This is a genomic window from Nonomuraea helvata, assembly GCF_039535785.1.
Lineage (GTDB): Bacteria > Actinomycetota > Actinomycetes > Streptosporangiales > Streptosporangiaceae > Nonomuraea > Nonomuraea helvata.
This window is the reverse complement of sequence record NZ_BAAAXV010000009.1, coordinates 2,982,819-3,093,305: the sequence shown is the minus strand read 5'-3', so window position 1 is coordinate 3,093,305 and position 110,487 is coordinate 2,982,819. Positions and strand designations below refer to the sequence as shown.

At 70.2% G+C, this 110,487-nt stretch carries 111 protein-coding genes, 2 tRNA genes and 1 pseudogene (2 of these 114 running past the window's edge); 45 read left to right on the top strand and 69 right to left on the bottom strand.

What is annotated here, in order from left to right; translation table 11 throughout:
* Positions 1-521, top strand: the 3' end of a protein-coding gene (locus ABD830_RS47910) for an outer membrane protein assembly factor BamB family protein (protein ID WP_344992904.1). 838 nt of this gene lie to the left of the window's left edge; 521 of the gene's 1,359 nt are visible here — the last part of the coding sequence; its start codon lies beyond the left edge, outside the window; it ends in the stop codon at positions 519-521.
* A gap of 44 nt (positions 522-565) precedes the next feature.
* Positions 566-1,783, top strand: a complete 1,218-nt coding sequence (locus ABD830_RS47905) for an acetyl-CoA C-acetyltransferase (protein WP_344992907.1) — start codon at positions 566-568, stop codon at positions 1,781-1,783.
* Between the two features lie 45 nt (positions 1,784-1,828).
* On the opposite strand, the gene ABD830_RS47900 is transcribed toward ABD830_RS47905, so the two are convergent.
* The 19 genes from ABD830_RS47900 to ABD830_RS47810 all read right to left on the bottom strand — a co-directional run bounded on the left by ABD830_RS47900 (position 1,829) and on the right by ABD830_RS47810 (position 19,146).
* Positions 1,829-2,236, bottom strand: a complete 408-nt coding sequence (locus tag ABD830_RS47900; RefSeq protein ID WP_344992910.1) for a PPOX class F420-dependent oxidoreductase — start codon at positions 2,234-2,236, stop codon at positions 1,829-1,831.
* Positions 2,237-2,289: 53 nt separating this feature from the next.
* Complete coding sequence (locus ABD830_RS47895) at positions 2,290-2,523, bottom strand: DUF4287 domain-containing protein (protein WP_185068609.1); 234 nt, start codon at positions 2,521-2,523, stop codon at positions 2,290-2,292.
* A 170-nt stretch (positions 2,524-2,693) separates the two neighbouring features.
* On the bottom strand, positions 2,694-3,485 hold the full coding sequence (locus ABD830_RS47890; protein WP_345002186.1) for a Bax inhibitor-1/YccA family protein: 792 nt from the start codon (positions 3,483-3,485) through the stop codon (positions 2,694-2,696).
* Positions 3,486-4,005: 520 nt separating this feature from the next.
* A tRNA-Leu gene (locus ABD830_RS47885) sits at positions 4,006-4,078 on the bottom strand.
* A 49-nt stretch (positions 4,079-4,127) separates the two neighbouring features.
* Positions 4,128-4,655, bottom strand: a complete 528-nt coding sequence (locus tag ABD830_RS47880) for a peptide deformylase (protein WP_345002268.1) — start codon at positions 4,653-4,655, stop codon at positions 4,128-4,130.
* Between the two features lie 94 nt (positions 4,656-4,749).
* Positions 4,750-5,262 (bottom strand): glycine cleavage system transcriptional repressor, encoded by a 513-nt coding sequence (locus ABD830_RS47875; protein WP_345002185.1) that lies wholly within the window; start codon positions 5,260-5,262, stop codon positions 4,750-4,752.
* Between the two features lie 79 nt (positions 5,263-5,341).
* Positions 5,342-6,658: an NAD(P)/FAD-dependent oxidoreductase gene (locus ABD830_RS47870; protein ID WP_345002184.1), complete on the bottom strand. Its 1,317-nt coding sequence runs from the start codon at positions 6,656-6,658 to the stop codon at positions 5,342-5,344.
* A 95-nt stretch (positions 6,659-6,753) separates the two neighbouring features.
* On the bottom strand, positions 6,754-7,548 hold the full coding sequence (locus tag ABD830_RS47865; protein ID WP_345002183.1) for a uracil-DNA glycosylase: 795 nt from the start codon (positions 7,546-7,548) through the stop codon (positions 6,754-6,756).
* Positions 7,549-7,566: 18 nt separating this feature from the next.
* Positions 7,567-8,451, bottom strand: coding sequence for a hypothetical protein (locus tag ABD830_RS47860; RefSeq protein ID WP_345002182.1), 885 nt, complete (start codon positions 8,449-8,451; stop codon positions 7,567-7,569).
* On the bottom strand, positions 8,448-8,774 hold the full coding sequence (locus ABD830_RS47855) for a PadR family transcriptional regulator (protein ID WP_345002181.1): 327 nt from the start codon (positions 8,772-8,774) through the stop codon (positions 8,448-8,450). The genes ABD830_RS47860 and ABD830_RS47855 overlap by 4 nt, the downstream gene beginning before the upstream one ends.
* A gap of 97 nt (positions 8,775-8,871) precedes the next feature.
* Complete coding sequence (locus ABD830_RS47850) at positions 8,872-9,981, bottom strand: hypothetical protein (RefSeq protein WP_345002180.1); 1,110 nt, start codon at positions 9,979-9,981, stop codon at positions 8,872-8,874.
* A 172-nt stretch (positions 9,982-10,153) separates the two neighbouring features.
* Positions 10,154-11,101, bottom strand: coding sequence for a Ppx/GppA phosphatase family protein (locus ABD830_RS47845; RefSeq protein ID WP_345002179.1), 948 nt, complete (start codon positions 11,099-11,101; stop codon positions 10,154-10,156).
* Positions 11,092-11,523, bottom strand: coding sequence for a DUF501 domain-containing protein (locus tag ABD830_RS47840; protein WP_345002267.1), 432 nt, complete (start codon positions 11,521-11,523; stop codon positions 11,092-11,094). The genes ABD830_RS47845 and ABD830_RS47840 overlap by 10 nt, the downstream gene beginning before the upstream one ends.
* Positions 11,524-11,644: 121 nt before the next feature.
* The gene (locus ABD830_RS47835; RefSeq protein WP_345002178.1) at positions 11,645-12,058 is read right to left on the bottom strand and encodes an FtsB family cell division protein; all 414 of its coding nucleotides are present in this window, start codon (positions 12,056-12,058) and stop codon (positions 11,645-11,647) included.
* 63 nt (positions 12,059-12,121) lie between these two features.
* Positions 12,122-13,399, bottom strand: coding sequence for a phosphopyruvate hydratase (gene eno, locus ABD830_RS47830; RefSeq protein ID WP_345002177.1), 1,278 nt, complete (start codon positions 13,397-13,399; stop codon positions 12,122-12,124).
* Between the two features lie 234 nt (positions 13,400-13,633).
* A complete protein-coding gene (locus ABD830_RS47825) occupies positions 13,634-14,572 on the bottom strand; it encodes a nucleoside triphosphate pyrophosphohydrolase (RefSeq protein ID WP_345002176.1) in 939 nt (312 codons plus the stop codon).
* Between the two features lie 3 nt (positions 14,573-14,575).
* Positions 14,576-15,172, bottom strand: a complete 597-nt coding sequence (locus ABD830_RS47820) for a SurA N-terminal domain-containing protein (RefSeq protein WP_345002175.1) — start codon at positions 15,170-15,172, stop codon at positions 14,576-14,578.
* 29 nt (positions 15,173-15,201) lie between these two features.
* Positions 15,202-18,690 (bottom strand): transcription-repair coupling factor, encoded by a 3,489-nt coding sequence (mfd, locus tag ABD830_RS47815; RefSeq protein ID WP_345002174.1) that lies wholly within the window; start codon positions 18,688-18,690, stop codon positions 15,202-15,204.
* A gap of 93 nt (positions 18,691-18,783) precedes the next feature.
* Positions 18,784-19,146 (bottom strand): signal peptidase I, encoded by a 363-nt coding sequence (locus tag ABD830_RS47810; RefSeq protein ID WP_345002173.1) that lies wholly within the window; start codon positions 19,144-19,146, stop codon positions 18,784-18,786.
* Positions 19,147-19,208: 62 nt separating this feature from the next.
* Here ABD830_RS47810 and ABD830_RS47805 point away from each other — a divergent pair, with 62 nt between their 5' ends.
* From ABD830_RS47805 to ABD830_RS47795, 3 genes are all read left to right on the top strand, one after another.
* Entirely contained in the window at positions 19,209-19,928 is a 720-nt protein-coding gene (locus ABD830_RS47805) for a class I SAM-dependent methyltransferase (protein ID WP_345002172.1), read from the top strand.
* A 92-nt stretch (positions 19,929-20,020) separates the two neighbouring features.
* Complete coding sequence (gene cysC, locus ABD830_RS47800; protein ID WP_345002171.1) at positions 20,021-21,235, top strand: adenylyl-sulfate kinase; 1,215 nt, start codon at positions 20,021-20,023, stop codon at positions 21,233-21,235.
* A complete protein-coding gene (locus ABD830_RS47795; RefSeq protein WP_345002170.1) occupies positions 21,223-22,113 on the top strand; it encodes a sulfite exporter TauE/SafE family protein in 891 nt (296 codons plus the stop codon). The genes cysC and ABD830_RS47795 overlap by 13 nt, the downstream gene beginning before the upstream one ends.
* Here ABD830_RS47795 and ABD830_RS47790 read toward each other — a convergent pair.
* Positions 22,058-23,119 (bottom strand): glycoside hydrolase family 26 protein, encoded by a 1,062-nt coding sequence (locus tag ABD830_RS47790; RefSeq protein ID WP_345002169.1) that lies wholly within the window; start codon positions 23,117-23,119, stop codon positions 22,058-22,060. The two genes, ABD830_RS47795 and ABD830_RS47790, sit on opposite strands and share 56 nt — an antisense overlap.
* A 271-nt stretch (positions 23,120-23,390) precedes the next feature.
* On the opposite strand from ABD830_RS47790, the gene ABD830_RS47785 reads away from it, so the two are divergent.
* Genes ABD830_RS47785 through ABD830_RS47760 form a run of 6 tightly spaced genes read left to right on the top strand, consistent with a single transcriptional unit; the run spans position 23,391 to position 29,823 of the window.
* Positions 23,391-24,671 carry a Wzz/FepE/Etk N-terminal domain-containing protein gene (locus ABD830_RS47785; protein WP_345002168.1) on the top strand — a complete coding sequence of 427 codons (1,281 nt, stop codon included), beginning with the start codon at positions 23,391-23,393 and terminating at the stop codon, positions 24,669-24,671.
* Positions 24,668-25,948: an O-antigen ligase family protein gene (locus ABD830_RS47780; RefSeq protein WP_345002167.1), complete on the top strand. Its 1,281-nt coding sequence runs from the start codon at positions 24,668-24,670 to the stop codon at positions 25,946-25,948. Before ABD830_RS47785 ends, ABD830_RS47780 begins: the two co-directional genes overlap by 4 nt.
* Positions 25,945-26,841, top strand: a complete 897-nt coding sequence (locus ABD830_RS47775) for a hypothetical protein (RefSeq protein WP_345002166.1) — start codon at positions 25,945-25,947, stop codon at positions 26,839-26,841. The genes ABD830_RS47780 and ABD830_RS47775 overlap by 4 nt, the downstream gene beginning before the upstream one ends.
* Positions 26,838-27,692 (top strand): sulfotransferase family protein, encoded by an 855-nt coding sequence (locus ABD830_RS47770; protein WP_345002165.1) that lies wholly within the window; start codon positions 26,838-26,840, stop codon positions 27,690-27,692. Before ABD830_RS47775 ends, ABD830_RS47770 begins: the two co-directional genes overlap by 4 nt.
* Positions 27,689-28,933, top strand: a complete 1,245-nt coding sequence (locus tag ABD830_RS47765; RefSeq protein WP_345002266.1) for a lipopolysaccharide biosynthesis protein — start codon at positions 27,689-27,691, stop codon at positions 28,931-28,933. The genes ABD830_RS47770 and ABD830_RS47765 overlap by 4 nt, the downstream gene beginning before the upstream one ends.
* A complete protein-coding gene (locus ABD830_RS47760) occupies positions 28,930-29,823 on the top strand; it encodes a sulfotransferase (protein WP_345002164.1) in 894 nt (297 codons plus the stop codon). Before ABD830_RS47765 ends, ABD830_RS47760 begins: the two co-directional genes overlap by 4 nt.
* Here ABD830_RS47760 and ABD830_RS47755 read toward each other — a convergent pair.
* The 12 genes from ABD830_RS47755 to ABD830_RS47700 all read right to left on the bottom strand — a co-directional run bounded on the left by ABD830_RS47755 (position 29,813) and on the right by ABD830_RS47700 (position 41,630).
* On the bottom strand, positions 29,813-30,589 hold the full coding sequence (locus ABD830_RS47755; protein WP_345002163.1) for a WecB/TagA/CpsF family glycosyltransferase: 777 nt from the start codon (positions 30,587-30,589) through the stop codon (positions 29,813-29,815). The two genes, ABD830_RS47760 and ABD830_RS47755, sit on opposite strands and share 11 nt — an antisense overlap.
* A gap of 512 nt (positions 30,590-31,101) precedes the next feature.
* The gene (locus ABD830_RS47750) at positions 31,102-32,007 is read right to left on the bottom strand and encodes a glycosyltransferase family 2 protein (protein ID WP_345002162.1); all 906 of its coding nucleotides are present in this window, start codon (positions 32,005-32,007) and stop codon (positions 31,102-31,104) included.
* Positions 32,004-32,900 carry a sulfotransferase gene (locus ABD830_RS47745; RefSeq protein WP_345002161.1) on the bottom strand — a complete coding sequence of 299 codons (897 nt, stop codon included), beginning with the start codon at positions 32,898-32,900 and terminating at the stop codon, positions 32,004-32,006. The genes ABD830_RS47750 and ABD830_RS47745 overlap by 4 nt, the downstream gene beginning before the upstream one ends.
* Positions 32,901-32,984: 84 nt before the next feature.
* Complete coding sequence (gene cysN / locus ABD830_RS47740) at positions 32,985-34,250, bottom strand: sulfate adenylyltransferase subunit CysN (RefSeq protein ID WP_345002160.1); 1,266 nt, start codon at positions 34,248-34,250, stop codon at positions 32,985-32,987.
* Positions 34,250-35,164, bottom strand: coding sequence for a sulfate adenylyltransferase subunit CysD (gene cysD, locus ABD830_RS47735; RefSeq protein ID WP_345002159.1), 915 nt, complete (start codon positions 35,162-35,164; stop codon positions 34,250-34,252). The genes cysN and cysD overlap by 1 nt, the downstream gene beginning before the upstream one ends.
* A gap of 19 nt (positions 35,165-35,183) precedes the next feature.
* A complete protein-coding gene (locus ABD830_RS47730; RefSeq protein WP_345002158.1) occupies positions 35,184-35,948 on the bottom strand; it encodes a 3'(2'),5'-bisphosphate nucleotidase CysQ in 765 nt (254 codons plus the stop codon).
* Positions 35,948-37,387, bottom strand: coding sequence for a sugar transferase (locus ABD830_RS47725; protein WP_345002157.1), 1,440 nt, complete (start codon positions 37,385-37,387; stop codon positions 35,948-35,950). Before ABD830_RS47725 ends, ABD830_RS47730 begins: the two co-directional genes overlap by 1 nt.
* A 108-nt stretch (positions 37,388-37,495) precedes the next feature.
* Positions 37,496-38,080, bottom strand: coding sequence for an aminoacyl-tRNA hydrolase (pth, locus tag ABD830_RS47720; protein WP_345002156.1), 585 nt, complete (start codon positions 38,078-38,080; stop codon positions 37,496-37,498).
* Between the two features lie 64 nt (positions 38,081-38,144).
* Positions 38,145-38,774 carry a 50S ribosomal protein L25/general stress protein Ctc gene (locus ABD830_RS47715; protein ID WP_345002155.1) on the bottom strand — a complete coding sequence of 210 codons (630 nt, stop codon included), beginning with the start codon at positions 38,772-38,774 and terminating at the stop codon, positions 38,145-38,147.
* Positions 38,775-38,939: 165 nt separating this feature from the next.
* The gene (locus ABD830_RS47710; protein ID WP_345002154.1) at positions 38,940-39,917 is read right to left on the bottom strand and encodes a ribose-phosphate diphosphokinase; all 978 of its coding nucleotides are present in this window, start codon (positions 39,915-39,917) and stop codon (positions 38,940-38,942) included.
* 64 nt (positions 39,918-39,981) lie between these two features.
* Positions 39,982-41,433 carry a bifunctional UDP-N-acetylglucosamine diphosphorylase/glucosamine-1-phosphate N-acetyltransferase GlmU gene (gene glmU / locus ABD830_RS47705; protein ID WP_345002153.1) on the bottom strand — a complete coding sequence of 484 codons (1,452 nt, stop codon included), beginning with the start codon at positions 41,431-41,433 and terminating at the stop codon, positions 39,982-39,984.
* 125 nt (positions 41,434-41,558) lie between these two features.
* Positions 41,559-41,630: transfer RNA gene (locus ABD830_RS47700), tRNA-Gln, on the bottom strand.
* Positions 41,631-41,929: 299 nt separating this feature from the next.
* On the opposite strand from ABD830_RS47700, the gene ABD830_RS47695 reads away from it, so the two are divergent.
* The 4 genes from ABD830_RS47695 (at position 41,930) to ABD830_RS47680 (ending at position 46,855) form a co-directional block, all read left to right on the top strand.
* The gene (locus ABD830_RS47695; protein ID WP_345002152.1) at positions 41,930-42,868 is read left to right on the top strand and encodes an acyl-CoA desaturase; all 939 of its coding nucleotides are present in this window, start codon (positions 41,930-41,932) and stop codon (positions 42,866-42,868) included.
* Positions 42,869-42,911: 43 nt separating this feature from the next.
* On the top strand, positions 42,912-43,820 hold the full coding sequence (locus ABD830_RS47690; protein ID WP_378520718.1) for a TetR/AcrR family transcriptional regulator: 909 nt from the start codon (positions 42,912-42,914) through the stop codon (positions 43,818-43,820).
* Between the two features lie 136 nt (positions 43,821-43,956).
* Entirely contained in the window at positions 43,957-46,017 is a 2,061-nt protein-coding gene (locus ABD830_RS47685; protein WP_345002150.1) for an RNA degradosome polyphosphate kinase, read from the top strand.
* Positions 46,010-46,855, top strand: a complete 846-nt coding sequence (locus ABD830_RS47680) for an NUDIX hydrolase (protein ID WP_345002149.1) — start codon at positions 46,010-46,012, stop codon at positions 46,853-46,855. The genes ABD830_RS47685 and ABD830_RS47680 overlap by 8 nt, the downstream gene beginning before the upstream one ends.
* Positions 46,856-46,859: 4 nt before the next feature.
* On the opposite strand, the gene ABD830_RS47675 is transcribed toward ABD830_RS47680, so the two are convergent.
* From ABD830_RS47675 to ABD830_RS47660, 4 genes are read right to left on the bottom strand one after another with little or no spacing between them, the layout of a single operon-like run.
* Positions 46,860-48,035, bottom strand: coding sequence for a cytochrome P450 (locus ABD830_RS47675; protein ID WP_345002148.1), 1,176 nt, complete (start codon positions 48,033-48,035; stop codon positions 46,860-46,862).
* A complete protein-coding gene (locus ABD830_RS47670) occupies positions 48,032-49,510 on the bottom strand; it encodes a CYTH and CHAD domain-containing protein (protein WP_345002147.1) in 1,479 nt (492 codons plus the stop codon). The genes ABD830_RS47675 and ABD830_RS47670 overlap by 4 nt, the downstream gene beginning before the upstream one ends.
* A gap of 52 nt (positions 49,511-49,562) precedes the next feature.
* A complete protein-coding gene (locus ABD830_RS47665; protein WP_345002146.1) occupies positions 49,563-49,901 on the bottom strand; it encodes a VOC family protein in 339 nt (112 codons plus the stop codon).
* Positions 49,898-50,668 (bottom strand): trans-aconitate 2-methyltransferase, encoded by a 771-nt coding sequence (locus ABD830_RS47660; RefSeq protein ID WP_345002145.1) that lies wholly within the window; start codon positions 50,666-50,668, stop codon positions 49,898-49,900. Before ABD830_RS47660 ends, ABD830_RS47665 begins: the two co-directional genes overlap by 4 nt.
* 57 nt (positions 50,669-50,725) lie before the next feature.
* Between ABD830_RS47660 and ABD830_RS47655 the strand changes: the two genes are divergently transcribed.
* Positions 50,726-51,229: a MarR family winged helix-turn-helix transcriptional regulator gene (locus ABD830_RS47655; protein ID WP_345002144.1), complete on the top strand. Its 504-nt coding sequence runs from the start codon at positions 50,726-50,728 to the stop codon at positions 51,227-51,229.
* Positions 51,230-51,384: 155 nt separating this feature from the next.
* On the opposite strand, the gene ABD830_RS47650 is transcribed toward ABD830_RS47655, so the two are convergent.
* Positions 51,385-53,232, bottom strand: coding sequence for an ABC-F family ATP-binding cassette domain-containing protein (locus ABD830_RS47650; protein ID WP_345002143.1), 1,848 nt, complete (start codon positions 53,230-53,232; stop codon positions 51,385-51,387).
* Between the two features lie 360 nt (positions 53,233-53,592).
* Complete coding sequence (locus tag ABD830_RS47645; RefSeq protein WP_345002142.1) at positions 53,593-54,495, bottom strand: 4-(cytidine 5'-diphospho)-2-C-methyl-D-erythritol kinase; 903 nt, start codon at positions 54,493-54,495, stop codon at positions 53,593-53,595.
* Positions 54,496-54,825: 330 nt separating this feature from the next.
* Here ABD830_RS47645 and ABD830_RS47640 point away from each other — a divergent pair, with 330 nt between their 5' ends.
* Positions 54,826-55,608, top strand: coding sequence for an arginase family protein (locus tag ABD830_RS47640; RefSeq protein WP_345002265.1), 783 nt, complete (start codon positions 54,826-54,828; stop codon positions 55,606-55,608).
* 5 nt (positions 55,609-55,613) lie between these two features.
* Here the strand turns inward: ABD830_RS47640 and ABD830_RS47635 are convergent, their stop codons facing one another.
* Positions 55,614-55,979 carry an NlpC/P60 family protein gene (locus ABD830_RS47635; RefSeq protein WP_345002141.1) on the bottom strand — a complete coding sequence of 122 codons (366 nt, stop codon included), beginning with the start codon at positions 55,977-55,979 and terminating at the stop codon, positions 55,614-55,616.
* 474 nt (positions 55,980-56,453) lie between these two features.
* The gene (gene rsmA / locus ABD830_RS47630) at positions 56,454-57,293 is read right to left on the bottom strand and encodes a 16S rRNA (adenine(1518)-N(6)/adenine(1519)-N(6))-dimethyltransferase RsmA (protein ID WP_345002264.1); all 840 of its coding nucleotides are present in this window, start codon (positions 57,291-57,293) and stop codon (positions 56,454-56,456) included.
* A gap of 67 nt (positions 57,294-57,360) precedes the next feature.
* On the opposite strand from rsmA, the gene ABD830_RS47625 reads away from it, so the two are divergent.
* Entirely contained in the window at positions 57,361-59,580 is a 2,220-nt protein-coding gene (locus ABD830_RS47625; protein ID WP_378520707.1) for a protein kinase domain-containing protein, read from the top strand.
* Positions 59,580-60,773: a hypothetical protein gene (locus tag ABD830_RS47620; RefSeq protein WP_345002140.1), complete on the top strand. Its 1,194-nt coding sequence runs from the start codon at positions 59,580-59,582 to the stop codon at positions 60,771-60,773. Before ABD830_RS47625 ends, ABD830_RS47620 begins: the two co-directional genes overlap by 1 nt.
* Before the next feature lie 108 nt (positions 60,774-60,881).
* Here the strand turns inward: ABD830_RS47620 and ABD830_RS47615 are convergent, their stop codons facing one another.
* The 4 genes and pseudogenes from ABD830_RS47615 to ABD830_RS47600 all read right to left on the bottom strand — a co-directional run bounded on the left by ABD830_RS47615 (position 60,882) and on the right by ABD830_RS47600 (position 65,889).
* A complete protein-coding gene (locus ABD830_RS47615; protein WP_345002139.1) occupies positions 60,882-61,727 on the bottom strand; it encodes a ubiquitin-like domain-containing protein in 846 nt (281 codons plus the stop codon).
* Positions 61,728-61,871: 144 nt separating this feature from the next.
* Complete coding sequence (locus ABD830_RS47610) at positions 61,872-62,726, bottom strand: TatD family hydrolase (RefSeq protein WP_345002138.1); 855 nt, start codon at positions 62,724-62,726, stop codon at positions 61,872-61,874.
* Between the two features lie 22 nt (positions 62,727-62,748).
* A pseudogene (gene metG, locus ABD830_RS47605) lies at positions 62,749-64,531 on the bottom strand (methionine--tRNA ligase).
* 137 nt (positions 64,532-64,668) lie between these two features.
* Positions 64,669-65,889 (bottom strand): glycosyltransferase family 2 protein, encoded by a 1,221-nt coding sequence (locus tag ABD830_RS47600; RefSeq protein WP_345002137.1) that lies wholly within the window; start codon positions 65,887-65,889, stop codon positions 64,669-64,671.
* Between the two features lie 99 nt (positions 65,890-65,988).
* Between ABD830_RS47600 and ABD830_RS47595 the strand changes: the two genes are divergently transcribed.
* Positions 65,989-67,536: a hypothetical protein gene (locus ABD830_RS47595; RefSeq protein ID WP_345002136.1), complete on the top strand. Its 1,548-nt coding sequence runs from the start codon at positions 65,989-65,991 to the stop codon at positions 67,534-67,536.
* Here ABD830_RS47595 and ABD830_RS47590 read toward each other — a convergent pair.
* Both ABD830_RS47590 and rsmI read right to left on the bottom strand, forming a co-directional pair.
* Positions 67,472-69,049: a dolichyl-phosphate-mannose--protein mannosyltransferase gene (locus ABD830_RS47590; protein WP_345002135.1), complete on the bottom strand. Its 1,578-nt coding sequence runs from the start codon at positions 69,047-69,049 to the stop codon at positions 67,472-67,474. The genes ABD830_RS47595 and ABD830_RS47590 overlap by 65 nt on opposite strands.
* Positions 69,050-69,056: 7 nt before the next feature.
* The gene (rsmI, locus tag ABD830_RS47585; RefSeq protein ID WP_378520709.1) at positions 69,057-69,926 is read right to left on the bottom strand and encodes a 16S rRNA (cytidine(1402)-2'-O)-methyltransferase; all 870 of its coding nucleotides are present in this window, start codon (positions 69,924-69,926) and stop codon (positions 69,057-69,059) included.
* Between the two features lie 56 nt (positions 69,927-69,982).
* Between rsmI and ABD830_RS47580 the strand changes: the two genes are divergently transcribed.
* The gene (locus ABD830_RS47580; RefSeq protein ID WP_345002133.1) at positions 69,983-71,614 is read left to right on the top strand and encodes a dolichyl-phosphate-mannose--protein mannosyltransferase; all 1,632 of its coding nucleotides are present in this window, start codon (positions 69,983-69,985) and stop codon (positions 71,612-71,614) included.
* Positions 71,615-71,727: 113 nt separating this feature from the next.
* A complete protein-coding gene (locus ABD830_RS47575; RefSeq protein ID WP_345002132.1) occupies positions 71,728-72,912 on the top strand; it encodes a hypothetical protein in 1,185 nt (394 codons plus the stop codon).
* Here ABD830_RS47575 and ABD830_RS47570 read toward each other — a convergent pair.
* Complete coding sequence (locus tag ABD830_RS47570; protein ID WP_345002131.1) at positions 72,904-73,299, bottom strand: MerR family transcriptional regulator; 396 nt, start codon at positions 73,297-73,299, stop codon at positions 72,904-72,906. The genes ABD830_RS47575 and ABD830_RS47570 overlap by 9 nt on opposite strands.
* Positions 73,300-73,347: 48 nt before the next feature.
* On the opposite strand from ABD830_RS47570, the gene ABD830_RS47565 reads away from it, so the two are divergent.
* Positions 73,348-74,139: an MBL fold metallo-hydrolase gene (locus tag ABD830_RS47565; protein ID WP_345002130.1), complete on the top strand. Its 792-nt coding sequence runs from the start codon at positions 73,348-73,350 to the stop codon at positions 74,137-74,139.
* 14 nt (positions 74,140-74,153) lie between these two features.
* A complete protein-coding gene (locus tag ABD830_RS47560; RefSeq protein WP_345002129.1) occupies positions 74,154-75,086 on the top strand; it encodes a DUF5996 family protein in 933 nt (310 codons plus the stop codon).
* Positions 75,087-75,286: 200 nt separating this feature from the next.
* On the opposite strand, the gene ABD830_RS47555 is transcribed toward ABD830_RS47560, so the two are convergent.
* Entirely contained in the window at positions 75,287-75,646 is a 360-nt protein-coding gene (locus ABD830_RS47555; RefSeq protein WP_345002128.1) for a hypothetical protein, read from the bottom strand.
* The gene (locus ABD830_RS47550; protein ID WP_345002127.1) at positions 75,643-76,308 is read right to left on the bottom strand and encodes a TetR/AcrR family transcriptional regulator; all 666 of its coding nucleotides are present in this window, start codon (positions 76,306-76,308) and stop codon (positions 75,643-75,645) included. The genes ABD830_RS47555 and ABD830_RS47550 overlap by 4 nt, the downstream gene beginning before the upstream one ends.
* A 67-nt stretch (positions 76,309-76,375) precedes the next feature.
* On the opposite strand from ABD830_RS47550, the gene ABD830_RS47545 reads away from it, so the two are divergent.
* Positions 76,376-77,140 carry a PIG-L deacetylase family protein gene (locus ABD830_RS47545; RefSeq protein ID WP_345002126.1) on the top strand — a complete coding sequence of 255 codons (765 nt, stop codon included), beginning with the start codon at positions 76,376-76,378 and terminating at the stop codon, positions 77,138-77,140.
* Here ABD830_RS47545 and ABD830_RS47540 read toward each other — a convergent pair.
* Positions 77,130-78,368: an RNA polymerase sigma factor gene (locus ABD830_RS47540; RefSeq protein WP_345002125.1), complete on the bottom strand. Its 1,239-nt coding sequence runs from the start codon at positions 78,366-78,368 to the stop codon at positions 77,130-77,132. The genes ABD830_RS47545 and ABD830_RS47540 overlap by 11 nt on opposite strands.
* Positions 78,369-78,382: 14 nt before the next feature.
* A complete protein-coding gene (locus ABD830_RS47535; protein ID WP_345002124.1) occupies positions 78,383-78,799 on the bottom strand; it encodes a YciI family protein in 417 nt (138 codons plus the stop codon).
* An 82-nt stretch (positions 78,800-78,881) separates the two neighbouring features.
* Between ABD830_RS47535 and ABD830_RS47530 the strand changes: the two genes are divergently transcribed.
* Positions 78,882-79,661 carry an alpha/beta fold hydrolase gene (locus tag ABD830_RS47530; protein ID WP_345002123.1) on the top strand — a complete coding sequence of 260 codons (780 nt, stop codon included), beginning with the start codon at positions 78,882-78,884 and terminating at the stop codon, positions 79,659-79,661.
* On the opposite strand, the gene ABD830_RS47525 is transcribed toward ABD830_RS47530, so the two are convergent.
* A complete protein-coding gene (locus ABD830_RS47525; RefSeq protein ID WP_345002122.1) occupies positions 79,612-80,580 on the bottom strand; it encodes a helix-turn-helix transcriptional regulator in 969 nt (322 codons plus the stop codon). The two genes, ABD830_RS47530 and ABD830_RS47525, sit on opposite strands and share 50 nt — an antisense overlap.
* Positions 80,581-80,643: 63 nt before the next feature.
* Here ABD830_RS47525 and ABD830_RS47520 point away from each other — a divergent pair, with 63 nt between their 5' ends.
* The gene (locus ABD830_RS47520) at positions 80,644-81,117 is read left to right on the top strand and encodes a VOC family protein (protein WP_345002121.1); all 474 of its coding nucleotides are present in this window, start codon (positions 80,644-80,646) and stop codon (positions 81,115-81,117) included.
* On the opposite strand, the gene ABD830_RS47515 is transcribed toward ABD830_RS47520, so the two are convergent.
* The gene (locus ABD830_RS47515) at positions 81,065-81,463 is read right to left on the bottom strand and encodes a DUF5360 family protein (RefSeq protein WP_345002120.1); all 399 of its coding nucleotides are present in this window, start codon (positions 81,461-81,463) and stop codon (positions 81,065-81,067) included. The two genes, ABD830_RS47520 and ABD830_RS47515, sit on opposite strands and share 53 nt — an antisense overlap.
* A complete protein-coding gene (locus ABD830_RS47510; protein WP_345002119.1) occupies positions 81,456-82,004 on the bottom strand; it encodes a TetR/AcrR family transcriptional regulator in 549 nt (182 codons plus the stop codon). Before ABD830_RS47510 ends, ABD830_RS47515 begins: the two co-directional genes overlap by 8 nt.
* A 277-nt stretch (positions 82,005-82,281) precedes the next feature.
* Between ABD830_RS47510 and ABD830_RS47505 the strand changes: the two genes are divergently transcribed.
* From ABD830_RS47505 to ABD830_RS47495, 3 genes are all read left to right on the top strand, one after another.
* Complete coding sequence (locus ABD830_RS47505) at positions 82,282-83,472, top strand: Cmx/CmrA family chloramphenicol efflux MFS transporter (RefSeq protein WP_345002118.1); 1,191 nt, start codon at positions 82,282-82,284, stop codon at positions 83,470-83,472.
* Positions 83,473-83,477: 5 nt separating this feature from the next.
* Positions 83,478-84,278, top strand: coding sequence for a maleylpyruvate isomerase family mycothiol-dependent enzyme (locus tag ABD830_RS47500; RefSeq protein ID WP_345002117.1), 801 nt, complete (start codon positions 83,478-83,480; stop codon positions 84,276-84,278).
* Between the two features lie 65 nt (positions 84,279-84,343).
* Complete coding sequence (locus ABD830_RS47495) at positions 84,344-84,955, top strand: LysE family transporter (protein WP_345002116.1); 612 nt, start codon at positions 84,344-84,346, stop codon at positions 84,953-84,955.
* On the opposite strand, the gene ABD830_RS47490 is transcribed toward ABD830_RS47495, so the two are convergent.
* The 3 genes from ABD830_RS47490 to ABD830_RS47480 all read right to left on the bottom strand — a co-directional run bounded on the left by ABD830_RS47490 (position 84,950) and on the right by ABD830_RS47480 (position 88,154).
* On the bottom strand, positions 84,950-86,053 hold the full coding sequence (locus ABD830_RS47490) for an FAD-dependent monooxygenase (protein ID WP_345002115.1): 1,104 nt from the start codon (positions 86,051-86,053) through the stop codon (positions 84,950-84,952). The two genes, ABD830_RS47495 and ABD830_RS47490, sit on opposite strands and share 6 nt — an antisense overlap.
* A 316-nt stretch (positions 86,054-86,369) precedes the next feature.
* Positions 86,370-87,329, bottom strand: a complete 960-nt coding sequence (gene pip, locus ABD830_RS47485; RefSeq protein WP_345002114.1) for a prolyl aminopeptidase — start codon at positions 87,327-87,329, stop codon at positions 86,370-86,372.
* Positions 87,330-87,386: 57 nt separating this feature from the next.
* A complete protein-coding gene (locus ABD830_RS47480; protein WP_345002113.1) occupies positions 87,387-88,154 on the bottom strand; it encodes a neutral zinc metallopeptidase in 768 nt (255 codons plus the stop codon).
* Positions 88,155-88,291: 137 nt separating this feature from the next.
* Here ABD830_RS47480 and ABD830_RS47475 point away from each other — a divergent pair, with 137 nt between their 5' ends.
* Positions 88,292-88,762, top strand: a complete 471-nt coding sequence (locus ABD830_RS47475) for a hypothetical protein (RefSeq protein ID WP_345002112.1) — start codon at positions 88,292-88,294, stop codon at positions 88,760-88,762.
* Here the strand turns inward: ABD830_RS47475 and ABD830_RS47470 are convergent.
* Together ABD830_RS47470 and ABD830_RS47465 are read right to left on the bottom strand one after the other, a co-directional pair.
* Positions 88,731-89,738: a nucleotidyltransferase domain-containing protein gene (locus tag ABD830_RS47470; protein ID WP_345002111.1), complete on the bottom strand. Its 1,008-nt coding sequence runs from the start codon at positions 89,736-89,738 to the stop codon at positions 88,731-88,733. The two genes, ABD830_RS47475 and ABD830_RS47470, sit on opposite strands and share 32 nt — an antisense overlap.
* Before the next feature lie 192 nt (positions 89,739-89,930).
* Positions 89,931-90,770, bottom strand: coding sequence for an NAD(P)H-binding protein (locus tag ABD830_RS47465; RefSeq protein ID WP_345002110.1), 840 nt, complete (start codon positions 90,768-90,770; stop codon positions 89,931-89,933).
* Positions 90,771-90,998: 228 nt separating this feature from the next.
* On the opposite strand from ABD830_RS47465, the gene ABD830_RS47460 reads away from it, so the two are divergent.
* A complete protein-coding gene (locus tag ABD830_RS47460) occupies positions 90,999-92,573 on the top strand; it encodes a carbohydrate-binding protein (RefSeq protein ID WP_345002262.1) in 1,575 nt (524 codons plus the stop codon).
* A gap of 28 nt (positions 92,574-92,601) precedes the next feature.
* On the opposite strand, the gene ABD830_RS47455 is transcribed toward ABD830_RS47460, so the two are convergent.
* Together ABD830_RS47455 and ABD830_RS47450 are read right to left on the bottom strand one after the other, a co-directional pair.
* Complete coding sequence (locus ABD830_RS47455) at positions 92,602-93,777, bottom strand: MFS transporter (RefSeq protein ID WP_345002109.1); 1,176 nt, start codon at positions 93,775-93,777, stop codon at positions 92,602-92,604.
* Between the two features lie 86 nt (positions 93,778-93,863).
* Positions 93,864-94,022 (bottom strand): hypothetical protein, encoded by a 159-nt coding sequence (locus ABD830_RS47450; RefSeq protein ID WP_345002108.1) that lies wholly within the window; start codon positions 94,020-94,022, stop codon positions 93,864-93,866.
* 15 nt (positions 94,023-94,037) lie between these two features.
* Between ABD830_RS47450 and ABD830_RS47445 the strand changes: the two genes are divergently transcribed.
* On the top strand, positions 94,038-94,631 hold the full coding sequence (locus ABD830_RS47445) for an RNA polymerase sigma factor (RefSeq protein ID WP_345002107.1): 594 nt from the start codon (positions 94,038-94,040) through the stop codon (positions 94,629-94,631).
* Entirely contained in the window at positions 94,628-95,542 is a 915-nt protein-coding gene (locus tag ABD830_RS47440; RefSeq protein ID WP_345002106.1) for a CU044_5270 family protein, read from the top strand. The genes ABD830_RS47445 and ABD830_RS47440 overlap by 4 nt, the downstream gene beginning before the upstream one ends.
* Positions 95,543-95,552: 10 nt before the next feature.
* Here the strand turns inward: ABD830_RS47440 and ABD830_RS47435 are convergent, their stop codons facing one another.
* The 3 genes from ABD830_RS47435 to ABD830_RS47425 form a co-directional block, all read right to left on the bottom strand.
* Positions 95,553-96,770 carry a S8 family serine peptidase gene (locus tag ABD830_RS47435; protein WP_345002104.1) on the bottom strand — a complete coding sequence of 406 codons (1,218 nt, stop codon included), beginning with the start codon at positions 96,768-96,770 and terminating at the stop codon, positions 95,553-95,555.
* Complete coding sequence (locus ABD830_RS47430) at positions 96,767-97,672, bottom strand: hypothetical protein (protein WP_345002102.1); 906 nt, start codon at positions 97,670-97,672, stop codon at positions 96,767-96,769. The genes ABD830_RS47435 and ABD830_RS47430 overlap by 4 nt, the downstream gene beginning before the upstream one ends.
* A 157-nt stretch (positions 97,673-97,829) precedes the next feature.
* A complete protein-coding gene (locus ABD830_RS47425) occupies positions 97,830-98,156 on the bottom strand; it encodes an SDR family oxidoreductase (protein WP_345002261.1) in 327 nt (108 codons plus the stop codon).
* A 45-nt stretch (positions 98,157-98,201) separates the two neighbouring features.
* Between ABD830_RS47425 and ABD830_RS47420 the strand changes: the two genes are divergently transcribed.
* From ABD830_RS47420 to ABD830_RS47405, 4 genes are all read left to right on the top strand, one after another.
* Entirely contained in the window at positions 98,202-98,738 is a 537-nt protein-coding gene (locus ABD830_RS47420; RefSeq protein ID WP_345002100.1) for a tetratricopeptide repeat protein, read from the top strand.
* A gap of 66 nt (positions 98,739-98,804) precedes the next feature.
* On the top strand, positions 98,805-99,941 hold the full coding sequence (locus tag ABD830_RS47415) for a sensor histidine kinase (protein WP_345002099.1): 1,137 nt from the start codon (positions 98,805-98,807) through the stop codon (positions 99,939-99,941).
* On the top strand, positions 99,938-100,633 hold the full coding sequence (locus ABD830_RS47410) for a response regulator (RefSeq protein ID WP_345002097.1): 696 nt from the start codon (positions 99,938-99,940) through the stop codon (positions 100,631-100,633). Before ABD830_RS47415 ends, ABD830_RS47410 begins: the two co-directional genes overlap by 4 nt.
* A gap of 42 nt (positions 100,634-100,675) precedes the next feature.
* Entirely contained in the window at positions 100,676-101,380 is a 705-nt protein-coding gene (locus ABD830_RS47405; protein WP_345002095.1) for an FkbM family methyltransferase, read from the top strand.
* 33 nt (positions 101,381-101,413) lie between these two features.
* Here the strand turns inward: ABD830_RS47405 and ABD830_RS47400 are convergent, their stop codons facing one another.
* Positions 101,414-102,157 carry an SDR family NAD(P)-dependent oxidoreductase gene (locus ABD830_RS47400; protein WP_345002093.1) on the bottom strand — a complete coding sequence of 248 codons (744 nt, stop codon included), beginning with the start codon at positions 102,155-102,157 and terminating at the stop codon, positions 101,414-101,416.
* A gap of 151 nt (positions 102,158-102,308) precedes the next feature.
* On the opposite strand from ABD830_RS47400, the gene ABD830_RS47395 reads away from it, so the two are divergent.
* Positions 102,309-103,247: an NAD-dependent epimerase/dehydratase family protein gene (locus tag ABD830_RS47395; RefSeq protein WP_345002091.1), complete on the top strand. Its 939-nt coding sequence runs from the start codon at positions 102,309-102,311 to the stop codon at positions 103,245-103,247.
* On the top strand, positions 103,244-104,167 hold the full coding sequence (locus ABD830_RS47390) for an RNA polymerase sigma-70 factor (RefSeq protein WP_345002089.1): 924 nt from the start codon (positions 103,244-103,246) through the stop codon (positions 104,165-104,167). Before ABD830_RS47395 ends, ABD830_RS47390 begins: the two co-directional genes overlap by 4 nt.
* 48 nt (positions 104,168-104,215) lie before the next feature.
* Here ABD830_RS47390 and ABD830_RS47385 read toward each other — a convergent pair whose 3' ends face one another.
* Both ABD830_RS47385 and ABD830_RS47380 read right to left on the bottom strand, forming a co-directional pair.
* Positions 104,216-104,836: a LysE family translocator gene (locus ABD830_RS47385; RefSeq protein ID WP_345002087.1), complete on the bottom strand. Its 621-nt coding sequence runs from the start codon at positions 104,834-104,836 to the stop codon at positions 104,216-104,218.
* Positions 104,833-105,582: a phosphodiesterase gene (locus ABD830_RS47380; protein WP_345002085.1), complete on the bottom strand. Its 750-nt coding sequence runs from the start codon at positions 105,580-105,582 to the stop codon at positions 104,833-104,835. The genes ABD830_RS47385 and ABD830_RS47380 overlap by 4 nt, the downstream gene beginning before the upstream one ends.
* An 81-nt stretch (positions 105,583-105,663) precedes the next feature.
* Between ABD830_RS47380 and ABD830_RS47375 the strand changes: the two genes are divergently transcribed.
* The 3 genes from ABD830_RS47375 to ABD830_RS47365 all read left to right on the top strand — a co-directional run bounded on the left by ABD830_RS47375 (position 105,664) and on the right by ABD830_RS47365 (position 107,968).
* Positions 105,664-106,266: a CGNR zinc finger domain-containing protein gene (locus tag ABD830_RS47375; RefSeq protein ID WP_345002083.1), complete on the top strand. Its 603-nt coding sequence runs from the start codon at positions 105,664-105,666 to the stop codon at positions 106,264-106,266.
* A gap of 31 nt (positions 106,267-106,297) precedes the next feature.
* Positions 106,298-106,945: an RraA family protein gene (locus ABD830_RS47370; RefSeq protein WP_345002081.1), complete on the top strand. Its 648-nt coding sequence runs from the start codon at positions 106,298-106,300 to the stop codon at positions 106,943-106,945.
* A 147-nt stretch (positions 106,946-107,092) separates the two neighbouring features.
* Positions 107,093-107,968 carry a CE1 family esterase gene (locus tag ABD830_RS47365; protein ID WP_345002079.1) on the top strand — a complete coding sequence of 292 codons (876 nt, stop codon included), beginning with the start codon at positions 107,093-107,095 and terminating at the stop codon, positions 107,966-107,968.
* Positions 107,969-107,999: 31 nt separating this feature from the next.
* Here the strand turns inward: ABD830_RS47365 and ABD830_RS47360 are convergent, their stop codons facing one another.
* Complete coding sequence (locus ABD830_RS47360; protein WP_345002077.1) at positions 108,000-108,863, bottom strand: NAD(P)H-binding protein; 864 nt, start codon at positions 108,861-108,863, stop codon at positions 108,000-108,002.
* A 119-nt stretch (positions 108,864-108,982) separates the two neighbouring features.
* Between ABD830_RS47360 and ABD830_RS47355 the strand changes: the two genes are divergently transcribed.
* Complete coding sequence (locus ABD830_RS47355; RefSeq protein ID WP_345002075.1) at positions 108,983-109,438, top strand: MarR family winged helix-turn-helix transcriptional regulator; 456 nt, start codon at positions 108,983-108,985, stop codon at positions 109,436-109,438.
* Positions 109,439-109,519: 81 nt separating this feature from the next.
* Positions 109,520-110,176, top strand: coding sequence for a hypothetical protein (locus tag ABD830_RS47350; protein ID WP_345002073.1), 657 nt, complete (start codon positions 109,520-109,522; stop codon positions 110,174-110,176).
* Positions 110,177-110,246: 70 nt separating this feature from the next.
* Here ABD830_RS47350 and ABD830_RS47345 read toward each other — a convergent pair whose 3' ends face one another.
* Positions 110,247-110,487, bottom strand: partial view of a hypothetical protein gene (locus ABD830_RS47345; protein WP_345002071.1) — the 3' portion only. 152 nt of this gene lie beyond the right edge of the window; only the last 241 of its 393 coding nucleotides appear in the window; the start codon falls outside the window, past its right edge; it ends in the stop codon at positions 110,247-110,249.

The following is a 110,487-nucleotide window of genomic DNA, read 5'->3' as shown; positions in this document are numbered from 1 at the left end:
TGCGTCCCTCGGTCGTACGGGTCTATCCCAGCGGCAACCCCGGCTACGCGCCCGTCGTGCGCCCCGTCGACCGCCAGGGGGCCTACGGCGGGTTCGCCCGGCTGGAGTCGGAGAGCGGCCGGGTGCTCGGGCAGATCACCGCGACCGACGTGCCCGGCTCCGGCTGGTGGCTGGCCTTCCCCGACCGGATGGACAAGCTGGGCTTCCTCAAGCACAACGCCAAGGGCTCGGCGTTCGACCTCGCCTCCGGCAAGCCCGTACCGGTCGAGGAGCAGCGCGGCTGGTCCTTCTGCGTCACCGACCCCAAGCCGCTGCCGCTGCGGGGGCAGGCGCCGGGGTTCTACTCGACGGCCGCCGTCTGCGAGTACGACCTCGCCACCGGCAAGCGGGTCCAGGGCGATGTCGTGCCGCCCCCCTGGTTCACGGGCAGCCAGGACGGGTGGCGGCTGTGGCGCGACGAGAAGGGGGCCGTCCACGCCGTCAACGACCAAACCGCAGCCGCTCCGGGTATGTACGGATAGAACCCGAATATAGTTCTATCTGTAGCACCGACAAAGGAGGGGCCATGCCCGAGGCAGTCATCGTCGCTACCGCGCGTTCCCCGATCGGACGGGCCTTCAAGGGCTCGCTCAAGGAGATCCGCCCCGACGACCTGACCGTGCAGATGATCCAGGCGGCGCTGGCCAAGGTGCCCCAGCTCGATCCCTCGTCCATCGACGACATCATGCTGGGATGCGGGCTGCCTGGGGGCGAGCAGGGGTTCAACATGGCCCGGGTGGTGTCGGTGATGCTCGGGCTCGACAACGTGCCCGGCACGACCGTGACGCGTTACTGCTCCTCGTCGCTGCAGACGACGCGGATGGCGTTCCACGCGATCAAGGCGGGCGAGGGGGACGTGTTCGTGTCGGCCGGGGTGGAGACGGTGTCCCGGTTCGTCAAGGGCAACTCCGACTCGCTGCCCGACACCCAGAACCCGGTCTTCACGGACGCCGTGGCGCGTACCAAGGCGTTCGGCGAGGGCGGGAAGGTCTGGCACGACCCGCGCGAGGACGGCGACATCCCCGACATCTACATCGCGATGGGGCAGACCGCCGAGAACCTCGCCCAGCTCAAAGGGGTCACGCGGCGGGACCAGGACGAGTTCGGGGTGCGCTCCCAGAACCTGGCGGAGAAGGCGCTGGCCGACGGGTTCTGGGCGAAGGACATCACGCCGGTGACGCTGCCCGACGGGACCGTGGTGGAGAAGGACGACGGGCCGCGGGCGGGGACGACGTACGAGAAGGTCGCCACCCTCCAGCCCGTCTTCCGGCCCGACGGCACGGTGACCGCCGGCAACTGCTGCCCGCTGAACGACGGGGCGGCGGCCGTCGTCGTGATGAGCGACGTCAAGGCCGCCGAGCTGGGGATCACGCCGCTGGCCCGGATCGTCTCGACCGGCGTCACGGGGCTGTCCCCGGAGATCATGGGCCTGGGGCCGGTGGAGGCCTCGAAGCAGGCGCTCTCGCGGGCGGGGATGGCGATCGAGGACATCGACCTCGTGGAGATCAACGAGGCCTTCGCGGCCCAGGTCATCCCGTCCTATCGGGACCTGGGGATCCCGCTGGACCGGCTCAACGTGAACGGCGGGGCCATCGCGGTGGGGCACCCGTTCGGGATGACGGGGGCGCGCATCACGTCCACGCTGATCAACAGCCTCCAGCACCACGACAAGTCCATCGGCCTCGAGACGATGTGCGTCGGGGGCGGCCAGGGCATGGCGATGATCCTTGAGCGTTTGAGCTGAGTCTCACCTGGCGGCGCCCGGCCCCCGGGCGCCGCGCGGATGGAGTCAGCCGCGGAAGTCCGGGCCGGCGTGGGTCGGGGTGATGCGGAGGAGGAGGCGGCGGTCGCGGATCATGGCGGCGCGGTAGTCGTCCCAGTCCGGGTGCTCGCCTGAGATGTCCCGATAGTACGAGATCAGCCCTTCCATGGCCTCCGGGAGCGACAGGAGATCGGCCGTGCCGTCCACCTGGATCCAGTCGCCGTAGAAGCCGTCCGTGAAGACGCAGAGCGAGACGTTCGGGTCGCGGCGGGCGTTACGGACCTTCACCGCTGTTTCCCGGGTGCTGATGATGATCTGGTCACCCGCCACCCCCGCGGTCACCGGCGACATCTGCGGGCGCCCATCGCGATGCCTGGTGAGGAGGACGGCGTGGTGGTTGGTGCGGAGGAAGGCGAGTGCCTTGTCGAGATCCATCCAGCCATGATGACGCGCCCGCGCTTGGAGCACGGGCGCGAGGATGGATGGGCTTAGATGAAGCCCATGCGGTTACGGCGGTGCCGCTCGTGCTCGTGCACGATCGCGGCGGCGTAGCCGTGGGATAGCCCGTGCTCGTCCGCGAGCCAGTTGGCCCGTTCGTCGCACCTCAGAAAAGCCGGGCCGTTGTCGATGGCTTGAAACCACTCTGGGAGTTCGCGTCCCGTGATGGATGGGACCCTTGCGATGAGCTTTGTCTGCGTCTCCGGTGAGTGGTTCAAGGACATGGGCACCTCCGCGGATAACGGTCCTTGGTCTCGACCCTGCAACACCTACGCCCGAATGGCAACCCCCCAGCCAGGCATCATTTTGTGACGGCACGTAGATTTTCGGTCGCGTACGGCAAAGGGCCCCGCCGGAACGGCGAGGCCCTCGGGGGTTACGCGGAGGTTGACGATCAGTCGCTGCTGGTGAAATAGCTGACGAAGCGGAGCACCTCGAGGTAGATCCAGACCAGGCTCAGCGTCAGGCCGAACGCGCACTGCCAGGCGAACTTCTCCGGCGCGCCCTGACGGACGCCCTGCTCGATCGAGTCGAAGTCGAGCAGCAGGAAGAAGCAGCCGATCAGGATCATGACGATGCTGAACGCCCAGCCGATCGGGCTGTCGGTGCGCAGGCCGAGACCGCCGTCGGCGAACAGGCCGACGAGCATGTTGACCAGCAGCAGCCCGAGCGCCGCGATGCCCGCGGCGAGGCCGAACTTCACCAGCTTGGGCGTGACGCGGATGACCCGCAACGAGTAGACCGTCAGCACCGCGCCGAACGCGAACGCCGTGCCGAGCACGGCCTGCAGCACGATGCCGCTGATGGCTCCCTCGAAGACGGCGCTGATCTTGCCGAGGAACACGCCCTCGAAGGCGGCGTACGCCAGGATGAGCGCCGGGTTGGTGCTCTGCGTGAACGAGGCGATCAGCCCCAGGATCAGGGCGACGATGGCGGCGCCGACGGCGACCATGGGCGGGACGTTGAGGATCCACGCCGCGGCCGCGGCCACGACGAGCACCCCGAGGGTGAGGAACCCGCGCACGACGACGTCGTCAAGTGTCATGGTGCGGTACGCGGGCCGGGTGGGGGTCGCGTACGACGGGGCGTCGTACATGTTCTGCAACTGGCCGGGTGACGGTGTGGGCCCGGCCCAGCCTGCGGACTGCTGCCGCGACCTGCTGAAAACGGGGTTCTTGCTCTCCATCGCTGCCTCCTGTGACGCCGAGCCTACGGGGCGCAGCGGCACCTTGGTCAACTGGCGTTCAGATCGATGTTCTTTTGGGACTTCGGCAGCGAGGTCAACGAACGGGCCCACCGCCGAGTTCCCAAGGTCATCGGGCCAGTTCCAAGATCATCGAGGCTCCGTGGCGGGCCGGGCGGCTCCGAGCGCCTTTTACTGTCCGTCCGCGCGAAAAGACCGGCAGTAATGCTGTAGTCAAGCATTCACAGAAAGAAACATCCCGGAGAAGCCGGAAGATGCAGAAAAACCGCGCCCTGTCAATATGGTCAGAGGTGAAAAGCAAACGACGCCCACATGAGCTTACTCGCCCGCTCCGTGACCGGCTCGACCGGCTCGGCGCCGACGGCGGCAACCCCTGCAACCAGGGGCGTTGCGGCCCTCGAGTGGCCGATTCCATAACGACTCGATATCGGCCACCGGGAGGCCGTCCGACGATCGCGGTAAACCTCCAGGTCAGGAACCCAAAGGCGATGAAGACGGCAAGTGCCCCCGGCGGGATTCGAACCCGCACGTCAACCCTTTTAAGGGGTTTGCCTCTGCCATTGGGCTACGGGGGCGCCGCAATCATACGAAACAGACCATGCTTACGAGTAGCACAACTTCGCATCAAGAGTCACAACTGTGAAGTCTGCGGTGAAGTGATAGAGCTCCAGGCACTCTGTCCAAGATGAGTAGGCCGTCCAGATGGTCCAGTTGGTGCTGAATGCAGCGGGCTTCGAGGGCATCCGCTTCGATGGTGACGGGCTCGCCCGTACCTGGCAAATGCGCATGTACGGTGATGCGGCTCGCGCGGAGAACGTCTGCCGTGAGCCCTGGGATGGACGCGCACCCCTCCCGCCCGGGGTCCCAGTGGGAGGCGCTGGCGAGCCGTGGATTGGCCAGGACGAGCTCTCCGGCCCACGAACGGCTTCTGGGGTGCAGCCGGGTGTCAAAGGCGATCAGGCGCCAGCTCAGGCCGATCTGAGGGGCGGCCAGGCCGGGCGTGGAGGTCTCCCGGCGCAGAGTCGCGAGAAGGTCGGCGGCGGCGGCCACGACCTCGGGGGCGGTCGGATCGACCGGCTCGGTCGTCGCGGACAGGAGAGGGTGGGGGGCGCCGAGTATCTCGCGCGGGGTCCCCTTGCGGCCGCCGACCACCGCCCGGAGCGGTCCGCCCCTCCCGCTCACCGGCCCTCCTTCGTCGGTCCTGTGAGCAAACTGCTGCGTCTAATGGTTCGCTCGCTCCGCTCGCTCACAGCAAGTCCGGTTCGACGGGGCGGAAGGTTATCTCCGAGTCCAGGCAGGCGCCGACGGCCGCCAGCCTGCGCATGAGCGCCGCCACGTCCACCTCCTTCGGCAGCTCGACGTCGGCGATCAGCACGTACAGGCGGCCGGTGAGCCTGGTGCTCATCCCGGTGATGTTGCCGCCGTCCTCGGCCAGCACGGCGCTGATGGCCGAGATGATCCCCGGCCGGTCGGGCCCGTGCACGGTCAGCACGTAGCCGAGACCGCCTCCCTCCTCGCAGAAGTGACGCTGGGCCTCGATGGCGGACGCGGTCACCACGAGGTCGGGCGCGCACAGACGTTTCAGGAGTTCGGCGGAGTCGAGATCGCCCGACACCAGCAGCATCATCGCCACGTGGCCACCGAGCAACGTCATCGTCGAGTCCTGGATGTTCGCTCCGCAGTCGGCGAGCGAACCGGTGACTGCGGCGATCACGCCGGGCCGGTCGACGCCGAGCACGGTCACCGCTGAGAGCCCCACGCGTGGTACCCCTTCCGCTTGCGACCAGGGGTGCCGAAAACGCCCCGGCGAGGCTCACCGGGGCGCTGCCTTGCGTGGGCTAGCGGCGGGTCGTGGCGACCGCGGCCCTGAAGTCCTCACGCGGGTGCTCCATCTCACCCAGCGAGATCGTCTCCCGCTTGAAGAACAGGGCCAAAGTCCAATCGACGACGACACGTACCTTGCGGTTCAGCGTCGGCACCCGCGACAGATGGTAGGTGCGGTGCATGAACCACGCAGGGAATCCGCGAAGCTTGACTCCATAGACATTGGCGACGCCTTGGTGAAGGCCCAGACCGGCCACCGATCCGACATACTTGTGGCGGTATTCGACCAGTTGCTGTCCGCGCAGGTGACGGACGATGTTGTCGGCCAGCACCTTGGCCTGCCGGACGGCGTGCTGGGCGTTCGGGGCGCAGAACTGGCCGGGGTTCGTCACGTCGGGCACCCCGGCGGCGTCACCGGCCGCGAAGGCGTCCGAGACGCCGGCGACCGTGAGCATGGCGGTGGCCTTGATCCGGCCGCGCTCGTCGAGCGGCAGGTCGCTGTCGTTCACGACGGGGCTGGGCTTGACGCCGGCGGTCCACACGAGGGTCTCCGCGTCGAACTCCGAGCCGTCCGAGAGGATCACGTGGCCGCCGACGCAGGACTCCAGCCGGGTCTCGAGCTTGACCTCGATGCCGCGCTCGCGCAGCTGCTCCAGCGTCCACTTGCCCATCTCGGGGCCGACCTCGGGCAGCACCCGCTTGGTGGCCTCCACGAGCACCCAGCGGACGTCCGACGGCCTGATGTTGCGGTAGTAGCGCGTCGAGTCCTTGGCCATGTCCTCGAGTTCGGCGAGCGCCTCGACGCCCGCGAAGCCCGCCCCGACCACGACGAACGTGAGCGCCCTGCGCCGCACCTCCGGGTCGTCGGTCGACTCGGCCAGGTCGAGCAGGTGCAGCACGCGGTTGCGGAGCGCGATGGCCTCTCCCACGCTCTTGAAGCCGATGCCGATGTCGGTGAGGCCGGGGATGGGCAGCGTACGCGAGATCGATCCGGCGGCCATCACGATCACGTCGTAGGTCACCTGGCGCGGCTCGCCCTCGGCCGGCCGGAACGTGACCGTGCGGTCAGAGTGGTTGATCTCGGTGACCGTGCCGTTGAGGATCTGCACGTCGGGCAGGATCCGCCGCAGCGGCGCCACCACGTGCCTGGGTGAGAGGTTACCCGCAGCCGCCTCAGGCAAGAAGGGCTGGTAGGTCATGTAGGACTGGGGGTCGATGATCGTGATGCGTGCCTCGCCGCCGCGCAGCTCCCGATGGAGTTTGCGCTGCAGCCGGAGCGCTGTGTACAGGCCGACGTATCCACCGCCGACGATCAAGATGTGCTTGTTCATCCTGAGGCCCCATCCCTCGTGGAGTGCTTGTGAAAGCATTCACAAGCTTACGTCAAGCGCGCTTGATGAATCCAATCCGGGGGTGGTGCAACGCGTCACACAGCCAGTGACCTGGCCCTGGTGAAGACGTCGTCCAGCATCTGGGCGGTGACGCGGCCGGTGAACGTGTTCTGCTGGCTGGGGTGGTAGCAGCCCACCAGCGTGACCGGGGCCCCGGTGTACCGGATCCCGACCTCGGCGCCGTGCCCGAACGGCGGCCTGCTGCGCGGCAGCTCGTAACCCGCGTCCTTGAGCGCGGGCCACACGGCCTGCCAGGCGTACCCGCCGAGCGCCACCACCACCCGCACGTACGGCGCGACGAGCCGCACCTCGCGCGCCATCCACGGGAAGCACGCGGCCTTCTCCGAGGGCGTCGGCTTGTTCGCGGGCGGCGCGCAGCGCACCGACGCCAGCACCCGCGCCCCGATGAGCTCCTGCCCGTCCCCCGCGTGCGTGCTGGTCTCCTGCACGGCCAGCCCGGTGCGGTGCAGCGAGGCGAACAGCCAGTCGCCACTGCGGTCGCCGGTGAAGATGCGCCCGGTCCTGTTGCCCCCGTGCGCGGCAGGGGCCAGCCCGACGATCAGGATCCGCGGCTGCTCGTCACCCCAGCCGGGGACCGGACGGCCCCAGTACGTCTGGTCCGCGAACGCGCGCCGCTTCACGTCGGCGACCTGTTCACGCCATTCCACCAGGCGGGGGCAGGCACGGCAGACGGACTGGCCGGCCGTGAGCTCCGCGAGGGTGCCGCTGGTGGCGGCGAGGCGGCGCACGTCCGCGGGGTCGAGCGCGACCGGGGTGTCAGCGGTCGCCGGATCCTCGGGCCAGCCGGTGCCAGGAGGTACGAAGCTCATGACACCGATGGTGCCCGATCACCCGCCCTGCTTCTGACTGGGCGTCGGGCTGGGCGTGGGAGTCGGGCAGGCGGTCTTCTGCGGGGTGGCGCCCTGCTCGACCACCTCGTCCTGCTTGATCAGCGGCAGCGGGTAGCGGTTGAGAATGGGCTCCCCGCACGACCGGTCGACCGTGTAGCCGTAGTCCTCGGGGCTGGTGGTCAGCGGCTTGCCGTCCTGGTCGTAGAGGTAGACGTCGCTCAGCGGGGTGCCGTCCTTGGCGTACGGCTTGATGTTGTAGACCTCCCCGCTGGACGACGCCGGGTCCACCCACACCGGCTGCGGTGGCGGCGCCATGGCGACGGACGCCTGGCCATCGTCGTACGAGGCGGCGGAGGCCATCCCGGCCAACAACGTCAGCGCCGCCACCAGGTTGAGCGCCGCCATGAGACCCGTGCCCAGCCGTCCCCGGTGCCGCCTGCCGAGCCAGACCGAGACCCACACGCCCGCCGCGGCCAGGGCCCACCCGGCGATGTTCGGCGGGACGAGCCCGCCGTCGCCGGTCGCCGCCAGCAGCAGCATGGCCAGCAGGTAGCCGCGCAGCACCCACCAACCGGGACGCAGCTCCGGGAGGAAGCCCACGAAGCTCCGGTACGACCCCTGGCCCATCAGCCTGGTGTGCGCGCCCAGCACCCACGCCCGAGGGTCTGGACGGCGCTTACGGCGGCTCTGAGGCCGGTCTCCGTACGCGGCCGCCAGCTCCTCCGCGTAGACCTCCGGCGACCCGAGCCGGTGCTCCAGCGGCAGATCCGACTCCGCCGCGATCTCGGCCAGGTGGTCGTCGAGGTCCTCGAGCAGCTCCTCCCGATCGGGATGGTCGGCGAGGGCATCCCGTACGGCCTGCGCGTACTGGTCGGGGGTCATGCGTGTCCCTCCTTGAGCAGGGATGCCATGGTGGCCGAGAAAGAGGCCCAGGTCTTGGCGGACTCGGCGTACGTGGCCCTGCCCACCTCGTTGAGCCCGTAGTACTTGCGGTGCGGCCCCTCATCGGAGGCCACCACGTACGACGTCAGCGCCCCGGCCTTGAACAGGCGCCGCAGCGTGCCGTAGACCGAGGCGTCGCCCACCTCTTCCAGGCCCGCCTCTCTGAGCCGGCGCACCACGTCGTATCCGTAGCCGTCGCGCTCGTTGAGCACGGCGAGCACGGCGAGGTCGAGCACGCCCTTGAGAAGCTGGCTGTGATCCACGGTTAGAACACTACTGTGCAAAGCGAAGTAGTGGCAACAAGAAACCGGGCGGCGCCCGAAGGTGCCGCCCGGTTCTCAGTCAGTCATGCGACCTCGGTCACGCCGGGGTGGAGCTGGAGGAAGGCGTGGGGGTCGGGGTCGGGGTCGGCGTCGAGCACGGCGCGTAGGACTTGGTGATCGTCGCGCTGTTGTCCGGACCCGTGATCGACAGCGTCACGGTGCCGCCCTTGGCGTCGTCGCCACTCAGTGTCTTGGAGAACGAGTCGACGCTCTTCGTGCCACCGTCCCAGCCGAAGTACTCGGTGCCGCTGGAGACCGCCTTGCCGTTCAGCGACCAGGTCCAGGAGACGCGGGCGCGGCCGGTCGAGGTGATGGTGCCCAGAGCGTTGAGCGTGCAGGCCGAGGTGGTCGACACCGAGGCGGAGGCCGAGACCCTGGCGTCCGGAGCCTCGTCCTGGCACCAGACCCGGTAGTAGGCCCGGTTGGAGGACGTGCCCTCGGGGCTCAGAACCTCCAGCTGCGCCCAGCCGCGCTGGCTGTGACGCGGGGAGATGCCGAGGTAGACCCTGCGCGAGTCGTAGACCCGGACCTTGCCGTAGTCGACCACGTCACCGTTGAGGATCCAGCGGTAACGGACCCACGCCGGGGAGTCGGAGTGGATCAGACCGACGAAGCCGATCTTGTCGCCGTAGGTGCAGGGGCCGGTGTACGAGTCAGGGCTGGCCCACGCGCGCGCCGACACCTTCGGGTCGAGGTGCGAGCGCACTTCCTTCGGCTCCTGGCAGGAGACGGAGAAGTAGCCCTTGCCGGAGGTGACCTTGCGCGGACCGAGGACCTGGACGGCCTCCCAGCCCTGGACGTCCTCGTCGAAGGTGACGGACTGCCTGACCGTCACCGACTTGGTGCCCTTGCCCTTGAGCGTGATCGACTTGATCTTGCCCTTGGACCCGTCACCGTGGAGCCAGCGGTAGGCCACCTTGGTCTTACCCTTGACCGTGACCTTGATCCTGGCCGCGAAGTTGACCGTGACCGGGCAGGATCCTTCGTAGTTCCGGTCCGACGCATAAGGCGTCGCCACCGAGACCTTGGGCTTGGCCTTGGTCGCCGCCTGGGCGGGGCTGGCGACCAGACCCGCGGCCATGGCGGCCAGCACTGCGGCGGACGCGCCCAGCGCCGCCACCCTACGTGCTAACCCAACAGACTTCATGTGAGAGTGCTCCATTCCGTGAGGGAAGGTACGCGCTCGGGAACGGTCGCCACGCTGTCACCTTTCGTGCACAGCTATATGGCAAAGCCCCCGTAATGCCTCTTTACCTAATCACAATACTGATTGCACACTCAACTCATGACATGTACCGGAAATGTCCGGATTTCTTCAGCTATCGGGCGATTGTCCAGGCAATGCCGTCGAGGATGTCGTGTTCGCTAACCACGACCTGGGAAAACGCGAAACGTCGTACGATCCGGTCAAGTATTAGCGCCCCCGCGCCAATCACATCGACTCTCCCCGGATGCATGACCGCTACCTCGGCACGCTCACCATGGGTCATCGCGAGAAGTCGCCGCGTCACCTCGTGAACCTCTTCGGCGGAAATCCGGGAGTGGTGAATCCGCTCCGAATCGTAGGCGGGCAGACCGAGCGCCATGCCCGCGACCGTCGTCACCGATCCCGCCAGGCCCACCAGCGTATGGGCCTGATGGACGGGCACCTCCGCCTCGACCCGGTCGAGCGCCGCCTCGATGTCGGCCACCACGGCCTCCAGGGCCGGCGCGGAAGGCGGGTCCCCGGCGTCCTTGAGGTGCCGCTCGGTCAGGCGCACGCAGCCGATGTCCACCGACAGCGCCGCCTCGGCATGCTCGGAGCCGACCACGAACTCGGTGGACCCGCCCCCGATGTCCACCACCAGGTAAGGGGGCATCGGCCCCTGCGGCAGCTCGGTCTCCGGCGACAGCCGGATCAGGCCCTTGGTCGCGCCGGCGAACGAGAGCTCGGCCTCCTCGGCCCCCGACACCACCTCCGGCTCCACCCCGAAGATCTCGCGGACCCCGTCCACGAACTCCTGCCGGTTGGCCGCGTCCCTGGTCGCGCTCGTGGCCACCACGCGGGTCCTGGTGGCGCCGTGCCGGTCGATCAGCTCGCGGTAGACGCGCATGGCCTTGAACGTGCGGTCCAGGGCGTCGGGGGCCAGCCTGCCGGTCCTGTCGACGCCCTGGCCGAGGCGGACGATCTCCATGCGCCGCTCGATGTCGTCGATGAGGTCGTCGCCCACGTCGGCGACGAGCAGGCGTACGGAGTTGGTGCCGCAGTCGACGGCGGCTACACGCATGGTCCGTCACTCCACCAATCGGGAAGCGCCTCGAGCGCCTCCCTGCCGAAGGGGTTCGCGCCGGGCACCGCCAGCTCGTGCGCGACGAGCGCGTGCAGGCACTTGACCCGCAGCGGCATGCCGCCGGTGCTCTGCATGTCGCGCGGCAGCGGCTCGAGCCCCTGCTCCTGCGCGGCCTCATCGCGCCTGGCGACGTAATCGTCGTGCGCCGCCCGGTAGTCGGCGGCCAGCTCGGGATCGGTGGCCAGCCTGGCCTGCATCTCCCGCATCAGCCCCGAGCCTTCGAGCGTGCCGATGGCCGAGGCCGCCTTGGGACAGGTCAGGTAGTAGAGGGTCGGGAACGGCGAGCCGTCGGGCAGCCGTGGCGCGGTCTCCACCACGTCGGGGTTGCCGCACGGGCAGCGGTGCGCCACCGCGCGCAACCCTCTGGGCGGCCGCCCGAGCTGCCGTCGTACTGCCTCGACGTCGCGCTCATGGTCGCGCCCACTTCGGCCCTCGTTGGCTCGTCCCTCGCTCTCCCGGGCCGAGCTCCTGCGCTCAGGACTATCCAACGCTTTCCTTCCCTGTCACGGCCCGCCGCCCCGTGCCCTGGTCGGCGGCCTCCACCGACTCCCAGAGCGTCTGGTACCACGGCGGCGCGGCCGGTTGCTGCTGCACGGCCGTCTGCTGCTTGGGCTGCTGGCGCTCCATCACCACGAAGCACTTCTCCCCGGCCCCGCAGTAGAACAGCCGTTCCTTGGCCGTCTTCTTGATCCAGTTGGGGTCGTTGGTCTGCCGGTCGCGCTCCAGCAGCGCCTGCTTCTCCGCCTCGACCCTGGCCTTCTCCGCCCGGAGCTCGGCGATGCTGCGGCGCAGGCTGATGTACTCGCGGACGGGGTAGGCCAGGCTCATCGCGATCGCGCACACCACGATGGCCAGGATGGCGGCCCGCCCGGTCAACTGCGGTCTCTTCGCCAAGTGCTCTGCACCCCCTCAAGTACGGGGCTCGCGGCGGAACAGCGCCGCGAGCCGTACTCGAAACTAGCGCCGGAAACGCGGGAACGCGGCGCGACCCGCGTAGCGGGCGGCGTCGTCCAGGAGCTCCTCGATGCGCAGCAGCTGGTTGTACTTCGCCACGCGGTCGGAGCGGGCCGGGGCCCCGGTCTTGATCTGGCCGCAGTTGACCGCCACCGCCAGGTCGGCGATCGTCGTGTCCTCGGTCTCGCCGGAACGGTGGCTCATCATGCAGCGGTAGCCGCTGCGGTGGGCCAGGTCCACGGCGTCGAGCGTCTCCGACAGCGTGCCGATCTGGTTGACCTTGACCAGCAGGGCGTTGGCGGTGCCCTCGTTGATGCCGCGCTCGAGCCGCTCCGGGTTGGTGACGAACAGGTCGTCGCCGACGAGCTGCACCTTGTCGCCGAGCGCCTCGGTGATGGCCTTCCAGCCCGCCCAGTCCTCCTCGTCGAGCGGGTCCTCGATGGAGACCAGCGGGTAGTTGGCGACCAGGTCCTCGTAGAAGGCGATCAGCTCCTGCGCCGACAGGCCCTTGCCGTCGATCGTGTAGACGCCGTCCTTGTGGAACTCGGAGGCGGCCACGTCGAGGGCCAGCGCGACGTCGTCGCCGGGCACGTAGCCGGCCCGCTCGATGGCGACCAGGATGAGGTCGAGCGCGTCGCGGTTGGACGGCAGGTTGGGCGCGAACCCGCCCTCGTCGCCCAGGCCCGTGGCGTAGCCCTTCTCCTTGAGCACGCTCTTGAGCGCGTGGTAGACCTCGGTGCCCATGCGCACGGCCTCGCGGAACGACTCCGCCCCGATCGGCGCGATCATGAATTCCTGGATGTCGACGTTGGTGTCGGCGTGGGCGCCGCCGTTGAGGATGTTCATCATCGGCACGGGCAGCACGTGGGCGTTGGGCCCGCCGACGTAGCGGAAGAGCGGCAGGTCGGCGCTGTCGGCGGCGGCCTTCGCGACGGCCAGCGACACGCCGAGGATGGCGTTGGCGCCGAGCTTGGCCTTGTTGGGCGTGCGGTCCAGATCGATCATGATCTGGTCAATGATGCGCTGGTCCTCGGCCTCGACCCCGTTGATCTCCTCGAAGATCTCGTCGGTCACGGCGAGGACGGCCTTCTCCACGCCCTTGCCGCCGTAGCGCTTGCCGCCGTCACGCAGCTCGACCGCCTCGAACTGGCCGGTGGACGCCCCGCTCGGCACGGCCGCGCGGCCGGTGCTGCCGTCGTCGAGCACGACCTCGACCTCGACCGTGGGGTTGCCTCGGGAGTCGAGGATCTCGCGGGCGTATACGACCTCGATGGTAGCCACGGGATGCGCTCCTAAATCGGAAAGGCAATATGCCATCAGAGCCTATCGGTACGTCCGTACGCCGCACCGCACGGTCACGCCCGTGCCCCGGTGGACCTTCCGCCCGCCCGAGCTGCGCCTGGCACTACCCGCCCGCCTGCGGCGATGCGGCCTTCTCGGGCCGACGGCGGCATCGACCAGCGGGCGGCGCCACCGCGCGACCGGACGAGGCGCGACGAGGGGCCCCGGCGTGGGTCAGGCGGATTCCCAGGAGTGGACGCGGTCGCGGTACGCGCGGGCCGCCGCCCGGAGCTCGGCCTCGGCGTCCAGGCCTGCGTCCGCGGCCCGGCGGACCAGGTCGAAGAGCTCGCGCGCCACACCCTGCCCCACAGCGGCCGACAGCGCGTCGGGCGCGCCGGCGCGGGAGGCGCGGCGCAGGAGCTGGGCGGCCAGCGACAGCGCGGGCTGGCCCATGGGCACGCCGTCGAGCACGGACTCGCGCCCCTTGGCCGCCCGCTCGGCCGCCTTGATCGCCTCCCAGTTGTCGTTGACCTCGTCGGCGCTCTCCGCCCGCACGGAGCCGAAGACGTGGGGGTGGCGGCGTACGAGCTTCTCCACGATCCCGGCCGCCACGTCGTCCATGTCGAAACCGTCGGCCACCCGCGCGTGGAAGACCACCTGCAGCAGCAGATCGCCCAGTTCCTCGCGGAGGGCCGCATAGTCGCCCTGCTCGATGGTCTCCAGCACCTCGTAGGCCTCTTCGAGCAGGTACGGCACCAGCGACTCGTGCGTCTGCTTACGGTCCCACGGGCACTCGGTGCGCAGCCGGTCCATCACCGCCACCAGGTCGAGCACCCGCGCCCCCGGCAGGTCGTACGAGCCCGGCACGACCTCGACCAGCGGCGGCTCCTCGAGCGCGATCGCGGCGTGCCCCACCGCGCGCATGAAGTCCTCGGAGTCCTTCTCGGACATCGACGCCAGCCACACGACGGTCTCGCCGACCGCCCGCACCGCCAGCCCACGCGGGTCGGGCTCCACGACCTCGACCGCGACCCCCGCCTCCTCCAGGTACGGGAGCTGCGGATGCGCGGCAGAACCGGTCAGCACCGGCCCGGAGCGCAGCGCCTGCCAGGCCTGGTGGCTCAGCAGGCCCGGCGCGACCCTGGGCGAGGTGGTGACGACGATCAGTGGCACGACTCAGCCCTGCTGCTGCGGCGCCTGCTGGGAAGCGGCCTTGCCGAACCGGCCCGCGTCGATGAACAGCGCGGGGTTCTCCTGCGACGGCGCCGCGTTGACCACACCGAAGCGGGGGCTGAACGTCGTCTTGATCGTGGAGAACTCCTTGCGCAGCTGGTCCGTGCCGCCCTGGCCGGCCGCCTGCTGCAGCTTGGTCATGCCGACGGCCGTGCGCGCGTACTCGCGGGCGTAGGTCGGCGCGACACCCAGGGCCAGCAGGTTGATCTCGGGGTTCTGGTACTGGCCCGGGTCCTGGAGCTTGGCGTCGATCTCCTTGTCCGTCACCTGCACGTTGCGGCGGGCCATGAACTGCCTGGCCGCGCTGATGTCGGCCAGCCGCTGCAGCACGTACTGGGTGACCGGCACGCCGAGCGCCGTCTCGTCCAGGTTGTTCCTCTTCAACGCGGCCTTGTACGCCTCCGCGTCCGTGTTGAGCTGGCTCGTCGAGATGCGCTCGCTCCCCACCACGGCCGCGGCCCCGGCCTGCATGGGAGAGGAGCAGGCGGTCAGGGCGATGCCCACCGCCGCGGCGGCCACAGCCACTCGTATCGACTTCACGTGCGTCCCTTTCCGACCGAAAACCGCCGCTAGCTTACCCGCGCTGGCTCGAGGAACATTGCCTCGACCAGGTCACCGCACCATTTGAGCAGGTCAAGATCGCGTAGTGGCTGCCCCCCGAGCGGCTTGGTCTTGGGGACGGGCACCAGCAGCGTCTCGGCCGCCTGCTTGTATATCGCCTTCTTGTAGAGCCGGTCGAGCCGGACCTGCTGCGACTCCCTCAGCCGGGCGGGACCGAACTTGATGTTCTGTCCCTGCAGCGTGACGTCCGTGAGCCCGGCCTGACGCGCCCTGATCCGGAACCTGGCCACCTCCAGGAGGTTCTCCACCTCCACGGGCGGCTTGCCGTAGCGGTCGGTCAGCTCGTCGCGCACCTCGTCGATGTCGGCGGGGGTGGCGATGGCCGCCATCCGCTTGTACGCCTCCAGCCGCAGCCGCTCGGAGGTCACGTAGTCGTGCGGGATGTGGGCGTTGATCGGCAGCTCGACCTTGACGTCGGGCTGCTCCTCGCGCGCCTCGCCGCCGTCGAGCTTGGCCTTCTGCTCCTGCACCGCCTCGGCCATCAGCCGCACGTACAGGTCGAAGCCGACGCCCGCGATGAACCCGGACTGCTCGGCGCCCAGCACGTTGCCGGCGCCGCGGATCTCCAGGTCCTTCATCGCGACGTACATGCCCGCGCCCATCTCGGTGTGCTGCGAGATCGTGGCCAGCCGCTCGTGCGCGGTCTCGGTCAGCGGCTTCTCCGGCGGGTAGAGGAAGTACGCGTACCCGCGCTCCCTGCCCCGCCCGACGCGCCCGCGGAGCTGGTGGAGCTGCGACAGGCCGTAGTTGTCGGCCCGGTCCACGATCAGCGTGTTGGCGTTGGGCACGTCGAGCCCGGACTCGACGATCGTGGTGGAGACCAGCAGGTCGTACTCCCGCTCCCAGAAGCCCACCATGATCTTCTCGAGCTGGTGCTCGTTCATCTGCCCGTGCGCCACCGCGATGCGCGCCTCGGGCACCAGCTCGCGCAGCCGCGCGGCCACGCGGTTGATCGAGGCCACCCGGTTGTGCACGAAGAAGATCTGCCCGTCGCGCATCAGCTCGCGCCTGATCGCGGCGCCGATCTGCTTCTCCTCGTACGGCCCCACGAACGTGAGGATCGGATGCCGCTCCTCGGGCGGCGTGAGGATGGTGGACATCTCGCGGATGCCGGTCAGGCCCATCTCCAGCGTGCGCGGGATCGGCGTGGCCGACATGGCCAGCACGTCGACCTGCGTACGCAGGTGCTTCATCGCCTCTTTGTGCTCGACGCCGAAGCGCTGCTCCTCGTCGATGATGATCAGCCCGAGGTCCTTGAACCTGACCTCGGGGCTGAGCAGCCGGTGCGTGCCGATCACCACGTCGACCGCGCCCGACCTGAGCCCTTCGAGCGTGCCCTTGACCTCGCCGTCGGTCTGGAAGCGGGAGACCGGCTTGAGCGTGACAGGGAAGCTGGAGAAGCGCTCGGTGAACGTCGACATGTGCTGCTGCACCAGCAGCGTCGTCGGCACCAGCACGGCCACCTGCTTGCCGTCCTGCACCGCCTTGAACGCCGCCCGCACCGCGATCTCGGTCTTGCCGTAGCCGACGTCGCCGCAGATCAGCCGGTCCATCGGGACGCCGCGCTCCATGTCGCGCTTGACCTCGTCGATGGCCTCGAGCTGGTCGCCGGTCTCGGCGTACGGGAAGGCGTCCTCCATCTCGCGCTGCCACGGCGTGTCCGAACCGAAGGCGTGGCCCGGCGAGGCCATGCGGGCGGAGTAGAGCCTGATCAGCTCCCCCGCGATCTCCTTGACCGCCTTCTTCGCCCTGGACTTGGCCTTGGCCCAGTCGGCGCCGCCCATGCGGTTGAGCGTGGGCGCCTCGCCGCCGACGTAGCGGGTGACCTCGTCGAGCTGGTCGGTCGGCACGTAGAGCCGGTCGCCCTTGGCGTACTCGATGACCAGGTATTCGCGGGTGGCGCCCTGGACCGTGCGCTGCACCATCTCGACGTAGCGGCCCACCCCGTGCTGCTCGTGCACCACGTGGTCGCCGACCTTGAGCTGGAGCGGGTCGACCATGTTGCGGCGGCGCGAGGGCAGGCGCCGCATGTCCTTGGTGGACGCCTTCTGCCCGACCAGGTCGAGATGGGTGAGCACGGCCAGGCTGGGGGTGATGAAGCCGTGCTCGATGAGCCCCGTCGAGACGTGGACGACCTTGGGCTCGGGCGCCTCGTCCAGGTACTGCTGGAGCCTGGCGGGCACGTCGACGCCCTTGAGCAGCTCCACCATGCGCTCGGCGGGCCCATGGCCCTCGCTGAGCAGCACGACGGCCTTCTCCTCGGCCAGCCAGCCCTTGATGTCGGCCAGCGCCTTGGCGGTGTCGCCCCGGTAGGCCTCGGAGTCCTGGGCGTCGAGCTCGACCCCGCCGCCGAACGGCGCCATGGTCCACCACGGCTGGCCCAGCACGTCGGCGTGGTCGCGGACCTCCTCCAGGGTGCGGAACGCCGCCGCGCCCAGGTCGATGGGCGCCTCACCGCCGGCCGCCGCGTTGATCCAGGAGGCCTCCAGGAACTCCTGCGAGGTGCGTACGAGCTCCTCCGCCCGTCCCCTGATCCGCTCGGGGTCGCACACGAACACCGCGGACCGCACCGGCAGGTGGTCGAGCAGCAGGTCCATCTCCCCTGCCAGCACGGGCGCGAACGCCTCCATGCCCTCGACCGGCGTGCCCTCGGCGAGCTGGTCGAGCACCTCGGCCAGCGGCGGGTACTGCTCGGCCAGCTCCCGCGCCCGGGCCCTGACCTCGTCGGTCAGCAGCAGCTCGCGGCACGGCGGCGCGAACAGCCCGCCTTCGGCCGCCTCGAGCGAGCGCTGGTCGGCCACCTTGAACCAGCGGATCTCCTCGACCGTGTCGCCCCAGAACTCCAGCCGCAGCGGGTGCTCCTCGGTCGGCGGGAACACGTCGAGCAGCCCGCCGCGCACGGCGACCTCGCCGCGCTTCTCCACCATGTCGACCCGGTGGTAACCGTTGCTCACCAGGCGGTCGACCACGTCCTCGAGGTCCGCGTCGTCGCCCGCCCGCAGCCGGATCGGCTCGAGATCGCCGAGCCCCTTCACGATCGGCTGCAGCAACGCCCTGACCGGCGCCACGATCACGCTGAGCGGCCCGGCCGCGGTGTCGCCCTTGATCGGGTGCGCCAGCCGCCTCAGGACCGCCAGCCGCTGCCCCACGGTGTCGCTGCGCGGCGAGAGCCGCTCGTGCGGCAAGGTCTCCCACGCCGGGAACACCGCCACCGAGTTGGGCTCGATGAGGCTGGTCAGCGCCGCGGCGAGGTCTTCCGCCTCACGCCCCGTGGCGGTGACCGCGAGCACGGTCCGCTGGTCGTGCGTGGCCAGCGCGGCCACGCCGAACGGCCGCAGCGCGGACGGCGCGACCAGCGCGACGTCGCCGCCCTCTTCGAGAGCGGCGGTCAGCTTCGGGTCGGCGCGAACAAGGTCAAGTAGCCCGGAAAGACTCATCAGATACGCCCACAGCCCCACGACGGCAACACGACTACCCCCGGCCGAGTCAGGTCGCGGGGGTCCTCTCCCAGGGTACTCGCCGACGCCCCCTCAGCCGATCCGATAACCGGGCACGGAGGGCCAGCGCACGGTGAGCACGGTCGAGGCCTCCTCCGCGTACCACGAATGGTCGACGCCCTTCCCCCAGACCACGTAGTCGCCGGGCTCGGACAGCAGCACGCCACGGCCCGGCAGTTCCACCCGGAACCGGCCGCTGATCAGCACCAGCAGGGCGGTGCGCTCCTCACCCTTGACCCACTCACCCCGCTCGTCGCCCGGCGGGTGGACGCCCCACTTGATCTCGACGTCGTCGCTGTGCCTTGGATCGCCGAGGGGTTTGAAATGACCCAGCAACCAGCCCCGGTCCGCGGCCGCGTCGACGCCGGCGTTCCCCACATAGACCGCATCGCTCACGGGCCAGGACGCTAGCAGGGAAATGCCTTACTGATTCGGATCGATTGATTACTGTAGGTGACATGTCTGAGGTGCGATCGGTCGCCCCGAGAGGCGACCTTTTCGGTCAGCGGGTCCGCGAGCAGTGGGCCGGCCTGCTCGGCAGGCGGCTCGACGTGCTCGTCGCCGGGTGCGCGCACGACGAGCCGCTCGTCCTGGAACGGATAGAGACGAGGGCCACCGGGGTCGACGAGGACCATCCCGCGATCAGAGCCGTGCTGGGCGAGCGCGCCGACCTGGTGTCGTGGTCGCTGGGCGACCTGCGCTGCGTTCCTCTGCCGCCCAGGTCGTACGACGTGATCCAGGTGTCCTTCCTGCTCGAGCGGGTCAGGCACGCGGAGCTCGTGCTCGACCGGCTGCTGCAGTCGCTGCGCCCGGGGGGCCTGGTGCTGCTGCGTATGCGCGACCGCAGGTCCGCCTACGGCCTGCTCGACCGGATCGCGCCGTCGTGGCTGCGCCGCCTGCTGTGGCGCCTGGTCGTCGCCCCGGGCACGCCGGGCCCCTTCCCCGCCGTGTACGAGCCGCTGGCCTCGAGCGACGGCATGCACGCGTTCTGCCTCAGCCGGGGGCTCATGATCACCGATGACACGCGGAACACCAGCGGCCCGGCGCGCAATCGCGGGCTCGCCGCTGTCGCGCTCGCCGCGGTCGCCAGGCTGACCAACGGCCGCTACCCGGCCGGCCACGACGAGATCACCATGGTGATCAGGAAGCCCCAGCACCACTTCGCCCGGCTTCTCTAGCTCGTCCCGCGCCAGATGGGACTAGCGACACACTGGTATGGATCGGTAGACTTCCCTACCAATTCAATCGGAATAGTTGGGATGTTGGAGACGTGGAGTGGACCCCCGACCCGCGCGAGCTGGCCGACCTCGAACTGCTGCTGTCCGGCGCGTTCGAGCCGCTGACCGGGTTCCTCGGCCACGATGACCTCCACGCGGTGCACGAACGCGGCACGCTCGCCGACGGCGCCGCGTGGCCCGCGCCCGTCACGCTCCACCTGCCCGCCGACGTCTCGCCCGGCGACGAGGTCACGCTGCTCGACCCGGAGGGCCTGCCGCTGGCCACGCTCACGGTGAGCGCCCACGAGCCCGACGGGCTGACCTCTGGACCCGTCAAGGGCCTCGGCGCCCCCGAGCACGGCCCGTTCGCGCGCCTGCGGCGCACCCCGGCCGAGGTCCGGGCCGAGCTCGGCGACCGTCCGGCGCTCGCCGTCACCATGCGCGGCCCCCTCGACGACCTCTCCGAGGTCGTCGCCACCGCGAAGGAGCTCGACGCGGTGATCATGCTCCTCCCCCTCTCGTACGGCGAGCCGGGCCCCGCGGTCGTACGCGCCGCGCTCCGCGCCAAGGAGAAGCTGCCCGAGGACACGATCGTCGTCTCGGTGCCCCTGGCGCCGCGCGAGGAGCCCGAGATCGACCTGGAGCTGCGCGAGCACGTCGCCACCGCCTACGGCGCCACCGAGCACCTGGCGGGCCCGGACCCGGTCCGCATCCCCGGGCCTCCGCACCGCAGGGGTCTCGTGGTCTTCTTCACCGGCCTGTCGGGCTCCGGCAAGTCCACGATCGCCCGCGGCCTGCGCGACGCGCTGCTGGAGCTCGGCACCCGCACGGTGACCTACCTCGACGGCGATGTCGTGCGCCAGCTGCTGTCCAAGGGCCTGACGTTCTCCAAGTCCGACCGCGACCTGAACATCCGCCGCATCGGCTTCGTCGCCGCCGAGACCGCCCGCCACGGCGGCCTGGCCATCTGCGCGCCCATCGCCCCCTACGCGGCCACCCGCGAGGAGGTGCGCGAGATGGTCGAGTCCGTCGGGGCTGACTTCCTGCTCGTGCACGTCGCGACGCCGCTGGAGGAGTGCGAGCGGCGCGACCGCAAGGGCCTGTACGCCAAGGCGCGCGCCGGGCTCATCCCCGAGTTCACCGGCGTCTCGGACCCCTACGAGGAGCCGGACGACGCCGACCTGGTGATCGACACCACGCACATCTCCATCGACACGGCCGTCTCCCAGGTCCTGGGAGCCTTGAAGTCCGGAGGATGGGTACGTTGATCGACTTCCCCCTGATTGTCGGGTCCTTCTTCGTCGCGATCGTGGTCGGGCTGACCGGGATGGGCGGCGGGGCCCTCATGACGCCGATGATGATGCTGTTCTTCAACGTCCCGCCGCTGGCCGCGGTCTCCAGCGACCTGGTCGCCTCGGCCGTGATGAAGCCGGTCGGCAGCTTCGTGCACCTGCGCCGGGGCACGGTCAACCTGCGGCTGGTCGGCTGGCTCTGCGCGGGCTCGGTGCCGGCCGCCTTCTGCGGCGTGTTCCTGGCCCGCGCGTTCGCGGTCACCGACGCGGTGAAGTACGCGCTCGGCGTGGCCCTCCTGCTGGCCGTGGCGGGCATGGCGGTCAAGAGCTGGCTCGGCGCGCGGGGCGGCACGTCGAGCGCCCACGAGATCGTCGTGCGCCCAATTCCGACCCTACTGGTCGGTACGGTGGGCGGACTGGTCGTCGGCGTCTCGTCCGTAGGATCCGGATCGCTGATCATCGTGGCCCTGCTCGCCCTCTATCCGGCGCTCAAGGCCAACCAGCTCGTCGGCACCGACCTCGTCCAGGCCGTGCCGCTGGTCGCCTCCGCCGCGCTCGGGCACCTGCTGTTCGGCGACTTCCAGCTGGACCTCACGCTGTCGCTGCTCATCGGCTCGATCCCGGGCGTCTACCTGGGCGCCAGGATCTCCTCACGCGCCCCCGGCGGCCTGATCAGGGCGCTGCTGGCGATCGTCCTGCTGGCCTCCGCCTGCAAGCTGCTCGACGTGAGCAACACGCTCACCGTCTGCGCTCTCGTCGGGGCCGCGGCTGTCACTGTCATCGGGTGGCGGGTGCGGGTCAGGGCCGCGGGACGGGCGTCGAGCGGAAATAAGGATCTCGAGCCAGTTCGCTGAACGCCCGGCCGGCGCCTGTGCCGGCGTCGAAGCTGGTGTCGCCGCGCGGCGCCTTCGGCGAGTCGAAGTACAGCAGCGCCTTGATCTGCGGATACCGCTTGATCTGCCGCCGCACCGACTCGAAGAACGCCCGCTTGTCCCCCTGCTGGAACACCCCCCACTCGGCCACCATGACCGGCTTGCCGGGGAAGCGCGCCTGCATCCACCGGTAGAAGCCCGGCCAGTCCGGATATTCCTTGCGGGTCTTGTTCACCAGGCCCTCGAAGTCGTCCACCCGGCTGTCGGCGTAGGGGTCCATGGCCACCCAGTCGACCACGTCGTCACCCGGATAGAGGTCCTCGAACCAGGGCTGGGCCGCCCAGTTGGGCGCCCCCATGTACGTCATGACCATGACCGCGTTCTTCACGCCGTCGGCCCGCAGCCTGAGCACGACGTGCCGGTACATGGCCGCGTAGTCGGTGGCCTGCATGCCCGAGCCCGACGAGGCGTCCACGTCGTTCTCCGGCTCGTGGTGGAGGGTGAGGAAGAACCGCTCGGGAAAGGTGCGCCGGAGGTAGCCGGCCAGCCGGTCGATCCTGGCGTCGAGCGCGCCGTCGGCGATCTCGGCCCAGGTGCGGTCGAGCGACGGCTTCCAGTTGATCATGAGCAGCCGCGGCCTGGCCGGGTCGCGGGCCATCCTGATCTCGGCGTCGGTGGGGAACAGCTCGCTGCCCCGGTGGTAGACGTGCACCACGTCGGCGGCGGCCCCCATGCGCGCCTCCGCGCCGTGCAGGGCGTGCTCCAGCGGGGCGCCGGTGAAGACCTCGGGCGCGACGCCCCACCAGGCGCCGCAGGAGGGGATGAGCCTGGAGGTCGCCGTACAGGACGGCGAGCTCGAGGGGTCCTTGACCGCTACGGGCGCCCGCGCGTTGGAGCCCTCGGCCGTGGAGCAGCCGGCCAGCACCGCGATGACGGCCAGAATGACCGCGGTGTTCGTGGCGGTTTGAGAAATTCCCCGTAGCTGCAAAGCCTTTCAACCCCCTCGTCGAATGACCCCCGCCTATCAAACCTGAACCTTGCCATGTCATTCCTGGAACTTCAGCCAGTGTGCAGAGTCTCTCCAGGTCTCTCCAGCTCACAGCGAACAGAGCCGCCCCAGAATTTCCGGACATTTCAATTCATAGGTGGCTTTACCTTGTGCCCGTACTGGAGAAAATCTTGGGTAATCGGCTTGGCTGATAATCGTCCGCCCTATAGTGGGCGCACATCTCGACGCATTTCCAGGAGACCCTTCCCCCATGAGCTCCGGCACGGACCTGGACGAGCACCTTTCGCTGCTGCGCAGGCGATGGCTGCTCCTGGTGGGCTGCGTCGTGTTCGGCGGCACGGCCGGACTCGCGCTCATGCGGCTCACGCCGCCCTCCTACACCGCCACCACGCAGGTGCTGGTCATGCCGGTCGGCTCGCAGGAGCCGGCCAACCCGGTGACCAGCCGCCAGCGCGAGCCGCTCAACCTCGACACCGAGGCCCAGGTCGCGCAGTCCGCCGTGGTCGCCACGCGGGCGGCCAGGGCGCTGGGGGTCGGCAGCCCCGAGCCCGTCGAGGTCTCGGTGCCGCCCAACTCGGCGGTGCTGTGGATCTCGGTCACCGCCTCCGACGCCACGGTCGCGGCCGCCCAGTCCCGCGCGTACGCCCAGGCCTATCTCACCAACCGCCGCGAGAGCGCGCTGGCCGCCCTGACCGACCAGCAGCGGGCCGTGCTGGCCAAGCTCAAGCAGGTCAACACCGCGATCGACACGGTGATCAAGCAGCTCGGCGGGCTGCCCAAGGGCGGTCCCGAGCACGCGATCGCGCTCCAGCGGCAGAGCGTGCTCAACCGGCAGGCCGCCGGGCTCGCCCTGAAGTACGACGCGCTCAGGACGGTCGCGGTGACCCCCGGCATGGTCATCAGCCAGGCCGCCCCGCCGTCCGCGCCCGTCGCCCCCAGCCTGCCGCTCTACCTCGGCACGGGGCTCATGGCCGGGCTGCTGGCCGGCTCGGCCGCCGCCTACGCCCGTGACCGGCTCGACCGGCGGCTGCGCACGGCCGCCGACGTCGAGCGGCTGACCGGCCTGCCCGTGCTGGGCGACCTGTCGAGCCCGCGCGAGCCCGGCGTGGCCCACGAGCTGGCCTGCGCCGTGGTCGCCACGTGCCCGGGCAAGCGGCTGCTGGTCAAGGCGCTGCCCGCGGACCTGCACGACTCGACGCAGGCCGACCCGGTGGCCGTCAATCTGCCGCTGACGGTGCTCGACGGCTCCGACGTACGCGATCTGTCCAGGGCGGACGCGGCCCTGCTGCTGATCGGTCTCGGCCGGGTCACCTCCGACCGGGTCATGGCCGCCGTGCGCCGGCTGGACCGGCACGACGTGCCGATCATCGGCGTGGTGACGGCGACCGACGCGCTGCCCTCGTTCGTGCCCCTGCTCGAGCCGCGTACGCACACCCCGCTCGGCAAGCTCGTCGCGACCGGCGAGCTGGAGGTGGCCGAGACCACGCCCATGCACGCGATGCACCCCCGGCGTCCCGGCCAGCCGACGTGAGGGGGCCCGCGTGGCCGATCACCGTGCTGCTCGTCGGCTATCCGGTGTGGTGGGCGCTGGGGTTCGGCGGGCTGTCGGTGATCCTGCTGGCGGCGCCGATGGCGATGGTGCTGTGGCGGCGCCGGCCGATCAGGGTGCCGCGCGGGTTCGGGCTCTGGCTGCTGCTGATCGCCGGCTACCTGGTCAGCGGCCTGATGCTGGCCGAGATGCCGCCGGACACGTACGGCGACTTCGGGCCGGGGCGGTTGATCGGCTACCTCATGCGGCTGGCGCTCTACGTGGCCATCCTGATCATGGTGCTCTACCTCGGCAACCTGACCGAGTCCGAGCTGCCGCAGCTGCGCCTGGTTCGGCTGCTCGGCGTGCTGTTCGTCACGACGGTCGCGGGCGGGCTGCTCGGCGTGTTCTTCCCCTCGTTCGCGTTCACCTCGCCGGTGGAGCTGCTGCTGCCCGACTGGGCGGCCGGCAACTCGTTCGTCCAGAACCTCATCCACCCCACCTCCGCCCAGACGCAGAAGGTGCTGGGCTTCTCCTTGCCGCGGCCGGAGGCCCCGTTCGAGTGGGCCAACGCGTGGGGCAGCAACGTATCGGTGCTGCTGGTGTGGTTCGTGATCGGCTGGTGGGTGCACGGCACGCCGCGGCAGAAGGCTCTCGTGGCGGCCACGCTCGCCCTGGCCGCCATCCCCATTGTCTACTCGCTCAACCGGGGCCTCTGGATCGGTCTGGGCCTGGCCCTCGTCTACCTGGTCGTCCGGCTCGGGGGTCGCACCAGGGTGGCGCTCTGCGGAGCGGCTGCCGTGGCGGCGCTGGTGTTCGCGCTGAGCCCGCTCGCGTCGCTGTTCGCGCAGCGGCTGGACAAACCACACTCGAACGACATCAGGGCCTTCACCGTGTCGGCCACCGTCGCGGCCGCCGCGCACTCGCCGATCATCGGCTACGGCAACACGCGCAACGCCATGGGCAACCACCGCACGATCACCACGGGCAGGACCCAGTGGTGCGAGGGCTGCGGCCACCCACCGCTGGGCAGCGACGGTCAGCTCTGGCTGCTGATCATCACGCAGGGGTTCACCGGGGCGGCGCTCTACGTGGCGTTCTTCGTGGGCGCGATCCGGCGCCACTGGGGTGACCGCAGCCCCATCGGACTGGCCGGAGTGCTGGTGATGGGGCTGGTGCTGCTCTACATGTTCGTCTACGACGGGCTGGTCACGCCGCTCAGCCTGTATCTCATCTCGTTCGCCCTGCTGTGGCGCAACCATCTGGGGGACGTCTCGTGAACGACGCCGCGATCCGGCTCGGCTATCTCGCGGAGACCGTGCGGCTGCTGTATCCGGGGCCGGGGGCGCCCCGGGCGTACACCGTGCTGCCGCATGCCGCCGTGCCCCGGCGGCTGGTGCCGCGCCGCTGGTGGCATCCGTGGTCCTCGGTCATGGTGCCGGGCGAGGGGTCGATCGCCGCGTACCTGAGCGAGGTCTTCGGACGGCCCGTCGAGACCGTCCTGCACGTGCGTCCGGCGCTCCGGGCCAACCGGAAGCCCATTCTGGAGGCGCGCTCGGACGGGCGGCGACTGGCGTTCGTGAAGGTCGGCGACAGCGAGCGGGCCCGCTCGCTGATCACCACGGAGGCGGCGGCGCTGCGCCGGCTGGCCGGGCTCCCGCTGGCCACGGTCAGCGTGCCTGCTGTGCTCCACCACGGCGTCTGGCGCGACCTGGCGGTGCTGGCGCTGTCGCCGCTGCCGGTGCGGCGCGGCCGGGCGCCCCGGCCGCTGCTGATCGAGGCGGTCAAGGAGATCGCCGGCACCGGAGGGCCGTGCGCGGCCTGGCACGGGGACCTCGCGCCCTGGAACATGTGCCCGTCCCCCGACGGTCGGCTCCTGGTGTGGGACTGGGAGCGGTACGAGGTCGGCGTCCCCTACGGCTTCGACCTCGTGCACCACTTCTTCCAGCGGGCGCTGCGCTCGATGGCCCCGCCGGCCGCGGCCCGGGCCTGCGTGGCGCGGGCCGTACGCGAGCTCGCCCCCCTCGGACTGTCCACGGCGGTGGCCAGGCAGACCGCCATCCGTTACCTCATCGCGCTGGCCGACAGGCACGCCGCCGACGGCCACACGCCGCTCGGGCCGCCGGAGACCTGGCTCAACCCGGCCGTCGACCATGAGGAGCTGCTCGCATGAGGGCCATGAAGGCGTCGGTGCTGTCGCTGTCGCGCGCCACGGGGCGGCTCACGTCGGGGGCGCGGGTGCTGCCGTCGTTCATCGTCGCGGGGGCGCAGCGCTGCGGCACCACCTCGCTGTACCGCGCGCTGGCGCAGCATCCGCTGCTGCTCAAGCCGGTGCTGCACAAGGGCGTGCACTATTTCGACGTCGGCTACTGGCGGGGGCTGTCCTGGTACCAGGCCCACTTCCCGCTGCGGATGAGCGCGGGGCTGGTCGAGCACCGGTACGGCTCGCGGGCGCTGGCGTTCGAGTCGTCCCCCTATTACCTGTTCCATCCGCTGGCCGGGGAGCGGATCGCAGCTGATCTGCCCGGCGTGCGGCTGATCGTCCTGGTGCGCGATCCGGTGGAGCGGGCGTACTCCGCCCACGCGCACGAGCTGGCCAGGGGGTTCGAGACCGAGTCGCACTTCGAGTCCGCGCTGGAGCTCGAGCCCGAGCGGCTGGCCGGGGCCGAGGAGCTGCTGTGCGGATCGCCCTTCTCCCTGCACCACTCCCATCAGCATCACGCGTACCTGGCCCGGGGCCGCTACGCCGACCAGCTCGACCGGCTGGAGGCGCTGTTCGGGCGCGAGCGGATCCTGGTGCTCGACAGCCACCGCTTCTTCGCCGAGCCCGAGACCGTGTACGACCGGGTGCTGGAGTTCCTGGGCGTGCCGCATCTCGGATATCCGGTGTTCGAGCGGCACAACGGGCGTCCCTCGCCGCAGCCGGTGCCGCGCGAGCTCGCGCGGACGCTACGCGAACAGTTCGAGCCGTACGACGCACGGCTGGTGCGGTGGCTGGGCGGTGAGCCTTCGTGGCGGCGATGACCGCGGGCCTGCGGCGGCGCGGGATCGCGGGGATCACGGGGGCGGTCTTCGGGGCTTTCGCGCAGTTCGTCCTTGCCATGGTCGTGACCAGGACGTTCGCTCCCGCTGACGCCGGCGCGTTCTTCGCGGCGACCGCGCTGGCGCTCATGGCGGCGGGGATCGCCAAACTGGATGCGGGGAACGGGCTCGTGTACTTCATCGCGCGGGCGAAGACCTACGACTACCTCGGCATTTCCGGATATATCCGGGCAGCTCTCGTGCCCTGCGTGGCGGTCTCCTGCCTGGCGGGAGCGGTGCTGTACCCGCGGCTGGGCCCGGTGGCCGCGCTCGTGCCGGTCATGGCGGTGGGTGACGTGCTGCTGGCCGCCACCCGTGGATTCGGGGCCATGCGGCCCACAGTGCTCGTGGACGGGGTGCTGGTGCCCTTCGCCCAGCTCGTGCTGGTGGCCGTGGTCTGCGCGACGGACGCGGCCTCGTGGCTGCCGGTGGCCTGGGGGGCACCCTACGTGCCGGCCCTCGTCCTGGCCTGGGCCGGGCTGCGGAGACGGGTGCCGCGGACACCGTACCTGCCCGGCACCGGGCGCGACCTGTGGCGGTACACGGCTCCCCGGTCCGCGGCGGGGGCCATCCAGGCGGTGTTCCAGCGACTGGACATCGTGATCGTCGCGCTGCTCGGCGGGCCGGCGCAGGCCGCCGTCTACACGGCCGCCACCCGTTTCAAGGTGGTCGGGCAGCTCGCCAACCAGGGGCTGGCGCAGGCCGTACAGGCTCGGCTGGTCACAGCGCTCGCCAACGGGGAGCGGGCGCGGGCCGGAGAGCTGTACCAGACCGCCACGCTCTGGCTGGTGCTGCTGACGTGGCCGGTGTGGCTGGCGTACGCGGCGCTGGCGCCGTGGCTGCTGCGGCTGTTCGGGCCCTCGTACGGGGCCGCGGCGCCGGTGGCGCTGGTGCTGGCGGGCACGATGATGGTGGCCACGGCCTGCGGGATGGTGGACGTGGTGCTGACGGCCGCCGGACACACGGGCACGAGCCTGGTCAACCTGGTCGCGGCGATCACGTGCACGGTCGTGCTCGACGTGGCCCTGATCCCCGTCCACGGGGCGTTCGGGGCGGTGCTCGGCTGGTCCGGCGGGGTGCTGGTCAAGAACCTGCTCCCGCTCTGGCAGCTCCACCGCCGCCACGGCCTCCACCCCTTCGGCCGCCACACCCTGACGGCTCTGCGCATTCGGGTCACTGCGTGAAACGTGCTCCGGTGCTGGTGACGGGGCTGCCGAGGAGTGGCACGAGCTGGACGGGCAAGATGCTCGCCGCCGGAGGCGACCTGGTCTACGTCAACGAGCCACTCAACCCGCAGCACCCGCCGGGCCGCTGCCCCGGCGTGCTCAGGGCCTCGGTGACCCACAGGTTCCAGTACATCTGCGACGACAACGCCGCCGACTGGCTGCCCGCCTTCCGCGACACCGTGGCGCTGCGCTACCGCTGGCTCTCCGAGCTGCGTGCGAACCGCTCCCCGTACGATCTGGCCAGGCTGCTTCGCTACGGCACCGCCTTCTCCTTCGGCCGCCTGACAGGCCGCCGGGCGCTGCTGGACGACCCGTTCGCGGTGCTGAGCGCCGGCTGGTTCGCCTCTTCCCTGGGGTGCCGGGTGATCGCGCTCGTGCGGGACCCGGTCTCGTTCGTGGCGAGCTGGCAGCGGCTGGGGTGGACGGTCTACTTCCACGAACTGCTCGAACAGCCGCTGCTCGTCCGCGACCACCCCGAGCTGCTCGAGCTGCGCGCCCTCGTCGGCTCCCAGGACCGCGTCATGAAGGCGGCGCTGCTGTGGCGGGCGACCCGCACGATCCTGACCCGTACTCCCGGCATCCTCATCGTCTCGTACGAGTCGCTGGCCGCCGACCCGCTGACCGGCTTCCGGCGCCTGTACGACCACGCGGGCCTGGCCTGGACGCCTGCCGCGGAGCGCCGCATCGCGCGGGCCTGCACGGGGCCGTCCAGAGGCGGTACGGGGTTCGCCTGGTCGGGTCTGTCACGCACGGCCTTCCGGCCGATGGACTCCCGCCAGGCGCTGGACGCCGCGGGCCAGGGCCTCAGCTCCGAGGACGTGGCCCGCGTACGCGCTCTCACCGTCTGACGCGGCCTGCCAGGCAGGTGGCCAGCAGCCGCACCGCGAACGGCAGGTCGTCCACCAGGTAGCGGCGCGCCAGCCGCCCCGGCTCGCAGACCAGCCGGAACGCCCATTCCAGCCCTGTCCGGCGCATCCATCCAGGCGCCCTGGACACCGTGCCGGCGGCGAACGCGATCGCCGCCCCGCACCCCACGAACCACGCCTCCGGCAGCTCCTCCCGCAGGTCGGCGATGAGCCTGTCCTGCCGGGGGAAGCCCAGCCCGACGAACACCAGCCGCGGCCGCGCGGCCACCACCTTCCGCCGGACCCGCGCGCTGCCCTCGGGGGTGGCGTCGAAGTCGTAGGGCGGGGCTTGCACCCCACACACCTTGAGCCGGGGGTGGCAGCTCGTGAGCTCGTCCGCCGCCTTCCGCCCAACGCCCGGGGGGCCGCCGAGCAGGTAGACGGGCCAGCCGCGCCGGGCGGCGAGCTTGCTGAGCGACCAGATGAGGTCCGCGCCCGTCACGCGCTCGGGCACCGGGGTGCCGAGCAGCCTGGCCGCCCACACCAGAGGCATGCCGTCGGTCACCACCAGCTCGGCGGTGCACACCAGCTCTCTGAGGGCTGGGTCCTTGGCGGCTGCCCGGCAGATGTCGATGTTCGGGGTGATGATCCGCCCACCCCTGCCGGCCTCCAGCTCGGCCTCCACCCGCCGGACCACCTCGTCCTCGGTGAGCGCGTCCACGCCGACCAAACCCACCTGCACCCGCCGCCCCGCCGCCGGCACAGGCACTTGGGCGGGGTCGTGCACCCGGCCCACACCGTGCGCCTGTTCGGTGACGTGTGCTGGGTCGGCGGCATGCGCCTGGTGACTCGGGCGGGCGTCGGTGTGCGGGGTCCGAGCGCCGGAACCGCGTCGATGACCGGCGGCAGCGGGCGTGGGCGGCGCATACGGCGAACGCCTCTCACCACGCCGCGCGGCGGAGGAAGCCGCTTCCTCGTCGTGACGCGGCTCACCGAAACCGGCCGGGCGCGCTGCGGTGGACACCTGGGCGCGCGCGTCACGTGCCGAGCCCTGGCGCATGGCAGGTGCCGGTCCCTGGCGCGTGCCGGATGCCGAGCCCTGGCGCGCGTCGTCCGAAGGCGGTGCGTCCGTGAGTGGGGCCGGGGGCGATACGTCCCCATGCGGCTCATCAAGCGGCGCCTCCCCTGGCGGCGTATCCCCAGGCCTTATGGGCGGGAGCGGGAGTGTGTCCTCAGGGAGGCGTTGGGACGGGACGGGTGGGCTGGTGGTCTTGGGCGGAGTCAAATGCCGTGCCCCCTACGGTGAAGGGCGGAAAGGATCGTTGGCGCGGAGACGAGGCCGGCCGCCACCGCCAGGGCGATCGGGGCGCGTGGCTCCCCCAGGCGGGTCATCAGGGCACGGACTGCCCAGCGGGTGGCCTCGCGGCGGTGGCCGAGCGCCGCGTGGGCGAAGGCCAGCTGGCCGCAGACCCGCGCCGCGCCGCGCGGATCCACGGCCAGTTCGGGGTGCCGGGCGAGCATCCAGTCGAGCCCGGCAATGCGGTCCGCCCAGCGGGCGACGTAGTGGGACGCGCCCCAGCGCACCCGGACGAGCGGGCGGTCCACGTACGTGATCGGTCGCCGCTTGGCGGCGCGCAGGGCGAGATCCCAGTCCTCGTTCTGGCCGTTGGGCGCGGTCTCGTCGGCCCACAGGGCGCCGCGCTCGAACAGGAACGTCGACGAGTGCACCATCACCATGCGCGAGCGGGTCAGGTCGTCCGCGGTCACCGTGTCGCGTCCGGCCAGGCGAGGCACTCGGGCCGGTTCGCCGGGCCCGCGCTCCTCCCGTACGTACTCCACCTCGATGCCGCAGCTCGCGAACGCGCCGCCACGGTCGCGCAGCGCCCGCACCTGGGCGGCGAGCTTGCCGGGCAGCCACAGGTCGTCGTCGTCGCAGAAGGCGACGAGATCGGTGCCGCAGGCCGCGATGCCGGTGTTCCTGGCGCCGGGGAGGCCGGGAGTGCGGGTGTTCGGCAGGACCCGTACGGAGGCCGGCACGTCGACGTCGGCCGGGGCGACGCCGTCGGCGACCACCACCACGGACAGGCGACCCGGGTGCTCCTGGCACAGCGCCGACTCCACCGCCTCACGCAGTTGCGCCGGCCGGTCGCCTCTGGTCGGGATCACGACGCCCACCGAAGGGGTCATGGCGCCTCCCGGTAGCCGTACCGGGCCCGAAGGGGCCACGTCAGCGCGTTGACCACCCGGCGGTCGCCGTCACGCATCCCCGTCATCCAGGAGTCGTCCCTGCGCAGCTCGACCCGCCCCACGAGGAAACGCATCGGGTTGCCGGAGGCGGTGTGGGAGGGGCCGAGCCAGACCGTGCGGTCGTCGAGGAACGGCAGGTCCGGCTCCGCGAGGCCGAGTCCGAGCGCCAGTGAGCCGAGCGTGGGGCCGGGGGCGGCGAGCAGGTCCTCGTAGCGGACCCTGACGACGCGGGCCCCGCGCCCCGGCAGGAGCTCGAGTGCGGTGTTCTGGGCGGTCCAGTGGACCGCGGTGCGGGCCGGCCCCCACTGCGTCATGGGCCGCCCGTCCTCAGGGCGTTGCACGGTCCTGGCCCACGAGTGAGCGACGGCGCGAGGGTCCCTGACCACGTGGACGATCCGTACGTCCACCCCGCCGGCGACCAGGCAGCAGGCCAGGGACGCGTGCTTGCTGGAGTCGATCACGACCGGGGCGCCGACGGCCTCGTAGAGGAGCCGGTACGCCTGCACGTACTCGGCCAGGTCCGGGTGCTCGATGCGCGGGATTCTGCGGGTGCGGTCGACCCGCCGTCGCAGCGTCAGGATCCGTCCCACCAGAGCCGGGGTCCATCCGCCGAACGCGCGCTCCCCCACCTGCCGCCAGAAGGGACAGACCGGGAACGGCGCCCCGCACCCGCAGAGCTCCTCCGCGAGCACCCCCCTCTCCCACAGGTGCACTACCTCCCCAAGCGCGACCACGCCGGGCAGCTCGCCCAGGAGCCTCTCGAGCAGTGTTGTGCCACTGCGTCCGAGGCCTCCGAGATAGATGACCCGGGTGGTGGTCGCACGGTCGGTCACGGAGGAGGGCCTTCGCGTCGTGAACACGTAACGCGATGACTCTAGCGCGGAGAGTAATCAGCGGGTCGGGGAACCCGAAAAGATCTACCTAGGTGCGTCGACGATCATGCCGGCGCCGACGGTGCCGTTGGTGGCCTCGTCCACGAGGATGAAGCCTCCGGTGAGCCTGTTACGCCCGTAGTCGTCCACGAACAGCGGCTGCGTGACCCGCAGCGACACCCGCCCGATCTCGTTGAGGCCGAGCGCCGTCGCCGTCTCGTCCCTGTGCAGGGTGTTGACGTCGAGCCGGTAGTGCAGATCGCGGACGAGGGCACGGGCCGTACGGGTGGTGTGCTTGATCGTCAGCTTGGAGCGCGGCGTCAGCTTGAGCCCGTCGGCCATCCAGCAGACCATCGCCTCCAGCTCCTGCGCCACCCGCGGCTGGTTGTTCGGCCGGGCGATCATGTCGCCGCGCGAGATGTCGAGGTCGTCCTCGAAGCGCAGCGTGACCGACATGGGCGGGAACGCCTCCTCGACCGGCCCGTCGAAGGTGTCGATCGAGGCGATGCGCGTCGTGAGCCCGGACGGCAGGTGCACCACCTCGTCACCGGGCTTCAGCACGCCGCCCGCCACCTGGCCCGCGTAGCCGCGGTAGTCGTGGAAGGCGTGCTCAGTGGCCCGCTGCGGGCGGATCACGTACTGGACGGGGAAGCGCACGTCGACCAGGTTGCGGTCGGAGGCGATGTGGACGTTCTCCAGGTGGTGCAGGAGTGACGTGCCGAGGTACCAGGGCATGTTCTCCGAGCGCGAGACCACGTTGTCGCCGTTGAGCGCGGAGATCGGGATGAACGTGAGGTCGGCGACGTTCAGCTTGGACGCGAACGCCGTGAACTCCTCCCTGATCTCCTCGAACCGCTCCTGCGAGTAGCCCACCAGGTCCATCTTGTTGACGGCCAGCACCAAGTGCGGCACCCGCAGCAGCGTGGTCAGGAACGCGTGCCGCCGCGACTGCTCCAGCACGCCCTTGCGGGCGTCGATGAGAATGATCGCCAGGTCGGCCGTGGAGGCCCCGGTGACCATGTTCCTGGTGTACTGGATGTGGCCGGGCGTGTCGGCGATGATGAACTTCCGCTTCGGCGTGGCGAAATAGCGGTACGCCACGTCGATCGTGATGCCCTGCTCCCGCTCGGCCCGCAGGCCGTCGGTGAGCAGCGACAGGTCGGTGTATTCGGTGCCGCGGTCGCGCGAGGTGCGCTCGACCGCCTCGAGCTGGTCCTCGAAGATCGCCTTGGAGTCGAAGAGCAACCGGCCGATGAGGGTGGACTTGCCGTCATCGACGCTTCCCGCGGTGGCAAAGCGAAGAATGTCCATTAGAAGTAGCCTTCCCTCTTGCGATCCTCCATGGCGGCCTCGGACGAGCGGTCGTCGGCCCTGGTGGCCCCGCGCTCAGTGATCCGGGTGGCCGCGATCTCCTCGATGATCTCCTCGACCGTGGCGGCCGTGGACTGCACGGCGCCCGTGCAGGTCATGTCGCCCACCGTGCGGTAGCGCACCACGGCCTCGAACAGCGGCTCGTCGTCGCCGCGCTTGACCACGTCGGCGTCGGGCAGCAGCATGCCGTCGCGCTCGAACACCTTGCGGGTGTGGGCGAAGTAGATGGAGGGGATCTCGATGCCCTCGCGCCTGATGTAGTCCCAGACGTCGAGCTCGGTCCAGTTGGACAGCGGGAAGACGCGGATGTGCTCGCCCTTGCGGATACGCGAGTTGTAGAGGTTCCACAGCTCGGGGCGCTGGTTCTTCGGGTCCCACTGGCCGAAGTCGTCGCGGAAGGAGAAGACCCGCTCCTTGGCGCGGGCCTTCTCCTCGTCGCGGCGTGCGCCGCCGAACACGGCGTCGAACTCGTGGTCCTCGATCGCATCCAGCAGCGTGGTGGTCTGCAGGCGGTTGCGCGACGCGCGCCGCCCGGTCTCCTCGACCACGCGCCCGGCGTCGATGGAGTCCTGCACGCTGGCCACGATCAGCCGCGCGCCCAGCTCGGCGGAGCGGCGGTCGCGGAACTCGATGACCTCGTCGAAGTTGTGGCCGGTGTCGACGTGCATGAGCGGGAAGGGGATCGGCGCCGGCCAGAACGCCTTCTCCGCGATGCGGAGCATGACGATCGAGTCCTTGCCCCCGGAGAAGAGCAGACAGGGATGCTCGAACTCGGCCGCGACCTCGCGCATGATGTGGATGGCCTCGGCCTCGAGCACGTCGAGCTGCGACGTCGTGTAGTCGCGCTGGAGCATGGGAGCTTCCTCCGGCGGTTTAGCGGTGCAGGTCCCGAATCCCGGCGAGCAATGATGTCGCCAGCTCAGGTAGGGAAACCAGGATATCCGGTAGTGAGGGGTCGGCTTGGTTGTAGGTCAGCTCGGAGCCGTCGATCCGGCTCGCGTGAGCCCCGGCGGCCTGGGCGACGGCGACGGGCGCGGCCGAATCCCACTCGTACTGACCCCCGGCGTGTACGTACGCCTCGACCTCGCCGGTGAGCACCGCCGAGATCTTCGCCCCGGCGGACCCGATGGGCACCAGATCGGCCCCGGCGAGGTAGGCCAGCCTCTGGACGAACTCGGGCGGCCGCGTGCGGCTCACCGCGATGCGGAAGCGGCCCCCGTCATAGGAGGGCGGCTTGGGCGGCTCGGCCGTGCTCAACGTACGGCCCTGCGCGGGCAGCGCCACGGCGCCCGCGGTCAGCCTGCCGGCCTCCCACAGCGCCACGTGGACGGCCCAGTCGGACCGGCCCTCCTCGGAGAACTCCCGGGTGCCGTCGAGGGGATCGACGATCCACACCCGTGAGGCGCTGAGCCTGCGCGGGTCGAGCCGCTCCTCGCGCGTGGCCTCCTCCGACAGCACGCTGTCGCTCGGCCGGAGCCTGGCCAGCGACTCCATGAGGAAGATGTGGGAGGAGCGGTCGCCCTCCGCCCGTAGCGCGGACGGGTCGGCGAAACCCGTGCGCTCGCGAACCCGCAGCAGCCGCTCGCCCGCCTCTGCTGCCAGATCAGCGGCGAGTGCGTGGTCGTCGCGAATCGTCATCAATAAGCTCCTTGCCCGCGGGCGACGGCCGACCAGGTTTTCCACAGGATCTGGAGGTCGAGCGTGAGGGACCAGTTTTCAACGTAACGCAGGTCGAGACGTACGGATTCCTCCCAAGATAGGTCAGATCTACCACTGACCTGCCACAGCCCGGTCAGGCCGGGCCGTACGAGGAGGCGTCTGCGCACGTCGTCGCCGTAACGCACCACCTCGTCGGGCAGCGGAGGGCGGGGGCCGACGAGCGACATGTGACCGAGCACGACGTTGATGAGCTGCGGCAGCTCGTCAAGGGAGTGGCGGCGCATGCGCGCGCCCAGCGGCGTGACCCGCGGATCGTTCCTGATCTTGAACAGCACACCCTCGCGGTCGCTGACCAGGGTGATCTTCTGCTGCTCCGAGCCACGCCGCATGGTGCGAAATTTCAGGATCGTGAACAGCCGGCCGTCCCTGCCCACCCTGGTCTGCCTGAACAGCGCGGGCCCCGGGCTCGTCGCGCGTACGGCCACCGCCAGCCCCGCCAGCAGGGGCGTGAGCAGCACCAGGAGCGCGGCCGCGACCATCCGGTCGAAGACGTTCTTGACCAGCTGCCGCGCCCCGGCCAGCTCGGGATGCTCCACGTGGAGCAGCGGGAGCCCGGCGACCGGTCTGATCGTGGTGCGCGGCCCGGCCACGTCCATCAAGGCAGGCGCCACCACCAGCTCGGTGTGCGTGCGCTCCAGCCGCCAGGCCAGCCGCCGCAGCGCCTGGCCGTCCATCTCGGGGCAGGCCAGCACGGCCACGGTGTCTGCGGCGAGCTGCTCGACCACGATCGGCACGTCGCTGAGGTCGCCCGCGACGGGCACCTCTCCCACGCGGTCGCCCGGCGTGCCGCCCGGCAGGCAGGCGGCCACGACGTCCATGCCGTGGTGACGCTCCCGCTTGAAGAGCCGCACCAGCTCCTCGACCGAGGCCGCATGACCGACCGCGACGACCTTGCGCATGCACTCTCCCGCCGCCCTGCGACGGTGCAGGGCGCGGCGCAGCGCGTACCTGAGAATCAGCGTGAGCAGCGTGACCAGCGGTAGCGCGAGCACGACGTAGCCGCGGGCGACGTCGGTCTTGGTCAGGTAGGAGCCGATGGCGGTGCCCGCGGTCAGCGCCACGCCCGCCTGCATGACCCTGCGGAACTCCTCGGAGCCGACGCCGAGCATGCGCGGCTCGTAGGCCCGGTTGAGCGCCACCGCGCACGCCCACGCCACCGGGAGGGCCAGGCTCACCAGCAGGTACGGCAGCACGTACGGCGTGAGCCCGCCGAAGCGCCCGTAGAAGGCGATCCCGGCCCCGGCCGCCGCCCCGCAGAGGTCGGCCAGCACGGCACGCAACCGGTAGGAGCGGACCCAGGTGGGCGTGCGCGGGCCGACCCGCCAGGAGGCCGCGTGGCCAGGTCTGACGACGGTCATGAGTCCCTCATCACGCACACGTGCCTCCAGGTGACCATTCTGGAACAGACAGTCACTGATCGTAGCCGTACTGGAGGCCGGGAACCGGTGAACGGACCTATGCGGCGATCAGCGTGGAGGGCCCGAAATGTGGAGATCAGACCGGTGGAAGTCGTTCTGGGTGACCTCCAGGCCGCGGGTCATCAGCGACTCCACGACGTCGGCCGCCCGGTCCACGAGGAAGGGCAGGTCCTTGCGCTCCATGGTGGCGAAGTCCTTGAGCACGAAGGAGGCGGGGTCCATGCGGCCGGGCGGGCGCCCGATGCCGAAGCGGACGCGCAGGTAGTCGCGGGTGCCGAGGACCTTGGTGATCGACTTGAGGCCGTTGTGGCCGTTGTCGCCGCCGCCGAGCTTGGCCCGGAGGGCGCCGTACGGGACGTCGAGCTCGTCGTGGACGACGATCAGCCGGTCAGGGCCGATCTTGTAGAAGTCGGAGAGCGCCTTGACGGGCCCGCCGGAGAGGTTCATGTAGGTGAGGGGCTTGGCCAGGATGGCGGTGCTGGTCTCGCAGACCTCGGCCCTGCTCTTGTGCGCTTTGAACCGCCCGCCTGCCCTGGCCGCGAGCTCGTCGAGCACCATGAAGCCCGCGTTGTGCCTGTTGCCCGCGTACTCGGGCCCGGGATTGCCCAGTCCGGCGATCAGCCAGCGATCCATTTGCACCCCTCACAGCGGAACGGGGCGGCTCGAGTCCGGCCACCCCGTTCACGAATCGGACCCGTTACTCGGCGGCGGGGGCCTCGGCGGTCTCGCCCTCGGCGGCGGCCTCGGCGACCTCGCCCTCGGCGGCCTCCTCGCCCTCCTCCGGCGCCTCGACCGGCTTGGCGATGACCTGGAGGATGACCGTGTCCAGGTCGGCGACCAGCGTGGCGCCCTGCGGGAGCTGGAGGTCACCGGCGGTGATGACGGTGCCGATCTCCCGGCCCTCGACGTCGACCTCGACGCCGGTCGGGATGTGGGTGGCCTCGGCCTCGATCGCGACCGAGACGAGCTGCTGGTCGAGCAGGCCGTCGGTGTGGACGTCGCCGACCGTGGTGACCGGGATCTCGACGGTGACCTTCTCGCCGCGCTTGACCAGGAGCAGGTCGACGTGCTCGACGAAGCCCTTGATCGGGTCGCGCTGCACGCCCTTGGGCAGGGCCAGCTCGTCGACGCCCTCACCCTTGAGGTGGATCAGCACGTTGGGCGTGCGGAGCGCGAGCAGCACCTCGTGGCCGGGCAGGGTCAGGTGCTTGGGGTCGATGCCGTGGCCGTAGAGAACGGCGGGCACCTTGTCGGCGCGGCGGATCTTGCGAGCGGCGCCCTTGCCGAACGTGGTGCGCGGCTCGGCGGCGATACGTACTTCAGACACGACATCTCCTAGGGATGCATGGGGATCGGTGTGTCGGCGCTCTCCCTCACCCGCCCTAGCGGAAGGCGTTACGAGCGCAACCGTGCCAGTCTACAGCGCTGTCCGCCGAGCTCCGCTCGGAAGGCCGTGATGGGTGTCCTCGCTTCGCTGCGGATCCATCACGGCTTAAGACTCCCCCTCGAACAGGCTGGTGACCGAACCGTCCTGGAAGATCTCGGTGATCGCGCGGGCGATGAGCGGCGCGATCGACAGGATCGTCAGCTTGTCGAACCTGCTGGTCTCCGGCAGCGGCAGCGTGTTGGTCACGATGACCTCGGAGATCCGGGAGTTCTTCAGCCGGTCCACGGCAGGGTCGGAGAAGACCGCGTGGGTGGCGGCGGTGATCACGTTGGTGGCGCCCTGCTCGTAGAGGGCGTCGGCGGCCTTGCAGATGGTGCCCGCGGTGTCGATCATGTCGTCGATCAGCACGCAGGTGCGGCCGCGTACCTTTCCGACGACCTCGCTGACCTTCACCTGGTTGGCCACGTCGAGGTCGCGGCGCTTGTGGATGAACGCCAGCGGCGTGCCGAGCGTGTCGGCCCAGCGCTCCGACAGGCGCACGCGCCCGGTGTCGGGCGAGACGATGGTCGTGTTCTCCAGGTCGAGCTTGTTCTTGAGGTAGCTCTCCAACACCGGCATGGCGAACAGGTGGTCCACCGGGCCGTCGAAGAAGCCCTGGATCTGCGAGGTGTGCAGGTCGATCGACATGAGCCGGTCGGCGCCCGCGGTCTTGAACAGGTCGGCCATCAGCCTGGCCGTGATCGGCTCGCGGCCGCGCCCCTTCTTGTCCTGACGGGCGTAGCCGAAGAACGGCATCACCACGGTGATGCGCTTGGCGGAGGCCCGCTTCAGCGCGTCGACCATGATGAGCTGTTCCATGATCCACTGGTTGATGGGGGCGGTGTGGCTCTGGATGACGAAGGCGTCGCAGCCTCGTACGGACTCCAGATAGCGGGCGTAGATCTCGCCGTTGGCGAAGTCGATCAGCTTGGTGGGGGTCAGGGAGACGCCGACGTGCTGGGCGACCTCCTCGGCCAGCTCAGGATAGGCCCGGCCGGAGAAGAGCATGAGGTTCTTCTCGCCCGGTTGTTTGATGCTGGTCATGAGCCCTCCCTCGTCGGTCTCATGACCGGGCTGCTGTGCTTATTGATGACCTCGACAAGCTCGGTCATGTCCCACTCTCCTGCTGCTCTTGCTCGGCCAGCGCCCGCTCGGCGGCCGCGGCCGACTTCGTGCCCGCGCGCCTGCGCAAGACCCACTTCTCGATGTTGCGCTGCCTCGCTCGGGCGACGCCGATGGCGCCAGGGGGCACGTCGCTGTCGATGACGGAGCCGGCGGCCGTGTAGGCGCCGTCCCCGACGGTCACGGGAGCGACGAGCATCGAGTCGCAGCCCACGAACGCGCCGTCGCGCACGGTGGAGCGATGCTTGTTGACCCCGTCGTAGTTGACGAAGACCACGGCGGCGCCGATGTTGACGTCGTCACCGATCGTGGCGTCTCCCGCGTAGGACAGGTGCGGCACCTTGGAGCGCTCGCCGACCTGGGTGTTCTTCATCTCGACGAACGTGCCGGCCTTGGACCTGCGGCCGAGCACCGTGCCGGGGCGCAGGTACGCGTAGGGGCCGACGTTGGCCTCCGGGCCGATCTCGGCGCTGTCGCAGACGGCGTTGCGGACCGTCGCCCCCTCGCCGACGCGGGTGTCGGTCAGCGTGGTGGCGGGGCCGACCTCGGCACCGGTCTCGATGACGGTGTCGCCGTGGAGCTGGGTGCCGGGGTGGATGACCGTGTCGGGCGCGATGCGCACGCCGACATCGATCCAGGTGCTACCGGGGTCGACGATCGTCACCCCGGCGCGCATGTGGTCTTCGAGCAGGCGCTCGTTGAGCACCTTACGGGCGGCGGCGAGCTGCACCCGGTCGTTGACGCCCTCGACCTCGACGCGGTCGCCCGCCACGCAGGCGCCGACCCGGTGGCCGTCGCCGCGCAGGATGGCCAGGACATCGGTGAGGTACTCCTCGCCCTGGGCGTTGTCGGTGGACACGCGCTTGACGGCGTCGGCGAGGAGGGCGCCGTCGAAGGCGTAGATGCCGGAGTTCATCTCCTTGATGGCGCGCTGCTCCGGAGTGGCGTCCTTCTCCTCGACGATCTCCAGCACGGCGCCGCTCTCGTCGCGGATGATCCGCCCGTAGCCGGTCGGATCGGGCACATGGGCGGTCAGCACGGTGACCGCGTTGCCCTCGGTCGCGTGCCGTTCGAGCAGCTCGGCGAGGGTCTGGGTGCGAAGAAGCGGCACGTCCCCGTACGTGACCAGCACCGTGCCGGAGATCTCGCCGACCTCCTCGATCACGGTGCGCACCGCGTGGCCGGTGCCGCGCTGCTCACGCTGGACGACGGCACGGGCGTCGGGGCTGGTGGCGGCCAGGTGGCCGCCGACCCGCTCCAGCGCGTGGCCGATGACGACGATCAGCTGCTCGGGACCGAGGTCGCGGGCGGCTGCGAGCATGTGGTCCACCAATGCACGGCCACATAGCTCGTGCAGGACCTTCGGGGTCTGGCTCTTCATCCGGGTGCCCTCGCCGGCGGCGAGGACGATGACGGCTGCCGGGCGCGGCACACTCACGGACTGAGGCTCCCTGTGACTGGACGGATCAGGGCATTCGGTACGTCTACCGCACCGCTACCCTCCCGACACCGTGAGGATACCTGGCCGCGCCCCGAACCTTCGCGCCGGGGAGCAGGTCACAGCTCCCGGAAGAGGACTCGAACCCCTACAAAGTGGACCAAAACCACTTGTCCTGCCGATTAGACGATCCGGGATAGATCGGACGCCTGGCGTCCGACACTCCCCTACGATACCGAGCCCGCACCCCGGCGCGCGCCCGTAATTAGCTCCCGTACCGGAGCGAGGCGGAACTCTCCTGGTAGTGACGGCGCTCGGCGCGTCATCTGCATAACAGACCGCCCTAAAGGGCACAAGACACGAACCCCACCCACCTTGCCGCGCACAGAGTCAGCTTCCCCACATTCACGGCTTAGGGCTTCCTTACTTACGCTGGCGTAGGTTACGGTTGCGTAGCCAGGACATTCATCCTCATACATGCCGTTGGAGGTCGTCCATGACCGTTCTCGCCGAGCGCCCAGCGCCAGCCCCGAAGCCCGACTTCGAACCCGAGCCGAAATCCAAGGCAGAGCTGTTCACCTTCGGGCTGGTCGTCGGACTGCCGCTGATCGCGGTCGCGGTCGCGGTGCCGTTCGCCTGGGGATGGGGCCTGGGCTGGACGGACATCGCCATCTCCTTCGTCTTCTACGTGGTCTCCGGGCTCGGCGTGACCGTCGGGCTGCACCGCTACTTCACCCACGGCTCGTTCAAGGCCAAGCGCCCGCTGAAGATCGCGATGGGCATCGCGGGCAGCCTGTCGCTGGAGATGTCCGTGCTCGACTGGGTGGCCACGCACCGCAAGCACCACAAGTTCTCCGACAAGGAGGGCGACCCGCACTCGCCGTGGCGTTTCGGGCCCGGCTTCAAGTCCATGTCCAAGGGCCTGCTCTACGCCCACATGGGCTGGCTGTTCGAGAGCGAGCGGACCAACAGGGAGAAGTACGCCCCGGACCTGTGCAAGGACCAGGACGTGCTCAAGCTGCACAAGTGGTTCGGCGCGCTCGCCATCTCCTCGATCGTGCTCCCCGGCGTGATCGGCGGGCTCGTCACCTGGTCCTGGCAGGGCGCGGTGACCGCGCTGTTCTGGGGCTCGATCGTACGCATCGGGCTGCTGCACCACGTGACCTGGTCGATCAACTCGATCTGCCACGTCTTCGGCGAGGAGGACTTCCAAGTGCGCGACAAGTCGCGCAACGTCTGGTGGCTGGCCATCCCGTCCTTCGGCGAGTCGTGGCACAACCTGCACCACTCCGACCCGACCTGCGCCCGCCACGGCGTGCTCAAGGGGCAGATCGACCTGAGCGCCGGCCTCATCCGGATCTTCGAGCGGCTCGGCTGGGTGTACGACGTCCGCTGGCCGACGCCTGAGCGTCTGGCGGCGAAGCGCATTGCCTGACGCCGATCAGCCGACGAACGGTCACGTATCGGTGGCCGTCATTATGGAGACCGTGACCGAACCCCGATCTCGCAGGCGTATGTCCGGTAGCGAGCGCAGAGAGCAGCTGATCCAGATCAGCCGCACCCTCTTCGCGGAGAAGGGGTTCGACGGGACCTCTATCGAGGAAATCGCAGCTACCGCACAGGTGTCGAAACCCGTGGTATATGAGCATTTCGGCGGCAAGGAAGGCGTCTACGCGGTCGTGGTGGATCGCGAGATGCAGAAGTTGCTCGGCATGATCACCGAGGGTCTGGCCGCAGCCCATTCACTGGTCAAGCTGGAGCGGGCCGCGCTGGCGCTGCTCCAGTACATCGAGGAGAGCAGCGAGGGCTTCCGCATCCTCGTACGCGACTCCCACGCCGCCTCCGGCACCGGCACGTTCGCGAGCCTGATCAACGAGATCGCCAGCCAGGTCGAGGACGTTCTGGCCGACGAGTTCGCGGCGCGCGGCTACGACCCCAAGCTCGCGCCGATGTACGCCCAGATGCTGGTCGGCATGGTGGCGCTGACCGGGCAGTGGTGGCTCGACGTACGCAAGCCGGGGCGCGAGGAGGTCGCCGCCCACCTGGTCAACCTGGCCTGGAACGGCCTGACCGGGCTCAACCCCAGCCCCTCGATCACCGCCATGACCCGCGGGCAGTCCGCCGCCCCGGTCAGGCCGCGCACCACCAGCGAGAAGGAGCTGCGCGAGCTGGAGAAGGCGCGCGAGAAGGAGCTCAAGGAGGCCGAGAAGGCACGGCAGAAGGAGCTCAAGGAGGCGGAGAAGGCACGGGTGCGCGAGCTCAAGGAGCGGGAGCGGCTGCTGAAGGAGGCGGAGAAGGCGCGCGAGCGCGAGGAGAAGATCCGCCAGCGCGAGGCCCGCCTGGCCGAACGCGCCGCCCGCCTCGAACAGGCGGACCATCCGGAGTGATTGCGGGGCCGGGCCGTGGGCTTGAACAGCGGGGATGGCCTGGGTGACGATTGAGTAGAGCGTGGCTGACCAGCCGGGACGAGCCGTTGCGGTTGCGTTAACGTTCTGTTCAATCAATCGGGGCAATATAGGTCATATGTCCGCGGAACCGTTCCAAGCCCCCAACGACCTGCCCCTGCCTCAGGAGCGGTTTCTCAATCGCGAGGAGAGCTGGCTCCAGTTCAACGAGCGCGTCCTCGAGCTCGCCGAGGATCCGACGGTCCCGCTTCTGGAGCGGGTGCGCTTTCTGGCGATCTTCGCGAGCAATCTCGACGAGTTCTTCCGCGTACGGGTCGCGGGGCTGAAACGGCGCATGGCCACCGGCCTGCTGCTGCGCACCAAGAGCGGGTTGAAGCCGCGCGAGGAGCTGGCCAGGATCGGCACGATCGCCGACGAGCTGGCCAAGCGGCACGCGGCGGTCTTCCACCAGCAGATCTGCCCGCAACTGGCGTCCGAGGGCATCGAGATCGTCAGGTGGGACGACCTGGGCCGCGAGGAGCGTACGGAGCTGCGCAAGCTGTTCAGGGAGCGGATCAGGCCGGTGCTGACGCCGCTGGCCGTGGACCCCGCGCACCCTTTTCCCTATATTTCGGGGCTCAGCCTGAATCTAGCGGTTCTGGTGCGTAATCCGGCCACCGATCATACGGTTTTCGCGCGGGTCAAGGTTCCGTCGCAGTTGCCCCGGTTCGTACCTGCCTCGAAAGACAGATTCGTCCCGCTCGAAGACGTCATCGCTGCGCATCTGGGACAGCTCTTCAAGGGCATGGAGATCCTCCAGCACCACGTTTTCCGCGTCACCAGGAACGAGGATCTCGACGTGGACGAGGACGTCACCGAGAACCTCATGCAGGCCCTGGAGAAGGAGCTGCTCAAGCGGCGTTTCGGCCCGCCCGTGCGGCTGGAGGTCGAGAACACGATCACGCCGGAGGTGCTGGCGCCGCTGGTGGAGGAGCTGGAGCTGGCGCCGCACGAGATCTACCGCGTGCAGGGCCCGCTCGACCTGTCGGGGCTGCACGCCATCGCCGATCTGGAGCGGGGCGAGCTGAGCTACCGGCCGTTCGTGCCCGCCGAGGTGATCACCGCCGAGGACGACATCTTCTCGATCCTGCGCGAGCGCGACGTGCTGCTGCACCACCCGTACGACTCGTTCGCCACCAGCGTGCAGCGCTTCATCGAGGTGGCCGCGGCCGACCCCAGGGTGCTGGCGATCAAGCAGACCCTCTACCGCACCAGCGGCGAGTCCCCCATCGTGGACGCGCTGATCGACGCGGCCGAGGCGGGCAAGCAGGTCGTGGTGGTCGTGGAGATCAAGGCCCGTTTCGACGAGCACGCGAACATCTCCTGGGCCCGCAAGCTGGAAAGGGCCGGCTGCCACGTCGTCTACGGCGTGGTCGGGCTGAAGACCCACTGCAAGCTCGCGCTCGTGGTCCGCCAGGAGCCGTCGGGCGAGCTGCGCCGCTACTGCCACATCGGCACCGGCAACTACAACCCCAAGACCGCCAGGCAGTACGAGGACTTCGGCCTGCTCACGGCGGACCCGCTGGTCGGGGAGGATGTGACGGACCTGTTCATCCACCTGACCGGCTACTCCCACCATTCGGCCTACCGCCGCCTGCTGGTCGCGCCCCACTCCATGCGCAGCGGGCTGCTGGCCAGGATCGAGCGGGAGATCGCCCACGCGCAGGCGGGGCGGCCCGCGAGGATCAGGATCAAGACGAACTCCCTGGTGGACGAGCCGATCATCGACGCGCTCTACCGGGCGTCCAGGGCCGGCGTGCCGGTGGACGTGTGGGTGCGGGGCATCTGCAGCCTCCGCCCAGGGATCCCCGATCTGTCCGAAAATATCCGCGTAAGGTCGGTCCTGGGACGCTTCCTTGAGCACTCCCGGGTGTACGAGTTCGGCCTGGGCCGCCGGCCCGAGGTCTGGATCGGCAGCGCCGACCTCATGCGCAGGAACCTCGATCGCCGCGTCGAAGCCCTGGTCAAGGTGACCTCGCCGCAGCACAAGGCCTACCTCATCGAGCTGATGGACCTGGCCATGGCCGACACCACGAACGCGTGGTGGCTCAACTCCGATGGCACGTGGGCCCGCCATCCGGGAGAGGACCCCCAGAGCCATCTCATCGGCACGCGCCGCTGGAGGACCGTTGATGACTGACCTGCTCCGCGCCGCCGGAGCCGTGGTCTGGAGGGGCGAGGAGAGCCGCCCCGAGGTTGCCGTCATCCACCGACCGACCTACGACGACTGGACCTTCCCCAAGGGCAAGCTGAAGTCTGGAGAGCACGAGATCGCCGCCGCCCTGCGCGAGGTGAACGAGGAGACGGGCCTGACCGTGCTGCTCGGCCGCGCGCTGCCGCCCGTCCACTACCTCAGCGCCGGCCGGCTCAAGCGGGTGGACTACTGGGTGGCGCGGGTGGCCGGCGACGACGGGTTCTCCCCCGGCGACGATGAGGTGGACGAGCTGCGCTGGCTGCCGGTTGAGGAGGCCAGGCGGCTGCTGACGTACGAATGGGACGTGGGGCTGCTGCGCGCGCTGCGGGCCGCCCCGCTCGAGACGGTGCCCCTCGTGCTCGTACGGCACGGCTCGGCCGGCTCCAGGAACGAGTGGCAGGACGACGACGCGCTGCGCCCGCTCGACGCCGACGGCCGGTCCCAGGCGGCGAACCTGGTCACCGCGCTGCCCGCCTACCGGCCCGAGCTGCTGATCAGCTCACCCACCGCCCGGTGCGTCCAGACCCTGGAGCCGTACGCGGCCGGAGTCGGGGCGGAGATCAAGCCCGAGCCGCTGCTCGGCGAGGAGAGCTACGACCCGGACACGACGACCGACCTGGTCAGCCGGATCGCGGTGCCCGCGGCCGTGTGCAGCCACCGCAAGGTGCTGCCCGAGCTGGTCAGGACGTTGAGCGGCCAGGGCGTGCATCTGCGCAAGGGCGCGTTCGCCGTGCTGCACAGGGCGGGCGAGCGCGTCGTCAGCGTCGAGCGCTACACGACCTGATCACTCACCAGGTGACCGGAAGCCGGTCGAAGCCGTCCGCGATCCTCCCCTCGTTGCGGGGCAGCTCCTCCATGGGCACGGCCAGCCGCAGGGTGGGGAGGCGCTGGAACAGCCTGGCGAACACGGCCTCGAGCTCGACCCTGGCCAGGCTCGCGCCGATGCAGAAGCGCGGGCCGTACCCGAAGCTCAGGTGCGGTTCGGGCTGCGGACGGCGGATGTCGAACACATCCGGATCCGGATAGATCCGCTCGTCCCGGTTGGCCACCCCCGTGAGGATCACGACGGCCTCGCCCTTGCGGATCGTACGGCCGCCGAACTCGATGTCCTCGTGGGCGTACCTGGGCAGGCCGTGCAGGCTCGTCACCACCATGCGCAGGATCTCCTCGACCGCGGCGGGGGCGAGGCCCGGGTCGGCCATGAGCAGGTCGCGCTGGTCGGGGTGGGCCAGGAGGAGCAGCACGCCGTAGTCGATGCGGTTGACCGTGGTCTCGTGCCCGGCGAACAGCAGCCCGCCGGCCAGCTCGGCGATCCGCCCGTCGTCGTCGAGCTCTTTCGCCAGGTCCGACAGCACGTCCTCGGCCGGCTCGCGCCGCTTGCGCTCGATCAGCCCGGCCATGTACGCGCCGAGCTCCGCGCGAGCCGCCTCGCTCCGCCCCATGTCCAGCATGTCCCCCATGCGGGACGACACTTCGCCGAAGTACTCCCTGTCCTCGTACGGCACGCCGAGCAACTGGCAGATGACCAGCACGGGCAGCGGGAACGAGAGCTCGGCGTGCAGGTCCACGGGCGGCGTCAGCTTGGCCAGGTGGTCGAGCCGCTCATCGACGAGGGAGCCGACGTGGTCCCGGAGCGCCTTCATCCTGCGCGCCGAGAAGGACGGCATGAACAGCCTGCGCATGCGGGTGTGGTCGGCCTTCTCGGTGGCCACGTCGCCCTGCGGGCCGCCGAGCAGCGCCGAGCCCGACAGCCGCGCGGCCTTGTCCGGCTCCGGATGGGAGCGGCCGAGCCTCGGGTCGTTGAACAGGCTGCGGGCGTCCTCGTAGCCGGTGACCAGCCAGACCTCGTCGCCCATCCGGGTACGTACCTTCGCGATGCCCTCTTCGGCGCGCAGGTCCCGGTACTCGTCGGGGACGTCGAGCAGGCTGTGCCGCTCGAAGGGGATGGTGGGAAGGTTCCTCATAGAACCTTCTTAACCGCCTTGAGGGTCTCTGCCCAGACTCTGGGGAAATCGGCGTGGGCCTGCTCGGCGGTGTTCCGTTCGATCCCGATGAGCAGTCCGTAGGTGAACGTGTCCTCGCCTGCCTGGCGTGCGCTCTCGGCCTCCTTGGCCAGCGTCTCCTGAGCGACGACGCCGTCCTGGTGCGCGCCCAGGATCTCCTGGATGTCCTCGGCCAGCTTGGCCAGCTTGGCCATGCTCCCGCCAAGGGTGGGTTGGAGCGCTTCGGCGGTGTAACGAGCGCGTTTGGCGGCCTTCCGCACATCGTGCATGGCTGTTTCACGACGTTCGGGGTCTTCGATGGCCTGCGCGGTGTCGTACGCCTTCGTCACTCTGGCCCAGTTCGCCGCGGCGACGGCGGAGAGCTTGTCCTGGGCCGGTTTGGCCGCCGCCCTGCCCAGGCTCGGGGCGGACACGAGCTGGTCGAGCGCGTTGAGCAGGGCGTAGTAGCGGTCGCTGTTGAGCATGTCGTCGATGCGGGCGTACGCCTCTTGCTCGCGTTTGTGCAGATCCTCGCCGAGCCGGGTCTGGATGGGGCCGGTGACCAGCTCCGGCTGGAGGCCGGCCAGCTCCCTGGCGAACCTGGCCCTGATCACCTCCAGGTCCCGGGCCTCCCCGAGCACCGCGCCGAGCCGGCGCAGCTCGTCCTGGATCTGCCCGGTGTCGGTCACGATGCTCTTGAACGCCTTGAGCGCGCTGCGCAGCCTGCGGGCGGCCACGCGCATCTGGTGGACGGCGTCCTCCTCGGCCCTGCGTACCCGCGGATCCTGCGCGAGCAGGGCGGCCACCTGGCCGGCCAGGTAGGCGACGACGGTCTCGCCCGCCGTACCGGGTTCGGTGGGGGCCTTGGGGAGCGGGGCGGGTTCGAGCAGTTTGGCGAGCTTGCTGCCGGCCGCCGAGGGCGTCGCACCCGCCTTCCTGAGGCGCTTGCCGACCTTGGCGAGGAAGGCCCGGCGGTCCTCGGCGAGCAGCTCCGCCTCGACCTCGCGCCACCGTACGATCTTGGGCTCGTCCTGGAACACCGTGCCCTTGACGTGGTCGTCGGCGATCTCGACCAGCTTGGTGTCGCCGTCGAGCAGGACGGTGACGCTCCTGCGGGTGTCCAGCTCGGCGACCGGCTGCAGCTCGGCGCCGCGGGTGTAGGCGCGGACGAGCTCGGCCAGCTCAGGGGGCACGATCTTCGTGCTCCGGGTGAGCGGATGGGTGATCTCCTGGCGCGCCCCCTTGGCCTTGGGCAGCTTCAGGTGCCAGCCGGGATCGGAGCCGCCTCGTCGCCTCCTGAGCGTGATGCCCCGAGTGGCCAGTCGAAGGTCGGGGGTGTCGTAGTAGAGGGCCACGAGCTGGTAGCTCTTGGGGCCCACGACGTCGGCCAGACCGCTCAGGTCCGGGATCGCGTAGTCGGGAGGAACGTCGAACTTGTCCTCGATCTCGATGCCCACTACACCTCACAAGGGTCCGATTTCGGAACATCATGCCATTCTGAGGTGAACATCACACGGCTTGCAGCAGCTCGATTCTGTTGCCCACGGGGTCCGAGAGATAGATCCGCCGATAGCCGGGGAACAGGTCGTCGATCTCCGCGTCAGTGGCATAGGCGTCGAGGTCGTCCACCAGGAACGCGGGGTGAGCCTTGCGCGCGGGCCTGAAGTCGTCCTCGATGCCGAGGTGGACCTCTACCCCCTCGCTCCTGAACCACACGCCCCCGCGCTTGGCCAGCTCCGGCGGCTTGGGCACCTCCCGGAGCCCCAGCACGCCCTCGTAGAAGCGCCTCAGCTCGGGCTCGCTGCCCCTGGGCGCGGCGAGCTGCACATGATGAATCTGCTTGATCACTTCTGCACCACGACGAAGATCCGCCGGAACGGGAAGGGAGTGCCGTAGCTCCTGGCCGGATACACCTCGGCCAGCACCTTGGCCAGGTCGTTCTTGAACCGGGCCTGCTCGTCCGGGTCCAGCCGGTCGAGCACGGGGCGCAGCGCGGTGCCGGAGACCCAGTCGAGCACCGGGTTCTCACCCTGCAGGACGTGCATGTAGGTCGTCTCCCACGCGTCCACCTGGGTGCCGCCGTGGTTGAGCAGGTCCAGGTAATCGAGGGGGTCGTCGACCGGCTGCGCCCTCACGACGTCACTGAGCCTGTCGGACCAGGCGCGGGAGGCGCAGAGCTCGCGGATGGCGACGTGGCTGGGCGCCTCGAAGTTGCCGGGCACCTGGAACGCCAGCCACCCTCCCGAGGCCAGCGCCTCGATCCAGTGCTCCAGCACGTCGCGGTGCTCCGGCACCCACTGCAGGACGGCGTTCGACACGATCACGTCCACCGGACGGTCGGGGCGCCAGGTGGCCACGTCCGCCACCGCGAACCTGACGTTCGACTCCAGCCGGCGAGCCTTGGTGATCATCGCGGGCGAGGAGTCGAAGCCTTCGACGGTCGCGCGTGGCCAGCGTCTGGCCAGCTCAACGGTGAGTTCGCCACTGCCGCAGCCGGCGTCCACGACATAATCGGGATCGACCGCGCCGACCCTGGAGACCAGCTCGACGAACGGCCGCGACCGCTCGTCCGCGTAGACGGAGTAGGTTACCGGGTCCCAGATATCTCTCGACATGAAGATAATTGATATCGAGAGAGATATCTCGATGTCAAGACAGTACACTCTTGTGTCATGACGGAGGATGCTAGGGACGAGGTGGACCGTCTCGTCGCGGCTTGGCGCGCGGAGCGTCCCGACCTCGACGTCGAGCCGCTCCAGGTGCTCTCCAGGGTGTCACGACTGGCCAGGCATCTCGACCGGGCCAGGCGGGCGGCGTTCGCCGAGCACGATCTGGAGCCGTGGGAGTTCGACGTGCTGACGGCCCTGCGGCGGGCCGGCAAGCCGTACGAGCTCAGCCCCGGGGCGCTGTTGCGGGCCACGCTCGTCACGTCCGGGACCATGACCAACCGCATCGACCGGCTCGCGCAGGCGGGGCTGGTGCGCCGCCGCCCGGATCCGGAGGACCGGCGCGGCGTGCTGGTGTCCCTGACGGACACCGGTCTGGCACGGGTCGACGCCGCCTTCGCGGACCTGCTGCGGCGCGAGCACGACCTGTTGTCCGGTCTGGGGGACGGCGATCAGCGTCTGCTTGCGTCCCTGCTCCGGACGCTCCTCGCCCCCTTCGACGCCTCCTGAGACTGCCCGCGCCCTTCGACGCCCCCTGGAACTGGCCGCCCCCGCCCGCCTCGCGCACCCCGACATTCGACCCGTGCGGGGCAGGCATTCGATCCGCCTGGCCGACGACCATGGCCCCGCACGATTCGTGCGGAGCATGGTCGCGGATCAGGATGTCAGTCGCCCAGGCGGTCGGCGAGCTCGAGCCACTCGGCTTCGATCGTGTCCTTCTGGGCGTTGATCTCGCGTAGCTGGGCGTCGAGTGAGCCGAGCCGGGCGTAGTCGCTGGCCGCTTCCGCCATGGCCGCGTGGAGGCGGGACTCCTGGTCGCTCAGCTTGTCGAGCTGGCGTTCCAGGCGGTTGAGCTCCTTGCGCAGCTCGCGTTCCTCCTTGGCCGACAGCCCGGCACCCGGCTGGCCCGGCGCGGACGTGGCTCCGGATTGCTCCGCACCACCGGAGACCGCGCTGACGGTATCCGGTACGGGAGCCGCCCCGGCGGAGGTTCCCAGGCGGGCGGTCACGGCGGTGCCGGCGGCGCGGCGTTCGAGGTATTCGTCCACCCCGCCCGGCAGCAGTGAGAGCTTGCCGTCACCCAGCAGCGCCACGCACCTGTCGGTCACCCGCTCCAGGAAGTAGCGGTCGTGGCTCACCAGGACGAGCGTGCCGGGCCAGCCGTCCAGCAGGTCCTCGAGCTCGTTGAGCGTCTCGATGTCGAGGTCGTTGGTGGGCTCGTCGAGCAGCAGGACGTTCGGGTCGTCCATGAGCAGCCTGAGCAGCTGCAGCCGCCGCCTCTCGCCGCCGGACAGGTCGCCGACGACCTTCCACTGCGCCTCACCCTTGAACCCGAGGCGTTCGAGCAGCTGGGAGGCCGTCCACTCCCTCTTGCCGAGCTGGAGGTACTTGCGTACTTCCTCGACCGACTCCAGCACCCGCCGCGTCGGGTCGACCTCGGCGAGCTCCTGGGACAGGTGGGCGAGGCGTACCGTCTTGCCCCTGATCACACGCCCTGAATCGGGGGATACTGTGCCGGCGAGCAGGCGCAGCACGGACGACTTGCCGGAGCCGTTCACCCCGATCAGCCCGATCCGGTCCCCCGGGCCGAACTGCCAGGTGAGATCCCCGAGCACCAGCGGCCCGTTGCCCGGACCGCCCGCGTGCAGGGTGACGTCCTCGAGGTCGTAAACGGTCTTGCCGAGGCGTGCCGCGGCGAACCGCATCAGCTCGACGGTCTCACGCGCCGGGGGCTCGTTCGCGATCAGGGCCTGGGCGGCCTCGATGCGGAATTTCGGCTTGGACGTACGGGCGGGCGGGCCGCGCCGCAGCCAGGCGATCTCCTTGCGCATGAGGTTCTGGCGGCGTTCTTCGGCGGCCTGCGCGATCCGCGCCCGCTCGGCCTTCGCGAGCACGTAAGCGGCATATCCGCCTTCGTACCGCTCGACCCGCCCGTCCACGACCTCCCACGTACGGGTGGACACGGCGTCGAGGAACCACCGGTCGTGCGTCACGACCACCAGCGCGCTCTTCGCGCCCGCCAGGTGGCCGGCGAGCCAGGCGATGGCCTCGATGTCGAGGTGGTTCGTGGGCTCGTCCAGCATGATCAGGTCATGGTCGTCGATGAGCAGCCGTGCCAGCGCCGTACGCCTGCGCTCCCCACCGGACAGGTCGCCGGCCTTGGCGTCGAGGTCGAGGTCGCCGACCAGGTTGGCGAGGATCTCGCGTACCCGCTGGTCCCCCGCCCACTCGTGCTCGGCCAGGCTGCCGAGGACGATCTCCCGTACGGTGGCGCTCGGGTCCAGCGCGTCGTGCTGCGACAGGAAGCCGACCCGCAGACCCCGGTTGTGCGTGACCCGTCCCTTGTCCGGACGCACCGCTCCGGCGATCACGGACAGCAGGGTCGTCTTTCCGCCTCCGTTACGCCCGACGACGCCGATGCGCTCGCCCGCCTCGACGCCGAGGGATACGTCGGTGAGGAGTGGCTTGGGCCCATAGGCATGGGAAACCGACTCAAGATTGACCAGATTCATGGCCTTCCCAGAGTATCGGCTCTCCGTCCGTCCCCCGCCCGCCCTGACACCCCCTGTGGACGGCGGCCCTGAGGACGGCGGCCCTGTGCATGGGGCCCTGTGCACGGGGCCCGGTGCACAGGGCGCTGAGGACGGGGCGCTGAGGACGGCGGCGCTCCGGACGTGGATGCCGCGGGGACGGCGGCACAGCGGGGACGGCGGCACCGGGCCCGAGATGACAGGCCCGATGATGCCGGAGTCGGATTGCGCCAAATGCGGAGGAACCGGAGCGCGCTGCACCGGAGCGCGGGTGCCTGGCCGCGTGGCGCGGTCGGGTGGCGCGGTCAGGCCAAAGTGCCGTGGTCCGCCAGGGTGGCGCGGTCAGGCCAGGGTGGCGCCCTGGACCGGGCCGTGGGCGGCGACGGCGGTGTGGGCGGCTCCTGTGCTGGTCAGGCTGTGGGCCAGGTCGCGGGCGTGCAGTGCGTCGATGGCCAGGAAGGCGCACGTCGGGCCTGACCCCGAGACGATCGCGCCCAGGGCCCCGTGCTGGCGTCCCGCCTCCAAGGTGGGCCCGAGCTCTGGCCTCAGGCTGAGCGCGGCCGGCTGGAGGTCGTTGCTCAGGTGGGCGCCAAGTGAGTACGCGTCACCCGTGCCCAGCGCCTCCATCAGGGAGTCGTCCAGCTGGGGCCAGGGGACCTCGGCGCCCGAGGCCGCTCTGAGGCGGTCGCACTCGGCGTACACGCTGGCCGTGGAGAGACCGCCGTCCGCCAGCGCGAACACCCAGTGGAACGTGCCCCCGGTGGGCAGCTCGCTCAGCTGCTCGCCTCGGCCGGTGCCGACCGCCGTGCCGCCGAGCAGGGAGAACGGCACGTCGCTGCCGAGATCGCCCGCGATCTCCATGAGGTCCTCGAACGGCAGCCCCAGCCCCCACAGCTCGTTGCAGGCCACCAGCGCCCCGGCGGCGTCCGCACTGCCGCCTGCCATGCCGCCCGCCACGGGAATGTCCTTCTGAATGATCAGGTCGGCCCCGTAGGTGCGGCCCGCGTGCTTGGCGAGCGCCCGGGCGGCCCGGATCGCCAGGTTGCTGTCATCGGTCGGCACCTGGTCGGACCACTTGCCGTTCACCACCACGGTGATCGACTCGGACTCCTTCGCCACCACCTCGTCGAAGATCGATACCGCGTGGAAGACGTTCACCAGGTCGTGGTAGCCATCTTCCCTGAGCGGGCCGACAGAAAGCTGTACGTTGACCTTCGCAGGCACACGTACGGTCACCGAACTCATCGATCTGCTGCCACTCTCATCACTTGCCGGGGCCAAGGACACTCGATGTTATCGACACACGCGGCCCTGACATGCGGTTCTCACAATATGGCCTCCGAAAGGCCGGGTCAGCAGCACGCAGAGTCAAGTTAACGCGCCTTTGCCCACGAACGTCATGGCTAACGCAGAGTGATACGGCTCATTGAGAAATGTCCGCTCGCTCCCCCCATGGCCGGGTGCGCCCACTCGCCAGGCGGACGCATGGCGAGCGTGGTTGGACGGTGTGGCCGTGGGCTCGCCATCCTGGAGTGGTAGCTCGCGTTGAGGGTTGAGGAGGGCGCGTTGTCCGAGGTGACGGTTGTCGAGGTGCCACAGTGGCGAGGGTCGGGGGCGCGTACGGCGGAGCGGTTGCGCGAAGGGGCGCGGTTGCTGGCCGACATGGTGAACGCCGACCGCCGCGTGCGGGTGGAGGTCGATGACGATCTGGTCCTCACCGCCTCCAGGGTGCGTGAGGCCGTCGCACAGGCCGCCGATGGGCTCATGGTGACGGCCGGCGGGGATTGCGGGGTCGAGCTGGAGCCGGTGGCGGCGGCCAGGAAAAGGTACGGGGATCGGCTGGTTGTCGTGTGGTTCGACGCGCATGGGGACCTGAACACGCCGGACTCCTCACCTTCTGGGGCCTTTCATGGGATGGTGCTGCGGGCGCTCACCGGGGACGGGCCCGCGGGGCTGGCGCCGGGCGACCGGCTGGATCCGGGCCAGATCGTGCTGGCGGGGGTGCGCGATCTTGATCCTGCCGAGCTGGCGTTCGTCGAGGACCGTGGGATCCGCCGGCTGACCGTGGCGGATTCCGGTGCGGCCCTTGCCGAGGCGATCGCGGAGATCCATGGCGAGGCCGCCGTCTACGTGCACATCGACTTCGATGTGCTCGATCCGGAGATCTTCGCGAGTGTGGGGAGCCCCGCACCTGGCGGACTGCGTCCCGAGGGGCTGCTCTCCCTGGTCTCCGCCGTGGCTGAACGGTTCGAGGTCGTGGGACTCGGGCTCATGGAGTACGAGCCCTCCAGGGAGGAGGACCAGGCGACGCTTTCCGGGCTGGTCGAGGGGCTGGTGGAGGTCTGCGCGCGGCGCTGAACGGCTCAGCCGGGACGGGTCATGCCGCGGAAGACGGCTCGGTAATAAGGGGAGCCGAGGAAGTCCGTCGTCTTCACCACGTCGCCTGTCTTGGGCGCGTGGATCATCAACCCGCCTCCTAGATAGAGGGCCACGTGGGTCGGGTCGCCCGTGCCGCCGCCGAAGAAGAGCAGGTCGCCCGTGCGGCGCGCCCTGAGCGGAACGCGGCGGCCCTGGCGGAACTGCGTGCCCGTGTAATGGCCGAGGGCCACGCCCGCCCGAGCCCAGGCGTAGAGGGTCAGGCCGCTGCAGTCGAAGCCTCGCGTTCCGGCTCCCCTGCCTATGCCGATGGTGGGACCGCTCGCCGAACCTCCGCCCCACGAGAAGGGCACGCCCCGCTGGGCGAGAGCCGCGGCGGCGGCGATCTCACCGCGGGTGCGTCTGCCTACTGCTGGGCGCGGGTGGGGGCGCCGATCGCAGCAGCGCCCCGCCTGCTTCGGGGACGCCGACGGCCTCCAGGGTTGTCGGGTGCAGAGGTCCGCTCGGCCGCAGGGACGGCAGACGTCCGCTCGGCCGCAGGGACGGCAGACGTCCGCTCGGCCGCAGGGACGCGGAGTGAGGGAGGCTGCTCGAGCCGGGTCGGGGGAGATGGCGAGGGCTGCGAAGAGCGCGCCGGCGATGGCCGGCCGTAGCTTGATCATGTTGGCCTCCTGTTGGGGGGACGGGAGGCCAGGATCACGCGGCGGGGTGTGGCGGCTTGAGGCCGAACGCGGTTCTGTGGATGGCGGGAGGGAGGGCGCGACAGGTTGTGGAAATCCTCTGGGCCCAGGCCGGGATCGCCGAGCCGGTGCCCTCCGCCCTGGCGGTTACAGTCGGGATTCGGCGATGCGGGCGAAGGCGTGGACGTCCAGTTGCTCGCCCCGGGCGGACGGGTCCACGCCGGCCGCGCGGAGCGCCTCCTCTGCCTGGGCCGCGCTGCCCGCCCACGAGGAAAGGGCCGCTCGCAGGGTCTTCCTGCGTTGCGCGAAGGCGGCGTCCACCACCGCGAACACCTCCTCGCGCGACGCCTTCGTGGCCGGCGGCTCTCGCCGTACCAATGAGACGAGGCCGGAATCGACGTTGGGGACGGGCCAGAAGACGGTACGGCCAACCGGACCCGCGCGGCGGACGTCTGCATACCAGGCGGCCTTGACCGACGGCACCCCGTACACCTTGGAACCGGGGCCGGCGGCGAGGCGGTCGGCCACCTCCGACTGGACCATGACCAGACCCTTGCGCAGGGACGGCAGGGTCTGCAGGAGGTGGAGCACCACCGGGACGGCCACGTTGTAGGGGAGGTTGGCGACCAGGGCCGTGGGGGTGCAGCCGGACAGGTCGTCGGGGGTGATCCTCATGGCGTCCGCGTTCACGACCGTGAGCTTTTCGGACCCCCCGCGCTCGGCGACGGTGATGGGGAGCTGGCGGGCGAGCACCGGGTCGATCTCGACGGCCACCACGTGCGCGGCCGACGGCAGGAGCGCGAGCGTGAGCGAGCCGAGCCCCGGCCCGACCTCGATGACCACGTCGTTCTCCGACAGATCGGCGACGCGGACGATGCGCCGGACGGTCCCTGCGTCGATCACGAAGTTCTGGCCAAGCTTTTTTGTCGGACGAAGATCTAGCTTGTCCGCCAAAATACGTATTTCCGCTGGGCCCAACAGCCTCATCATCCAATCAGTCTCTCGCATCGAAGAACCAGCAATGGCGCTTGGGGAGACCAAAGGAGAGGATGGCGTGGAACAGGAAGGGACGTCCCTCATGGAGCCAACGGGCGCCGCGCCGCTCCGCCCGACGGACTTGCGGGAAATCGGGCCGTACCGGCTGCTGGGCCGGCTCGGCGAGGGCGGCATGGGGACCGTGTTCCTCGCACGGGCGCCGACGGGGCGATTTGTCGCGCTCAAGGTCGTCAAGGCGGAGTTCGCCAACCAGGAGGGGTTCGCGGCCAGGTTCCATGCCGAGGTCGAGAACGCTCGCCGGGTGGCGTCGTTCTGCACGGCTCAGGTGCTGGACAACGGCAACACCGGGGACGGCCGTCCGTACATGGTGACCGAGTACATCGCGGGCACCCCGCTCTCCGACCAGATCACGACATACGGGGCTCTGGAGCCGGGGCCGCTGCACGGCGTCGCGCTGGGGGTGGCCGCGGCGCTGGCGGCGATCCACGTGGCAGGGCTGGTGCACAGGGACCTGAAACCGGCGAACGTGATCCTCTCGCTGTCGGGGCCCAGGGTGATCGACTTCGGCATCGCGAGGGCTCTCGACCGGGAGACCGGATTCACGCTCTCCGGTGAATTATTAGGCAGCCCTGGATGGTGGGCCCCGGAGCAGGTACGCGGCGAGCTCGTCACCCCGGCGGCCGACATCTTCGCCTGGGGCTGCCTGGTCGCGTACGCGGGCAACGGGCGGCACCCCTTCGGCCGTGGCGACGCCATCACGCTGGCCACGCGCGTACTGAACAACCCGCCCGAGCTGGGCGCGCTGCCCGCGCCGCTCAACGAGCTGGTACGGCGGGCCACCTCGATGGACCCCACCGTGCGGCCGACGGCGCAGGATCTGCTGATCGCCCTGGTGGGAGGGAGCACGCCGGCGCGGGCCGCCGATCCGCCCACCCTGGTCGCGACCGAGATGCTCAGCGACTGGCAGCCGCCGCAGAACGTCGTGGACGAGCCGGACATCACGGCCACGTTCACGACACCCCCTCCGAGCGACGCCACGGGCCGCCGGGCTTCCGTCGTCCCGGGCACTCCCAGCACTCCAGGAGCTGCGGGCGTTCCAGGGGCTCCAGGAGCTGTCGGAGCTGCGGGCCTTCCAGGCGTTCCGGGTCCCAGCGTTCCGGGTCCCAGCGTTCCGGGTTCCAGCGTTCCAGGTGCTCCCGGCGTGTCCGGTCCGCCGGGCGCGTTCGGCGGACAAGCCGGTACGGCCGGCACGCCGCCTCCTCAGCAGAGCCAGGCCTCGATCGAGGAGCTGGCCCGGAGGGAGGAGGAGGCGGCCAAGGAGGAGTTCGCGCGCTGGGAGGCTCAGGCTCGGCAGAAGGAGCAGGCCCAGGCCGAGGCGCTGGCGAGGAAGAAGGAGCAGGCACGGTCGCGCGACCAGGAGGCGCAGCTGCGGCAGGGCGGGCTCCCCGGCACCGAGGCCCAGCCCGGCGAGCGCCGTACGGAGGCCTTACCGGGCCAGGGCCGTACGGCGGCCCTACCAGGCCAAGCCGGTACCTTACCGAGCCAAGGTGGTGCCCTGCCGGTCCGGGGCGGTACCTTGCCGGGCCAAGGCGGTACAGCGGCTGGGCTGGGCGATGGCCCCACGGCAGCCCTGCCGCCGGGCCAGGGCCGTACGGCAGAGGGCAACACGGCGGCGCTGCCGGGTCAGGGACGTACAGCAGAGGACCCCACGGCGGTGCCGCTGGGCGACGAGCCTGACACCCTTGGCGGTTCAAGGACGAAAGGCACAAGGTGGCTCATCGCCGGGGCGGCGGCCGTGCTGGCCATCGTCGTGACGGTGGCCGTCCTGATCGTCACCTCCGGCCGCAACACGGTCATCACCACGACCTCCGGACCTCCCTCCTCCCAGGCGGCCGCCTCCGCGCGCCCCAACGACGTGGGCCGCCGGTTCGCGCTGGGCGCCAACTTCGACGACCCCGTCGCGATCGTCGCCTCGGCGCCGGAGTGCGGGCTGAAGGAGTTCGAGGGCAAGACAGCGACCCAGGGTCAGCTCTGCGTGGTCCGCTGGACGATGATCAACCCGGGCGGCGAGCGCAGGCAGCTGATCCAGCCCGTCGTCACCATGATCGACGACCGGGGCGGCGAGCACGACCCGGCCGCCGTCACGCTGCCCCCGGCCATCCTGCCGGGCGGTCGCGTGGACAGCGCGTTCGTGTTCGATCTGGCCATGTACCGCACACCCGTGAAGATGACGGCGACCATGCTCGAGAACGGCAAGCAGATCGAGGTCGCGCTGTGATGGTGATCCGATCTGCGTTGATCGCACTCATGCTGACCGCCGGAGCGCCCCTGATGTCCACGACCACGGCGGCGGCCTGCGCCGGAGCGGCCGACTTCGACGGCGACGGCGTGGACGACGTGGCCGTGGGTGACCCGTTCGCGGACGACCAGAAGGGCTCGGTGAACGTGCTCTCCGGCGACAAGGTCGTCCCCGTCACCGTCCCGGATCTGGCCAGAGGCGACGCCTTCGGCTGGTCCGTACGGCTGGCCAAGGTCAACGCCGACGCCTGCGCCGACCTGGTGATCGGCGCGCCGTACGCGGACGTGGACGGCACCGAGGACGCCGGGGCCGCGTACGTCGTCTACGGCGGCGGCGCCGCGCCGCCGCTGCGCCTGACCGCGCCCCAGCCGCAGCGGTTCGCGCACTTCGGCTGGTCGCTGGCCGCGCATGGCGACCTGGTGGCGATCAGCGCGCCGTACGAGGACGAGAACCAGCTGCCGGACACGGGCGCCGTCTACGTACGCAAGGGCGCGGGCCGACTGAGCCGGATCAGCCAGGAGTCCGACGACGTGCGGGGCAACGGCGAGGTCGGCGACCAGTTCGGCTGGTCCATGGCGTTCGGGCCGGGGAACGAGCTGGTCGTCGGGGTCCCGTACGAGAACGACGACGGCGCGGGCCGCCAGGTGGAGACCGGAAAGATCGACTCCGGCTCGGTCGTCTTCATCGAGGACGTGCTGGCGCCCAAGCTGTCGACGCTGAAGCTGGACTCGCCGACCGACGTCTCCGGCGACCGGTACGGCTACGCGGTGGCGTACGCCGAGGGCTCCGGGTACGCGGTGAGCTCGCCGGGGGCCGGGTACGTGCAGCTGCTCGACCCCGGCAGGAGACCCGCGAGGAGGGTGACGCAGGAGGGCAAGCAGGCCTTCGGGTTCTCGATGGCCGCCTCGGCGGACGGCAGGCTGGCCATCGGGGCGCCCTACGGGGGCGGCGTCCGGGTCGTCTCCTGGAAGAACGCCGCCGAGGACAGGCGGTTGCCTGCCGGCGACGGGCTGTTCGGCTGGTCGGTGGCCTTCAGCGGCAACAAGCTCTTCGTGGGGCAGCCGGATGCGCAGCCGTACGGGAAGGTCTCGGTGGCCGGGCGCAACGCCGACACCCTCCAGCCGATCCAGCCCGCCAAGGGCGCCGACTTCGGCGCGTCGCTGTCCGGCTGACAGGGCGTCCCGCCATAAGTGTCCTGCGCCGCCGACGTGTGCCAGGGGCCTTCGGGGAGACAAGGAGGAGGTGGGCGGCCCCGGCCCAGGGCCCCAAGGCTCCGACGGTCAGCTGAGCAGGCGGTCGCCGCAGGTCGGCCACTGGGTCTGCCACCGGTCGCCCATCTGCTGGTAGAGCACCTGGGCCCGGTACGTCTGCTCCTCCACCGGCCAACTGCTGGGCAGCCCCATCCCGCCCACGGCCTCCCACACCGGCAGACTGAACTGGTACATCCCGTAGTAGGGCCCGTCCGGGTTGTACGCCAGGGGGTCGCCGTTGGCCAGGCACGCGGCCAGCGCCTGCCAGTCGAGCGCCATGACGTCCGGGCGGATCGGGATGGTGTGCGGCGGCGCCACCGTGATGACCGTTCCGTCCTTGGGGAAGCTGTCGAGCGGCGGCGTCACCACGTAGCCGCGGCGCAGCGGGACCAGGTTCTGCCTGAGCACGTCGCGTACCGTCCTGGCGGTGGTGTGCGAGGTGATCCGGGCGGTGCCCGCGACCACGTACACCCTGCGCCTGGTGTAGAAGGTGAGCCGCATCCCCGACAGCGGCACCGCGTCGTACGGCGGCGCGGACGCCTGCCCGGCCGCCGGGGTGAGGTCGAGCTGGGCCAGGGCATCGCCGACGTTCGTGGCGGTGACCAGGTGCCTGCTGGTGTGGCCGTCCAGAGTCAGGGTGATCGGGCGCGCGTGGCGTACCTCGATGGTGGACCCGTCGGCGACGTCCTCCTGCGCGGCCGGGCGCACGGCGTCGCCGTACCCCACCGAGACGCCGGCCTCGGCGAGCACGTCGCGCACGGTCCCCGCGAACGCGCGGACCTCCGTGCGCTGCCCGTCGACGATCACGACGACCTCTTTGACCAGGGACGACACCGCCACAAGTGCCCCGAGCGCCGCGGCGCCCGCCAGGCACACGACCGGCGTCCACGGTGAACGCCAGGGGATCGGCGGACGCGGCGCACGCCTTTTTCCTCGCACGAACCACCTCCGGTACGGTCAGGACCGCCCGAACGTTAGCGAGGCGTCACCCACCGCTTCGGCGGGTTCACCGAAAGATGGTCACCACTCGCCGAAGACTGTGACTCCGTTGGCGCTGATCGCCTCACACAGCCGATCCGGATGGACCCCTTTGACCTCCGCCAGGCAGCGCATGGTGAGAGGGATGAGGTAGGGGGCGTTCGGCTTGCCCCGGTGCGGGACCGGCGGCAGGTAGGGGGCGTCGGTCTCGACCAGCATGAGCTCCGGGGGCGCGACGTGGGCGGCCTCTCGGAGATAGCCGGCGTTCTTGTACGTGACCGGCCCGGAGAAAGACATGAAATATCCAGCTTCGACACACTTTTTCGCCATTTCGGCGTCGCCTGAGAAGCTGTGGAAGACGACCTTGTCCGGCGCGCCCTCGTCGCTCAGCACCTTGAGCACGTCGTCGTGCGCGTCGCGGTCGTGGATGACCAGGGCCTTGCCGGTGCGCTTGGCGATCTCGATGTGCGCGCGGAAGCTCGCGTGCTGGTCCTCCTTGCTCGCCCAGTCGCGGAAGTAGTCGAGCCCGGTCTCCCCCACCGCGCGCACCTCCGGCTGCCGCGCCAGCCTCTCGATCTCGGCCAGGACCTCCGGGGTGGCCTCATGGGCCTCGTTCGGGTGGATGGCCACCCCGGCGTACACGCCCTCCTGCTCGGCCGCGACCTCGGCGTTCCACCGGGACGACTTCAGGTCGTAGCCGATCGTGACCAGCCGGGTCACGCCGACCGCCCTGGCCTCGTCGAGGATGCCGCGCACGCTGGCCTCCGCCGCCTGCGCGGCCTGCGCCACCGGGTCGCCGGACGACGCCTGCCTGTTGCCGACCATGATGTCGAGGTGGCAGTGGCTGTCGAACACAGGGGCGGAGAGCGGCTCCGGCGCGGCAGGAAGCTTAGTCACGCCATCCAAGGTAGCGCCCGATCTACTCGCCCAGTCGGGCCAGCTCCTCGTCCACGACCTTGGGGTCGAGCTTCTTGAACAGCGGCACGGGCGGCGCGAGCGGCGTGCCCGGCTTGATCGGCCGGTGCTCCCAGCGGGCCGCCCCGTCGTAGTCGCCGGTGATCACCGGGTACGGAGTGCCGCCGTCCTCGTCGACGTCGCGCATCTCCGGCATGCCGGCCCACACGCCCTCGCCGCCGAGCATGGAGTAGACCTTGTTGGACGAGCCGGGCAGGAACGGCGTGAGCATCGTCTTGGCGTCGTCGACGACCTGGAGCGCGACGTGCAGGATCGACTTCTGCCGCTCCGGGTCCTCCTTGAGCTTCCACGGCTCCTGCTCGGCCAGGTATTTGTTGGCCTCGCGGACCACGTCGAACGCCTCGGTGATCGCGTTCTTGAAGCGCGACCTGTTCAGCTCCGCGCCCACCGGCGCGAACGCGTTGCGCGAGCGCTCCAGCAGCGCCCGGTCGGCGTCGGTCAGGTCGCCCGGCTCCGGCACGACTCCGAAGTTCTTCGCCGCCATCGAGATCGACCGATTGACCAGATTGCCCCAGGCTGCCACCAACTCGCCGTTGTTGCGGTTGACGAACTCCTGCCAGGTGAAGTCGGTGTCCTGATTTTCCGGGCCTGCCACCGCGATGTAGTAGCGCAGCGCGTCGGCGTCGTAACGCGCCAGGAAATCTCGTACGTAAATTACTACTTGCCTGGACGAGGAGAACTTCTTGCCCTCCATGGTCAGGAACTCGCTCGAGACCACCTCGGAGGGCACGTTGAGCGCACCGAGCGAGCCCGCCGAGCCGTCGCGCGCACCCTGCCCGCTGTAGCCCAACAGCATCGCCGGCCAGATCTCGGCGTGGAAGACGATGTTGTCCTTGCCCATGAAGTAGTAGCCGCGGGCGTCGGGATTCTGCCACCACGCGCGCCACGCGTCGGGGTCGCCCGAGCGCCTGGCCCACTCGATGGAGGCCGACAGGTAGCCGATCACCGCGTCGAACCAGACGTACAGCCGCTTGTTGGGCTGGTCGCGCCAGCCGTCGAGCGGGATCGGCACGCCCCAGTCGAGGTCGCGGCTGATCGCGCGCGGCTGCAGGTCGCCGAGCAGGTTGAGCGCGAACTTCAGCACGTTGGGCCGCCACTCGCCCTGCTTGGACTGCAGGTAGGAGCCGAGCACCTCGGCGAAGGCGGGCAGGTCGAGCATGAAGTGCTCGGTCTCGACGAACGTGGGGGTCTCGCCGTTGATGCGGCTCTTGGGGTTGATCAGCTGGATCGGGTCGAGCTGGTTGCCGCAGTTGTCACACTGGTCGCCGCGCGCGCCGTCGTAACCGCAGATCGGGCAGGTGCCCTCGATGTAGCGGTCGGGCAGCGTGCGGCCGGTCGAGGGCGAGATCGCCCCCATCGTGGTCCTGGGGAAGATATAGCCGTTGTCGTAGAGGCCCTTGAAGATCTCTTGGGTGACGGCGTAGTGGTTTTTTCGTCGTGGTCCTGGTGAACAGGTCGTAGGAGAGCCCCAGCCCGGTGAGGTCCTCGGCGATGACGCGGTTGTAGCGGTCGGCCAGCTCCCTGGCGCTCACGCCCTCCTTGTCGGCCTGCACCTGGATGGGCGTGCCGTGCTCGTCGGTGCCTGACACCATCAGCACCTTGTTGCCCGCCATCCGCTGGTAGCGGCTGAAGACGTCGGACGGCACGCCGAACCCGGAGACGTGCCCGATGTGGCGGGGGCCGTTAGCGTACGGCCACGCGACGGCGGTCAAGATGTGCTGGGACATAGTCCTAAGCCTACGGGTCTCCCATCCCGCATCGAACCCACTTCCCCCACACGACACGTCCCTCTCCGGCGGGCCTGTGGGCAAATGGGAACGGCGCCCACACAGTGGGCGCCGCGAGGTCGGTAGGAGGCAGGGGATCAGTGCTTGGAGTTCTCCAGGGAGACCGCTTCAGCGGCCTCCTCGGCGGCCTTGGCTGCGACGTCGATGGAGCTCTCCCGGGTGCGCCGGATGCCCAGGATGCTGACGAAGAGCGAGGCGAAGATCGTCTGGAAGCTCATGATCAGCGCGGTGGCGGAGGGCACCACGATGCGCAGCGACTCGCGCGGGTCCAGCTCACCGAAGCTGCGCACCTGCCAGTGGACCAGCGACATCACCAGGCCGACCAGACCGGCGAGCGCCAGCAGGCCGCCGACCACGAGGCCCTTCTCCAGGCTCACCACGTCGATCAGCTTGCGGATGCGCGGCGACTCCGGCAGGAAGCCCTCCTCGGCCGCGTACACCTTGGTGAACACCGCGAACAGCGCCGCCTGGAAGCCGATGACCACCAGAGCGGACGACCCGACCAGGGTGTCGACGTCGAAGGCCAGCTCGCCGATCTCCACCGGCCCGAACGTCAGCGCCGTCCCGGCGACGAGGCCGAGGAGCATCATGAGGACGCCGGGGTAGAAGAACAGCCACTTCGGGCTGTAGAGGAGCAGGAAGCGCAGGTGGCGCCAGCCGTCGCGCCAGGAGCGCAGGTGCGGCGGGCGGGAGCGGCCGTCGGGCGAGAGCGTCGTGGGGACCTCGCGCACGTCCAGCCCGGAGAGCGTGGAGCGCACCACCATCTCGGAGGCGAACTCCATGCCGCCCGTCTGCAGCTGCAGCCGCAGGATCGAGTCGCGCCGGAAGCCGCGCAGCCCGCAGTGGAAGTCGCCGATCGCCGACGGGAAGAACAGCCGGCCGATGAACGACAGCACCGGGTTGCCGAGGTAGCGGTGGAGCGGCGGCATGGCGCCGGGTGAAATGCCGCCCTTGAAGCGGTTTCCCATCACCAGGTCGGCGCCGTCGCGCAGTTGCTCGACGAACGGCAGCAGCGAGGTGAAGTCATAGGAGTCGTCGGCGTCGCCCATGATGACGTACTTGCCGCGCGCCGCCCTGATCCCGCCCATGAGGGCGTTGCCGTAGCCCTTCTCGTCGACGTGGACCACGCGGGCGCCGGCGTCGCGGGCGAGCTGTTGCGAGCCGTCCGTGCTGCCGTTGTCGGCGATCAGCACTTCGCCCTCGATGCCGTGCTCCGCCATGCACGCCAGTGCCTTGCGCACACAGACTTCCACGGTCTCCGCCTCATTGAGGCAGGGCATGACCACCGTCAGTTCCACGTGTCTACCCTTCAGTTAAGGCTGTTCCAGTGAACCATCATGCCCTCTGCCCCATGGTGTTCGGGTCAAGACCCAAAAACGACTGGCATTCTTTACACCATGGTGAGCGTCGCGGAGATTACTCCTGTGGACCACTCCGCCCCTGGCCGGACAGCTCGCGTGCTGTCCATGGTGCGCCGGCATCGGGTGTTCGCCGCGGCTTTCGGCGTCGGCGCCGTGCTGCGGCTCATCACCATGCTCGGATACGGCCCGGCCATGTGGTTCAACGACTCGTACGAGTACGTCTCGGTGGCGCTGCACCCGAGGCCGCACCCGATCAGGCCGGACGGCTACAGCTTCTGGCTGCTGCTGCTCAAGCCGTTCCACAGCTTCACGCTGGCGATCTTCACCCAGCACCTGATGGGCCTGGCCACGGCCTGCCTGATCTACGCGCTGCTGCGGATCAAGTTCAGGCTGCCGAAGTGGGGCGCCACGCTGGCGGCGGCGCCGATGCTGTTCGACGCGTACCAGATCCAGCTCGAGCAGATGGTGATGTCCGACACCATGTTCACGCTGCTCGTGGTGGGCGTGATCACGCTGGTGCTGTGGAAGCGGCGGCTGTCGTGGCAGGCGGGCGCGGTGGTCGGCCTGCTGCTGGCGCTGACGTGGCTGACACGCTCGATCGGCCTGCCCATCCTGGCGCTGGTGGTGCTCTACCTGCTGGTCAAGCGGACCGGCTGGCGCCCGATCACCGCCGTCATCACGGCCTCCATGATCCCGGTCCTCGCCTACATGGGCTGGTTCGCCTCCGCGTACGGGAAGTTCGCGATGACCAACAGCGACGGCCTCATCCTCTACATGCGCACGTCCATCTTCGCCGACTGCAACAAGATGCACATCGACAAGTACAAGGAGGTCCAGCTCCTGCTGCTGTGCATCAACGACCCGATCAGCGAGCGCAAGGAGTACGCGCAGTGGTACCTGTGGGGTCAGGGCAACGGCGACGGCACGGGCACGGGCGAGGTGCTGCACCGGTGGGGCGCCAACAAGAAGTTCACCGAGATCACCAACGACGCCGCCAGCGCGTTCGCCACCCGGGCGATCCTGTCGCAGCCGGGCGACTACCTGAGGGTGGTCACCCGTGACTTCTTCCGCTCGTTCCACTGGTCGCGGCCGCGCTTCCCGGACCCGTCGACGTACAGCATGTACGAGTTCAAGCCGTGGTACGACCCCGACGAGAGCGGCCAGCCCAAGCGGCTGCCGAAGTGGCCGTCGTACCAGGGCGGCCGGACCGACACCGACGCGTTCAGCTACGAGCAGGGCCCGCCGGAGACGCGGATCGTGTCGCCGTGGGCCGAGATCATGCAGGGCTACCAGCAGGTGTTCTACCTGCGCGGCATCATGCTCGGCGGGATCCTGCTGATCGGCCTGTACGGCGTCGTGGTCAGGTGGCGGAAGTTCGGCGGCCCGGTGGTGCTGCCGTGGCTGGGCTCGGTGGGGCTGCTGCTCGCGCCGGCGGCGACGGCGGAGTTCGACTACCGGTACGTGCTTCCGGCCATCCCCCTGGCGTGCGTCGCGGCGGCGATCACGCTGCGCAAGGGCGTCACTTGGGCGCGGTGGTCACCCAGGAGGACATCAGCATCCGAGACCACCACTCTGCGTGTGTGATCGTCTCGGCGGTCAGCACCGGGTAGAGCCACCAGAAGTTGACCAGCACGATGAGCGCGAACGCCCCCACCGTCGCGGCCCCGACCGCCCGCCGGGGAGCGGGGGCGTCCTGCCTGCCCAGCGCCAGCCCCGCCATCAGCACGAGCGCCAGCACCATGAACGGCACGATCGGGATCATGTAGAACAGGTACATCGTCCGGTTGTCGGCGATGGCGTAGTAGAACCACGGCAGCCAGCCGGCCGCGTAACCCAGCAGCGCCGCCCCGGCCCGCCAGTCGCGCGTGGCCACGTACCAGGCGACGAGGCCGACAAGGGCCAGCAGGGCGGCGTACCACAGGGCCGGGGTGCCGACGCCGTCCACGGCCTGTGAGCAGGCGTCGGCCCCGCACGCCGACGGCGGCACGTCCGGCGGGTAGTAGAAGGAGACCGGCCGGATCAGCAGCGGCCACGTCCAGGGCTCCGACATGTACGGATGGTATTCGTGCAGGTTGCTGTGGTAGCCGAGCACGTCGAGGTGATACTGCGCCCATGACCGCAGCGAGTCGGCCACGAAGAACACCGGCCCGGACGAGGTGGCCTGGCCCCAGTTGCGCCCCCAGCCGCCCGCACCGGCGAACCAGCCGGTCCACGACACCAGGTACGTCAGCGCCGGCACGACCGCCATCGCGGCGAGCGCGCCCGGCAGGTCGTACGAGAGTGTCCCCCGGTAGGCCCCGCGCGGGCCGAGCGCCCGCCTGGCCCCCGCGTCCCACATCAGGCTCATGATCGCGAACGCGATGAGGAAGAAGATCCCCGACCACTTCACCGCGCAGGCGGCCCCCAGGCAGAACCCGGCGGCCAGCCGCCACGGCCTGAGCCCCAGCCGGGTGACCGCCCCGCTCTCGTGCAGGTCGGCCAGCCGTTTCCGCGCCCAGTCGCGGTCGGTCACCAGGCAGGCGAACCCGGCCAGCACCCAGAACATCAGGAAGATGTCCAGCACGGCCGTACGCGACAGCACCAGGTGGAGCCCGTCGAGCGAGAGCAGCAGCCCGCCCAGGCACCCCAGCAGCGTCGAGCGCGTCATCCTGCGCGCCACCCTGGCCATGATCAGAATGGAGAGCGTGCCGATCAGGGCGGCGGCGAAGCGCCAGCCGAACGGGTTCATCCCGAACAGCCACTCCCCCACGGCGATCATCCACTTGCCCAGCGGCGGATGCGCCACGAACGAGGCGCAGTCGTCCGGCTGCGGGCAGTGCTTGAAGATGTCCAGGTTGCCGGCGATGAGGCGCTGGTCGGCGACCGGGTTCTTGGAGTCGCCGAGCATGGTGCGTTCGACGCCGTACCTGAGCAGCGAGTACGCGTCCTTGGCGTAGAACGTCTCGTCGAAGACGACCGCGTTGGGCTCGCCGAGCCTGATGAAGCGCAGGAGGCCGCCGAAGAGCGCGACCAGGAGCGGCCCGGCCCAGCCCACCAGAGTGGTCCCCTGCATCGGCGGGACCAGGCGCTGCGCGGAAACCCCCCAGTTCCTCACCATGCGCACCCTATGGCGTAAGAGATCTCCTGTGAACCAGGTCGTACAGCTCTCGTTTGGGGATCCCCGCCTGCTTGGCCACCTCGGCGACGGCGATCTTGCGCTGCGTGCCCTCGGCGACCCTGCGGTCCACCTCGGCGACCAGCTCGTCGAGGTCCGGCTCGTCCTCGCCCGCCACGTGCCCGGCGACCACGACGGTGATCTCGCCCTTGACGCCCTTGGCGGCCCACTCGGCCAGCTCGCCGAGCCCGCCGCGGCGCACCTCCTCGTACGTCTTGGTCAGCTCGCGGCACACGGCGGCCTGCCGGTCGGGGCCGAACGCCTCGGCCATGGCCTCCAGCGAGCTCGCCAGCCGGTGCGGCGCCTCGAAGAAGACCATCGTGCGCTCCTCGCCCGCCAGGGCGGACAGGCGGCGGGCCCGGTCGCCCGGCTTGCGCGGCGGGAAGCCCTCGAAGCAGAACCGGTCGCTGGCCAGCCCTGACACGGCCAGCGCGGTGGTGACCGCGCTCGGCCCCGGCAGCGCGGTGACCGTGATGCCCTCGTCGACCGCGAGACGCGTCAGCCGGTAGCCGGGGTCGGAGACGCCCGGCATGCCGGCGTCGGTGATGACCACGACCGTGCGGCCCTCCTTGAGGCTCTCGAGGAGCTCGCGGGCCCGGCCTGCCTCGTTCTGGTCGTAGTAGGACACCACCCGGCCGGCGATCTCCACGCCCAGGTCGGCCGCGAGCCTGCGCAGGCGCCTGGTGTCCTCGGCGGCCACCACGTCGGCGCTCTGGAGCGCCTCCCGCAGCCGTGGCGAGACGTCGCCCGCCTGGCCGATGGGAGCTCCTGCCAGCACCAACTTGCCGTCTACAGTCACCTGACCATTGTGACAGGGCATCCCAATTCAGCGTGTTTCTGCAATTGCTATCGCGTTGGGGCCCGTACGATGTCCGAATGGCGGTGACCGATTCCCCGTACCAGGCCTACGAGAGCTCGAAGGTCGGCGAAAGCCTTCCCCAGACGCGGTCCGTACGGGATCGGCTCGTGCCGCCCATGCGCGGCAGCGTCCTGTGGGGCTGGGTGGGCCCGCTGCTGGTCACCCTCTTCGGCGCCGCCCTGCGCTTCATGAACCTGAGCCATCCCGGGTCCGTGGTCTTCGACGAAACGTACTACATGAAAGACGCGTTCTCGCTGATCACGTGGGGTGTCGAGCGGACCACGATCAAGGACGCCGACAAGGCGATCGTCGCCGGCAACACCGACATCTGGCAGTCGTGCACCCCCGAGACCCTCGACAAGTGCGCCTCCTACGTCGTGCACCCGCCGCTGGGCAAGTGGATGATCGGCGTGGGCGAGTGGATGTTCGGGCTCAACCCGTTCGGCTGGCGCTTCGTCGCGGCGCTGATCGGGTCGCTGTCGATCCTGGTCCTCGCCCGGGTGGCCCGCAGGATGACGCGTTCGACGCTGCTCGGCTGCTTCGCGGGCCTGCTGCTGGCCCTCGACGGCCTGCACTACGTGCTGTCGCGCACGGCGCTGCTGGACATCTTCCTGATGTTCTGGGTGCTGGCCGCGTTCGCCTGCCTGGTGGTCGATCGCGACCAGGCCAGGGAGCGGCTCGTGACCTGGTACGAGACCTCGCCGATCTCGCAGCACGGGCCGTCGCTGGGCATCCGGTGGTGGCGCATCGCGGCCGGGGTCTGCCTGGCCTTCTCGATGTCGGTCAAGTGGTCGGGGCTGGCGTTCGCGGTGGCGTTCGCGATCATGTCGCTGCTGTGGGACTTCGGCGCGCGACGGGCCGTGGGGCTGCGGCATCCCTACGTGGGCGCGTTCAACAAGGACCTGCCGCAGGGGATCCTGGCGTTCGCGGTGGTGCCGTTCGTCACGTACATGGCCACCTGGACGGGCTGGTTCGCCAACGCGACCGGCTACGGGCGCAACTGGGCCCAGGCGACCTCGTCGGGGCCGGGGTTCTTCGTCTTCGACTCGATGCGGTCGTGGATCAAGTACCAGTGGCAGGTCTACACGTTCCACAGCGGGCTGGAGTCCTCCCACCCGTACATGTCCGAGCCCTGGCAGTGGCCGCTGCTGCTGCGTCCCGTGGCCTTCTTCTACGAGGGCAAGCAGAACACCTGCGGCGTCAAGGACTGCTCCGAGGCGGTGCTGGGCGTCGGCACGCCGGTGATCTGGTTCGGGGCGGTGGCCGCGCTGGTGACCCTGATCGGCTGGTACGTCTCCTCGCGCGACTGGCGGGCGGGGGCCGTGCTGCTGGCGTACGCGATGGGCCTGGTGCCGTGGATCTACTTCGCGGTCGCCGACAACCGCACGATGTTCCTGTTCTACGCCATCCCGATGGTGCCGTTCATGGTGCTGGCCATCACGTTGTGCGCCGGGCTGCTGATAGGGACGTCGACGCCGACGGCCTCCGGCGCCATGCCGATGCGGCGTACCATCGGAGCCGCCGCCGTCGGCGCCTTCGCGCTGCTCGCCCTGATCAACTTCTGGTGGCTGCACCCGATCCTGTCCGCCGAGCTCATTCCGTACACCGAATGGAAGGCACGTATGTTGTTTGAAAAACGGTGGATATGACCGAGTTACCGTCCGTACAATAGTGGTTTCTTAGGGTAGTAGCAGTGCAAGACCCAATACGCACCGGTTTCGGTCATCGTCAGGCCCGGGGTCGATACGGCAAACTTCGGGGCATGAGTGCACCGGATGTCGCCGCCCTGCTCGCCGAGTTGGAGCGCTCGCAGCCGGAGCTGGCCGAGGAGGCCAGGACCGCCGTCGAATGGCTTACGGGCGGGGAGCCGCTAGAAGCGGTGACCCAGCTCGATGTCTGCGAGTTCCTCTGGTACACGTTGCCGCTCAAGGTGGGCGGCGACCACGAGCGCCTGGCACGTTCGCTCGGGCGGCTGCTCCAGCTCGGTGGTTTGGAGCGTTACGCCGCTTTGTGCGTGTCCCCTACGACCGTCCACATTCTGCGCACATACGCCCGTGAGGGCGAGGACGCGGGCACCAGCGCCTACCAGCAGGCGCTCGACGCCACGGGCGTGCTCCCGCCCGACGTCCCCGAACTGCAGTGGAGCATGATCATGGGGCCCGAGGAGCTGGGCGCGCACCTCGCCTGCTCCGCCGCCCTCGAGCTGGCGATCCTTTCCGGCGAGAGCGTCGACCGCACCGCGCTGACCCGGCGCTGGCTCACCGAGCCCCGCACCGAGCTGGGCGGCGACAGCTGGCTCAACCGGGTGCACGGCGAGCGGCTCAACCGCTGGGTGCTGGGGCGGGGCCCGGCCAGGCGGGAGCTGGCCCAGCCGTTCGAGGTGCGCCTGCACGCGCCCGTGACCCCGCAACCCGTGCCGGCTCTGCACCGGCTGCTCTCGCTGGCCGCCTCGGAGGGGAGCCTGCCGCTGCGGCTGGCGCCCTCGCCCGAGGCGCTCAGGCTGCGCGATCTGGCCGAGCGCGAGCTGGGCGCGATCAGCCGCGACGGCGCCAGGCTGGCCATCACCGACTACGGCCGGCGACTGCTCAAGTCCCGCTCGGCGATGTGGTCGGCGGTGACCAGGCTGCTGCTGGCGCGCGGCGAGCGCGAGTTCGAGGTGTCGGCGCGCGAGGCCGCGCTGATGTTGCTCGCCGACGGCACGCTGATGTCCCCCGCCGCACTGCGCGAGCGGGTGGCGGAGGTGATCGGCGGCGAGGGCTGGCATCCCACCACGAGCGTGGAGGACGTGGCCGCGCCGGTGGCCGACCTCGTCTCGCAGCTCACCGCTCTGGGGCTGGCGTTCAGCGACGATCTGGCGGTACGGATGGACCGCCCGGGCCAGCTGGCGGCCCTGGCGGCGCTTCGCGCCCACGCGTTGCGGCCGAGAAAGTACGTCAGCTCAGGCTGACACCCGGCGCACTGCCTGCTTGAACTCGGGACACTCGATGAGCGGGTCGTGGTCGCAGCTCACCGCGTGACGCAGGCTGTCACGCAGCCGGGTGAGCTGCGTGACCCGCTCGGAGACCTCGCGCTCCTTGGCGGCCATGCGCTCACGCAGCCTCGCGTCGGACGGCCTGGCCCGCAGGAACTCGGCGATCTCCGACAGCGTGAACCCCGCGTCACGGGCGCACGTGATCAGCGCCAGGCGCTCCAGCGTCTCCGGGCGGTAGGCGCGGCGCAGGCCGTTGCGTCCTTCCGCCTCGATGAGTCCCTTGCGCTCGTAGAACCGCAGCGCCGACGGGGCCAGCCCGCTCTGCCTGGCCACATCACCTATGTCGATCAACGTGTCGCCCACGACCTGGCTCCTTGACTTGAACCGCGCTTCAAGTAGCAGCCTAGTCGCATGCGAATTCATCACCTGAACCTCGGGTCCATGCGCGAGATCGAGTCCCTCGACGGCCGGCCGGCGGCGCCCGCGGTGTGCCATGCGCTGCTGATCGAGACGCCCACCTCCGGGCTCGTCCTGGTCGAGGCCGGGCTGGGCCTCGACGACGTGGCCGAACCCGACGAGATGCTGGAGCGCGAGTGGACGGAGCTCGTCCAGCCGCTGCTCTCCCCCGCCGAGACGGCCGTACGGCAGGTCGCCGCGCTCGGGCACGACCCGCGCGACGTGCGGCACATCGTCCTGACCCACCTGGACGTGGACCACAGCGGCGGCCTGCCCGACTTCCCTGACGCCCAGGTGCACGTCATGGAGGCCGAGCTGGAGGACGCCATCGGCCAGGCCCCGAACCGCCGCTACCGTCCGGGCCACTGGGCGCACTCGCCGAAATGGGTGACCTATCCGGGCACGGGCACCCGGTGGCTGGGCGTGGACGGCGTGCGGTCACTGGCGGGGCTGTCCGAGAACATCCTGCTCGTGCCGCTGGAAGGGCACACGCGCGGGCACGCGGGGGTGGCGGTCGACGACGGCGGCCGCTGGCTGCTGCACGCCGGGGACGCCTACTTCTACCACGGCGAGCTGGACCGGCAGCCCCAGCCGCACCCGCTGATGGACCTCGTGCAGGTCAGCGCCCAGGTCGATCCGGAGCGCCGGGTGTCGAGCCAGGAACGCCTGCGCTCGCTCGCGCACGACCACGGAGTCGCGGTCTTCTCCGCCCATGACCCCTGGGAACTGTCCGATTACATTAGGTAGTTACCATTGAGGGCATGGAACTGTTCCCGGCCATGCCGCTGGCCGAATGGGCCGAGGCCAAGGAGACCTTCCACAGGTTCACGCAGATCGTGGGGAAGATCCGGCTGTCGTCGAGCAACCGGCGCAACCACTGGTGGCACGTGCCCTTCCATCCGACCGGGCGCGGGCTCACCACGCGGCCGATGGGCGGGCTGGGCGAGCAGCCGCTGTTCAGCATCGACTTCGACCTCGTACGCCATCGGCTGGTGGTGGACGTGCTCGACGGGCGCAGCGCCGAGTTCAGCCTGATCGGGCGATCGGTGGCGTCGTTCCACGAGCGGCTCTTCGAGACGCTGGCGGGGCTGGGGATCCGGCCGGATATCTGGGCGGTGCCGTTCGACCTCGCCGACGACACGCCGTTCGCCCAGGACACCCGGCACGCCCGGTACGACCCGGTGTTGATCAACCGCTACTGGCGGATCCTGTCGCAGGTGGCGCAGCTCCTCGACCGGTTCGCCGCGGACTTCGCCGGGAAGATCTCGCCGGTGAACCACTACTGGCACACGTTCGACATCGCGGTCACGCGGTTCACCGGGCGGGTGGGGCGGGTCTCGCCGGACGCCGACCCCGTGACCCGGGAGGCGTACAGCCGGGAGGTCATCAGTTCGGGCTTCTGGTTCGGCGACAGGGAACGGCCGTGGCCCGCGTTCTACTCCTACACCGCGCCGGAGCCCGCGGGCCTGGAGCGCGAGCCGCTGCGGCCCGCCGAGGCCGAGTGGCTGCCGGCACACGGAGGCCACCTGGCGATCCTGCGGTACGACGACGTCCGCGCGATGGGCAATCCGGTCGCGGGCGTGCTGGAGTTCCTGGAGAGCGCCTATCAGGCGGGCGCCAAGCTGACCGGACTGGACACGGAGGCGGTGGCCTGTCCTGGGGGCGTCACGGACCCCTACTACGCGAAACACTGAGCGCCCGCCCTCCGAGGAGGACGGGCGCTCAACGCGTGAGTACCGGTGTGCAGGTCGCCTCTCGGCGAAAGGCACAACGCGGCTCCAGCCGAACGGTAGTCCGCGAAGGCAATAGGTGAGGCCCGGGGACACTGGACACACCGGCCACGTCTTATGTAACCACACCTGCCCGCCGGACATTCCCCGACGCGACCACGAATTCAGCCGGATCGAGCGGGAACCCCAGGGCCTGTGACGGCGGCGTCCCGGGCGAGGAAGACGGCCGCGAACGCCAGCAGCCCCGCCACGCCGCCGACCCAGCCGACGATGGAGCCCACCCCTGCGGCGGTGATCCTGGGACCGGCCAGCAGGGATTGCACGCAGGCCAGGCCGAAGAGGCCCCCGAGCTGCTTGGTGAGCGCCGATCCGGCGGTGGCCGTGCCCATGTCGGCGCGGGGGACGCTGTTCTGGGTGGCGATCGAGAGACCGCCCATGGCGGGGCCGGTGCCGAGGCCGGCGAGCAGGGCGTACGTCACCGCCGTGCGGTGGCCGGGCGCGAGGTCCTCGTAGAGGTCCGTCACCCGGCCTCGCCGCCCGCCAGCGCGCCGTGCAGGAAGAGGTCCACCAGTTCCGCCGAGGTGAGCGGGGACGGCCCCCGGCCGGCCGCCATGACCAGGAACTGGAACGCCTCGGCCAGGCGCTCGGGGGCGAGCCTGAGACGGTCGCGCTCCGGCTCGAACAGCTGGACCAGCACCTCGCGGGTCGCCGCCATCGACTCCTCCCGCCCGGAGAATCTCCGTCCGCCCTCTTCATCAGTCTCCCCGGCCGCGCCTTCGGCGGCCTTGCTCTCCGCCACCAGGAGGCGCGGGTCGCGGCGGAGCCCTCCGGAGGCGGCCAGGGCGCCCGCGATCGCGCCCATCCGGGCCAGGTAGCCGCGCAGCGCCTCCGACGCCTCGACCAGCCGCTCCTCCAGCGGCAGGTCCAGCGAGATCGCCGCCACATGCGCGAGCGTGTCGTCGGGGCGCAGCGCCTCCGCCATGCACGCGGCCAGCAGCGCGTCCTTGTCACCGAAGGCACGGAAGATCGTGCCCTCACCGATGCCCGCCGCGCGGGCGACCTGGGCGGTGGTCACCGAGGTGCCGTACTCCACCACCAGAGGGAGAGCCGCCCTGACGATCATCTCGCGGCGCTGCTCCGGGCTCATCGCCGGCGCACGACGCCGGCCTGTCGGGTTGGTCATCATGGCTTCGAGAGTACGGAGTGAGTACTCACTCCGTCAATCACATTAACGTCGGCTAAGGTGATCGCCCATGGCGACAGTCCTGGCATTCCACGCGCATCCGGACGACGAGGTGTTCCTGACCGGCGGCACGCTGGCCCGCGCCGCGGCCGAGGGCCACCGGGCGATCATCGTGGTCGCGACGGACGGCGTCATGAAGTCCGTGGCAGAAGGCGGTACGACCCGCATGGAGGAGCTGCGGGCCGCCGCCGCCGAGCTGGGCGTGTCACGTGTCGTGCACCTGGGCTACGCCGACAGCGGCCACGGCAAGGAGCTGTACCCGGACCCGCCGGACCGGATGCGGTTCGTGCGCGCCGACACGGAGGAGGCCGCGGCCAGGCTCGCCGAGATCCTCCGCGAGGAGAAAGTGGACCTGCTGCTCAGCTACGACCCCAACGGCGGCTACGGCCACCGCGACCACGTCAAGGTGCACGAGGTGGGCAGGCGGGCCGCCGAGCTGGCCGGCGTGCCCAGGGTGCTGGAGGCGACGATCCCGCGTGACGTGGTCGTGCGCATGGTGCGCCTGGTCCGCCTGCTCCGGATCCCGTTCCGCTACGACGACCGGGTGCTGGCGAACGCGTACAGTCCGAGCGCGGCCATCACCCACCGGATCGACGTGCGCCGCTATGCCGGGCAGAAGCAGCGGGCCCTGGCCGCCCACCGCTCGCAAGTGACGGGGAACGGCCGGATGGCCCCCGTCATGAGGGCTCTCGTACGGCTCCCCGCGCCCGTGTTCGGCCTGCTGCTCGGCCGCGAGTGGTACGTCGAGTCCCGCCGACGGCTCTTCACGCCGTAGGCGCGTCCGGTCCGGCTGAGAGCCTCGCGGCCTTGCCGTGCAGGTAGCGCTGCTGCGGGAAGCTCGTCGTACGCCTGGCGGCCTCCTCGTAGGAGTCGCGGGCGGCCGCGTGGTCGCCGGCCATCTCCAGCAGGTGCCCACGCACCGCGTGCAGCCGGTGGTCGCCCATGAGGGGCTCCTGGAGCCGTTCCAGCAGATGGAGCCCCGCGAGGGGGCCACGGGCCATGGCCACGGCGACGGCATGGTTGAGCGCCACCATCGGGTTGTCGGAGATACGCATCAGCAGCTCGTACAGCGCCACGATCTGGGGCCAGTCGGTCTCCTCCGCGCTCGGCGCCTCGTCGTGCACCGCCGCGATGGCCGCCTGGAGCTGGTACGGGCCGGGCGAGCCCCGCTTGAGCGCACCGGTGACGAGTTCGACGCCCTCCTTGACGGCGTCGGCGTCCCACAGGCCGCGGTCCTGCTCGGCCATCGGGATCAGCGCGCCGTCGGGGCCCGTGCGCGCCGGTCGCCGCGCGTCGGTGAGGAGCATGAGCGCGAGCAGGCCCGCCACCTCGGGATCGTCGGGCAGCAGCCGGTGCACCATGCGGGCCAGCCTGATCGCCTCCGCCGCCAGCTCCGCGCGCTGCAGGTCAGGCCCCGACGTGCTGGCGTACCCCTCGTTGAAGATCAGGTACAGCACGTGCAGCACCGCGCCGAGCCGTTCCGCGCGCTCCTCGGCCCTGGGCAGGCGGAAGGGCAGGCCACTGTCCTTGACGCGCTGCTTGGCCCGGGTGATGCGGCGCGTCATGGTGCCCTCGGAGACCAGGAACGCGCGGGCGATCTCAGCGGTGGTCAGGCCGCCGACGGCGCGCAGGGTGAGCGCGATCTGCGAGGACGGCGACAGCGACGGGTGGCAGCACATGAACAGCAGGACGAGCGTGTCGTCCGCGCCGGAGACCGGCTGGTCGGCGGCCGGTGCCAGCCATTCGTCAGGCAGCGTCCAGGCCGCCACGGCGTCCTCGCGGCGCCGGCGCGCCTGCTCGCTCCGGAGCAGATCGGTCAGGCGGCGTGCGGCCACCGTGATCAGCCAGGCCCGCGGGTCGCCCGGTACGCCCTCCCCCGGCCACTGCACGGCGGCCGCCAGCAGCGCTTCCTGCGTGGCGTCCTCGGCGGCGGCGAAATGCCCGAAACGCCGTACGACCGCGCCGAGGACCTGCGGCGCCAGCTCGCGCAGCAGGTCCTCCACCTCGACGCCGTCGATCAGAACCCCAGGTCCGCGCTGGAGTCCATGATGGGCCGGATGTCGGCATACATGGTGTCGCCTGGGTCGCCGGGGTACGGGCACTGCCCCAGGCGGGCGGCGATCGCGGTGGCCCGGTCGAAGCTCTCGCACTCCACGATCCAGTAGCCGGCCAGCACCTCCTGGGTCTCGGCGTACGGCCCGTCCGTCACGAACGCCTCGCCGCCGCGCGAGCCGAGCCTGCGGGTGTGCACGGGAGCGGCGAGCGCGCGCGTCTCCACCAGCTCGCCCGACTCCTCCAGCTCCTTGTTGAACGCCTCCATGAACTGGTGCATGTCCGCCACAGCCTCCCCCGACCAGCCGGATCGGCCGGTGTCCTTGCCGGCCATGGCGTCGTAGTCCTGCTGGGACGCGTACGACTGGATCATGTACTTCATGGTGATGAGTCCTCTCTCGTGTGCCTCTCATCAGGGACATCGGAGCCGAGCCCGTTCACCGGACACCTCTACGATGCCAAGCATGCCTTTTGCGACAGCCGTGGACGGCGTCAAGCTGTCCTACCAGGTCCGCGGCGGCGGGCAACCCCTGGTGCTCCTGCAGGGACAGGCCAACAACCACCGGTGGTGGGACCCCGTACGCGCCGACTTCGAGGAGTCCTTCCGCACGGTCACCTTCGACTACCGCGGCACGGGCGAGAGCGACAAACCCGACGAGCCGTACGCCACGCGCGGCTTCGCCGCCGACGTGCTGGCCGTGCTCGACGAGCTGGGGGTGGAGCGGGCGCACGTGTACGGGACGTCGATGGGCGGACGGGTGGCCCAGTGGCTGGCGGCCGACCATCCGGAGCGCGTCGGCTCGCTGGTGCTCGGCTGCAGCTCGCCGGGCGGCGCCCACGGGTTCGAGCGGGACAACGACGTACGCCGGTCGCTGGCCCAGCCGGACCGGGCGGCCGCCGAGCGCGCGCTGCTGGAGCTCATGTACACGCCTGCCTGGCTGGCCACCCATCCGGGCCCGCACCACACGACCGGCGACCCGGCCATGCCCGCGTACGCCCGCCGCCGCCACCTGTCGGCCAGCGCCGGGCACGACAGCTGGGACGCGCTGCCCTCCATCGCCGCGCCCACCCTGGTCGTGCACGGCACCGACGACGTGTTCAACCCGGCGGCCAACGCCCCGCTGCTGGCCGGGCGCATCCCGGGGGCGGAGCTGCGGATGATCGAGGCGGCGCGGCACGCGTACTTCGAGGAGTTCAGGGAGATCGCGAGCCCTCTGGTGCTGGAGTTCCTGCGGCGCGGGTGAGGCGGGCGGCCAGCGCGCGCAGGTGCGCGGCGAGCTCGGGCGGCTCGTGCACCTCGAACTCGCAGCCCAGCGCCAGCAGGTGGAAGGCGAGCCAGTCGAGGGTGTCACCGCGCATGCGCAACCGGCAGCGCTCCCCTTCGGCCGGGATGACCTCGCCCAAGGCCCTGATCGGCTCCGAGGGGCGGGCGTGCAGCGTGACGACGGCCTCGTACGTGGGGGCGAGCGAGTAGAGCTGCTCGGCGACGTACGCGGCGGCGTCGCCGGCGGGCGGCTCGCGCTGCGTGATCCTGGCGCCGGTGGCCCGCGGATCGTCGATGCGGTCGATGCGGAAGATCCGCCAGTCGTCGCGGTCGCGGTCGTGCCCGAGCAGGTACCAGCGCCGTCCGGTCGCGACCAGGCGATGCGGGTCGACCAGCCGCTCGCTGATCGTGCCGTCGTTGGCCCGGTACCCGAACCGCACCCGCTCCCGGTTCGCCACGGCCGCCGCCAGCGTGGTGAGCCGCCCGGGATCGACCTGCGGCCCCTCCGCCGCGGGCAGCGGGACGGTGGCGCCGCCCAGTGACCTGACCCGGTAGCGCAGGCGGGACGGCAGCACCTGCTCCAGCTTGGCCAGGGCGCGGACCGACGCCTCCTCGATGCCCTGGACCGGATTCCTGGCGGCGGTGGACAGGCCGACCGCGATGGCCACCGCCTCCTCGTCGTCCAGCAGCAGCGGCGGCATGGCCGCGCCCGCGACCAGCCGGTATCCCCCGGCCGCGCCCATGGTGGCCTCGACCGGGTAGCCGAGGTCGCGCAGGCGCTCGACATCGCGCCGCACCGTACGGCGGCTGACCTCCAGCCGCTCGGCCAGCTCGCTGCCCGGCCACTCGCGCGAGGTCTGGAGCAGGGACAGCAGGGCCAGGAGGCGGGACTCGGTCATGGATCTCAGCGTAAAGGGGGATGTGGGACAGAATCTGACCTACTTCGTAAATAGCCTCCAGGCATGAACATTCCTGAGGGCTACACCACCGTCACGCCGTGGATCATCGGCCAGGACACCGCCAGGCTCATCGACTACCTCCAGAAGGCGTTCGACGCCGTCGAGCTGGCCAGGGTGCTGGACGACGAGGGGCGCATCGGACACGCGGAGGTGCGGATCGGGGACGCGGTGGTGATGATGTTCGACGGGGCCTCCCACTGGCCGCCCACCCCGGCCTTCCTGCGTCTGTACGTCCCCGATGCCGACGCCACCCACCGCCGCGCCGTCGAGGCGGGCGGGACGTCGGTGACCGACGTCACGCACCTTTTCTGGGGCGACCGGGTCGGACGGGTACGCGACCCGTTCGGCAACCTGTGGTGGATCCAGTCTCGCGTCGAGGAGGTCTCACCGGAGGAGATGGAGCGCCGCATGGGCGACCCGGCGTTCACGAAGGCGATGGAGTACGTCCAGAGCGCGGACTTCTTCCCTGGCGGATGAGACGGACGATCGCCGGGACGGGGAAGAGCATCAGGTAGAGGTTCGGGGCCCACCAGAGCAGCGAGTAGTCGCCGCGCAGGGTCCAGAAGGCGATCGCCATCAGCCCCGACGCCATGGTGAGCACCAGCGACACCAGCATGAGCTGGTCGCTCCTGAAGACCCAGAGGCTGGCCAGGCCGGTGGCGCTGGCCAGCAGGTCGATCCAGAGGAACGACCAGTTCCAGTCGGCCATCAGCGGATTGGCGTAGTCCGCGAACGTCCACTCGGGCGGGATGATCCCGAGCCCGGTGATGGTGAAGTAGGCCACGAAGCCCAGGTCGGTGACCAGCATCAACCGCTTAGTCACGGGCAGCACGGTCGATCATCTCCATGAGGTGCCGGCGGGTCCGCTCGTGCAGGCCGGGGCCGGGCTCGCCGAGGCCGAACAGCCGGGCGGCCCACCAGCCGTCCACGGCCAGGCGCACGGCCGTCGCGACGGCCGGGTCGATGCCGTCGTCCGCCAGCCGGGCCTGCCAGGCCGCGAACCTCTCGCGCAGCGGCTCCAGCCCGGCCGGATCGACCAGCACCCCGGCCAGCAGCCCGACGGTGACACGGTCGGCCGGGGCCGAGGTGGTGTGGCGCTCGGGGATCGTGGCCGCGACGTAGGCCCGCAGGAAGTCGCCGGGGCGGCTGCCCGCCTGGGCCAGGGCGGCGTCGAACGCGTCGGTCAGCCGCTCGACCATCGCCCCGACCAGCGCCTGCTTGGTGGGGAAGTGATAGAACAGCCCGCCTTTGGACACCCCGGCCCTCTTGGCGACGGCCTCCAGGGTGAGCGACTCGGCCCCCTCGGAGAGCAGCACCTCGGCTGCGGCGTCGAGCAGGCGTTCCTTGGAACTGGCTCTTGGCACGCCCGTTACTGTACCGGCTGGCCGGTATATTTCAAGCCGGGCCGGCGGAGAAAGCCGGTTGCCTACGCCCCAGGAGCTTGCTAGCTTCGCGGACATGTCCAGCCCCGAGGCGTCAAGACGCTAGCCACCGGTCATCCGGTGGCTGTTTCGCGTTGACGCCGGGCTCTCCGCGAGCCGTGCGGATCATCGTGATGCGGCCGGTTCCTCTACGGGGCAGGACCGTCTCCCGGCCTGCCCGCTTCTCAATCGATCTTCGATGCGGTCGCGGAGTTCTCTCATGCCATTCGCTGTTTACCTGCTCGGACTGGCGGTCTTCGCCCAAGGGACGTCCGAGTTCATGCTGTCCGGCCTCGTGCCGGGCATCGCGCGGGACCTGCACGTGTCCATCCCCGACGCGGGGCTGCTGACCTCGGCGTTCGCCGTCGGGATGGTGCTGGGCGCGCCGCTCATGGCGGTGCTCAGCCTGCGCTGGTCACGGCGGGCCGCCCTGCTGGGCTTCCTGCTCACGTTCCTGGCCGCGCACGTGGTGGGCGCGGTCACCACCAGCTACGGCGTGCTGCTCGGCACGCGGTTCGTCGCGGCGCTGGCCAACGCCGGGTTCCTGGCGGTCGCCATGGCGACCGCCATCGCGCTCGCGCCCCCGAACGCCAAGGCGCGCGCCACCTCCGTCCTGCTCGGCGGCGTCACGATCGCCTGCGTCGCGGGCGTGCCGGGCGGCGCGCTGCTGGGCGAGGTGTGGGGGTGGCGCTCGGCGTTCTGGGCGGTGGCCGCCGCGCTGGTCCCGGCCCTCGTCGCCGTGCTCCGCTCCGTTCCCTCCGGCACGCCTGATTCCGCGGGTACGAGCGCGCGTGCCGAGTCGCGGGCGCTGCGGCGACCGCGGCTGCTGGTGCTCCTCGCGCTGGGCGGCCTGGTGAACGGCGCCACGTTCTGCACGTTCACGTACCTCGCGCCGCTGCTCACCGGCGAGACGGGGATCGGGTCCACCTGGATGCCGCTGATGCTGGCCCTTTTCGGGCTGGGGTCGTTCGCGGGAGCGACCATCAGCGGGCGGGTCGCCGACGCGCGGCCGGTCCGGCTCCTGGTGGGCGGCGGGGCGGCGCTGGCCGCCGGCTGGGTCCTCTTCGCGATGACGGCCGGGGCGCCGGTGCCGGCGATCGCGCTGGTGTTCGTCCAGGGGACGCTGTCGTTCGCCGTGGGGTCCACGCTGATCTCCCAGGTCATGTACGCGGCCACCGACGCGCCCACGCTGGCCGGCGGGTTCGCCACGGCCGCGCTCAACGTGGGCGCGACGCTCGGCCCGTGGCTGGGCGGCGTGACCATCGGGGCCGGGCTCGGGCTGCGCTCCCCCCTGTGGGTGAGTGCCCTGCTGGTGGCCGCCGCCCTGGTTACCGCCGCCGTCGCCCACGCCGTCGGGCGTCCGTCATCCGCGAAGTCGGTGGAGCAGGACCATCCGGCTGAGGCACAGTGAGTGACATGGAACCCGCGTCACGCTTCCGCCGGGAGGTCCGGGCATTCCAGGAGGCCGTCCGGCAGGCGGCCGCCTCCGGAGCCGCGCCGGCCGTGCCTTCCTGTCCCGGCTGGTCGGTCGCCGATCTGGTGATCCACCTGGGCGCCGTGCACCGGGGCGTGTTCAGCATCATCGAGGACCGGCTCGACGGGCCGCCGGACGTGTCCGACCTCTCCTTCGCCGGGCTGCCGCCGGACCTCACGGGGTGGCCCGACCCGGAGCAGGCGCCCAACCTCGGGCCGATCCCGGACGAGGTGCTCGACTGGTTCGAGGAGGGGGCGGCCCGGCTGGGGGCGCTCTTCGACTCGCGCCCGGCCGGCGATCCCGCGTGGACGTGGTCGAAGGAGCAGACCGTCGGGTTCTGGGTGCGGATGCAGACCATCGAGGCCGCCGTACACCGCTGGGACGCCGAGAACGCCGTCGGCCTCCCGCGCCCGATCCCCGAGGACGTGGCGGCCGACGCGGTCACGCAGACGTTCGAGGTCATGGCGCCCGCGCGGCGGGAGTGGACGCGGGCGCCCGCCGGGGCGGGCGAGCGGTTCCGCTTCCGGCGCACGGACGGCGAGGGCGACTGGGCGGTTCACTTCGACGGCCCGGACGTACGACTCTCCTCCGGGGCTTCCTTCGAGGCGTTCGACGTCGAGCTGGCCGGGAGCGCGTCGGACCTGATGCTGTTCCTCTGGCATCGCATCCCCGCCGACGGTCTCGACGTGCGTGGCGACAAGCGCATGCTCGACCGCTACTTTGTCGTTGTACCTCCCGTATGACCTAATCTGACCGGCATGAAGTCAGCGCCACATGGCCGGGTCCCCCGGCCGTTGCAGTGAGCGCCGTGTCCGAAGTCTTCCTGCTGGCCCTGTGGATCGGGCTGCTGTTCAACGCGGCGCCGGGTGCGGTGTTCAGCGAGTCGTTGCGGCGGGGCGTGCGGGGCGGATTCGGTCCCGCGTTCGCGGTGCAGGTCGGGTCGCTGGCGGGCGACGCCGTGTGGGCGCTGCTCGGGCTGGCCGGGGTCGGGGCGCTGTTCACCGTTCCGGCCCTGCGCGTGCCGCTGACGGTCGCCGGCTGCCTGCTCCTCGCCTGGCTCGGGGTGACGGGGCTGCGCGACGCGGCCTTCCCGCGTCCCGATGCTCCGAGCCGCGTTTCGCGGCGGGGCGGGGTCACCCTCGGGGCCGCCATGTCGCTCGGCAACCCGTGGAACGTCGTCTACTGGTCGGGCGCGGCCGGCGCCGTCAGCTCCGTACTGGGCGAGGACGCGGGCCTGGCGAGCCTGGCCGCCTTCTTCACCGGTTTCATGACCTCCTCGCTGGCCTGGTGCTTCGTCTGCGCGGGACTCATCGCGCTGCTACGCAGAGCCCTGCCGCCGCTCGCCGTACGGCTCCTGGAGGCGGCGTGCGGGGCGGCGCTGCTGGTCTTCGCGGCACTCCTCGTCGCCCGCCTCCTATGAGCCCCGGCTGAGGAGCCCCATCGACGTGGCGAACGCGTTCCGCGCCCACATGCCCAGGTGGTTCTTCGGCACCATCATGCGAACGTTCGGCCCGATCCGCTGCTTGCGGTTGACCAGCTCCCTGTGGCTCTCCTCGTACCTGCGGAAGGCGACCCGGTGGTCGGAGGCGCCCGCGAGCTCCTCCGCGAGCCGGTACGCCCCCACCACGGCCAGCTCGGCCCCGGCCCCCGAGGCCGGGGAGGCGCAGTAGGCGGCGTCCCCCACGAGCGCCACCCGGCCCTTCGACCACGACGGCAGCCGCGCCTGGCTCAGGGCGTCGAAGTAGAAGTCGGGGTCGGCCAGCGCGCCTTCGAGCAGCTCGCTCACCCGCCGCGCCGCGCTCGTGCCCTTCTTCTGCAACCGGCGGCGCTGCCGGTACCGCCGCTCCCGCAGGGCGCGGACGTGGCCGTTATCGTGGATAGGCCCAGGCAGAGCGCGGCCAGGCAGCACCGCCCCATCAGAGGTGACCGCCAGGTTCGCCACTCCTTGATCGACTCCTAGGAAGCCGCAAACCGGCTCGCGCACCGCTGGCTTGGACAGGGTGACGGCCACCTGCAGCAGCCACACGCCTTTGCGGCAGATCAGGTCGGCCTCCCCGACCGGGAGCGTATCGAGCGCTTTGAGGTCTTCCTCACGGCCGGTGTAGGAGATGTGCACGCGACCTGCAGGGGTCCACAGCGACACGATGCGGGCATCCCTGTTCCAGGTCATCAGCCGTGCGTCGTAAGGGATGGCCCCGTGCGGGCGGAAGATGTGCGCCCGCTTCTTGGTGGCACGACGGTTGGCGTAGGCGCCCGCCACCCGGGCGATGGCCCGCACGGTCGCTTGAGCGCCCAGCCCGCCGAAGTGGGCGCGCGCTTGGTGGTAGGCGAGCCGGTGCAGGTCCAGGACGGGGAAGGTGCGCTGCTGCCAGGCCAGGCGGGAGATGTAGGTGGCTGCCTGGTTGCACACCTGGATGGCGGTGGCCAGGGCGCCGGCCTGGGTGGGGGTGGGGGTGAGCCGCAGTTGCACGACCGAGGGCAAGCCGTGCCGTTTGGCGGCCGAGCGGCGGATCGCCATCGCGCACCTCCTGTCACTGGAGCATCACCCAACGCACACATTACTGACCGTTGCCGATGTTTTCCATACTGTTTTCGAAAGGAGGGGTGGCGCTTCCTCCCGGCCGGCAGATGAAGATCGGCTGACACGGGGGATAAATCGGTGGTGTGCGGACATCCACCGCGGCTACGGTTACTGCAGGTCAGCAGGCAGAAATGCGCGCTGTCCCCACGGGCCCGCGGCTCAACCGTACGGAATCGACCGACGGCGAGGCGATGGTCACCACTGGCGCCGTCCTAACGCCCCCAGACGATCGCGAGCCGCGGGTCCCGCCCTATCACTTGCCGGCGAAGCCGTCGGTGGCCGCGAGGAGCTCCTTCTTGAGCGTCTCGCTCCCGGTGTGCCCGGAGTCCTCCACGACGACCAGCTTGGCGTCCGGCCACGCCTTGGCCAGCTCCCACGCAGTGTCGAGCGGGCAGCTCAGGTCGAGGCGGCCGTGGATCAGCACGCCGGGGATCCCGGCCAGCCGCCCCGCCTCCCGCAGCAGCACGCCCTCCTCCAGCCAGGCGGCGTTGGAGAAGTAGTGGGCGCAGATGCGGACCAGCGCGTGCAGGTCCTCGGCCGGGCGGTCGCTGTAGACGTTCTTCGTGCCGTTGGGCTCCCCGGAGATCACCACGTCCTCCCAGGCCGCCCAGTCGTGGGCCGCCTTCGCGCGCACCTCAGGCTCGGGGTCGGCCATGAGCCGCGAGTACGCCGCCAGCAGCGCGAACGTGTCGCCGTCGCGGTCGGCCTCGGGCACGCCCTGCCTGAACCGCTCCCACTCCTCCGGGAAGAACCGGCCGACGCCGCGGTAGAGCCAGTCGATCTCGGAGCGCCGCATGTTCGTGACCGCCACGATGACCATCTCCGACACCCGCTCCGGATGAGCCTCGGCGTAGGCCAGCATCAGCGTCGAGCCCCACGAGCCGCCGTACAGCAGCCACTTGTCGATGCCCAGGTGCTCGCGCAGCCGCTCCATGTCGGCGATCAGGTGGTGGGTGGTGTTGGTGCTCAGGTCGGTGGCGGGGTCACTGGCGTGCGGCCGGCTGCGGCCGCAGTTTCGCTGGTCGAACAGGACGATCCGGTAGCGCTCCGGATCGAACGTCTTGCGGACGGACGTCGAGCATCCCGCCCCCGGGCCGCCGTGGACGACGAGCGCGGGCTTCCCTTCCGGGTTGCCGCAGACCTCCCAGTAGACGAGGTTGCCGTCGCCGGTGTCGAGCATGCCGTGGTCGTACGGCTCGATGGGGGGATACACGGGAACGACCTTATCGAGACGGCCGCGGTGGCCCGGCGGACCACCGCGAACGCCGGGCTACGCCACCTTGGACGACGGGGCCGTCCAGGTGTTGCACGATCCGGGATCGCCGGTGGCGAAGCCGCGCTTGGACCAGGCGCGCCTGGTGGCCGCCTTGCCTTCGTCCCGGTCTTCACCGCGGGCGTCACCTGAGAGCAGACTCAGGTAGTAATTCCAGTCCTTCGTGGTCCGTCCCTCCATCGGCCAGACGCTCTTCAGGAAGGCGCCGGCGAGGCAATCCTTCTGGAGCCGGTAGCGGCGATCCTGCTCGAAATACTCGGCCTTGTTGCGGTACCGCACGGCGTCATAGGCGACCCGGATGCCGGTCACATTCTGAACGTGATAGCCGTACATATAGGCGACCGTCTCGAACAGCCAGAGGTCCTCGGGATCGGCGACCCAGTTCTTGCCGATCTGGAAGAACAGCGTGCGGGTTTTCACGCAATACCACGCCTGCGAGTCGTCTTTGGTCGGCTTGATGCCGCAGGTCTTGGGCATTTTGGCGACGTGCCGCAGCTTGATCTTGGAGTATGCCAGGCCGGCGCCGGTGAGGTGCTGTTCCCAGGTGGTTTCCATGCAGGCGACGACCGCGTCGACGTAGGCGCGGGCCAGCTTGCGGTCCCCCGGCTTGACCTTCGGCTCCGTACAGGTCGTCGTGGGCAGCGGGCCCGCGTCATAAAGCGGGTTGGCGATGAGCTTGGGGTGCTTGACGGGATATGCGGCAGCCTCGGCGGTGGCCGTTCCGGCTAAAGGCACCATGAGGGCGGCCGTCAGCACCGCGGTCATGAGAAGTTTCACGAGGCGTGAGAATATGACCTCGCGCTGACGAGGACCAGCTCCAGATGAAAAGTAATTCAACCGGCACTTAGCGTGCGGGCGACTGCCGATAGTCTCATCGTGAGAACGCCGGAAGGGGCTTCGACATGCTCAACAGACATCTCGCGCTCGCCCGGCTCGACGTCCTGGTCGGCCGGTGGACGGTGCAGCCGAAGGTGAACGGAGTCGGGCGTGCCTGGACCGAGTTCGCCTGGCAGGACGACGGCCAGTTCCTCCGCCAGTTCACCGACGCCGAGCCGCTGCCGGCCACCGCCCCGCAGGCGTGGCGGGACAACGCGCCGTTCCCGACCGTCGCCCTGATCGGGCTCGACGACACCACGGAGGAGTTCACCATGCTGTACGCCGACGCGCGCGGCGTGCACCGGGTCTACCGGATGACGCTGGCGGACGGCGAGTGGCGGATCTGGCGGCACGCGCCGGGCTTCAACCAGCGCTTCCACGGCACGTTCAGCGCCGACGGCGACACCGTGAACGCCCGATGGGAGATGTCGAAGGACGGCCAGACCTGGGACCTCGACTTCGAGCTCACGTACGCGAGGGCGGTCCAGACCCCGTAGCCGGCGTGTCGTCGAGCAGCCGGAGGTGCTCGTCCAGGCGTGGATCGGGGCTGCCGGTCCAGGCGCCCGCCAGGTCGGGCCGGTGGCGGGCCACGTGGACGCCGAACGCGGCGATCTGATCGCGGGCGTTCTCCTGGGGGGTGACCGGTTCGTCCAGGGCCTGGCGGGCCGCCCAGCACAGGTCGATCCGCTCGCGCAGCCAGCTCGGCGCCAGCCGTTCGCGCTCCTCGATGCCTGTCACGGACGCGCCGGCCAGGAGCGCGATCCGTTCGGCCAGCTCGGACTCGCCACGGGCCGCGGCCATGCGCTCGAACCGGGTCCACTCCCTGCCCATCGACCCCATGCGCTCGCCCCACTGCTCGAGCACGACGTGCCGCACGGCGCGGGCCGCGTCCCTGAGGTGGTACGTCGCCGCTTCCAGGCGCAGCTCCGCCCGCTCCCGGTGCGCCCGGTCGCGGGCGTCGGCCGCGCTCTGCCGCCACCATCCGATCCTGGCCTCGACCACGGCCGGGTGGAACCGCATCTCGGTCAGCCAGCCCACGAAGCGGCTCGTGAGTTGGTCATCCGGGTCGGCCGAGCGGCCCTGGAAGGCTTTGTCCATGCCGTGGAACCAGCGCGGATCCCGCGTCAGCCGCTCCACGGCCCAGTCCGCGCCCATGGACGCGCCCATGGACACGGCCTCCCGCGCCTCCTCCGCGGTGAACGCCAGCCAGCCGACGTCGAGGGTCTGCGCTCGGCCGCTGGCGGCCCACCAGTCCACGAGCTCTGCCTGCTCGCGTCCGACGTGCCCAGCGGTCGTCTCGGGGTCGCCGTCGTACACGGGAAGGAGATCGATGTCCGACATCGGCCAGGGACCACCCCGTCCGACGCTGCCTCCGACGATCAACCCGTGCACACCCGGAACGCCGGCCAGCCTGCGCGTGGCCTCCTCCAGACGTTCCTGGAGCAGCTCCCGCCAGCGGCCGGATATCGTCATCCATCGATCTTGGCAGGCTCCGGTATCACGGGCAACGCGACCGGTCCCTCGGTGATGATCGGCGCGGCCCGAGGTGAAGGCGCGGTTGACGAGGCCGCGCAGCCGCCGTGGTCCGCGCCGTTCTCGGCACGGGTCGGCTGTCACCGTGAGGCCGTCAATCCCTGCCGACCGCGCCATACCCGGGCCGCTGCTTCATCGGAAGTCGGCGGCGTGGTCGGCCGCCCACTGGCGGAAGGTGCGTGCCGGCGTCCCGGTGATCTCCTCCACCGCAGAGGTGACCAGTCCGGAGTGGGGCCGCGTCGCCGCGCTCGCCAGCAGGGCCTCCACCAGTGCCGGCGGCCTCCCGTCCGCGAGCATCTGCGCGCGTGCCGTCTCCACGGGCACCTCCTCGAAACGCAGCGGGCGCCCCACGGCCTCGCCGATCGCGCGTACCTGCTCGGCTCTGCTCACCACCTCCGGCCCGGTCAGCACGTACGTCGCGCCCGCGTGCCCGTCGTCGACCAGCACGCGCGCCGCCACGGCCGCGACGTCCCGCGGATCGACCACGGCGGTGGCCGCGATGCCGGGCCCCCGCACGACCCCGGTCTCCCGGATCTGCGCGGCCCACCCGCGGGTGTTGGAGGCGATGGTGTTCGCCCGCAGGAACGTCCATCGCAGGCCGGACCTCTCGATCAGGCCTTCCATGTCGGCATGGAGCTGGTTGATCGGGTCGCTCTGCCGCTCGGCTCCGTCGTTCACTCCCGAGGACGAGAGGTAGACGACCCGGCGGGCCTGGCGCCGGATCACGTCCAGAACGGCCGAGGCGCCTTCGGCCGTGAGAAAGGGCCAGACCAGGAAGACGGTCTCGACGTCCGCCAGGGCCGGCTCGAGCGTGTCCGGCCTGGACAGGTCACCCTCCGCCGCCTCCACCCCGGCCGCGAAGCGGTGGGGCTCCCTCACCAGCGCTCGTACGGAGCCGCCGACGTGCACAAGCCGGGCCAGCACCTCCCTGCCGACATTGCCGGTCCCACCGGTCACAAGAATCCTGCTCATGCTCGTCATCAGCCCGCGCTACGGCCGGCGGTATTCCGGTTGCAGGCGGTGGATGAAAGTTTCACCGGCAGTTGACGCGGGGAAAGCGCTTTCCTACTGTGGCGGGGGTTTCATCGATGTTCCATGCTTTGCCCGGGCAAGGACACAGAAGGCGATCTCGTACGCGGCGTCCCGACGCGGCTCGACCATGCGCCCGCGCCGCCGTACCGACACCATTGGAGAAGGATGATGCGCCTGAAAGCCGTCCTCGCGTGCGCCGGCCTGTTAGCCGGGGCATTCGTCACACTGTCACAGACCGCCGCGCAGGCGGCGCCGACGCGGTATGAGGCGGAGAGCTCGCCCGCTGTCTGCAGCGGCACCATCGACAGCAACTGGTCCGGGTACTCAGGCAGCGGGTTCTGCAACGGCACCAACGCCACCGGCGCCTACGCCCAGTTCACGGTGAACGCCGGCACGGCCGGGACGGCGACGGTGAGCGTGCGGTTCGCCAACGGGACCACGGGTGCCCGGTCGTCCGATCTGATCGTCAACGGCTCGACCGCGCAGAGTGTCTCGTACGAGGGCACGGGCGCATGGAACACCTGGGTCACCAAGACGCTCACCGTCTCGCTGAACTCCGGCAGCAACACCATCCGGTTCAACCCGACCACCTCGAACGGCCTGCCCAACATCGACTACATCGACGTCGAAGCGGGCGGCACGACGCCTCCGCCGTCGAGCGGCACGCTGTACGTGGCGCCGAACGGCAAGGACAGCGGGGCCGGAACGCAGGCGGACCCGACGACGCTCACCTCGGCGATCACCCGCGTCACCTCCGGCGGCACGATCTACATGCGCGGCGGGACGTACAACTACTCGCAGACGGTCACCATCGCGCCGGGCAACAACGGCACCTCGAGCGCCCGCAAGAAGCTGTCCGCCTACCCGGGTGAGACCCCGATCCTGAACTTCTCGGCCCAGAGCGAGGACTCGGCCGCCCGCGGGCTCGCCGTGAACGGGTCGTACTGGCACGTCTACGGCATCGTCGTCGAGCGCGCCGGTGACAACGGGATCTTCGTCGGTGGCAGCAACAACATCATCGAGCGTACGGAGACGCGCTTCAACCGAGACACGGGGCTGCAGCTCTCGCGGATCGCCTCCGACACGCCCCGCGACCAGTGGCCGTCCAACAACCTCATCCTGAGCGCGTTGTCACACGACAACGCCGACTCCGACGGCGAGGACGCCGACGGCTTCGCCGCGAAGCTCACCGTCGGCTCCGGCAACGTCTTCCGCTACTGCGTGTCCCGCAACAACATCGACGACGGCTGGGACCTCTACACCAAGACGGACACGGGTGCCATCGGCCCGGTGACCATCGAGGACTCCCTGTCGTACAACAACGGCACCCTCAGCGACGGCAGCCAGGCCGGCAACGGCGACCGCAACGGCTACAAGCTCGGTGGCGAGGACATCGCGGTCAACCACACCATCCGGCGCAACATCGCCTACCACAACGGCAAGCACGGGTTCACCTACAACCGCAACCCCGGCACGATGTCGATCTCGAACAACGTCAGCATCGACAACACCGAGCGGAACTTCTCGTTCGACGCCGGCACCTCGGTGTTCCGCAACAACACCTCCTGCCGGAGCGGCAGCGGGACCAACGACCGGATCGTCGGTGACGCCGACGGCTCCAACCAGTTCTGGTCCGGCTCGAACGGGTCCCGGTGCTCCTCCTACTCCGGCGCCCTGCACTGGTCCTTCGCCGCGGACGGCCGCCTGGTCGTGACCTTCGGCGGCAGCCCGGTGACGCCGTAACGGACCTCTCCCCGAAACCCCCTGCAAGTCAGGGGGTTTTGGGGAACAACATCAGAGATGCCGCCATGAGCAGAGCTGCGACCCCACCCCAGATCATCACGGTCGAGACCGAGAAGGCGTCGACGACGCGGCCGCCGACGAACGCGCCGAGCGCGAACGTCGCCTGGAACGAGGAGGTGAAGACGACCGTGGCGGCTTCCGGCGCGTGGGGGGCCGCGGTGATGAACGACGCCTGCGAGCAGACGGGCACGCCTCCGTAGGCCAGCCCCCAGAGCACGAGCAGCGCCACGGCGCCGACGGCCGTGCCGCCGACCGAGGGCAGCAGCAGGGTGGCGGCCGCGATCAGGCAGCCGCAGGTCACGAAAGCGCCTCGCAGGTGGGTGGCGGTGGCCCTGCCGGCCAGGAAGTTGCCGGCGATCCCGGCCACTCCGTACGCCAGCAGGACGGCGCTGATGACCGCAGGATGCAGCCCGGTGACGTCCTGGAGGAAGGGCGTGACGTAGGTGTACGTACCGAAGTGGGCCAGGACGATGAGGAAGGTGGCCAGCAGGGCGACCGCGCCGCCCCGGCTGCGCACCAGATCGAGCAGGACGCGCGGGCCGGTGACCTGGTCGGCAGGCAGCCGCGGCAGCAGCATCAGCAGGGCCGTCAGGACCAGAAGGGCCAGCCCGGCCAGGACCAGGAAGGCGGTCCGCCAGCCGGCGAGCTGGCCGATGAGCGTCCCGGCCGGCACGCCGAGCACGGAGCCGAGCGGCACGGCGGAGAAGATCACAGCGGTGGCCGTGCCGACGACCCGCGGCGGCACCAGGCGACCGGCCAGCCCCGCCCCGATCGACCAGAAGCCGCCGATCGTGAGGCCGACGAGCACTCTGGAGATCAGCATCACCCAGTAGGCGGTCGCCGTGGCCGCCAGCACGTCGGCCACGGCGAGCACCGCCATGAGGGCGCAGAGCATCAGGCGGCGGTCCAGGCGCGCGGTGCTCAGCGTGACGGCGGGTGCGGCGACCGCCGCGACGACGCCGGGCAGCGCCATGGTCAGCCCCGTGGTGCCGTCGGAGATGCCGAAATCGGCCCCGATGGCGGTCAGCAGGCCGATGGGCAGGATCTCGCTGGTGACGATGGCGAAGATGCCCAGCATGAGCGAGGTGACCGCGAGCCAGCTGATCAGTGGTGGACGTGATGGAGCGAGCGTGGTGGTTGACATGGTTCCCGTTTCCGGCAAGAGCGCGTGATCAATGGGAAACCAGCCAAGCAATGATGGAGTGACCGGCACCGGCATATTTCGGACCCCTACAGGCTGCGATTGGCGGCAATCCACGCCTGCTGGAGCATCCGGTAGTCGATGACGGTGATGCCCTCTTGGCGGAGAAGCTCGCGGGCGGCGGCCGAGGTGAGGAATGTCCCGCCTCGCGGGATCTGGCGACCGGGGCAGAACCGGATCCGGTCCATCGGGAGACAGCAGGCATGACACGAACAGAACCCGTCGAGACGGTGGAGAAGGAGGATGATGCGGAGCTCATCCGTAGCTCGTACGACGACCCGGAACGGTTCGCCGGGATCTTCGATCGCTACATCCAGCAGATCCATCGTTACGTGGCCCGCCGGCTCGGCACCCAGGCGGCCGACGACATAGCGGCGGAGACGTTCCTGATCGCCTTCCGGCGGCGCACGTCCTACGACCTGACGCAGCAGTTGGCCAGGCCGTGGCTGTACGGGATCGCCACCACCCTGATCGCCAGGCATCGGCGCAGCGAGGAGCGGTTCCTGCGGGCGCTGTCCCGTACAGGTGTGGACCCGCTGCCCGAACCGATGGCGGACGCGGTCGTCGACCGGGTGGCGGCGCAGGAGAAGGACCGTCAGCTGGCGGGGGCGCTGGCGGATCTGAAGCAGAGTGAGCGCGACGTGCTGCTGCTGTTCGCGTGGGGTGACCTGTCGTACGAGGAGGTCGCCGGGGCGCTCGGCATCCCGCTCGGGACCGTGCGCTCGCGCCTGCACCGCGCCCGCAAGAAGACCAGGACCACCCTCGGCGACGACGCCCCGACAGGACAGGACGCATGATGGACGAGATCAAGAACTTCCGCGGTGCCACGCCCACGATCACCCGCCACGCGGAGAACGCGGCGCGCGCCCGGCTGCTGCACGCGATGCAGGAGCCGACGCCCGCTTCTCCTCGGCGGCGCACGCCTCGCCTGGCCTGGCGCCTGGTGCTCGCCGCGGCGCTGGCAGGGGCCGTGGGCACGGGTGCCGCTCTCATCGGCGACGGCGGTCAACCGGCCATCACCCCCGTCGCGAGCGTACGGGACCTCGGTGAGCGGGCCGCGAGAGCCGCGGCGACCGACCATTACAGGACCGTCCCTTCTCCGGGCAAGTGGCTGTACGTCAAAGAGACGATCGCGCCGCTCCGCGAGGAGCCCGCGCCCGATGTGGACCCGGGCCGGCGAACCACCTTGGAGCTGTGGAACAGCGTGGACGGCAGGCAGACGGCCTTGGACGACGGCAAGGGCCGGCTCGTCATCGAGCCCGGCCCCGGCACCACCGCTGCCGATCTGGCCAAGGCCCCCGTCACTCCGGAGCAGATGCTCACCCGGATCAAGGCGGGCCTTGGCGAGGCTCCCCCCGGCGACACCAGTCCTGAAGACCAGCGGATCTTCGAGACGATCTCCCAGCTCATGAGCGGGCAGGTGCTCGAGAAGGACGTACGGGCCGCGCTCTTCCGGGCGCTGCCGATGATCCCAGGCATGTCGATCAAGCAGGACGCCGTGGACGCGGCCGGCCGTCACGGGGTGGCGTTCGCCTACACCGGCCCGGAGGAGCGTTTCGAGATCATCCTGAACCCGGAGGACTACCGGTACCTGGGAACGTACGGCGAGTCCTTGGCATCCCGCACCCATCCCAAGGCCGGCGTCCCCTTGGTGTGGACGGCGCAGCTGGAGGCTGAGATCGTCGACAAGCCGGGCGCACGGCCGTAGCAGGGGTACCTCATCGAGGAGGGATCGGCGGGCGGCCGGGCGCGGGGCGCGCGCGGGGCCGGCGCATCAGCAGCGCCGCGCCCACCAGGAACAGGAGCCCCACCCCGGCCGCCGTGCCGCCCACGGCCACGTACGTCATGTCGATCGGCGGGTGGGTGGTCGGCGAGGCGACCGGCCCGCCCCCCAGGTACTCCTTCCCCTTGTACGGAGCCGCCGCGATCTTGGCGTCCTCGGCGGCCCCCGCCGCCTGCACCGCCGCCGCCGCGTCGATCAGCCCGAAGCCGAGGAACACGGTGTAGCCGGCCGGCGGCTTCTTGGCCGTCCGCACCAGGATGTCGCGTACCTGCCGGGGCGTCAGGTCGGGCTTGCGGGACAGCATCAGCGCCGCGGTGCCCGCCGCGAGCGCGCAGGCAGGGGAGGTGCCGTCCCCCGACCGGTAGCCGCCGCGGTTGTCGGCGGCGTAGATGTCCACGCCGGGCGCGGCGATCGTGTTGTACGTGTGCACCTGGGAGAAGTCCGCCCGCACCCCGGTGGGCGCCATCGCCGCCACCGCGATCACCCCGGGGTACGCGGCCGGGTAGGAGACGACGTTGTTCGCGTCGACCTCCAGGGGGTCGGTGGATCCGCCGTTGCCCGCGCTCGCCAGCAGGATGACCCCCTTGCCGAGGGCGTAGTCGACGGCCGCGGCCGTGTCCTCACCGTAGCCGCTGCCGAAGCCCCACTCGTCGGTGCCGAGGGACATGGAGATCACCTGGGCGCCCTTGTCGACGGCGTACCGGATGCCCTTGGCCAGGGCGGTGGCCGCTTTGAGGCTCTCCTTGTCGGCGGCGACCCGGCCGGACTTGGCGGCGGCCTCCGCGCGTTTGCGTGCCGGATCCTCCCGGTCCCAGAGCACCCGTACCGAGAGCACCCGGGCCTGCGGCGCGACCCGCAGAACGCTGGAGGCCATGGCGGTGCCGTGCGCGCCCCAGTACGACTGCCCGGGCCGCGCGCCCCCGCCGATGAAGTCGGGACCGCTCGTCACCCGTCCCCGGAACTCCGGATGGTTCTTCACGACCCCGGTGTCCAGGACCGCGACGGTGATCCCCTTGCCCTGTCCGAGCCGCTGCGCGGCGGGGACCTTCATGGCCCCCAGCTCCCAGCCCTGCGGCGCCTCGGCCACGGCCGGCGCGGCGGTGGCCGAGACCAGACCGGCGACCAGCGCGAACGCTGCCAGTGTGCGGATCATGCCCCCACCTTCCTGGACTCGGCGCGCAGCCGGGTGGCGAGGCTCTCCGCGAGGCCTTGGGCGGTGTACGCCCACGCCTCACGGTCCTCCTGCTGCGGGTAGGACCGCTTGCCCCACGGTTCGGGCAGCTGTCCGGGCCTGCGGCCGTCCGCCGGTCCCGAGGTGACCGCCACGAACACGGGCGCCTCCCCGACGAGCCGGCCGCCGTTCCCGGTGCGCGCGGAGTCCTTCCACTGGGTGCCGGGCGCGGCCAGGGCGCGCACCGCGTGGTCCGGCTTCTCCTGCGCCTCGCGGATGACGTCCTCCAGATCCAGGCCGGCCTTGGAGTCGCCGAAGGCGATCAGGGCCACGGTGGCGGCCGTCCCTCCGGTGTCGTCCACGTACGTGGCGCGCATGGCCGCGACGCAGCCCCGCTCGGCGGCGGTCCTGGCCACTTCGCCGGAGAGCGCCGTCTTGCAGGAGGTGTCGGTGGAGATCGCGGCTCTGGTCCAGCCGCGCTCGTTGTTCGGGGAGGAGTATCCCTTGTCGGGATGCTCCCGGCCGAGGTACGGCGGGAACAGCTTCTCGACGGGCACGTTGCGCCACAGTTCCCTGGAGTACGCCGAGTTGTGGATGACCTGCTGACTGTTGGAGTAGGCGTGCGCGATGAGCGCGCCACCGCCGAGCACGGCCAGCAGGCCGAACCCCGCGACGACGAGGCCCAGGGCGATCCGCCAGCCCTTGCGTGGGGGCCGCGCCGGCTCTGCCGGCGGCTGCGGGTGCTGGTACTGCTGCTGGTGCTGATAAGGCTCTGCCTGCGGGGGTGGCGTGGGCAGCTGTCCGGATGCGTACGGATGGGAAGGCCCGGAGGGCGGCTGTGGGGGATGGAACCCCGGCCCGGAGTTGGGCGGGGGATACATCATCGTCTCTCCTGTCGTGCGAGCCGGCTGATCAGGGGTCGGAGCACGGTTCCGTTTGCACCCCTCTGATCGTTTTGCGCGTTCTGACCCTATCGGTCTGCCGCACGAACCGGGCCCACACCCCGAACGCCGACCCCTGTAGGACGGTGCGCGTCGCCGATCACATCCTGCCGCTCGGGCGCACGACGATCGTGTTCACATCCACGCCGGCCGGCTGCGTGAGAGCCCAGACGACCGCGTCCGCGACCGTGTCGGCGGTCAGGATGGAGCCACCCGGCGCACCACCTTCCCTGGCGGCGTAGAACGGCGTGTCAACCGGCCCCGGTGCGACCATCGTCACACCGACACCGTCGGCCGCGACCAGCAGACGGGTGTTCTCGGCGAACGCGGTCAGCGCCCACTTGGTCACCGAGTACGTGTTTCCCGGACGGTGCATGATGCCGGCCTCGCTGCCGATCAACACGATCTTGCCCTGGCTGTCCCGCAGGGCCGCGATCTTGGACGTTCAAGGCGGTGCGCCTACTGTTGGGCTGTGCTCTTCCAAGCCATCAACCAGCTCATCACGTACGACGAACGGCAGCGGATGGTCCCAAGCGACCGCGACCAGCTCACCGCGATCGTCGCCGCGGCCCGCGCCCAGGAACCCACCGACTACACCACGCTGCGCGCGCTCGGGGTCGGGCTGCTGGTTCTGGGCGACTACGTCGCCGCGATCGACCACCTCAACCGTGCGCTCGACCTGGCGGACACGAGCGGCAGGCGGCTCGCGGCGTCGATCAATCTGGCCGACGCGTATCGCTATTCAGGCGACGCGGCGACCTCCGAAACTCTCTGCCGCGAGATGCTCACCCTGGCGAGGAACGAAGTACCCGAGATGGTGTACTTCCCGCTCCAGCATCTCGGCAAGACCCTCGCCGAGCTGGGTCGCAGGGAGGAGGCCCGCGAAGTGCTGGAGGAGGCCCTGGCCCTGCGGATGACCGAAGGCGACCCCGAGCTGATCATCAGAAGTCGAGCGGCCCTGCGGCTCCTCGACAGTGAAGACCCCGTACGGAGGCCGCATAGGGTGTGATCCGTGGGGGTGTTCGGGGAGGCGCACGCGATCCGGTTACCCGTATCGCCCGGCACGGAGCGGCCGATGCTGCGCCGCTTGCCGTTCGCCGCGACAGCCGGCGCGCTCCTGGTCTACAACTCGGTGGAGCTGGCGATCAGCGCCGGGTTCGGGGCGCTCGCCGTACCGGCCGCCGCCCTGCTCGCCGGGCCGGTGCTGTGGGCGTGGTACCGGCCGGTGGCCGCGTGGTGCGCCATGGTCGTGGCGCAGGTCGCGCTCACCGGGCTTGGACTGGCGCTGGACGGCCCGTCCATGCTCGTGCCCCAGCCGTGGTTGCTCAACCAGACCGTGGCTCAGCTTCCGGTGATGTACGTGCTGGCGTTGTCGTCGCCCCGGCGCGTGACAGGGATCGCCTTCGCCGTGACGCTCGTGGCCGAGAGCTCCGTGACAGCACTGCAGCACCTGGAGCCGTACCGGGCGGTCATGGGCACGCTGAGCTGGGCGCTGTCCCTCCTGGTCGCCATGGTGCTCGGTCACGCCAGGCGTGCGCGGCTGCTGGACACCCTACGGGTCGCCGAGGAGCTCGGCCGGTTGAAGGTCCTGGAGGAGCGTTCGCGTATCGCGCGGGAGTTGCACGACGTGGTGGCCCACCACATGTCGGTGATCGCCGTGCAGGCGGCCAGCGCCCCGTACCGGATCGAAGGCGGCGTGAGCGAGCCGGCCGCGAAGGAGTTCGCGGCCATCAACGTGGCCGCCCGCGCGTCGCTGCGTGACATGCGGCACCTGCTCGGCGCGCTGCGCGGCTCGGACGAGGCGCCCGCCACCGCGCCGCAGCCGGGGCTGCGCGATCTCGACGCACTCGTGGAGTCGGTACGGCGGGCGGGCGTGCCCGTGAAGCTGGTGATCGGCGATCCGCCCCCGGTGCCGTCGCCGGTGGTGTCCCTCACCGCGTACCGGATCGTCCAGGAGGCGCTGAGCAACGTCGTACGGCACGCCCCCGGCGCCGCGACGACCGTCACCATCGCCGGCGCCGGCGACGAGCTGACCGTGGAGGTCGAGAACGAGCGGCCCACCGGCACGACCACACCCCCGGCCGGGTCAGGGCTGGGGCTGGTCGGCATGCGCGAGCGGGTGACGGCGCTGGGCGGGCGGCTCACGGCGTCCGCAACGGAAGGAGGCGGCTTCACCGTACGCGCGAGCCTGCCGAAGGGAGACGGGGAATGATCACAGTGCTGGTCGCCGACGACCAGGCGATGATCAGGGCCGGGTTCGCGGCGCTGCTCTCCGCACAGCCCGACCTCCAGGTGGTCGGCGAGGCCGCGGACGGCCAGGAGGCCGTGGCGGCGGCCCGCGAGCTGCGGCCCGACGTCGTGCTCATGGACGTGCGCATGCCGAACCTCGACGGTCTCGAGGCCACCCGGCGCATCACCGGGACCGGGCGTGAGACGAAGGTGCTGATCCTGACCACGTTCGACATCGACGACTACGTCTACGCCGCTCTGCGCGGTGGGGCCAGCGGTTTCCTGCTCAAGGACGCTCCCCCGGCCGACCTCATCACCGCCGTCCGCGTCGTCGCCGGCGGCGAGGCGCTGCTCGCGCCCTCGGTCACCCGCAGGCTCATCGAGGAGTTCACGGCCCGGCAGCCCATCGACGAACGGGAGGCGCTGCGGCTCAACGCGCTGACCGCGCGCGAGCTGGACGTGCTCAGGCTCGTGGCGGCCGGGCTGGCCAACGCCGAGATCGCCGAAGAGCTGACGATCGCGGAGGAGACGGTGAAGTCGCACGTGGGGCGGATCTTCACCAAGCTGCACCTGCGCGACCGGGCGCAGGCGGTGGTACTCGCCTACGAGAGCGGGCTCGTCGTGCCCGGCTCTCACTCGGCAGGGGTACGGCGGAGCCCCCGGCTGCGCTCCTGAGGGGGATCCGCCGCCGCCCGCACTCCGTCTACGGTCGCCGGCATGAAGAGATTGGGAGCCGCGGCTGCGCTGCTCAGAGCGGCGGCGACGGTGTCGCTCAGCGAGCCGGAGCTGCTCGGGCTGGCAGAGTTCGTACGGCCCGGGGCGGTCTGCTTCGACATCGGGGCCGCGTACGGGATGTACACCTATCCCCTGGCCAGGCTCGCCGGTCCGGCCGGGCGGGTGCACAGCTTCGAGCCGCTGCCGGCGCCGTACCGGATCCTGGAGACGGGGCGGCGCGCGGCCGGCGCGCGGAACATACAGGTCACCAACGCAGCAATCGGCTCATCCACCGGCTGGCGGCGGCTGACGCTGCCGTACCGCTTCGGCCTGCCGATCCACGGCCGGGCTCACGTTCAGGAGGGCCTGAAGCACCCCGCCACCAGGACGCTGGAGGTGCCCATCTACACCGTCGATCGCGTGTGCGAGCTGCGCGAGATCTCCCGGGTGGACTTCGTGAGGATGGCCGTGGAGGGGTTCGAGGCGGAGGTGCTCAAGGGCGCCGAGTGGACGCTCGCGCAGCACCGGCCCACCCTGCTGCTGGAGATCGAGGACCGCCGCCTCGAGAGGTACGGCCGCGCCGCCGCCGATGTCGCGAGCTCGCTGATCGAGCGCGGCTATGACATGCACGTCTGGCTCCACGCGCGCTGGAGCCGGACGGAGAAGGTGAGCACGCGGCGGCGCAACTACCTGTTCACGGGCCGATAGCCTGCCCCGACAGCGCCGACCCCGCCGCGTCGGTCACCAGTCGACGGGGCCAAGACGATCAATGAAGATCCCGGTCGGCCCGTCGGCGTCGAGCATCGCGAGTTTGACGATCGGGTCGGTGCCCTCGGTGACCGTCAGCTGGCCGGTGTGGTGGTTCATGTCGGTGGCGGTGAACTTGCGGTTGGCGACTTCTCCGGGAGTGACCAGGTTGAATTTGATCTGTGGGAGCGCCTGGGCGTACCGGACGGTGATCATGTTCAGCGCCGCCTTCGACGAGCTGTAGGCGAGCTCGTGCATTTTCGAGACGGGCTGGTCCGGGTCGGTCACGACCGCGAACGAACCGCCGCCGCTGGACACCATCACCACCCGCGGATTGTCCGCCGCCTGCAGCAGGGGGAGGAAGGCGTGCGTGACCCTGACCGGCCCGTACACGTTGGTGTCGTAGACGGAATGAACTTCGCCGGCCGTCGCGTCCGCAGGCGTGACGACCCTCCCCGGCGCGCCGGCGTTGTTGATCAGGACGTCCAGCCGGTCGGCGTGCTTGCGGACGAGCCGTACGGCATCCGCAACCGACTCGTCCGAGGTCACGTCCAGCGGGACCATGACCACGTTCGCGCCACCGTCGGCCAGCTTGGCGGCGGCCGCCCGTCCTCGCTCTTCGTCGCGCGAGCCGAGGAAGATCGTCCAGCCCTGCTCCCCGAGCCGCCGGGCCGTCTCAAAACCGAGTCCCTTGTTGCCGCCGGTGATCAGCACCGAGGTCTGTTCCGAGTTCGTCATGCCCTCTAAGACGAGACACCCCGCCGAGCTGTGACACGGTGTGACGGCTCTCACAGCAGGGGGCCGGACGGGCGCGGGCGTTCGGAGATGTCACTGGCGGGGGTTGCTGTCTCGTCCAGAGGGTGCAGGCAATCCTCGGCCAAGGAGATTGATGATCATGCGGGTGTTCGTGGCAGGCGGGAGCGGGACTCTGGGGCAGCGGCTGGTGTCGCAGCTCCTGGCGCGAGGTCACCAGGTAACGGCCACCACGACGAGCGCGGGCAAGTTGGGGTTGCTGGCGGACTTGGGCGCGGAGGGGGTGGTGATGGACGGACTGGATGCGATGTCGGTCGGTGAGGCGGTGGCCACGGCTCGGCCGGACGCGATCGTGCATCAGATGACCGCGATTTCGATGGCGCACGCGGGCAAGCCCGACATGAGGCACATCGACCGGTGGTTCGCCCGGACCAACCGGCTGCGCACGGAGGGCACGGACCATCTGCTGGCCGCCGCCGAGGCCGCCGGGGTCTCCCACGTCGTCGCACAGAGCCACGCCTCATGGAACGGCATCCGGCAGGGCGGATGGGTGAAGACCGAGGAGGACCCGCTGGACCCGGAGGAGGCTACGGCGGCGCGCGCAGGGGCGGCGGCGATCCGCCATGTCGAGGAAGTGGTCGTCGAGGCCGGCGGTGCGGCCCTGCGCTACGGCGCGCTGTACGGGCCGGGGGCCGTCGACGACCAGGTGGAGCTCATCCGCAAGCGGCAGTTCCCACTGGTGGGGGACGGTACCGGCTACACCTCCTGGGTGCATCTGGACGACGCGGCGAGTGCTACGGTCCTGGCGGTGGAGCGGAGGGCCAGAGGGGTGTTCAACATCGTGGACGACGAACCGGCCCCGGCCGGCGAATGGCTGCCGTATCTGGCGGAGTGCGCGGGAGCGAAACGGCCGAAGCGACTGCCTGCCTGGCTGGCCCGGCTGCTGGCCGGGCCGGTGGCGGTGACGATGATGACCGAGGGGCGCGGCTTCTCCAACGCCAAGGCCAAGCGGGAGCTCGGCTGGCAGCTGCGCTACCCGTCGTGGCGGCAGGGTTTCAAGGAGGAGCTGGCGTGAGCAGGGCCGAGCAGTTCGAGGAGCTGCGGTCGCTGCTGTTCTCGATCGCCTACCGGATCCTGGGCAGCGTGAGCGAGGCCGAGGACGCGGTCCAGGAGACCTGGCTGCGCTTCGAGGCCACCCCGACCGAGCCCAGGTCGGCCAAGGCGTTCCTGTCGGCCACGGTGACCCGGATCTCGATCGACGTGCTGCGCTCGGCCCGCGTCCGGCGGGAGGAGTACGTCGGGCCGTGGCTCCCCGAGCCGCTGCTCGCCGACCCTTACCAGGACCCGGAGCGGTCGGCGGAGCTGGCCGACTCGTTGTCGATGGCGGCCTTGGTGCTGCTGGAGCGGCTGTCCCCGCTCGAGCGGGCGGTCTTCGTGCTGCGGGAGGTGTTCGACTTCGGTTTCCCCGAGATCGCGTCGGCCGTGGGGCGCTCGGAGGCGGCGTGCCGCCAGCTGGTGGTACGGGCGCGGCGCCATATGGCCGCAGGCAGGCCCCGCTTCGAGGCGGACCGCAAAGAGCGAGAAGAACTGGCGTCGCGGTTCTTCGACGCCCTCCGCGAAGGCGATGTCGCCGGTCTGCAGACCCTGCTGGCTGCCGATGTTTCGATGGTCAGCGACAGCGGCGGCAAGGCCCCGAGCCTGGCCAAGGCCGTCCTCGGCGCCCAGAACGTGGCCCGCCTGCTCGCCTCCGTCTTCCCTCGGATGGCCCTGATCGGTGTGACTGGCGAGTCGCACGAGGTCAATGGCCAGCCGGGCGCGATCTTCCGCGACCGGGACGGCAAGGTGCTCCACACCCTGACGCTCGACGTACTCGACGGGCAGATCCAGACGATCCGCGCGGTGATCAACCCCGACAAGCTCGGGCACGTGGGCCCGGTGGCGGACGCCTGGGCGATCGACCGCGAAGTAAGGCAGGCACGCCGACCCACGCGATAGCCAGGCACAGCACGGGGGTTGCGCCGATGCCGCCGATCGCGACGTCGCCTACGTCGTGGCGGCGGCCCGGACGCCGAGGACGACGAGCACCACCGCCGTCACCTTGCCCACCACTCGCTTGAAGCGGGCCTTGTGCACGATGTGCGCGCCCTGGTGAATCAGCACCGTCCAGGTCAGCAGCCACACCGCCATCAGCAGGGCATGGGCGGTGGCCAGGGTGAGGATCTGTCCGCCGAAGGGACGGCCGGGCACGATGAACTGCGGTACCAGGGTCAGGTAGATGGAGGCCGCCTTCGGGTTGAGCACGTTCGCGAGCAGGGCTTGGGCGTAGACGGAACCGGTCTGCTTCGGCCGCTCCGCCGGCATGGGAGGAGGGAGGAGGGTGGTGGAGCGCCAGGTCCACAGGCCCAGGCCGATGAGGTAGGCCGCGCCGATGAGTTTGACGGCGGTGAAGGCCTGGCTGGAGCGCATGACCAGCGCCGACAGGCCGGCGATGGCCAGGGCCGCGTGGGCGTACAGACCGCTGACCGTGCCGAGGATGACCGGTAGCGCCTGGCGGCGGCCGCCGGCTGTGACGTGCTGGATCAGCAGGGTCAGACTGGCGCCCGGGGTGGCGATGACGGGCAGGACCGCCAGCAGAAATGCGGCGACCGCGTACGGGTGGATCATGCCTGGAGCACGACGCGGTAGTGGGTGGTCAGGCGGCGGTCGTCGTCCAGGATGTGGAAGGCGAGGCCGGGCGGCTGTTCGCGGTCGGCGGGCTGGTCGCCCTCCCACGGCAGGCGCAGGGTCCACGTGACGGCCGGTGCGACGATCAAGGGGCGGCCGGCGAAGGTGGACGCGGCCGCGGTGTGAGCGTGACCGGTGAGTACGGCGACGACCTGCGGGTGAGCGTCGAGCAGCGCGGCCAGGTCGCCGGGCGACTCCAGCCGCCCGGAGTCGGGCAACGGGTGGTGGAGTTCGACGGGCGGTTGGTGGAAGGCGATCAGCGCGGGCGTGTCCGGGGCGAGCCCGTCGAGAGTGGCGCGCATCCAGTCGAGGGTTTCGGCGTCGAGGCGGCCCTCGTCGTGGCCGGGGATGGTGGCGTCGCACATGAGGATGGCGGTGCCGGCGATGTGGTGCACCTGGTTGACGGGGCCGGGGCCGGGTGGCTGCCGCAGCAGTGCCTTGCGGTACGCGGGGCGGACGTCGTGATTGCCGGGGCAGGTGAGCACAGGGAAGGGGGCGGCCAGGATCTGGGCGGCCTGCTCGTACTCGGCCTCCTCTCCGTGATCGGCGATGTCCCCGGTGACGAGCAGGACGTCGACCGGGCGGGGCAGGGCCCGCAGGTAGTCCATGACCTGGGTGGCGCGCCGGGTCGCCCGGGCGGTGCCATCGAGGTGCAGGTCGCTGATCTGGGCCAGCAGCAACGTCATGGTGTGATCCTCCACCAGCGTCTAATGGTTAAATGAGATTTAGCGTTAGGGACCATAGGGCACGGAGAGGACGAGGTTCAAGTGGAGCGCTGGCCCGCCCTGGAACTGGCGAGCACGATTCGCCACGACGGCGACGGCGGTGTCGCCGACGATCTGGCAACGACGCAGGGCATGGCCCGCTGGATCCACCAGCAGGCCGACCTGCTGGGCACCCACGTCGACGTCGCAGGGGTCTCGATGGACGAGAGGCTGAGGAGCGAGATCGTCGAGCTGCGCCGGGCCGTACGGGCGCTGTTCGCGCAGGCGGTCAGCCCCGCCCCGCCGAGCCGGGCCGACGCCCACCGGCTGATGCCTGTGGAGCAGGCATTGGCGCACCTCAACGCGGCGGCCGCCCGTGAAGCCATCGTTCCGCAACTTGACTGGCCCGCGGGCGGGACACCCCGTACGGGAGTGTTGTCGGACGAACGCGACGCGAGCATCCGGCTGATCGCAGCCCTGGCGCGGGCCGCCATCGACTTCCTGAGCGGTCCGCAGCGTGAGCAGTTGCGGGCCTGCAACGCACCGCGCTGCGTACGCTACTTCGTCAAGAGCCACGGGCGGCAGGAGTGGTGCAAACCGTCATGCGGCAACCGCGCCCGGGCTGCACGCCACTACCAGCGCCACAACGCCACGACTGAACGATGACGGCTCCACGTCGAGAAGCCAGGAAGAAGAGATGAGCGACTTCACTGAGTTCGGGAACGTACCCTCCACCACGCTCGCCGACATCCTCGGCCGCGAGCAGGTCATGGACTACGGCGTTCGCCCGCTGTGGTCCGACATTCCGCGCGTGGCCGGGCCGGCGTTCACCGTCCGGTGCCCGGCCGGGGACAACCTCATGCTGCACGCCGCCATTCATCGTGCGGAGCCTGGTTCGATCATCGTCGTCCAATCGGGCGACGTCGACTTCGCGCTCGCCGGAGGGAACGTGTGCGCCGTCGCGCAACGTCGCGGAGTCGCCGCCATCGTCACCGACGGGGTGATCCGTGACCTGGGCGAAGTGCGCCAGATGCGCTTTCCTGTCTTCGCCAGAGGCATCATTCCCATCCCCGGGACCAAGTCGGCCGTCGAGCCGCTCAACGTTCAGGTGCGGTGTGGCGGCGTGCGGGTGAATGCCGGCGACATCGTGGTGGCCGACGAGGAGGGCATCGTGGTCACGCCGAGGGCGCGCCGGGACGAGGTGCTCGCCGCGGCCAGGGCGAAGCTGGCCAAGGAGGCCGGCGAGTCTCTCGACGCCTGGGAGGAGGCGCATCGCGCTCGCATCGACAAGATCCTTGCCGACCAGGGCTTCGAAGACTCGACCGGCCCGGAACCAGGCGCTTGACGATTTGATGCGATTCTCCGTCGTCCGTCGCGAAATATGCACGTCGCGGCGGTGGTGGAACATCGACCAGGCAGCGATGTGCCGTCGAGCGCTGCTGTCGGGCTCTTCGGTGACACATGCGTGGGCAGGAGGTGGCAGGGTCGGAGTATGACGAACGACGGTGCCGCGATTACCGGCGAGCTGACGATCGGGGGGCGGGTGCGCGGCTTCACGATCCGGCTGCCGCGCGTTGCCTCGGGTGACGGTCCGCAGCCTCTCGTACTGGTGCTGCACGGCAACCACCCGGAGGCCGGCGGCTGGATGATGCGTGAGTGGACCACCTTCGACAAACAGGCGGAGGCCCTGGGCTGGATGATCGCCTATCCCGATGGCCACGGCGGCTGCTGGGCCGACGGCCGGGGCGTCACCAGCGCGGAGGAGGCGGGGGTGGATGACGTCGCGTTCCTGCGGGCGCTGATCGACCACGCAGCCGACCGGTACGGCACCGCGCCGGATCGGACCGTGGTGGCGGGCGCTTCCAATGGCGCCTTCATGGCCCACCGGCTGGCCCTGACGGCCGGTGACCAGGTGGCCGTGCTGGCGGCCGTCGCGGGCACGCTGCCCGCCGCGCTGCGTGACCTGCGGCCGGCTTATGCCGTCTCGGCGTTGCTGATCCACGGCACGGCCGACCGGCTCGCGCCCATCGAGGGCGGCAGCTCCCGGCGGCGGGGCCCGAACGGTGAACTACGCGGCCGTACGCTGTCTCTCCAGGAGACCGCAGAGCACTGGACGGCGATCGACCGGTGCCCGCCCGGCTCCGCAAAGACCCACGACACCGCGTCCTCCACCCGTATGACCATGGTCGGCGGCGTCGGCGGCACCCAGGTGGCGGCCTGGACGGTCCTCGGCGGTGGCCACGCCTGGCCTGGAGCGCCCGTCAGTCCCGAGTGGTCCGAACCGACCACCCAGGAGTTCGACGCGGCCGAAGAGATCTGCCGCTTCGCCTCCCCGCTCCTCCTGCCCGCCACCACTCGCCGCCTCTGACCCATCTGGTGCAGGGAAATGTTCCTACCAGTCAGGCCGTGGCGGGAAGCCGGAATGCATGGGCGTTGCGAGCACACCAGTCGGCGAAGGTCTTCGGTCTGCGCCCCAGCAGTCGATGCACGGTGTCCGTACGGAACCCGACGGTGTCTGCGCGCATGAGGGTGAATCCCTCGATGATGGCGTCAGCGAGCGCGGGAGGCGCTCCGTTGGGGAAGCGGGAGCGGACGGCCTCTGCTGGTGTGGCCACCGTACGTACCTCGATGTCCCGGCCGGCCGCGGCGGCGAGGATCCGGACCTGCTCGGCGATGGTGAGCAGTTCTTCTCCGGTGATGACGTACTCCTCGCCCTGGTGACCGTCCTCGGTGAGGGCGAGGGCGGCGACGGCGGCGATGTCCGCGGGATCGATCGGCGCGTACCGGCCAGGCCCGACCGGGTCGAGGACGAAGCCCCCGTCGCGGATGGTGGGCAGCCAGTCGAAGGCATTGGTCATGAAGCCGCCGGGTCGTAGGAACGTGGCGGTAATGCCCGTGGCGCGGATGAGTTCCTCCCGTTCATGGTGCCAGCGCCCCATGGCGGGCATCGGGTCGCCGAGGACGTTGAACGAGGACAGGTGCACGATGTGCTGCACGCCTGCGGCCTTGGCGGCGGTCAGAGCGTGGGCCGTGTGGTCGAGCCCGATCCCCGGTGTGAGCAGGAACAGCTTGTCCACGCCGTCGAATGCGGGTGTGAGCGTTTCAGCCTTGTCCAGGTTGCCGAGCCCGCGTTCAGCGCGTTCGGGCAGGTCGGCGGTGCGAGCCGGGTCACGGACCAAGATCCGGAATGCGACGCCCATCGCGTCGAGTGTGTGGACGAGTTCGCGGCCGACGTTTCCGGTGGCACCGGTGATGAGTAGCATGGGAAGCCCCAGATCGTTTACGGGTTAACGACTTTCGAGGCGAAACGCTAACCGGTTAACGATCTCCATGTCAACGGCGGCCCCATCGGCCGATCCCCCAGAGCATCGGAGGCTGTCAGGTGCCCGAGTTCCTCGACCTGCACAGCAAGACGTCGAAGGCGTTGCGGGCCGCGGCCGAGGCTGCCATGCAACGTCATGGCCTGCACCTCGGACAGAACCACCTGCTCGCGGTGCTGTGGGAACGCGATGGCAGCACACCGGGAGAGATCGCCGCCGCGGTGAACGTGACGACGCCCGCCGTGGTGAAAATGGCCGGGAGGATGGCCGAAGCCGGGCTGATCACCCGTCGCCGCGACGACCGGGACAACCGCCTGGTCCGGCTGTGGCTGACCGACGCAGGACGCGCGCTGCAGGAGCCGATCGAGACCGAACGACGCTTGATCGAGGACAAGGTCACCGAAAATCTCACCGAGACCGAGCGCCGCCACCTGATGACCGCCCTGGCGAAGGTCTACCGGTCGGCGAGCGACCTGTTGAGCGCCCCGATCGAGCACGGTGACACCCCCACGAGCTAGGGCTTCGCCTTGCCGCTCTCCGACTCCGACAGCTGATGGTTGAAGGACTCATATGGGCAGCACGGTATATAGGTTGAGGTCGTGAATCTCCCTTCCTATTGGCTGCCCCGGCCGCCCTTCAGCCCGGACGACAAGGCCCTGGCCGACTTCTCCTCATTACTCGCCGACGCGGTTGCCGAAGGGCCTGACAAGCCGATTTCCTATACCTTGGCCGCGCCGAAGTGGCAGTTTCTTTGTTACGTCGCCGAGCAAGCCGGATACGTTCTCCACGGCTCGAACAATCCCTCGATCGAGCGCTTCGATCCACGCCGATCCTACGACAGTGACGCCTTCGGCAATCGCACAGCCGTCTATGCCGCGTCGGACGGCATCTGGCCGATGTTCTACGCGATACTCAACCGCGATAATCCGCTGTCGATGGTCAACTCATGCAGCGACTTAGCAGGCGAGACCTACTACTACTTTTCCATCAGCCGGCCCGCACTCGGCCTCGACCCATGGCAGGAAGGAATGGTCTATTTTCTGTCCGCCGAGGGGTTCGAGCATCAACCTCCGATACGAGGAGTCCGTCAGCGCCAGGTGGCCAAACTGGCGTCGGCCAAGCCAGTGGCCAAGATCCGGGTGATTCCCGAGGAATTCCCCTTCCTCAGTGACGTACGTGGGCACGACGACGCGATGGTTCATGCCCGCTCCACTGCCGACCCTGACGGCTTTCCCTGGATTGATGACCGACCGTAGCGGAACCGGCGGTGAGAGGTGGAGAACTGACGGTTGCACATGACAGTCTGAGCCGATGGCGTCAACGATCTCAGGCTTCGACGAACACATGGTCCGGGTTAACGATCTTGACCTCCATGTGGCTTCGGGTGCCCTCCGGGAAGAGCTCGGCCAGGGCGGTGCGCAGAAGACATTCGCCGACATCGATCCGAAGCGGGTCGTCGCAGGTGTCGTCGATGTCGAGGGTTTCCAGGACTTCCGGCCTGGTGCCGCTGCGAGACCACCAGCCGACCCGCGCCACCGGCCGGCCGTCCCGCAGGGCCATCCACATC

What these genes read in the sequence shown, in the direction of transcription:
- ABD830_RS47905 (WP_344992907.1), top strand. Translation starts at nt 566, where the DNA reads ATGCCCGAGGCAGTCATCGTCGCTACCGCGCGTTCCCCGATCGGACGG.
- ABD830_RS47900 (WP_344992910.1), bottom strand. Translation starts at nt 2,236, where the DNA reads ATGGATCTCGACAAGGCACTCGCCTTCCTCCGCACCAACCACCACGCC.
- ABD830_RS47895 (WP_185068609.1), bottom strand. Translation starts at nt 2,523, where the DNA reads ATGTCCTTGAACCACTCACCGGAGACGCAGACAAAGCTCATCGCAAGG.
- ABD830_RS47890 (WP_345002186.1), bottom strand. Translation starts at nt 3,485, where the DNA reads ATGGAGAGCAAGAACCCCGTTTTCAGCAGGTCGCGGCAGCAGTCCGCA.
- ABD830_RS47870 (WP_345002184.1), bottom strand. Translation starts at nt 6,658, where the DNA reads ATGAACAAGCACATCTTGATCGTCGGCGGTGGATACGTCGGCCTGTAC.
- ABD830_RS47865 (WP_345002183.1), bottom strand. Translation starts at nt 7,548, where the DNA reads ATGAGCTTCGTACCTCCTGGCACCGGCTGGCCCGAGGATCCGGCGACC.
- ABD830_RS47860 (WP_345002182.1), bottom strand. Translation starts at nt 8,451, where the DNA reads ATGACCCCCGACCAGTACGCGCAGGCCGTACGGGATGCCCTCGCCGAC.
- ABD830_RS47850 (WP_345002180.1), bottom strand. Translation starts at nt 9,981, where the DNA reads ATGAAGTCTGTTGGGTTAGCACGTAGGGTGGCGGCGCTGGGCGCGTCC.
- ABD830_RS47845 (WP_345002179.1), bottom strand. Translation starts at nt 11,101, where the DNA reads ATGCGTGTAGCCGCCGTCGACTGCGGCACCAACTCCGTACGCCTGCTC.
- mfd (WP_345002174.1), bottom strand. Translation starts at nt 18,690, where the DNA reads ATGAGTCTTTCCGGGCTACTTGACCTTGTTCGCGCCGACCCGAAGCTG.
- ABD830_RS47805 (WP_345002172.1), top strand. Translation starts at nt 19,209, where the DNA reads ATGTCTGAGGTGCGATCGGTCGCCCCGAGAGGCGACCTTTTCGGTCAG.
- ABD830_RS47795 (WP_345002170.1), top strand. Translation starts at nt 21,223, where the DNA reads ATGGGTACGTTGATCGACTTCCCCCTGATTGTCGGGTCCTTCTTCGTC.
- ABD830_RS47785 (WP_345002168.1), top strand. Translation starts at nt 23,391, where the DNA reads ATGAGCTCCGGCACGGACCTGGACGAGCACCTTTCGCTGCTGCGCAGG.
- ABD830_RS47770 (WP_345002165.1), top strand. Translation starts at nt 26,838, where the DNA reads ATGAGGGCCATGAAGGCGTCGGTGCTGTCGCTGTCGCGCGCCACGGGG.
- ABD830_RS47765 (WP_345002266.1), top strand. Translation starts at nt 27,689, where the DNA reads ATGACCGCGGGCCTGCGGCGGCGCGGGATCGCGGGGATCACGGGGGCG.
- ABD830_RS47750 (WP_345002162.1), bottom strand. Translation starts at nt 32,007, where the DNA reads ATGACCCCTTCGGTGGGCGTCGTGATCCCGACCAGAGGCGACCGGCCG.
- cysN (WP_345002160.1), bottom strand. Translation starts at nt 34,250, where the DNA reads ATGGACATTCTTCGCTTTGCCACCGCGGGAAGCGTCGATGACGGCAAG.
- cysD (WP_345002159.1), bottom strand. Translation starts at nt 35,164, where the DNA reads ATGCTCCAGCGCGACTACACGACGTCGCAGCTCGACGTGCTCGAGGCC.
- ABD830_RS47730 (WP_345002158.1), bottom strand. Translation starts at nt 35,948, where the DNA reads ATGACGATTCGCGACGACCACGCACTCGCCGCTGATCTGGCAGCAGAG.
- ABD830_RS47725 (WP_345002157.1), bottom strand. Translation starts at nt 37,387, where the DNA reads ATGACCGTCGTCAGACCTGGCCACGCGGCCTCCTGGCGGGTCGGCCCG.
- pth (WP_345002156.1), bottom strand. Translation starts at nt 38,080, where the DNA reads ATGGATCGCTGGCTGATCGCCGGACTGGGCAATCCCGGGCCCGAGTAC.
- ABD830_RS47710 (WP_345002154.1), bottom strand. Translation starts at nt 39,917, where the DNA reads ATGACCAGCATCAAACAACCGGGCGAGAAGAACCTCATGCTCTTCTCC.
- ABD830_RS47695 (WP_345002152.1), top strand. Translation starts at nt 41,930, where the DNA reads ATGACCGTTCTCGCCGAGCGCCCAGCGCCAGCCCCGAAGCCCGACTTC.
- ABD830_RS47690 (WP_378520718.1), top strand. Translation starts at nt 42,912, where the DNA reads ATGGAGACCGTGACCGAACCCCGATCTCGCAGGCGTATGTCCGGTAGC.
- ABD830_RS47685 (WP_345002150.1), top strand. Translation starts at nt 43,957, where the DNA reads ATGTCCGCGGAACCGTTCCAAGCCCCCAACGACCTGCCCCTGCCTCAG.
- ABD830_RS47680 (WP_345002149.1), top strand. Translation starts at nt 46,010, where the DNA reads ATGACTGACCTGCTCCGCGCCGCCGGAGCCGTGGTCTGGAGGGGCGAG.
- ABD830_RS47675 (WP_345002148.1), bottom strand. Translation starts at nt 48,035, where the DNA reads ATGAGGAACCTTCCCACCATCCCCTTCGAGCGGCACAGCCTGCTCGAC.
- ABD830_RS47660 (WP_345002145.1), bottom strand. Translation starts at nt 50,668, where the DNA reads ATGTCGAGAGATATCTGGGACCCGGTAACCTACTCCGTCTACGCGGAC.
- ABD830_RS47655 (WP_345002144.1), top strand. Translation starts at nt 50,726, where the DNA reads ATGACGGAGGATGCTAGGGACGAGGTGGACCGTCTCGTCGCGGCTTGG.
- ABD830_RS47650 (WP_345002143.1), bottom strand. Translation starts at nt 53,232, where the DNA reads ATGAATCTGGTCAATCTTGAGTCGGTTTCCCATGCCTATGGGCCCAAG.
- ABD830_RS47645 (WP_345002142.1), bottom strand. Translation starts at nt 54,495, where the DNA reads ATGAGTTCGGTGACCGTACGTGTGCCTGCGAAGGTCAACGTACAGCTT.
- rsmA (WP_345002264.1), bottom strand. Translation starts at nt 57,293, where the DNA reads ATGAGGCTGTTGGGCCCAGCGGAAATACGTATTTTGGCGGACAAGCTA.
- ABD830_RS47620 (WP_345002140.1), top strand. Translation starts at nt 59,580, where the DNA reads ATGGTGATCCGATCTGCGTTGATCGCACTCATGCTGACCGCCGGAGCG.
- ABD830_RS47595 (WP_345002136.1), top strand. Translation starts at nt 65,989, where the DNA reads ATGGTGAGCGTCGCGGAGATTACTCCTGTGGACCACTCCGCCCCTGGC.
- ABD830_RS47590 (WP_345002135.1), bottom strand. Translation starts at nt 69,049, where the DNA reads ATGGTGAGGAACTGGGGGGTTTCCGCGCAGCGCCTGGTCCCGCCGATG.
- rsmI (WP_378520709.1), bottom strand. Translation starts at nt 69,926, where the DNA reads ATGCCCTGTCACAATGGTCAGGTGACTGTAGACGGCAAGTTGGTGCTG.
- ABD830_RS47580 (WP_345002133.1), top strand. Translation starts at nt 69,983, where the DNA reads ATGGCGGTGACCGATTCCCCGTACCAGGCCTACGAGAGCTCGAAGGTC.
- ABD830_RS47575 (WP_345002132.1), top strand. Translation starts at nt 71,728, where the DNA reads ATGAGTGCACCGGATGTCGCCGCCCTGCTCGCCGAGTTGGAGCGCTCG.
- ABD830_RS47565 (WP_345002130.1), top strand. Translation starts at nt 73,348, where the DNA reads ATGCGAATTCATCACCTGAACCTCGGGTCCATGCGCGAGATCGAGTCC.
- ABD830_RS47560 (WP_345002129.1), top strand. Translation starts at nt 74,154, where the DNA reads ATGGAACTGTTCCCGGCCATGCCGCTGGCCGAATGGGCCGAGGCCAAG.
- ABD830_RS47550 (WP_345002127.1), bottom strand. Translation starts at nt 76,308, where the DNA reads ATGATGACCAACCCGACAGGCCGGCGTCGTGCGCCGGCGATGAGCCCG.
- ABD830_RS47545 (WP_345002126.1), top strand. Translation starts at nt 76,376, where the DNA reads ATGGCGACAGTCCTGGCATTCCACGCGCATCCGGACGACGAGGTGTTC.
- ABD830_RS47535 (WP_345002124.1), bottom strand. Translation starts at nt 78,799, where the DNA reads ATGAAGTACATGATCCAGTCGTACGCGTCCCAGCAGGACTACGACGCC.
- ABD830_RS47530 (WP_345002123.1), top strand. Translation starts at nt 78,882, where the DNA reads ATGCCTTTTGCGACAGCCGTGGACGGCGTCAAGCTGTCCTACCAGGTC.
- ABD830_RS47525 (WP_345002122.1), bottom strand. Translation starts at nt 80,580, where the DNA reads ATGACCGAGTCCCGCCTCCTGGCCCTGCTGTCCCTGCTCCAGACCTCG.
- ABD830_RS47520 (WP_345002121.1), top strand. Translation starts at nt 80,644, where the DNA reads ATGAACATTCCTGAGGGCTACACCACCGTCACGCCGTGGATCATCGGC.
- ABD830_RS47505 (WP_345002118.1), top strand. Translation starts at nt 82,282, where the DNA reads ATGCCATTCGCTGTTTACCTGCTCGGACTGGCGGTCTTCGCCCAAGGG.
- ABD830_RS47500 (WP_345002117.1), top strand. Translation starts at nt 83,478, where the DNA reads ATGGAACCCGCGTCACGCTTCCGCCGGGAGGTCCGGGCATTCCAGGAG.
- ABD830_RS47490 (WP_345002115.1), bottom strand. Translation starts at nt 86,053, where the DNA reads ATGGCGATCCGCCGCTCGGCCGCCAAACGGCACGGCTTGCCCTCGGTC.
- ABD830_RS47480 (WP_345002113.1), bottom strand. Translation starts at nt 88,154, where the DNA reads ATGACCGCGGTGCTGACGGCCGCCCTCATGGTGCCTTTAGCCGGAACG.
- ABD830_RS47475 (WP_345002112.1), top strand. Translation starts at nt 88,292, where the DNA reads ATGCTCAACAGACATCTCGCGCTCGCCCGGCTCGACGTCCTGGTCGGC.
- ABD830_RS47470 (WP_345002111.1), bottom strand. Translation starts at nt 89,738, where the DNA reads ATGACGATATCCGGCCGCTGGCGGGAGCTGCTCCAGGAACGTCTGGAG.
- ABD830_RS47465 (WP_345002110.1), bottom strand. Translation starts at nt 90,770, where the DNA reads ATGAGCAGGATTCTTGTGACCGGTGGGACCGGCAATGTCGGCAGGGAG.
- ABD830_RS47460 (WP_345002262.1), top strand. Translation starts at nt 90,999, where the DNA reads ATGCGCCTGAAAGCCGTCCTCGCGTGCGCCGGCCTGTTAGCCGGGGCA.
- ABD830_RS47455 (WP_345002109.1), bottom strand. Translation starts at nt 93,777, where the DNA reads ATGTCAACCACCACGCTCGCTCCATCACGTCCACCACTGATCAGCTGG.
- ABD830_RS47450 (WP_345002108.1), bottom strand. Translation starts at nt 94,022, where the DNA reads ATGGACCGGATCCGGTTCTGCCCCGGTCGCCAGATCCCGCGAGGCGGG.
- ABD830_RS47445 (WP_345002107.1), top strand. Translation starts at nt 94,038, where the DNA reads ATGACACGAACAGAACCCGTCGAGACGGTGGAGAAGGAGGATGATGCG.
- ABD830_RS47440 (WP_345002106.1), top strand. Translation starts at nt 94,628, where the DNA reads ATGATGGACGAGATCAAGAACTTCCGCGGTGCCACGCCCACGATCACC.
- ABD830_RS47435 (WP_345002104.1), bottom strand. Translation starts at nt 96,770, where the DNA reads ATGATCCGCACACTGGCAGCGTTCGCGCTGGTCGCCGGTCTGGTCTCG.
- ABD830_RS47430 (WP_345002102.1), bottom strand. Translation starts at nt 97,672, where the DNA reads ATGATGTATCCCCCGCCCAACTCCGGGCCGGGGTTCCATCCCCCACAG.
- ABD830_RS47415 (WP_345002099.1), top strand. Translation starts at nt 98,805, where the DNA reads ATGCTGCGCCGCTTGCCGTTCGCCGCGACAGCCGGCGCGCTCCTGGTC.
- ABD830_RS47410 (WP_345002097.1), top strand. Translation starts at nt 99,938, where the DNA reads ATGATCACAGTGCTGGTCGCCGACGACCAGGCGATGATCAGGGCCGGG.
- ABD830_RS47405 (WP_345002095.1), top strand. Translation starts at nt 100,676, where the DNA reads ATGAAGAGATTGGGAGCCGCGGCTGCGCTGCTCAGAGCGGCGGCGACG.
- ABD830_RS47400 (WP_345002093.1), bottom strand. Translation starts at nt 102,157, where the DNA reads ATGACGAACTCGGAACAGACCTCGGTGCTGATCACCGGCGGCAACAAG.
- ABD830_RS47395 (WP_345002091.1), top strand. Translation starts at nt 102,309, where the DNA reads ATGATCATGCGGGTGTTCGTGGCAGGCGGGAGCGGGACTCTGGGGCAG.
- ABD830_RS47385 (WP_345002087.1), bottom strand. Translation starts at nt 104,836, where the DNA reads ATGATCCACCCGTACGCGGTCGCCGCATTTCTGCTGGCGGTCCTGCCC.
- ABD830_RS47380 (WP_345002085.1), bottom strand. Translation starts at nt 105,582, where the DNA reads ATGACGTTGCTGCTGGCCCAGATCAGCGACCTGCACCTCGATGGCACC.
- ABD830_RS47370 (WP_345002081.1), top strand. Translation starts at nt 106,298, where the DNA reads ATGAGCGACTTCACTGAGTTCGGGAACGTACCCTCCACCACGCTCGCC.
- ABD830_RS47365 (WP_345002079.1), top strand. Translation starts at nt 107,093, where the DNA reads ATGACGAACGACGGTGCCGCGATTACCGGCGAGCTGACGATCGGGGGG.
- ABD830_RS47360 (WP_345002077.1), bottom strand. Translation starts at nt 108,863, where the DNA reads ATGCTACTCATCACCGGTGCCACCGGAAACGTCGGCCGCGAACTCGTC.